The sequence below is a fragment of the Bacteroides sp. 3_1_23 genome, assembly GCF_000162555.1.
GTDB classification, from domain to species: Bacteria; Bacteroidota; Bacteroidia; order Bacteroidales; family Bacteroidaceae; genus Bacteroides; species Bacteroides ovatus.
This window is the reverse complement of record NZ_GG774950.1, coordinates 88,927-204,269: the sequence shown is the minus strand read 5'-3', so window position 1 is coordinate 204,269 and position 115,343 is coordinate 88,927. Positions and strand designations below refer to the sequence as shown.

Genomic DNA, 115,343 nt, shown 5'->3' with positions numbered 1-115,343 from the left:
TTGTATATGCTTCTCGTAACTGAATGAAGCGGCATGTTCCTTGATTTTCTCCAAGCGTTCCTTATCTTTATAAAAATCAGGTAGATGCTCCCGGATACTTTCCACCATAAATTCTGTATCCAAATGTTCCCACATGATAGCGTGTCCATTACAAACTTCCGGCAAACTAGTGCGATTAGCAGCAAATACAGCCTTCCCAAATTGCATAGCTTCCACCACCGGCAATCCAAAGCCCTCTCCCTCACTAGGAAACAGGAATGCCTCACAGTTCCGATATAACCAGATCTTCTCGCTTTGAGAAATAACATCCGTCAAAAAGACATTAGTGAGCTGATTCTCACGGATCAGATTGCGCACTTCTTCAGCATAAGCAAAATGAGCATCGCCACAAATATATAGATCATATTCCGGGAAATAACGCATTACGTCAACCAAGAGATGGAAGTTCTTTTTTCTACGGATTTGTCCAATCGTAAAAAAGAAAGGACGCCCTGTAGCAAACGACGGCTTTATTCCTTCCAATGTATCGATTCTCTCCACTCCATTATAGATGACCCGGATCTCCTTCCCTTTCAAATCTACATGCTGCCGAATGACATCTGCCACATAATGAGAGATCGTAGTCACGACCGCTGCTTTATTGACCTTATTCTGCATCCGGCGAAGATACATTTTCGCCTTCCAGGGCTTTTTCTCTGTTAAGAAATTAAAGTCGTGTATAGTAAAGATAAACTTTGTACCACCGGCAATACGCAACATCTTGCGCTGTTGATTCACCGCATGCCATACATCTACCTTGGGAAGGGTAAAAGGAAAAAACTTATTGATACGACGTACCGGAACAGAGGTCACATTCGGACCAAATTCCTGCATATATTTCTGCCGCAATAAATATACAAAATGAAGATCATCTACCGGCATAGACGAAAAGGCGGTTGCATAGTTGGCCGCAATCTGCCCGAAGCCGGCTGTGAGACTACCATAATTCGTAAGATCTATCAGTACCTTTTTCTTTCGTTGTATCTCTTTCATCATTATTTGATTCTACGCTCTTTCGGCTCAATAAACAGCTAATTTGAACTTCAGCAAGGATTAATCTACAAGCCCTTCTATTTTCGCAATGACCTGCTCCGGCTTTATATCCCTCAAACAGGCATAATCACCTCGCCAGCAAGGCTTCTGACCATATACAGAACAGGGACGGCATGACAAATCGAGTTGCACGGTATTGACCGGCAATTGTTTCCAGCCCATAAAACCGGCATAAGGATGGGTGGCTCCCCAAATAGAGACAACCGGAATATTGACCAGGGATGCCAAATGCATATTGGCAGAATCCATTGAAAGCATCACGTCCAGATGGCTCATCAGATTCAGTTCGGTACGCATATTCAGTTTACCGATCATTGAAACGACAGAAGGATATTTAGCAATCCATGCATCAAATACGTCCTGCTCGCTTTTACCGCCTCCAAAGAGGAAAACCTTTACTTTGGGATTGGCAGCAAAATATGCTATAACTTGCTCCTGCAGTTCTAACGGATAAATCTTACCTGCATGTTTGGCAAAAGGAGCTATACCAATCCACTTTTGATCTTCTTTAGGCCCTGTGACTGGTTCTATTTCCGCAAAGTTTCCTTTTCCTTCGCCATAAATAGAAGAGAAATTTAATAGTACCGGTAAACCTAGCTTCTCAAGTACATCGGCATAACGACGAAAAGAACTCTTCTGATTTTCCATCACCTTATCATGACGGCGAACCAGCTTCTTTTTGCCTGCCCTTCCTTTACAAATGGAAGCTACCGGTTTATTGGCAAGACGGAATCGCAAACATAAATACTTAGAACGAAGTACATGATGAAAATCAGCAATGTAATCAAAATGCATCGCTTTCAATTCCGAATAAAGGCTATTCAAGCCCCAAAGCCCCTTGTGCTTGCCTGTTAAATCAGCTCCGACAAAACCCACATTGGCAGGCAACCCCTGAAAGAGTGGCTGCCATACAGCACGACTTAACACTGTTATTTCATGCTGCGGGTATTGCACAGCCAGCGAATGTATTACCGGGATTGTCATGGCTACATCGCCAAGAGCTGAAAAACGAATAATGAGAATACGCGCCATTCGTTATTTTTTCGCATAAAGCACCGGATTTAATGCCGGGTCATTATACATCTTCATCTGTTTATATACTTTCATATATTTTCTTCCGGCTTCGATATCAGCCAACAGCTGTTCAATAGCCGTAGAAAGGTCTTTGCGTTGTTCCAGCAGGATATTCAACCTAGTCTGGCATTGAGCACGGTGTTCCTCGGTAGTGTCCGTACGTTCCACCTCCTGCTGCATGTGGTAAATTTTCAATGCAAGAATTGACAAGCGGTCAATTGCCCATGCAGGGCTTTCCGTATTGATCGTTGCGTCAGAGAGAGGTTTCACCTCTTTGTATTTGTCTAAAAAGTAGCTATCAATTAATTCCACCAGGTCTGTACGATCCTGATTTGATTTATCAATTCTTCTTTTCAAGGCCAATGCTTCTACCGGATCAATCTGCGGGTCACGGATAATATCCTCAAAATGCCATTGCACAGCATCAATCCAGTTCTTTAGATATAAATAATACTCAATAGTTTTCAACTCGTAAGGATTGTTCATCGGAGCATCCACACTATCCGTTACATGGTAATCTGTTGTCGATTTCCAAAAAATCTCGTTGCAAAGGTTACTAAATGTCATAATCTTAACTAGCTAATAGATATATAATAGGGCAAATCTATGTAATATTTTTCAGACAAGCAACCGTTTCTTACTTTTTTATTTGTTACCTTTGTGGATATAAAAGATGAATTGTATATGAAAATTATTATCGACAATAAAATACCTTATATAAAAGAAGCGGTACAGAGAATAGCCGATGAGGTAGTTTATGCACCGGGGAAAGATTTCACTCCGGAGCTCGTACGGGATGCGGATGCACTTATTGTCCGTACCCGCACACATTGCAACCGGGATTTATTGGAAGGTAGTCGAGTGAAATTCATAGCGACGGCAACCATAGGTTTCGACCATATTGATACGGAGTATTGCAAACAGGCCGGTATCGAATGGACGAATGCACCGGGATGTAATTCGGCTTCTGTCGCCCAATATATACAGTCATCGCTTCTTGTATGGAAGTCCGTCAGGAATAAAAGACTGAATGAACTGACGATTGGAATCATAGGAGTAGGAAATGTCGGGAGTAAAGTAGCTAAAGTTGCCCAGGATTTTGGCATGCGTGTTTTATTGAATGATTTGCCACGGGAAGAAAAAGAAGGTGCAGAACGATTCTCTTCACTGGAGAAAATAGCGGAAGAGTGTGACATCATCACTTTTCACGTACCTTTATATAAGGAAGGAAAGTATAAAACGTTCCACTTGGCGGATGAAGTTTTCTTTCAGTCACTCAAACGGAAACCTGTTATCATCAATACCTCACGGGGAGAAGTCATCCAGACTGATGCTCTTTTAAAAGCCTTGAACAGCCGGATGATTTCGGATGCCATCATTGACGTATGGGAGCATGAACCGGAAATCAACCGTGATCTACTGGAAAAGACATTTATCGGAACTCCTCACATTGCAGGTTACTCTGCAGATGGAAAAGCAAACGCCACACGTATGTCATTGGATGCCATCTGCAATTTTTTCCAAATAAAAGGGGATTATGAAATTAACGCACCCGCACTTGTCTCCCCCATTATTCATGCAAAAAACCACGAAGAAGCAGTCCTCCAAATGTATAATCCAACCGAAGACAGCAACCGGCTAAAAAATCAACCGGAGCTATTCGAAACCCTACGCGGAGATTATCCTTTGCGGAGAGAAGAGAAAGCATACATTATTAAGTATTAGGTATTAAGTTTCAAGTAAGTATCAGACATTAATCGCATCGACTGAAAAATTTAATAAAATTCTGTCAAAGGATTATCTGTACGACGTAATACTTAATACCTGATACTTAATTCTTATTATTTAATACCTGTTCTATGATTTGCGGGAAGTGTTCATATTCCAAAGCATGCACCTTCTTAGCTACATCATCCGGAGAATCAGTCGAAAGAACAGGGCAAGTAGCTTGAAAAATCGTATTTCCTTCGTCGTAATGCTCATTTATATAATGTATAGTAATGCCGCTTTCTTTCTCACCGGCAGCCACTACCGCTTCATGAACCCGGTCACCATACATCCCCTTGCCTCCAAACTTCGGCAGAAGAGCAGGATGTATATTTATAATTTTATCGGGATAAGCATGCAAAAGTAAATCAGGCACACGAACCAGAAAGCCAGCCAGCACGACAAAATCAATGCGGTACTCCTGCAAAATAGCCAAAATTTCATCTCCGGCTATCCAATCCTCCTTTGGAAACACGTTAGAAGGCACTCCCAAGCGATGCGCACGTTCCAAAACATAGGCGTCACTTTTATTAGAAAGCACCAACGAAACCTGAACGGAATCGTTTTTTTGGAAATACCGGATAATATTCTCGGCATTTGAACCGGAACCGGAAGCGAAAATTGCGATGTTTTTCTTCATAACTCTCAAATTCGATGCACAAAACAGTGAAAAATGTGCAAAACATTGCATTTATTTAGTCAAATATTTGCGCAAAACGATAAATATTCATTCCTTTGCACCGCAAATTTAAAGAAATAAAACTAATTATTAATTAAAAACTTAAAGTTATGTCTGAAATTGCATCAAGAGTAAAAGCGATTATCGTTGATAAATTAGGCGTAGAAGAATCAGAAGTTACTAACGAAGCAAGCTTCACTAACGACCTGGGAGCAGATTCTCTTGACACTGTAGAACTTATCATGGAATTCGAAAAAGAATTCGGTATCTCTATTCCTGATGACCAAGCAGAAAAGATTGGTACTGTAGGTGATGCTGTATCTTATATCGAAGAACACGCTAAGTAATTCGATTTCATCAATATGGAATTAAAAAGAGTGGTAGTAACAGGCCTTGGCGCCATTACTCCCGTTGGCAACAGCGTTCCCGAATTTTGGGAAAACATTGTGAACGGGGTTAGTGGAGCAGGGCCTATTACTCATTTTGATGCGTCGTTATTCAAGACCCAATTCGCATGCGAAGTGAAAGACTTCGATGCAACGAAATACATAGACCGCAAAGAAGCAAGAAAGATGGACCTGTATACTCAATATGCCATCGCTGTTGCTAAAGAAGCGGTGAGTGATTCCGGTCTTGACGTCGAGAAAGAAGACTTGAACAAAATCGGTGTTATTTTCGGCGCCGGTATTGGTGGTATACATACATTTGAAGAAGAGGTAGGCAACTACTACACTCGTCAGGAAATGGGTCCGAAGTTTAATCCGTTCTTCATTCCAAAGATGATTTCGGATATTGCAGCCGGACAGATTTCTATCATGTATGGTTTCCATGGTCCTAACTACGCGACTTGTTCAGCATGTGCTACTTCAACCAACGCTATTGCAGATGCCTTCAACCTGATTCGTTTGGGTAAAGCAAATGTAATTGTATCCGGTGGTTCCGAAGCAGCAATCTTCCCGGCAGGTGTAGGCGGTTTCAACGCTATGCACGCCTTGTCAACACGCAACGACGAAGCTTCTAAAGCTTCACGTCCGTTTAGCGCAAGCCGCGATGGTTTCGTTATGGGCGAAGGTGGCGGTTGCTTGATTCTGGAAGAACTGGAACACGCTAAAGCTCGTGGTGCAAAAATCTATGCAGAAGTTGCCGGTGTAGGTATGTCTGCAGATGCACATCACTTGACTGCTTCTCATCCGGAAGGTCTGGGAGCGAAACTGGTGATGATGAATGCACTGGAAGATGCGGAAATGGATCCGAAAGAAGTAGACTATATCAATGTACACGGTACATCTACTCCGGTTGGTGATATTTCAGAAGCAAAAGCAATCAAGGAAGTATTCGGTGATCATGCGTTCGAGTTGAACATCAGTTCAACCAAATCAATGACAGGTCACTTGCTGGGAGCTGCCGGTGCGGTAGAATCTATTGCAAGCATCCTTGCCATTAAGAACGGCATTGTTCCTCCGACTATCAACCACGAAGAAGGTGACGACGACGAGAACATCGACTACAACCTTAATTTCACGTTCAATAAAGCACAGAAACGCGAAGTTAATGTTGCCTTGTCCAATACATTTGGATTTGGTGGTCACAATGCGTGCGTTATCTTCAAGAAATACGCAGAGTAATATCGTGTTACGTAACGAAATAGATAAGATAAGGCTCTTGTTCCGCAAGGATAGAGAGTCTTATCTTTGTTTTTACCGGATACTTGGGTTCTACCCGCGCAATATCCAGCTTTATGAGCAGGCTCTCCTGCACAAATCGACTTCTGTCCGCTCCGACAAGGGACGTCCCCTCAACAATGAACGGCTGGAGTTTTTAGGTGACGCCATCCTCGACGCCATTGTGGGAGATATTGTCTACAAACGTTTCGAAGGGAAACGGGAAGGTTTCCTAACCAATACACGTTCCAAGATTGTACAACGGGAGACGTTGAACAAGTTGGCCGTTGAAATCGGCCTGGATAAGCTCATCAAGTATTCTACCCGCTCTTCTTCTCACAACAGCTACATGTACGGAAATGCTTTTGAAGCGTTTATCGGAGCTATTTATCTGGATCAGGGATATGAACGTTGCAAACAGTTTATGGAACAACGGATCATTAACCGTTATATCGATCTGGATAAAATATCCCGAAAAGAGGTTAACTTCAAATCCAAGCTTATCGAATGGAGCCAAAAGAACAAAATGGAGGTTTCCTTTGAATTAATCGAGCAGTTTCTCGACCATGACAGCAACCCTGTATTCCAAACTGAAGTACGCATTGAAGGACTTCCGGCAGGAACAGGTACGGGGTATTCCAAGAAGGAGTCTCAACAGAATGCCGCCCAGATGGCTATAAAGAAGGTAAAGGAACCGACATTTATGTCAACCATCGAAGAGATTAAAATACAACATTCGGCAACTGCTACTGAAATGGAAACAGAAATGGAAATTGAATTTGCGACTGATTCTGAGACTGAATTGGCAACCGGGCTTGAGAATGAACCCGAAACCGAACTGAATGCAAATCCCGAGATAGAACCGGAAAATGTTCCAGAAAAAAACATCGTCGTCAATGAGATTTCCACAGTGCAGCAGGGCACAGAAGCTCTGGAAACTAACCAAAGCAAATCCCCATGCGACGACCCTGAATCACCAAATCGTGATCTTCAGTAACCAATTTCAGTTTTCCTGCAACTTCTTCAAGAAGAATAGATGCTATATCGTCTCCTTGTAAAGTCACCATACGCCCGAATTGGCCATTGGCTATCAATTCTGTTGCATGCCCGCCCATGCGGGTAGAAAGATTGCGGTCGAAAGGAGTAGGCGAACCACCACGCTGGATATACCCCAGAACTGTTTCGCGGGTTTCTATACCGGTTTCATATTCAATTTCCTGTGCGATATATTCAGCAGCACGTTTACGCCCGTCAGTCTGAATTCCTTCCGCTACCACTACAATAGAATAGGGTTTGCCTTTCTTTAGTCTTTCCAGAATCGTATTGCCGATATTCTTAATGTTATAAGCGATTTCAGGAACGAGAATCACATCCCCTCCTCCTGCCATACCAGAATACAAAGCAATCCAACCGGCTTTATGTCCCATCACTTCAATCACCATCACTCTTTTGTGAGAGCTTGCGGTGGAATGTAGACGGTCGATGGCATCAGTAGCAATACTTACCGCCGAGTCGAAACCAAAAGAGATGTCCGTGCCCCAAATATCATTATCAATGGTTTTAGGAACAGATACGATGTTAACTCCCATTGCAGCAAACTTGGCTGCAGTCTTCTGCGTCCCATTTCCACCGATACAAACGACACAATCCAGTCCAATTTCATGGATATTCTGAAGAATTAAAGACGGTTTGTCAACATCCGAAACAACGCCTCCTTTTTTGAAAGGCTTCTCACGAGAGGTTCCTAGCATCGTTCCACCCAAATTCAGCAGACCGGAAAGCGACTTGTCTGTAATAGATTCGACATCTTTAGTCAGCAAGCCCTGAAAACCGCTGTGAATGCCTATCACTTCCATCCCATAATAATTGATGGCAGTTTTGCACACGCCACGAATGGTGGCATTGATACCGGGACAGTCCCCGCCGGATGTTAAGATTCCAATTCTCATTGTCGCATTTTTTAGTCTAAAACTCGGGTATTCTATGAAAGTCGTCAATTTTTAACGATTATTTCCGTCGTAAAGATAGAAAAAAAAGATAAATAAGTTACTTTTGCACGACTAAACATTATTATGTTAAAGCAGAAATGAATATTACAAAAATTATTAGTAAGACTTTCGATTCCCGTTTAAAACAGATAGACCTATATGCTAGTCAGGCTAGTGAGATACAACATCGTGTGTTAAGTCGCTTAATACATCAGGCCGCTCAGACTGAATGGGGAAGAAAGTACGATTACTCCTCTATCCGTAACTATGAAGATTTCCGTAAACGTGTTCCTATCCAGACATACGAAGAAATCAAACCTTATGTAGAACGTTTGCGAGCCGGGGAACAGAATCTGCTTTGGCCATCGGAGATACGCTGGTTTGCAAAATCCTCCGGAACGACTAATGATAAAAGTAAATTCCTTCCTGTCAGCAAGGAAGCGCTGGAAGACATTCATTACAGAGGAGGAAAAGACGCGGCAGCTCTTTATTTCCGCATCAATCCGGATAGCCATTTTTTCTCCGGCAAGGGACTGATTCTAGGAGGAAGCCATAGCCCGAACCTCAATTCCAATCATAGTTTAGTAGGAGATTTATCCGCTATTCTGATTCAGAATGTAAATCCGCTTATCAATTTCATTCGTGTACCCAGCAAGAAAATTGCGTTGATGAGCGAATGGGAAACCAAGATAGAAGCAATCGCCAACAGTACTATTCCGGTAAATGTGACAAGCCTGTCCGGTGTACCGTCGTGGATGTTGGTACTTATCAAACGTGTTCTTGAAAAGACAGGAAAGCAGGCACTAGAAGAAGTATGGTCTAACCTGGAAGTCTTCTTCCACGGTGGAGTGGCTTTCACACCGTATCGTGAGCAATATAAACAGGTGATTACAACACCTAAAATGCATTATGTAGAGACCTACAATGCTTCGGAAGGATATTTCGGAACCCAGAACGACCTTTCCGATCCTGCCATGTTATTAATGATCGACTATGGAATTTTCTACGAATTTGTTCCATTGGAGGAAGTTGGAAAAGAAAATCCACGGGCTTATTGTCTTGAAGAAGTCGAGCTTAACAAGAACTATGCAATGGTTATTTCTACTTCTTGTGGTTTATGGAGATACATGATTGGGGATACAGTGAAGTTTACCAGCAAGAATCCCTATAAGTTTGTCATCACAGGAAGAACGAAGCATTTCATCAACGCATTTGGTGAAGAGTTGATTGTCGATAACGCTGAAAAAGGATTGGCGAAGGCTTGTGCCGAAACCGGAGCACAAGTTAGCGAATACACCGCGGCACCTGTGTTTATGGATGAGAATGCCAAATGCCGGCACCAGTGGTTAATAGAGTTCGCTAAGATGCCGGATTCAATAGAAAAATTTGCAGCGATACTTGATGCCACACTGAAGGAGGTTAACTCCGATTATGAGGCGAAACGATGGAAAGACATAGCTTTGCAACCATTAGAAGTGATCGTTGCCCGTGAGGGATTATTCCATGATTGGCTGGCACAGAAAGGAAAGCTGGGAGGACAACACAAAGTCCCCAGATTAAGCAATACGCGCGAATATATAGAAACAATGTTAGCGCTGAATGACAGCATTCCTTCGGAAGAATAACCATACATAAAATGATTTCCTATAGGTTAGAAAAGTCAATATAGGGCGTAATCCGCCATTCCCAAGGTAAGAAACTACAGTTCCCAGGCAGGAAACTGTAGTTTCCAAAGCGGGACACTGCAATTTCCAAGGCAGGACACTACAGTTTCCATGTAGGGAAAGCGGAGTCTTTTCATAGACTTTAATGAAAACAGCATAGACTTTTCTTCAGTAATATATTGTGTTGCAGATACTTTATCTGCAACCTATCTGCAACAGGTATCTGCAACGCCATAACAATCTGTTTATTAATAGACTATCTTCATTTTGTTGCAGATGGCAGATGTTTTATACTTTTCAACTTTATAGAGGGGTTGGGCTTTGGTACTTCCTCGTCAGAGAATGATCATCTTCCCTCATGTAAAATTACCGGGCGTTGACTATTATCCCTCCTCCCAATAATAAGCCATCTTTATAGAATGCAGCAGCTTGTCCCGGAGCAATGGCGGTTAAAGGCTCATGAAGTTGCACATGCAGTAGATGATCTGGTGTAATGGTAATCGTAGCATGGTTTTCCTGTTTGCGATACCGTATTTTCACAATGATGTCAGAATGCCCTAAAGTACGCTCCTGATTGACAAGATTCCAGTCTTTCAACCACATTTCTGTTTTCTCCAGAGCTGAAAGAGAAGCTAATACGACTTCGTTCTTTTCAGGATTAATCTCTTTCACAAATACGGGACGGTTCAAATGAATGCCCAAGCCACGTCTCTGTCCAATGGTATAAAAAGGATAACCCTCATGCCAGGCAATAAAATCTCCCTTTTCATCGACAAACCTTCCTCGTTTCACTTTATTGAGTCCTGCCTGATTGCTTCCAACCAATGCTTGCCAATCTCCAACCAATGCTTGATTCTCCCCCATCATCTGCTCTTCTTCTGCCAATGCCTCACTATTTTGAGCCAACCAGTTTTTCAGAAAAGTCCGATAGTCCATTGGGCAAAAACAAACGCCTATACTATCCTTTTTAGTTGCCACCTTCCGGAACCCATGTTCCGCAGCCCAGGCACGGGCTTCCACTTTCGTAATATTCCCCATCGGCAACAGCATCCTGCAAAGAATATCTTGTTTCAATCCCCATAGAAAGAAGGTTTGATCCTTATCCGAGTCGGCAGCGTATGTTATATAAAAGGTGTTATTTAGTTGTATATTCTGCGCATAGTGCCCGGTAGCGATATAAAAAACACCCATTTCATCGGCAATTTTAGCAAGCAGAGGCCATTTCAGGTAATTATTGCATAATGTGCAAGGGACCGGAGTCCGTCCTGCCAGATACTCCTGCACAAAATAGTCAATAATCTGCTTATTGAATATTTCACGGGCATCGTATGTTATATGCCGTATTCCTAAACGTTCTGCCAGATTACGGGCATCTTCCAGATACTCTGTCGAGCCATTCAATTCATAAAAACGAAAGGTTACTCCGATCACTTCATAACCGGCTTCCAGCAATCGCATAGCAGCAACAGAACTATCTGTACCGCCGCTCATTCCAAGCAATACTCGTTTGTTTTCCTCCATCATGCTGCAAAATTAAGTATTTTCCCGTATCTTTGTCTGTTAAAGCCTAAAAGAGAATGAAAGAGAGACCAACTAACGGACAAGTTATAATCGTTTTCACAGAACATCCGATACTCGGCATATTGCTGATTCCCTATATTGCGGAAAGGCTGGACGATGGTACCTTGCAATTGGTAGAACAAGCATTTCACGCCTCTCCCGAAGCTATGAGCAAGATGAGTGAGGCAGAAAGACAAGCTATTCATATCGCCTCTTATTATACGGAGAAGCATCTAATGAGTGTCTACTCCCGCGAAAAAACAGTATCGCGTTTTTTACATAAATTATCCGAAGATCCGGAACGAATAAAGAATGATATCCGTCCATCTATCGAAAAGAAACTGTTGGAAATGCTGGTACTGATACGGGACAACGGACTGCCTTTTTATCAGAAACAAGCCGGCAGTAAAATACTATACGCCCATCATGCCTATCACATAAATCCTCATAATGCAGAAATTCGTGTAACGTTTCATGTTGACAATAAAACGTTTCGTTATCAGTTGCAGTGCTATTATGAAGGACAGCCATTCTCTTTAAGTGAGTTGAAACCTGTGGTTGTACTGACATCCGCACCAGCCACGCTATTATTGGGAATGGAGCTATACTTCTTTCCGCACATTGAAAGCGCACGCATCTTACCTTTTACAAAGAAAAGATCAATCAGCGTAGACGCTTCCCAAATTGAAAAATACATAGATAACATTGTTATCCCGATTGCTCGTTATCATGAAATCGAGACTCACGGTTTGAGTATAATGGAAGAGAAATGCCCCTGTGAAGCAATTCTCTCATTCGAAGATACCACGTACAACGGACAAGCATTGCAGCTTGGTTTCCGTTATGGAGATCAGACATTTACATCGGATAGTGCCCTTGAAATGAGAAAAATCATTTATCGGAAAACATCCGGTGAAATCTTCTTTTTTCGCCGGAACATTACTGCTGAAGAACAAGTCGTTCAGCTCTTAACGGATGCAGGCCTGCGACAACTCAATAATACACATTTCAGCCTATCCCCTGAAGCTCCGGAGAAAACGATCGTCGAATGGATCAACAGCCATCGGGAGATGTTGCAGCAGTCCTTCCATCTCACCAGCAATATGGGAAACACACCTTATTGCCTGGACGAGATACGCATCGAGCAAAGTTGTGACGATGAGGTCGACTGGTTTGAATTGCACATCACCGTTGTTATCGGCAATCTGCGTATTCCTTTTTCACGCTTCCGCAAACATATCCTGGAGGAAAAGAGAGAATATCTGTTACCTGATGGCCGCATGATTCTCCTGCCAGAGGAATGGTTCAGCAAATATGCGAATTTACTAGAGATGGGAATTCAAACGGAAAAAGGAATCCGCTTGAAACATACATTTGTAGGTGCCGCACAGACCGCCTTAGGTGAAGAGGAATTAAAGAAATTTCCGGTGAAGCAACAGATACAAAATGTTGCCGTACCCAAAAACCTCAAAGCAACATTACGTCCCTATCAGCAGAAAGGATTCTCATGGATGGTACACTTGCATAAACAAGGATTTGGCGGATGCCTGGCAGATGACATGGGGCTTGGGAAGACACTCCAAACTCTTACTCTATTACAATATATATATAAACCATCTACCCCCAGACAACCGGCTACCCTGATCGTTGTCCCCACATCGCTACTTCATAACTGGCGACGGGAAGCCAAACGCTTTACAGCTCTCTCGATGACGGAATACAACAACACCGTGTCTATAGACAAGGAACAACCGGAAAAATTCTTCGGTCATTTTCACTTGATCTTTACGACCTATGGCATGATGAGGAATAACATTGATATACTCTGTTCATACTGTTTCGAATACATCGTGCTCGATGAAAGCCAGAATATCAAAAATAGCGAATCGCTCACCTTCCGGTCAGCCATTCGACTACAAAGTAAACACCGGCTTGTACTTACTGGCACTCCCATCGAAAACTCATTAAAAGACCTGTGGGCTCAATTTCACTTTATACAACCAGACTTACTGGGTACGGAAAATGCTTTCCAAAAGCAGTTTATAATGCCGATTCGTCAGGGGAATGCCCGTGCAAAAGTATTATTGCAACAACTGACAGCCCCATTTATCCTCCGTAGAAGCAAGAAAGAGGTAGCTCCGGAACTTCCGGCACTTACCGAAGAGACCATCTACTGCGACATGACTGAAGAGCAGAATACTTGTTACGAACAGGAGAAAAACAGCCTGCGCAACATCCTTCTTCAGCATCCTCAAAGTACCGACAGGCTTCATTCGTTTAGTGTATTAAATGGCATCTTACGTTTACGACAACTATCTTGCCACCCGCAACTTATCCTTCCCGACTATACCGGAACATCCGGAAAAACGGCACAGATAATCGAAACATTCGATACGCTACAGAGCGAAGGCCACAAAGTTTTAATTTTCTCCTCATTCGTCAGACATCTGGAGGTGCTCGCCGAAGCTTTCCACGAACGGGGTTGGAAATATGCCTTATTAACAGGATCGACCAACAACCGTCCTTCCGAAATCGCCTATTTCACCGATCAAAAAGACGTCCAGGCATTCCTGATTTCACTAAAAGCAGGAGGCGTGGGACTTAATCTGACTCAAGCCGACTATGTATTTATCATAGACCCCTGGTGGAATCCTGCCGCCGAATCGCAGGCGATCGCCCGCGCCCATCGTATCGGGCAGGACAAGCAAGTAATTGCTTACCGCTTCATTACCCAAAACAGTATCGAAGAAAAGATTCTTCACCTACAAGATGAGAAACGAAAACTAGCGGAAACATTTGTTGCCGATAGTGAGCCATTACCTATATTAAGCAACGAGCAATGGGTAGACCTGCTCTAATAATACATAAAGTCGCAATCTATCACAGAGACGTGTAAAATGTATTATTTCATCGTATTCCTGAATTTTTTTATCCATATACTCTTATTTTATCCGGTTATCTTTGCCATTGTGAAAATTATAAATAACCCGAAATAATAAACGTATGAAAAACAGGAGCATTACCTACCTATTACTATTTGGTATTTGCAGCATGCTATTCGTTCTGCAATCTTGCCAAGAAACGGATGACCTGCGTTCTGAAATTGATTCGCTAAAAAATCGCGTCCAAGTATTGGAAGAAACAGCTAATCAACTGAACACTTCTATCGAAAGTTTACAGTATTTATTAAATGATCCGGTCATCGTGGGTATCACACCTATCGAAAATGGCTATACTGTAGAATTAAGTGACGGAAAAAGTATCACCGTCATGAGTGGAGAAAACGTTAATGCGCTAGTCCCCACTTTATCCGTAGATAACGAAGGATACTGGATTTATAGCACTGATGGAGGCACCACCTACATGCCTCTAAAAGATGCTAATGGCAATAAGATATATGCCATTCCAACCAGTAAGCCGACCGATCCTAACGGGCCGTCCACCCCTATTCAATCTCCTAAACTAAAAGTAGATGCAGAAGGCTATTGGCTAGTTAGCTATGATAATGGAAAAACTTATCAGTATCTGACCAATAATGACGGCAGCAAAATTGAAGCCATTGAAAGTGCCGGAAAAAATTCGATCTTTGACAAGGTAGAATATGATACTACCAGCAAGAAACTAACCATTATATATGGTAGCGATAAGACCATTGAACTTCAAGTGATCGATACATTCTATCTAAAGATAAAAGGTATGGAAAACACTCCTATTTTCCCGTTAAACGAAACACGCCTTTATGAAGTGGAACAACAAGATGTTACAGGAGCGGTGATTAAAGCTCCACAAGGATGGAATGTCGTTTTAAAAGATAATGAACTTTCCATTACTTCACCGAAAGCAAATGATATAGAGAATAAAGAAGAAACAATCAATATTATTATTACTTCTTCTAAAAACTATATCCGCATAATATCTTTCAAAGTACGACTACTGACAACAGGCTACGATGCCAACACATGTGATGTATGGAACAAATTTAACTTAGGACAAGCAGATAATGTACTGCTAGATTTCTCTTATGCTGGTTATAAACATGGTGAAGTCGCACCTCCCGATGTATGGTCTTTAGGTTACACTGTATATAATGTAAAAGATTACGGTGCTATTCCCAATGACGGCAAGTCCGACCGGGAAGCCTTAACCAAAATATTAGCCAAAATAGGCTCAAAAGTGGACAATGCCAAGGCGATAATCTATTTTCCTAAAGGAGAATACATTCTGCATACGGCAGCCGATGATGTAGATGGAAAATCACAAACAATTCAGTTATTAATGGGAGGAGTAATCCTGAAAGGTGACGGACGCGACCAAACTGTCATAAAAATGGATGCCCCTAACCAACCGACCAATCCAAGTGTCATGTATTCCTCACCTGTCATGCTGGAAATCAAGCATAATAGTGGATTATCCCCTATTACCGAGGTTACGGGAAACACCGAAAAGGGGACTTTCTCAGTAGAAGTGGCCTCCACCACAGGTATTAAAGTCGGAGATTGGGTATGTTTACAACTGGCTGATAATAGTCCGGAACTTATCAAAGCAGAATTAGCACCTTACCAACCCACTTCAAACATGACTAATCTACATGAAGATGGCGTACAGGTCTTCGATTATCATTTAGTAGCAGCCATCGACGGGCAAACTGTTACTTTCAAAGAGCCAATCATGCATGCTGTAGATCCACAATGGAAATGGACTATCCAAAAATATCCCCACTATGAGAATGTAGGTGTGGAAGATATGACCTTTGAAGGAAAAGCTAAAGTTGACTTTACTCATCACGGTTCATGGGAGGACGATGGAGCCTACAAGCCTATCAATCTTATTCGCCTGACAAATTCATGGATGCGCCGCGTGGGCTTTCGTAGCGTCAGCGAAGCAAGTTCGATCGTCAACAGTTCCAATGTATCCGTATACGATGTGGTCATTGACGGAAACCGTGGTCACGCAGCTATCCGTTCGCAAGCCTCGTCACGCGTATTTATAGGCAAAGTGACGGACAAATCAAACGGATTCCTTATAGATAACAAAAATGTATACGAACAAGGAGCAGGCCAATACCACGCATGTGGTGTATCCAAGCAAAGTATAGGTGCTGTCATTTGGAATGTAGACTGGGGAACTGACGGTTGCTTTGAGTCTCATGCCACACAACCTCGTGCAACGCTGATTGACCGTTGTACAGGTGGTTTTATGAGATTCCGCCAGGGAGGTGATTACAACCAAATGCCTAATCACTTAGCCGATTTGACTTTGTGGAACTTTAATGCCAAGAACAATGTTGCGGATTCTCCATTCATCTGGTGGGACAACAATTCTCTTTGGTGGAAGTTCCTTCCTCCTATCGTAGTGGGATATCATGGCGGTAGTATTCATTTCGATGAAAGCCAAATGAAGTTGAATGAAGAACAGGGTAATACCGTTACTCCATATTCACTCTATGAAGCCCAATTACGCAAACGTTTAGGTGCAGTTCCGGCTTGGTTAAATTCACTCCAGTAATAACTTTAAAAACAAGATACAATTATGAAGAAACTTTGGTACGTATGTATGTTACTGACTGTATGTCTGGTAGGATGCAATAAGACAGACGACTTATGGGACGACGTTAACGATTTAAAGACTCGTGTTACCGCCCTTGAAAAAACCGTTCAAGATTTGAACTGGAACATTGAAGCCGTACGCGAACTTTGCAAAGAAGGCGCTACCATTACTGATATTGAATTAAAGGATGGTATATATACCATTACATTAAGTAATGGCAAGACACTCAAACTCGTTGAAGAAACCGGAGCGGGTGCCTTGATTCCTCAAATGGGCATCGACAACGATGGTTATTGGACGGTAAGCTATGACAACGGAAGCACTTTCACACAACTGAAAGATAAAAGCGGGAATCCTATAAAAGCAACGGCTGAAAATGGAAAGACTCCTCTTTTCCAAATCGATGCAGCAACAGGATACTGGCAAGTCAGCTACGACGGTAGTACTTATGAGAACGTAAAGGACTCTGCAGGCAATCCTGTAAAAGCAACCGACGGGGAAGCCGTAAAAGATAAATTTTTCAACTCTGTAGAAAAGGTTGGCAACAACTTCAATATTGAATTAAGAGATGGCACAAAGTTATCTATCCCTATCATCAGCAACTTCTACTGCAAGTTTGATGAAAGTATTGTAGGTATACAAAGAATCGCAGCAGGATCTACGAAAGATTTCATTGTACACATGAAGGGCGTAGAATCTTATATCATTACCGCTCCCGAAGGTTGGGAAGCGACTTTGTCTGAACCGTCCGCAGATAACGATGAAGGAACATTGACAATAAAAGCTCCTGCAACAGCAAAAACTCTATCGCGTGCCGTCGCTGATAATACCAAAGACGTATCTATTCTTGCAACTTCAGGAGCATATGCTGCCATCGCAAAAATACAGGTAGAGCTTGGAGAAGCAGAAACACGGATTGACTATAAAGCAAAATTCGATAACGGAGAAAGTATAACAATCGGTGATATCACATTTGATAAAAATACTTATCCCGATGCAGAAGTAGTAGAGTTGGATGGAACAGAACCAGAACTTGACAGCTATATCAATAATTCCAAGAAAGTCAAAATCTTATTCTTAACAGGAAATAATGATTTTACAACAATCAATCCTGTAAACCTTAATAATACAATTATTATCATTGGGAAATATTCTGATTCTAAACCTGTCATTAAACCTAGTAGGGTTTGGAAAACAGTCTCTGGAAATATCTTCATAAAGAATATTCATTTAGATATGAGTAGTTTCACTACTGATGGACAATATTTCAACAATTCGAATACTTCAAGTGCTACTGATTTCACAGCTTTGATCATAGATGAATGTAAGATCAGCGACGTTAAAAACCCAATTTATCAAGATACAGCAAAAGACAATTTGAATGGTATCAATACGATCATTATTAATAGAACTCGTATTATGGTCAATGCAGACAACAAAGCTCTCATACATCTATATACAACCAAAAACTTGGCTCCATACAAGAAATTTGCATTTACCAATAATATAGTATACAGTAAAACACCTTATGTGGGTCAAATATTGAATTGGGGATTACAAACAGACTTTACAGAAGGAAATCTTACTGCAATAATATCTAATAATACAGTAATTAATATTGCAGGAAACAATCCATATTTCAGACATAATAAAGGTAGTCTCACGATGACAAAAAACATCTTTTATGTAGACTCAAGTTTTGCAAAGAATAGCAACCTTTATACTTACGTGGGAAATGATACTCATCCTGTAAGTGTAACTACAGTAGATGTTAAAGATAATATCGTATATGGATTAACAAGTAACAGTAAATGGTATAATTACCATAGCAACTGTGATGCAAGTGTGAAAGTTGACCCCTATGTATTGACTCCTCACGCCACTGCACCACTGACCATTACTGATGTAGAAAACGGTATATTTGTCTTGGCAACAGATATGGATGGATACGGAGCAAACATAGAATAAGAAAACATTACAACATCAATAAAAAAGGATATCCGAATTTGGATATCCTTTTTTATTGACTAATATCCCATTCCGAACTGCCACAACGGCACCACATTCATAAAGCCTCTTTCAATATCATCCTTCACCACAAATCCTTTCTGTACCTCCTGAATCTGCTTTTGTCCCTTTTTCTTTCCTCCCACCTCAAATGTCATATCATCAATCAAGAAATCAGAAACAGGAGAAGCTACTACATCCGAAAAAATACGGGTCTGGTTCAAAAAGAAAGTCTCCCTGATATTTCCAATATTAGAATTATCTTGAGCCAGACTATATATCAAATTGGTATTATCCAGATAAATTTTATCTACTTTCCCTAACCCGCGTATTCCGCCGGTAGCATCTCTCAACTGCGCTATCAACCCTGCCTCTTCAATATAAAGGCAATAATCGGATATATTATTACGGCTCACTTCAAGAATTTTAGCTATACTGCTAAAATTAGGCTTGAACGGCACACTCTTAGCAATGATAGCAAGAAGTTGCTTAAGTTTACGCCCAGTGGAAACATTCATATCAGCAAATTGAGGTATGTCCGACTCCAAAGTCAAATTGATGATCTGTCGCAAACGTATATCAAAATCTTCCTCCAATGCAAAAGGATAGTAGCCTTTCTGCAAATAGTCATGAAAGAGTGGAAGCGGATGCTCCAAACCCGGAATTTCCACTTTATGCGCTACAATATCCTGCAAACTGTATATTCCAGAAGGAATACGATGAAATAAATACAAATACTCACGAAAAGAAAGTCCCTGCATCTGATACATGACAGCGCGACGACTCAAATCTGAAGCTCCTTTATTAATATCCAATACAGATGAACCTGTAAAAACAATATTCAACTCTGAATGATAATCGTAAATCAATTTAAGCTCTTTCGACCAATCTTTATATTTATGAATTTCATCAATAAACAAATACTTGCCTCCCATTTTTACAAAAGCATCTGCCAAGTCAAGCAAACGATGGCTGGCAAAATAAAAATCTTCAGCCGTCACATATAAAGAGTCATTTAAATTCAGCTTTTCTTTAATGTGCTGTAATACAAGAGTCGTCTTCCCTACTCCTCCAGGTCCCGTAAGCCCTATCATGCGACTATTCCAATTTATCCTGGAATAAATATACCGGTGAAACTCAATATTAGTCTCCCGTATCATCTTGTGAAAATACTCAAATAACTTATCCATATAGCATTGGTTTATAGACAAAGATACGATTATTTGCACTATAATAGTGCAAATAACAAAACAAATTGCACTTTCACAGTGCAATTTCAGCTAAAGCCACATCTTTTCCCCCACCACCTTGCAGAAAAACTTTTTTAATTTATCTTTGCATCCAAAACAACCCTACATGAAATACAAACTTATCGTGCTCGATCTTGACGGCACACTCACCAACTCTAAAAAGGAAATCACTCCCCGCAACAGGGAAACTCTGATACGTATGCAAGAGCAAGGAATACGACTGGTATTAGCTTCCGGTCGACCTACTTATGGTATTGTGCCATTAGCTAATGAGTTACGTATGAATGAATTCGGTGGATTCATCCTGTCCTATAACGGAGGAGAAATCATTAATTGGGAAACACAAGAGATGGTATATGAAAATGTGTTGCCTAATGAAGTTGTTCCAGTGCTCTACGAATGTGCCCGTACCCATCAACTAAGTATATTAACCTATGACGGAGCAGAGATAATAACCGAAAACTCTCAAGATCCATACGTATTAAAAGAGGCCTTTCTCAATAAAATGGCAGTTCGGGAGACAAATGACTTCCTGACAGACATCACGCTTCCCGTAGCCAAATGCCTCATCGTAGGAGATTCCGATAAACTGATTCCACTTGAAGCCGAACTTTGTCTCCGGTTACAAGGTCGCATTAATGTTTTCCGTTCAGAACCCTATTTTCTCGAATTAGTCCCGCAAGGTATCGACAAGGCTCTTTCTTTGGCCGTCCTGTTAAAAGAAATAGGAGTAGCGCGTGAAGAAGTTATAGCCATAGGTGATGGATATAATGACCTATCCATGATTAGGTTTGCAGGACTGGGGATTGCCATGGGAAATGCTCAAGAACCTGTAAAGAAAGCAGCAGATTACATCACCCTGAGTAACGAAGAGGATGGTGTAGCCGAAGCAATCAATAAGTTTTGCAATCAACAATAGCCAAACATTTACAGACATGCCGGCAGAGTTTTAGTTTCTCGGTGAGAAACCTTTGGTTTCAAGGAATGAAACTATTGGTTCCTCGGTGTGAAACTGTTAGTTTCATACCGGGAAACAAATCACATTACTGGTAAAAACGACCCGACACTTAAAATCAACCGATTAAAGATAGGGCGCATATTCAGATTTTATACTAACTTTGCGGTTCCAATAAAACAAATATAAAATGTTATGGAACATCAACTTACCATTTACAACACCTTAGATAGAAAGAAAGAGTTGTTTGTACCGCTTCATGCACCTCATGTAGGCATGTATGTATGCGGACCGACTGTTTACGGAGATGCCCATTTAGGACACGCCCGTCCGGCTATAACCTTCGATGTGTTATTCCGCTATCTCACCCACCTAGGATATAAAGTACGCTACGTACGAAATATTACCGACGTAGGTCATCTGGAACACGATGCCGATGACGGAGAAGACAAGATCGCCAAGAAAGCACGTCTGGAAGAGTTGGAACCAATGGAGGTTGTTCAATATTTCCTGAACCGCTATCATAAAGCAATGGAAGCGTTGAATGTACTTTCTCCAAGCATTGAGCCACATGCTTCAGGACATATCATTGAACAAATCCAACTGGTACAGAAGATTTTGGATGCCGGATACGCCTATGAAAGCGAAGGCTCCGTTTACTTCGATGTAGCCAAATACAATAAAGATTACCACTACGGAAAACTTTCCGGACGTAATCTGGACGACGTCTTGAATACCACCCGTGACCTCGACGGACAAAGCGAGAAACGCAATCCCGCCGACTTTGCCCTTTGGAAAAAGGCACAACCTGAACATATCATGCGCTGGCCGTCTCCATGGAGCGATGGTTTCCCCGGATGGCACGCCGAATGTACCGCTATGGGACGCAAATACCTAGGTGAACACTTCGATATTCACGGAGGAGGAATGGACTTGATTTTCCCTCACCACGAATGTGAAATCGCACAATCGGTAGCCTCACAAGGTGATGACATGGTTCACTACTGGATGCACAACAACATGATTACCATCAACGGAACCAAGATGGGTAAATCACTTGGCAACTTCATCACGCTGGACGAATTCTTCACCGGTACTCATAAGCTGCTGGCACAAGCCTACACACCAATGACAATCCGTTTCTTCATCCTGCAAGCTCATTACCGCAGCACGGTAGATTTCAGCAATGAAGCACTGCAAGCATCCGAAAAAGGCCTGCAGCGTCTGATGGAAGCCATTGACGCATTGGATAAGATTACTCCCGCATCGGCAACTTCAGAGGGAATCAACGTGAAAGAACTGCGCGCTAAATGCTACGAAGCAATGAATGACGACTTAAATACACCGATTGTCATCGCACAGCTTTTCGAAGGCGCCCGCATTATAAACAATATCATTGCCGGTAATGCCACCATCTCCGCCGAAGACCTGAAAGACCTGAAAGAAACATTCCATCTGTTCAGCTTCGACATCATGGGATTGAAAGAAGAAAAAGGCTCTTCAGATGGTCGTGAGGCAGCTTACGGCAAGGTAGTAGATATGCTACTGGAACAACGTATGAAAGCGAAAGCCAACAAAGACTGGGCTACTTCCGACGAAATCCGCAACACACTGACAGCACTCGGATTTGAAATCAAAGATACTAAAGACGGTTTCGAATGGAGACTGAATAAGTAACAAGAAAAGAAAGTGCTCAACGCACCGTGTAAATACAAAGAAGACCGGCTCCCCACGAACCGGTCTTCTCTTTTTTCATAGAAACATGATAACTAATACCTCTCTTTAAATTCTTGTTTTCTCTTATCTTATTCACTAATTATTTATTTTCCATGAGCATTTCGACCGGCTGTCCATGCTGACAGGTTACTGTCAGTACGGTCTGGTCTCCCTGCTGTTCCAACCGGACATTTTCCATCGGGCTTGTCAATCTCCAATGTCCTTTAAGCCGTATCTCCTTAGTAATAGGACGACTGGGCTCTTTCGTTGTATACGTCTTCTCTTCTATATTCAGATTCGGATCACAGACGCTTAAACGGATACCCTTATCAGATTCCTTTGCATACATCACCATTGTTTCCGCAGGAATAGCCACGAACACTTTATCAGCGGCAGGCTGATAAGCTTCAAAAGCAGCATACGCCGTGATACCTGTCTTTTTATCATAAACAACGTGAGCAGTCTGATCGCGTTGCAACACCTCGTATGCAGAAGTTTTACGCAGCTCGTCGAGATCAGAAGCAGAAGGCTGTATCAATACCATATATTCATAAGTCCCCTCTTTCGGTGCCTTGCCATGTTCTATCCAGGCAGAAGAGAATTTTCCCTTAGTAACTTCACGCGTCTTTTCGTGCCGTGATTCCTGTTCTGCCACCTGTGAGCGAACGGTTCCGTCCACTACATGATAATAATTGTCATAACCATCATGAAGCCAATAGTTATCCTCTCCTACTTTGGGCTCCTTACCATTATATTTTGTCTGGAAAAGAGTTGTTTCCGTAGGATAATCTACATTGGAGTTCGAAATACCCGTTCCCAGGCAAACCATCCGGTTATCAAAACAGAAAACGGATTTACGGGCCACAAAGTCTGGTGTGAAGTTCTCATAATCCCGTTCTGCCAATTTCATAGCGAACATTCCATTTTTACCATCTAAAGAACTGCTTCCGGAGAAATTCTCTTTGGAGCGTGCCATAGTCGTTCCTCTCAATGGGCTATCAAGCAAGTCGAAAGGCAAATGAATGGTAGTTGTACCCGGCAAACGGTTCCAGTCCCATCCCTCCTGCACAAAACCGCTTCCGGCACGTGACACGGGATTTCCTTTCCCCATAATCTGCACGGAGCCATAACTCTGATAACGTCCGTAACGGTTATCTTTCGTATAAATTTCAGAACCCCATACGTCAGTGGTATACCCTTTCAATGTCACCATCCAGTCCGCACGACGAAAAATGCCTGCCGAACCATAGTTGTAAACGAAGAATCCCTGTGGAGCCTGTGCCGGTTGAATACCTTCCTTCTTGAAGAAACGCGCATTCGGAGTATCACTATTGCGTATCAGACGTAAATAGTCGGCAGCCAGACCACGATCAAACGTATTTCCCTGACCGGACAAATCGCCGGATAAAGCGATATTGGCAAATGCTTCGATATCATCGCTTCCCATCTTCCCTCCAAAAGGATGACGGCCACTGATTCCGATGCCCCATTCATAGAAATTGCAATAATTGCGCATAGCAATAAAGGCTGATTTCATGTGTTTGCGCGCATCTTCTGTCAGTTCAAAGCTTGTACCATTGGTAAATGCAATATATTCTCCTACAGTCGCAAGTACTCCAGTGGTATATCCCGGATAGAAACCGCCATGATGGAAAGTCGTACCGTCTACCTTTATACCACCGATCGTTCCCGGAGTATAACGCAAAGAAGAAGATAGCCAACGTGACAAGCCGCTCAAAGCTTGCGCCTGTTCCCTTGCATCGGGAAACATCATAGCGGAAATAAATTTCGCCATCAATAACGTATGCCAGGAATCCAACAATTCATCACGTGTTGGAGAACATGGCTGACGAGTTTCTTGCAGAGCCGCCCAAAAACGCAATGTGGAGAGATAAGCATCCCGATGAGGATGTTTATAGATAGCATCACGCATCAGCCAGGCAGTTGTATATATCTTACGTACCTGATAACCATAATGATGATTGGTACCCATACCGCTACCATAGGCAAATCCCTGATCGATAGCATAGTCGAATACGGTAAAGTAGTTTTTCTTTGATGTTTCGTTCTGGTTATAACAAGCATCATAGGCAAAACCGGAAAGCATCGTTTCAATATCGTTCCATGACATTTCTCCTTTCTTCTTGTCCTGTTCATCAGGAGCAACAATAGGAGTTCCTATAAATCCCGTTCCGGCGATGGATGGACTGATAGCCGCTTTCTCAAATGTTTTATAGGCAGCATTAATAGGCCCTTGCGGTGCCTTTTTCACTTCCAGAAAGTCAGTCAAACGTTGTTCGATAGTCTTCAGCTCCTTCTTTTGCTCGCTTGTCAGTTTAGAAAGCAGAGGAATATCATACGACTGTTGTTCCCATTTCCACACGAGACACCAATGCCACAGGTCACGATTAGACAGCCCATTATTGGTAGGCAACTGCTGGTCGGGAGTGGTACGAAGATTCATTTTCTTTTCCGGGAAAATCAGACGGTCAAGAAAGATACGCCCCTTCCGTTGCGGGGCAACCAGTCGATAGGCTACGATCTTCTTATCTTTCTTGTCGCCCTGCATATACTCAAAAGAGATCCAGCAAGCCCGCCAACCTGCTGCCTGCAAACGATAAGAGAACCAATAAGAGACTTCTCCCTCCTTATTCAGAAACTCAAAACGAATAGAATCCTGCTGTGGTTTCTCATTATAAATCCACAAGGTAATGCCGAACTGCTTCTCGTTTCTCGTATTCAACGATAAAGGAGCAATTTGAACATCCAGCGTAGAACCGGGCTGAAAGTCCCATTCCAGACTACTTTCACCCTCTTTGTAAAAAAGAGAAGAGATTTTCACTTCTCCCTTTCCGGAAACTGTAAATGCTTCGGGCACTTCTTCTTCAAATCCGATGAGTTGAGCGAAAGCTGAAGGAATGATTCCCAAAAGGAATAATACTATAAAACAACTGTTTTTCATTACTATTTTCAATTTAAACGCGGATGCGGATTAACACCTATTATTGTCGCAGAGATTTACTCCTAAAATTGGCACTTATTTGCGTTAATCAGCGTTTTATAAATTACTAATCGCTAATAAGGAATCCGATCCGACAGAATCTTTTCCGTATACCAAGGATCATTAATTTCCTTCAACATAGCTCCCATTTCACCGCAAAGTTGTGCCACAATCTCCTTATTTTCTTCCAAAGGCAGGTTATGCAGTTGATATGGATCTTTTACATCATCGAATAAGAGGCTTTTCTTCAATTGCTTCGTATCACGGTCGATATATAACGCCAATGTATATTGAGCCGTCTTGATACCTCTTGAAGAAGGGAAATAAGTCTGCACCAATCCATTTTCATCTTTATCGCCATCTACATTCTGAATATACAGTGCACCTGTAGGACGAACAATTTCAGCCTTTTCATCGAAGAAAAGAGGAGCGAAATTACGTCCCTGCACTTCCGCCGGAATAGAATCACCCAATCCGCACAAGCCAAGCACCGTAGGCATAATATCAGGAGCGGAGAGCAATAAATCATCTACCCTCGGCTGAATCTTACCGGGAAAACGAACCAGGAACGGAATATTCATGGATTCAGAATAAGGGGAATTCTTCGGATCATCAGTGCGCTGGCTACACATCGTCTCACCATGATCGGAAGCAAAGATTACGACTGTATTCTTATCCAATCCCAATTCTTTCAATGTCGTCAAAATCTGTCCGAAAGCACGGTCTACTCCGGTAACGGAAGCGAAATAATAACGTGCAGACTCCGCTTTCTTCATCTTCAAATCGACATTCGGACGAATCAACAGACTATCCAGAGGCTGATCTTTATAAAGATTAAAATCCTGCTCTTCACAGTCATTCAAGGAGCGATACGGGCTGTGAGGAGGATTCATGCCCACCATTATGAAGAAAGGTTTCTTGGTATCACGTACGTTACCGTCATTTTTCAGATAAGAAATGACTTTGCCTGATTCGTGTAAAGGTGACCATTCCTTCGGATCGTGTCTCTTACCATCCGTATCCCAATAATGCGGGTTCTTGTGTTCGTCAAATGTTCCGTAAGAATACCAGTAGTTAAAGCCGTGCCGGCGTTCTTTCGGTGTATAGGCATCCCATGCCGGACGTTTTTCTTCCACATACTGTCCCGGATGTTCGGGATCGTTCGGAGTCGGGAAGTCAGCGTGAAGTTTACCAAAATAAGCACAGTCATAACCTGCTTTGCTGAACACATCGCCGATACATTCCGCATCCTCGCGTAAGGAACTGATCGGACGTGTAGAATTGCAATTCAATGGTACACCGCTTTTGTTCGGATACATACCGGTCAGTAACATTCCACGATGAGGGCTGCTCAACGGACAGTTACTCTGTGCAGACGACAAGACCATAGATTCACGTGCAAAGGCATCCAGATTAGGAGTATGCACGGGGTCTCCTTCAAAGTTTACTTTATCCCGAAATCCGTCCTGCCTCCAGAAGCCCATCGCCTGGTTACGGTATTGATCGGGAAATACATAGATTATATTAGGATGCTCCGCTTGTTGGGGCGCTTGCTTCGGAGCCTTGCAACCTTGTGCGGCAAACAGCGTCAAGCCTCCTACAAGAAGGTTTATAGGTTTATTCATGATGGTTTATGATAAATGATTAAAAACAGGTAAATGACAAACGGTCAATAGAAAGTTATAGACAGCAAGTAGCGAATGATAAACGGTAAACATGTTCCGTCAGAATCCGCTAAGCATTCACCGTTCACTGTTTACCGTTCATTATCTATTTCTTATTTCTTTTCCAAATCTCTTTTACGCATCAGTCCTTCCAGGAAGTAATAGTCAGCATAGTTCAGAGGAACGTCAATTTCCTGACCGTGAGGAATACTGCCAACCGAATGCATCAGGATAAAGTTTCCATTTGTTCCAACTTCTGCGCGATAAGCAGGTGAGCCCAAACTTTCCATTATCTTATCAGCCGTTTCCTTGTAGTGGTTGCCCGGCAGATAGCCATCCAGTTCATAAAGGGCAGAGGCTGTACAAGCTGCTGCAGAAGCATCGCGCGGTTCGTTCGGAATATTCGGAGCATCATAATCCCAGTATGGTACGAGGTCTTCCGGCAGGTTCTTATTATTAAAGATGAAGTTATAGACCTTTTGTGCCTGGTCGAGATATTTCTTGTCTTTGGTATAGCGATAGCAGGTAGTATATCCATACAGGGCCCATGCTTGTCCGCGAGCCCAAGCCGATTCGTCGGCATATCCCTGTGCAGTTTGTCTCTTACGCACTTCTCCTGTCTCCGGATCGTAATCTACCACATGGTAGCAGCTGTTGTCCGGACGGAAGTGGTGAGCCATTGTTGTATCAGCATGTTTCACTGCAATATTGTAGAAAGTAGAATCTCCGGAAAGAGCTGTTGCTTCAAATAAGAGTTCGAGATTCATCATATTATCAATAATCACCGGACATTTCCATCCCCGTGTTCCCTGCCAACCTTTATCGGCATCCCATGACTGGATAACGCCTGCATTCGGACGAAAACGAGTGGACAATGATTTGGCAGCTTCTATAATGACGTCTTTGTACTCTTTCTTATCTGCCATGCGATAGCCGTTCAGATAACTGCAACCAATCATGAAACCTACATCATGATGCCATTTCAGATATTTCACAGAATCAAGAGCTTCTGTGTATTTCTCAGCCAGCGACAACCATTTCTTATCACCCGTCAGGTTATAAGTCAACCATATACTACCGGGAAAGAATCCGGAGCACCAGTCTTCCATCGGTATGTAAGAGATACTCCCATCTTCGTTGATTGTTCTCGGATTCAAGATTTTACCGGACTTCTCAATAATGTCCGTCTGGATTGTGTTCTGTGCCACAGCGTTGTCGATGTTGTCCTGAATAAAGTCTACTTCAACCTTTTTTTGTCCACCGCAACTCGTAAAGATCAATAGGGAAAGTCCTAATGCGCTAAGAATTGTTTTCATAATACAGGGATTATTTGTTAAGTGATTAATTTTCCTGATGGCAAAAGTAGTGCATTTAAATAGAATTGACCGACCTAAATAATCCAAATGAAGGACAATTTTGGTACATTTCACTGAAAAATGAAGGAATGGATAGAATTATATATTCAAAAAAACAGAGTCCAGATACAAAGAAAGTATCTGAATTCTGTTTTCTCAATTATATAATATTGCAAACTATATCTATAATTCGAATGGCTACAGATGAGTTGCCTTGTTCAGCCAAATGGCTAATCCGGCTTCTTACTTTAAACTTTCACAAATTTCCGTATTTACCCTCTTCAAATTCTGTTCATCCAGTTTTATTACTTTGCGGTCGTATGTCATCAATCCGTTCACTTCGATCTCAACATCTGTAGTCTGTGTATAAACAGCAGCCGAGAATCCGCGTGCAATCATATCCTTCAGCATATTAGCATATTTCAGATACTCATTGGTAGCTTCTTTGGAAGTACTAAACTGAACATACCCCCAATTACGATTCGGCTCCCAAAGATGCTCCTTCAACACTAAACCAATTCCTCCATACTCTCCGAGTACAGTTGCACGCTGTGCGTCATATAAATACATCTCCGGACCGGGATAATTATGCAAATCAAGCATATCACCACAGGTATAATGATTACCTCCACTAGCAGGATTCACTAAACGGGAAGGATCATATTGCTTTGTCCATTCTGCTATTTCAGGGGTTTTAAATTGCCCCCAAGCCTCATTGAAAGGTACCCATGTGCCAATACAAGGATAAGAGTAAAGGCAGTCGATAATTTCTTTCCATTCTTTACGATAAATAGCCTCTGATTCAGCAGACCGTTTAAATTCTGTTCCCTCAAAATACTTCCGATTCTGCCACTCGGGATTCTTATCGCCACTCGGCATGTCCTGCCACACAATAACCCCTAAACGATCACAATACGTATACCAACGGGCAGGCTCTACTTTTATATGTTTGCGAATCATATTATATCCAAAATCTTTTGTCTTTTGAATATCATATACTAAAGCCTCATCCGAAGGTGCCGTATACAAGCCATCCGGCCACCAGCCCTGATCTAAAAGACCAAATTGAAACAAGTCCTTATTATTCAATTGTAGACGTACAATTCCATTTTTATCGCGTTTCGTTGAATATTTACGCATGGCAGTATAGCTCTTAACCTTATCGATCAACTTATTTTCTGAATACAGACAAATTTCCATATCATATAAAAACGGAGAATCCGGTGACCACCACTTTACATCAGACGGCATAGCAATTTCAACCGGAATACCATTTACGGAACTTCCTACAGCCACCAACTGCTTTCCTTCTAATACCTTCACCTCCAATTTATCTGAAAGCATCTGATGATCTGTCATAACCTCTACTGTCAACTTATTCCTGTCAATATCAGGAGTCGTTTTGATATTGCCAATCGACCGGATTGGCACAGGTTCTAGCCAAACTGTTTGCCAAATACCACTGACAGGAGTATACCAGATACCTCCCGGCTTACTAACCTGTTTTCCTCTAGGTTGAGGACCTTTATCAGTCGGGTCCCACACTTTCACGATCAATTCATTTTCCCCATTCAGCAAGGCAGGCGTGATATCAAAAGAAAAAGGAGTAAATCCTCCTGTATGTTGTCCCACCTTTACCTTATTTACCCAAACATCCGCTTTCCAGTCAACAGCCCCAAAATGCAATAAGATCCTATGTCCTTTCCATTTGGAGGGAACCGAGAATTGACGCTGATACCAAAGTTCATTCTTCTCCCCAAGGCTTTTCCCCACTCCGGACAAGCTTGATTCTACAGCAAAAGGAACTAAAATCCGACCATCATAACTTTGTGGCATAGCTTGACCTACCGGAGAAATAGCATAATTCCACAATCCGTTCAGATTTATCCAGTCAGCACGTTCCATAATTGGGCGGGGATATTCGGGCAACACGTTTTCAACATCTATTTTCGCCGCCCATTCCGTCATAATTCGACCGCCAACCGGTTTCCACTGTGCAAATAGATAAACACTATTAATAAGTATCACTAAAGAACATACAATTTTTCTCATCTACATTATTTCTATTAAGAGTATTTTTACTAGGTCAAGTTATTCCAATATAATATCAAACTGATCGTAAGGTGCCGTACGATGTGCCAGATGCCTGGTCAATTTTGAAATCCCAAACAAGGGAGAATAAGTACGTACTTTGATCGTTTTACCATCCGGCATAAATTCCAGAATGCGAAGCCAACCATCCCCTCCGTTCCCTTCCGGACCGCCTCCTACATATTGTACATTAAACGTCATTTGTGATACATCTTTCCCGGCACTGTTCTTATCCACCCGATAAGCCACATTATTCTCATATTCACCGGTGCCTCTTCCCACATGTCCGCAAAGTACGAGACGGATATTGGAAGAAGGATAAATAAGTTTCTCCCAAATAGCCTGCCCCGAGTTTTGTGGAGAAATCTTATACCCATCTTTCGTAACGCGCTTATTACCTATATCAAGATAAGAATGAGTGATAAAAATCACCTTATGATTCTTGTATTCCGGCTTGTTTACCAAATTTTTCGCCCATTGCAGCACTTCATCACGAGGCACAAACTCTACTGCTATAACCAAAATCTTTCCCCATCCCGGCTCATCAAACTCAAAAGCCGAATTCTCTAAAGACGCCCTGCCTTCACGATTAGGAAATTCACTGACACAGATATTCCGCCAGGTAGAATTTCGTTCAAAAGGAATATAATCAGGAAAATAAGTACGACCGTTTTCTGCGGCTTTGTATCCATAATCATGATTGCCTGCGGCAATAATATAAGGTACTTTGTTATCCAGTCTTTTCAAAGCCTGCGATGCTGCCTCCCACATTTCACGACTGGTCTGGTTCAGCATCTTACGGTTTAATACATTATTATCATTCTGCTCCACCAAATCGCCTGTACAAAGGACAGCTTTAATTTTAAGCGACTCTATATTGTCCGCAATCCATGCGGTACAAAGATCAAAAAGCGGCTGGTTAATATCATACTTGGTATATCCCTGTGGATCACCGAGCAAAATCATAGAAAAGGATTCCGGATTGACCAATTTCTGGGGATCAGCCCGATGCTGCGCCGGGAGACAAGTAGCAGAAGCACACAATATCCCGGCCAATAAATAGTTGAATAGTTTCATAAGTTACTCTTTTTCTTCTTCGTTTTTAAATACAGGTGCACGAGATACGGATGCCGGTGTGCCATTAGTAATATAAGGCCAGCCATCACTACTCCATTGTATGCGGTCACACATCAATTGACGACCATTATCTATTTTCGCTTTCTGCCAGGCATGATAGAAGAACCAGTCATTACCCTCGTCATCCGTGATAATTTCGGAATTGTGTCCGGTTCCGGCAAACAGGTTATTACCCTGTAGAATTACTTCATTATAACTACTATTTTCTTTCATCACAGTACCGTTTTTACCCACATAAGGACCTTCGATATTTTTAGAACGCCCCACCACTACACGATACGTACTTCTTTCCTCTTCACAACAACTACCCGTAGAGCCAAATAGATAATAATAATTCCCGCGTTTATGAACCATGATGCCTTCTATTGAAGGACCCGCTATCTTTTCGGAAACAGCCCCTTTAATGGATAGACCGTCAGCACTTAACTCTACATAACGGATACCTCCTTCATAGCCTTTAGAAGTACTATTATAACTTCCCCAGAAAAGATACTTCTTACCATTATCTTCAAAATAACAAGGGTCGATGCACTGCATAGTACCAGAATTGTAGTCAAGAAGTTTTCCGTGATCCGTAAAAGGTCCTACAGGAGAGTCGCTGACCGCCACCCCGATACAACTATTCTTAGGCAAGTCCCAGTGCCCGAGAGTATAATAGAGCACATATTTGCCATTGATATAGTTAATGTCCGGAGCCCATAAGCGAGTGTCCGGCTGCCAGTTCGGTTTTTGCAGAAAGGCTGCCCCAGCATAAGTCCACTGTGTCATATTAGTAGATTTGTAAATCGGAATATAGATATTATCCTGTTGGGTAACATACAAATAAAAGTTCCCGTCTGCCGCATGAATTATAGTCGGATCAGGCAACTGTTTGCCGACTATAGGATTGGAGAATGAAACAGGGTTAGGTGTACTCCCCCCACCCCCCATTTCCATTACCGTTACCCGGCCCATCCGGTTGTTCGTCAGAGCCACCGGAACATGCCATGATACACAATGCTGTCGCAATTAAAAAAGATATTTTTTCATATATACTTTATTAGTTAAAACTAAGATTAATTTATCCAACCTTCATTCTGTTCCAAATTCGAGTTCATTTCCATTTCTTTAGCAGGAATAGGCCAGCTCCAGCACTGATCTCCCAACCAGTACCAGGTATAAGTCGTTTCACCCCACATCTGCATCAGACCGTTACGATTATTATCAAACTTCTTATCTTTCCACGTTCCCCAACGCAATTCATGGAAATACATGGAATCTTCGCCACCGATTTCCCAGTAATACTCATTCCGGATACGTTCACGCAAATCACTCTGCCCGTTAACTTTCGTAGCAGGATAAGTTGCATTATTCAATTCGACATGCCCTGCACGACGTCTTACTTCATTAACACATCTGATTGCTTCGCTTTCATGGGTACTTCCCCATTCATTTAGCGCTTCTGCTTTCAGGAGCAATACTTCCGCATAGCGTATTAATGGAATATCCAATCCATAAGTATCACGTTCTGTCTGTTCCAGACCTTCAGGAACAAACTTTCTCCATAGATAGTAAAACTTATCGTTTGTATCAGTACGGATATCAAAAGGCTCTGCACTGTCGGAGCCACGATAAGGCCAACGCAATGTATAAGTATGAGCTATTCCAGAAGAAGCGCCATTGTATTGTGCGTAAGGGGTAATGACAGCCATTTGCAGACGTGGATCACGGCTCTCGTAAGCTTTTTTGATACGTGCTTCATTGCCACTATCCAGATATTTGTTCATATCTGCCCCATAGGCAGCCATACGTTCCTTTTCCGCCGCAGACAGTCCATCGCGTAGAAAAAACACCACACGTTCTTTTTCTTTCATCGCACTATAGCCCGGCAAGTAGTTATCCCAATTAAACTTTTCTCCGGTCGCCGTCTCAAAAGATTCTACAAAATGCGGATTAGGCAAATAGTTATTCCACATAGAACCTGCTGTACAACGGTTGCCGTAAGTGATGTTCCTTGTATTGGAGTAGCCGTATTGCTTGATGCATTGCACAGAGAATATCATTTCTTCACATTGTTCATTTGCTATTTTCAACAACTGCTTATAACTGGTAGCACCGGCCTTAGTATATAACCCGAAGCCACAGTCAGCCACAGAATTAAAATCATCAACCGCCGCCTCCCAATTCTTCTGCCACATATATACTTGTCCGCGTAATGCATAAGCAGCTCCTTTGGTTACCCGTCCATAGTTAGAGTCACCCGAATTATATTTACCCGGTAGATTGGGTTCATTCACACAATCTGTCAGATCCTGGAGTATAGCCGCCCAAACATCCGCTTCTGAAGAACGGGCTTTGTTACCGTTTTCAGGACTCGTGATTGCATTCATATATAACGGCACTCCTTTATACAAGATATTCAAGCGCATATAAGCAAATGCACGCAAGAATTTACATTCGGCGATAGCCCGTTGCTTCTCTCCGGTCGACATATCAGGAACCTGACCAATATTATCTATCACATCATTAGCACGATAGATAAAAGTATAAAAACGTTTATAAATATCACTGAACAGGCCACTTGAGGGAGTAGCTGCTCCTGTACAATTAGGCATTCGCTTAATCCAGTTCTTGTCTGTATCCATCACAGAAGAATAAGCATCCCATGGAATCCGGTGCGAATCCAAAATGCCGGAGTTAGGACAATATTGATCCAGAAAGACATTATATACGCCGATAACAGCCTGTTCGGCCAAAGTTGCTTTCGTCCAGATACTACTACCGCTTATGTTATTGGTAGGAGTAGTATCTAAAAAGTCCGCACCGCATCCAGCCATAGAGAAAGACAGCAAGGCAATAGATGCACATCTTACTAATTTCCGAAATATTTTTATTTGTTTTTCATCATAAAATCGTTCTAGAGTAAGTTTAGAAAGTGATATTTACACCGAATGCATATTGTCTCATAGTAGAATATCCCACTGCGGTACGCATTTCCGGATCCATTCCTTCATACCCGGTAATGGTAAATAAATTTTCACCGGAAGCAAAGAAACGGATATTCTGTGCATATACTTTTTTCGACAGGACAGCAGGCAATGTATATCCGATAGTCAGGTTCTTCAGTTTAATATAATCCCCTTTTTGCAAATGTACTGATGACTGTGTCATACCACTTTGGTCGTTACCGGAGTTATTTGTCAAACGAGGATTCTTTGAACTCAAGTTCGTGCGAGGATCATTGGGATTTTTGGGATCAAAGAAATAGTGATCGTTTGCTATTGCTTCCCCGATAGCATATCCTTTGATGGTAGCACTGCTGTTCAATGCCAAACGATAGTAGTAAATCTTGAAACCTGCCGCACCGGACCAGTTCATGGAGAAATCGAAGCCTTTCCAATTAGCGCTTGCCTGCAGACCGAAGTTATACTTGGGCACATTGGAGCATCCCTGAAACTCATTATCAGCGTCATTACCATATACACCGTCGCCATTTAAGTCAGCATAGATGTAATCACCATACCAAATGCCACTCTTACTGACGTTCTGACGCGGATAGAACTTATACCCTGCCCCTACCATAGCATTCAGCCATTTCATGTCGTCTACTGTACGGATCATTCCGTCTCTCGGACCACCGTTGATATTGACTGTTCCATCTGCGTTAAAGCCGTTTCCATTACCTTTATATGGTTGCAACATATAGTATTCATTAATCATTTTACCTTCTATTACACGGGTAGATCCTCCGGTAGAGACATCACCGATATTGGTTTGATAAACACGGTTCCCGTTTTCATCTGTCACCCAGCCACGCTGCAACTCTCCTTTGTATTTACTGACCTTGTTCTGGTTATAGGCAAAGTTACCGGATACACGATATTCTACTTTACCGATACGGTCTTGCCAATTCAGGGTCATTTCAATACCGCGGTTAGTCACTTCCGCAATGTTCTGACGAGGGCCACTGGCTGTCCCGAGAGACATATACATATCAGGGCGATATAAGATTCCATCCGTTACTTTATTATAAAATTCAGCCTCAAACGTCAGACGGTTTCTAAGAGTTGCAAAGTCGACACCAATGTTCGTAATAGCAGTGCTCTCCCATTCCAACAGGTTATTAGAGATAGAAGTGACTGCCAATCCGTTATTAAGACTACCACCAAACGCGTACTTTGCCGAGTTATATACAGCCTGCCATTCGTAGTTACCAATCGCATTGTTCCCTAACTTACCCCACGAAGCACGTAATTTCAGATTGTCGATAGGAAGTCCTTTCATAAATCTCTCTTCACTGATTCTCCACCCGGCAGAGAAAGATGGAAAAAGCCCCCAGCGATTATCCGGAGCAAAACGGGAGGAACCGTCATAACGCATATTAACCTCGAATAAATAACGGCTGTCGAAAGCATAGTTAATACGACCGAAGTAAGAACGGGATGTAAATTCCTCACCTGTACCACCTATGGAAGAAGGAGTAGTAGCAGAACTTGAATCACCCACAGACGAATCTATTAATCCAAGTTTGGCAGTGTCGGTAGTCCGTTTGACAAAACGTTCTTCTTCAAAGCCCAATAACATACCAATATCATGCTTATAAAAAGTCTGGTTATAGTTGAGCAAGTGCGTTAATTTCCAATGGTTTTCACGGACATACGCCATACGGGTATACAAATCGGCAGGATCTTTGGGGGCAGCTATCCACTGATCTGTACTAAAACTATATTTCCCATAATCCGTATTTACGGACATCGATTCATAACGGTAATCTTTATAGTTCAGATTAACATCGTATGAAAAGTGTTTCAGAAACTTCACGTTGGCATAGAAAGTAGTAAAGAACTGCGTGTTTTTGATATGCCCTTCCGATTGTGCCATGTCCCACAGAGGATTGTGAGATTGCGGATCTTCCTCGTTCGCTTCCGGCGCACCATATTTTCCGTCATAATATGGATATACGCCCGGTATCATCTTTTGAGTATTAATATTGGTGAGTGAACCGGTATCGCTTTTCTTCTGGTCAGTGTGATACCCCCATACGCGAGTACCAATACGTAACCACTTAGTAATATCCGAATAAACATTGGCACGCAAAAAATAGCGTTGGTATCCGGTATCCTTGATTAATCCCGGATTGTCAGTATAAGATATAGAAAGATTATATCCGGTACGTCCCTCCTGTCCAGTGACGGAAAGCGAATGTTTCATCATCCAGTCGTTACTATATATCTCATCGTACCAATCTGTATTAGGATAAGCTACATAATTAGGATAGCCGGAAGCCGAAATGCCATTCGGATCTTTTTCCGCCTCACGCCATTGATTGATGGTAATGTCGCTGAAAGGAGCAGATTCTCCTATATTAGTAGCAGCTTCGTTCATCAATTCCATATACTTGGCGTAGTTAGATACCGTTTTTATCAGTTTGGTAGGTTGATTCAGTGAAAAAGTAGCATTGTAGGACACGCTGACCTTTCCTGTTTGTCCGGTTTTGGTAGTAACCAGAATAACCCCATTTGCCCCTCGGTTACCATAAATAGCACACGAGGCCGCATCTTTCAGGATGGAAATAGAAGCAATATCGTTGGGATCTACATTATTCAGACTTTGCTCCATCCCATCCACCAACACGAGTGGTGAAGAACTGTTCAGGGTACCTACTCCCCGAATATTGAAAGAAAAGCCTTCATTATATGGAGTCCCGGAGCTTTGCATCACCTGCAAACCGGCTGTCATACCGCTCAACGCCTGCGAAGCACTGACCAAAGGACGGGAAAGTGATTCCTTTTCCAAATTTACCGTAGCAACCGAACCGGTCAGGTTCACCTTCTTTTGTGTGCCATAACCAACCACTACTACTTCTGAAAGCATTTTCACATTCTCTCCCATTACAATGTTGAATGTCGTCTTGCCAGGCGACAATGAAATTTCCTGCGTGTCAAAACCGATATAAGACACTTGCAATTTCTTAGCGTCCTCCGGTATTTCCAGTTCAAATTTCCCTTCCATATTACTCACCGTGCCAATATTAGTACCGGGAATTGATACCGATACTCCAATTAACAATTCATCATTGACATCGCTGATGACACCATTGATACGCCGTTTCTTATCCGATTTCTGAACGACAGGCCGGGTGATAATAATATGATTATCTTTTATTTTATAAATCAACTCCTGCCCTTTCAGAATCTGATCCAGTGCCTTGCTTATCGGTTGATTATCTACCTTTACAGTTACCTTACGGGTCAGGTCCACATCATTTTTCTCATATACTAAGGATACATTTCCTTTGACCTCCAACTCCCGGAACGCTTTGCGCACCGTTACGTCCTGCAAATGTAAGGTCACCTGTTGTGCATGAACCGACAGTGGAAGAACTGCAGCTAATAGCACGAAGAACATGCATTTGATGATTTTACTCATTGATTTAAGTTTTTATGTGTATATCTTTTGTTACTAACTCATTGTTTTACAATATTCTTATTTAAACATTATCCAGGATTGCGAACTAGCCTCATTATCCGCATTTTTAACATTGCCGTTCGTTTCCCAGTCGTATCTACCGGCTACCTTTCCTAAAGGCACCCCTCTACTATCATCCCGAATAACAACAGGACTATGATAGTTCTCACCAAACACAATGGCATCCGTACAACCCACTTCCTGCAATGCCACAGCAACTTCCCGTAAAGAAGAGCCATCACTAAAGACATTCCAAGCTGCTTTTACCGAGTTATAAGAATTCGTAAAACGATTACTTACAAAAATGACCAAGTCTCCTTCTTCCGTGATACCGACAGCCCGGCGTCCTACAGGCTTGCCATCAAAAGTCCAAATGCTTACCGGATTAGCAGCCCATGAATTACTTCCTGACAATGCTCCATCCATTCCTCTGTTACGGGTCGAAGTATTTCTTCCTTCATTAGTGGCAAATGTCTTGTAAAGTTCTGCATTTTCTCCGGCAATCATGATCTGCCCTTTTTGCAACGGATAGGAATATCCACTGACAGCACTGGTTGGAGACCACTGTACCCCATTGGCAGCTTGTTTGCCGGCTCCGCCGCTGGTAAACTTATACAAGTTATTATCTATCACTTCTGCATACGAAATCTCCGCTTTTCCATCAGCTGTAATTCCCAGAGTTCCCGGACAATACTTCAAAGAAGTAGATAGGTTATATCCGAGACGCGGTGCGGATAGCAGCCCACTATCATTCCACCCGAGGCTATAAAATATCGGTACCCAGAATTGCCCGGACAATCCCGGAACAAACAATGAATAATCCATATTATCATTCATGATAGCTGTTGTACGATGTTGAGCAGTGGGTTCAGCCCATGTTACATTGTCTTTATTCATATCCCAGCTAACCTTCATATTTATTCTACCGGCAGGAATAGTTATCAACCATCCCGTATTACCGCTCCTTCCATGCAAGTTTTTATTTTCATAGACAATCATGAAATCAGGAATACAAATACTACTGTGTTGGCTTTTTAGATCAGCAGTAATATTTTTCCAGTTTACCCCTGCGTCAATAATTCCATTTACAGCACTCAACTGATATTTTTTAGTCATGTTGTTCGTATTGTCTTTTACAGTAATAGTAAGTGTACTACTTAGGTCAACAATCAGGTTTCCGTTTTCATCCTTTTGACTGACGGGATCTGTGGAGATGATTTCTGCGTTATCTGCCAAGGTCGGCATCAACACTACGTTTACAAATGCAGTGTTTTGTTTGAAACGTAACGAAGCGATGCCATTAATAAAGTTTGCACTAACCTGCTCTGTGTTACAAGTAGCCGTTACGCCTCGAAGTAGCTGAGTAGAAGTGCTGAAAATGGTATATTCGATATCATCTGCTCCATCATTCACTTTAATACGGGTGATACCGCTGCTCAAGTCCAGTACAGCATCAGTAGTAAGCGGATCAATGGGCTTTGCCCATTCATCCGCCAGTTTGAGTTTCACATTCACCGCACTTTGGTCGTCCAAAATGCGAAAATCTAAGGCTATGACCCTACTGTTCTGGTCAATAAGACCATTTATCCAGTTCCCTGTGCCATCTTCTGCCTGTATGGCTACCAATGGTTCTTTTACGTACCCCGGATCTTCGGATAAGACAACACCTTTCAGTTCATCTTCTCCGCATGACGTGAATATAAACACAAGGAATGTGCTTAATAGAAAATGTAGTTTCTTCATACAATATTATTTAAATAAGAAATAGCTTATTTTCTGTTATTCCTGAAAACAATCTTTATCCTGCATGACTAAACTAAAACAGCTGTTTGTATACCTTATAACTTAAAAAAGAGTGTCGCGCTATGCTCTTTTACAATCCTTCTTTTTACCATTCATAGAGATTCAGGTTAAAATATGCTTTATTGGCCTATTCATTAATATGACAGCCAGATTAATAAAAAGTATAGTGAGAAATGATTTTTTTATTCGTTCAGCCCTTCAACTCATCTTTTTATTAGTGAGTTTGGTCATCTTACATTTTTTCAATACCTTGCCCCCGAATTATCCATCGGAGAAACAGAACCTGTGAGTATTCACCTTAATATATTAACTAATAAATCAAATATACGATTTCTGAAAGACATAATGGAAAAAAACCTGGAAACAGAGATTATCGAGGCCCTGAAATCGGGTAAAGAGGAGGCATTCCGATACATCTATAAAACTTACTATACAGATCTTTGCCGGATAGCGAGAGGGTATTTGACAGACTCTTATCTATCAGAATCTATAGTAGAAGATTTGGTGTATAGTCTATGGGAAAACCGCTCTAAAATAACAATTAACACCTCATTGAAGAACTACCTTTTCAGAAGTGTAGCCAATAAGTGTATCAATTATCTTCAGCTTGAATATGTGAGAAGGGAAACGGCCTGCTCGTCAGAAGACCTGGTCATTTACAGCGATTTATGGTCCTTGGGCGAAAATCCGGTTGAGCATTTAGAGGGTAAAGAGCTACATTCTATTATCCAGAAGACGATTGACGGCTTATCTCCGGAAACCCGGAAGGTATTTTTATTGAGTCGTTTTGAGAACAAAAGACAAGAAGAAATTGCCGAAATCATGGGAATCACTATTCATACAGTGAAATATCACATGCGAAGTGCACTGGATAAGCTGAAAGAAGCAGCAAAATCTTATCTTGCCCTGATTGTAATGTTTATTACGAATATATTTAATTAATATTAAAAAGCAAAGTAATTCACTATACTTCTTCTATTGACAAACTGTCCTGATGATAGCGCAGGTATATGATTTTCAATAGATATTAAGTTTAAGATGGTATGAAAGAAGAATTTGACAGACTGATATATGATTTCCTCTCGGGAAGTATCACCAAAGAGGACTTGCATAAGTTGAACGAATGGGTATACTCCGATCCGGAGAATCAGGAATATTTTGAACAGCAGAAACGAATCTGGCTTCTGTCTGCCGAGTATGAAAATGCATCTGTACACGAAGAACGTGCCTATAGCAGGTTTGCGGAACGAATCCGTAAACATAAGAGTGCTCCGGCAGGAAAGGCAAGAAGAGCCTTATTTGTAAAGTATGCAGGTTACGCAGCAGCAATCATTATATTACTGTTTACCACTCCTTTTATAATTTATAATTTTACAACACCTGATGATTCTTTGATTTCCGAAGTATACGCTCCAAGAAAATCGAAATTAAAAATGAAGCTTCCTGACGGTTCTATAGTGTGGTTAAACGCAGATTCCAAGCTTTCTTACTCCGAGAGTTTTAGTCGGAAGAATCGCAATGTCCGACTGGAAGGCGAAGGGTATTTTGAGGTAGCGCATGGAGAGCATCCATTTGTTGTACAAACAGACTCTGCACAGATTAAAGTACTGGGTACTAAGTTTAACGTTAAAAATTATGGTGATGAGAATTATATAAAGGTATCACTCCTAGAAGGTTCCATTGTCTTATTGTGCATCAACCAAGAGTTTATAATGAAGCCTAATCAAACGATGACAGTTAATAAGCTTGACCAAACTTATAAGCTGACCGAGAGTGCTGACTATGCTGAACAGTGGATCAACTGCAAAGTATTCTGGGATGAGGTTCCTATGTCGATCATTTCTAAAGAGTTGGAGCGCCAATTTGATGTGACATTCGCATTTGAGTCAGAGCAACTCAAGAATTTGATTTTCCATGGAAGTTTTATTATAGAAACAAATAATTTGGAGAAAATATTGGATATTATGTCTGAAACAAATAAATTTAGCTACTCAATTGAAAAAGATAAGGTATATATCCATTCATTGAAAAAATAAGAAACGATTAAAGAATCTTCAAAAATAATATCATGACTGCACAAGAGTTTTTTAAGAACGATCTGTTTGCCGAAAATGCAGGAGTAGTACTGCTGGAAGTACGCAAAGGTTACAGTAAAGCCAAATTAGAAATAAAACCCGAACATCTTAACGCAGGTGCCCGCACACAAGGAGGAGCGATCTTCACATTAGCAGATCTGGCGCTTGCCACAGCTGCCAACTCGCACGGTACACTAGCTTTCTCTCTCTCGTCCACTATTACTTTCCTACGTGCCAGCGGCCCCGGAGATACTCTCTTTGCCGAAGCACGCGAACGCTATATCGGTCGAAGTACAGGTTGCTATCAGGTAGATATAACAAACCAAGACGGAGAGTTGATTGCAACTTTTGAATCTAGCGTATTCCGAAAGGATCAGAAAGTGCCTTTCGAAGTTCAGGAATAAAACAGGAAAGCGCATCAACACTTTTAAAAGTATACCTTTTAGAAACAGATAACGCGGATGATACGGATAAAAAGATAATAAATCCGTGTCATCCGCGTTATCCGCGTCTAAAAAATAACAGGTTGGCAGGGCCATTTACTTCTGATATGCCTTCGTTTTTTCTATATATCTATTTAACGATAGAAGTCAGCGGATGCCGGTTACCCGTCACATTATTCAGGAATGCTTTTGCCGAACCGAAGTTCAGGAATAAATCCAGACGGACAGGAAGATGGTTCAAGTCGTCCGTCACGAAGAAAGTAATCACCTCCTTTTCTTTTCCTTTCTTATCATATTCTACCAATGAGAAGATCAGGCAACGGTAAGTAACTCCATTCTCCGCTTTCACATTTTCTTTTCCACGGTAGATAAGCGTTTGCTCTTCCACTTTACGGCCCGTAGCCATCGGGAACTTGATTTTGTCTCCCACCTTATAATCTGCAGGGTCGTAAGAACGTGCCTGCGCCAAGATGCTTAACATATCGTATATACAACGGCTATCGCTAGCTTCAGATTCATCAAACGCTCCATCCCGATAAGTACGTTTCTGGTTTACGAGGCAAAGACCGTCCTTATAAGAAAACCAAGCCTCATCAACCGTGTAACGTTTTCCCTCTTCGGCACCTTTGCGGAAATAGCGCGGTTCCAGTTTTTCACCGATCACACAAGTCAGCGTATCGCGCATCTTGAAAAAGAAGTCTGCCCGTTTACTGCCCAAAGCAAGCAGGTTAATCCGGTAGGCAGGTTGTGAATGATAAGTAGTAGCATTCGTCGTCAGACTGGCAAGTCCGGCTTTCACCCAGACAAACTTCCAGTTAAAATATAAATCATACATTACGTGTTCGCCGGATTGAAACGCATCATTCTTCGCTTCACATTGAGCACTGGCTGGGAGGGCGAAAGCTCCCATCAGTAAGGCCACTAATCCGATAATAAAATTGCGTCGAACGCTAACGACGGCGGTTCTGACTATTTCGTTCCCGATCCTTTTTCTTCTTGTCTTCATCTGGTTTTTGTTTTTTAAGTTCATCCAGCTTTTGCTTATCCAGCGGAACTGCATGAATATCCCAACTTTGTTCTAGATCCCAGTTGGCTTTCGGCTCTAAAATCTGATTATAATAATACACCTCTTCGGGCTGCACCCCTTTTTCAAAATTGCCGGTATCCCATTCACCGTTTCCATTCCGGTCGTTAATCAACCGGGCGGAGTACTTACCGGGATTTAAGTAATAAAAGTCGGCATAACCTCCTTCCTCTACTCTTCTTCGGCGTACCACTTTATCCTGCGCATCCAACAGTTCAACGAAAGCATTAGGTTCCGCTCCCGTCACCACAAACGTGATTTTGGCATATTCTTCCAAACTACGCACCTTGAACCCTTGTTTTATTTTGTCTGTAAACAATCCGTATATACCATGGAACGCAGTCGAGTCTACCGAAAATTCATATTCCAGTGTCGGCTCCCAATCATAATACAGATTGAACCTCTTTAGATTCACAGAGTCCTGTTCAAAGTCGAATGGTATATCTTTCCAGAGCGTATCTACCTTTTGCCGTAGATGGATGGCCGCAGTATCGAAACTGGCTATCGGTTCTTCAAAACTCAAAGAGATAGAACCATATACATCCATTGACGAAGGAGCACCGACATTTACCGGCAAGAATTTTGTCGGTTCGGGTTCATCCTCTTCACCTTTCTTTTTCTTCTTTTTCTTTTTGTCCTTATCCGGCTCCTCTTTCTTATATTTCTGCTTCGAAACGAGGTTGAGCGTATCCGTACGGGGCACTAACTGATTCAATGTATCCGTATAAAGATAAGTCAGGCTCATGGCCAGCGTATCCTGCTTAAAGAGCAGGGAGTCTTTTACCCAATAATGGATGGTGTCGTTCCGCTGATTCTTTTCGATAACAAAAGCATCCTTTTCATCGAAGTTCAAGCCTTTCAATACAGGCAAAGTATCTGCCTTACCTGCAAAATAGAACGTAAACTTCTGCGGAACCAGTCTTTCCGACTTGATAAGGTATTGCGAATAATTGAGTTCCTTAAAGGCACGGAGGATGACATCATCCGGCAAATAATGCATATATTTCTTCTCAACAATCGTGTCATAAGTCAATGAATCCACCCAAGCCGTATCCATGCGGATACGTTCTTCCATACGAGGGATAATCAACGAGTCATGGAAAGCGATCATCTCGCTCTTCTGATTAAAAGTGAAGTTCTGGTCGGCATCCATCAAACCGTAGATACGATACTTGCCGGGAGCTATACCCCGGATAGAGAAACGCCCACGGCTGTCCGTACGTGCCACACGGTCGAAAGGCAATTTGTTGAAAGCCGAATCGTTCAAGTTGGAATGTAGTCCGACAAGCATACCTTTAATAGGCTCCAGGTTAGAGGCATCGAGCATCGTTCCTGCTACTTCCATCGTATCGATTTCCGTACCGGTAGAGAACGTAAATGCAAAATTCCCTAGCGGGTTACCTTCATTATTGTCGACAATTGCATCCGAGAAGTCAATCGTATAGGTCGTGTTAGGCTTCAAAGAGTCGAGTAGGTTGACTTGTATTCTCTTGCCGGAAGCCTTGATTTCCGGTTGCTGTATCTGGGGAGGAGAAACAACGACTTTTTCGGTTGCTTTCTCCAGCTTAATAAACTCATCAAACATCAAAGAAATTTTAGTCCTTTCATTATTCAGAGCGCCCGCAGCAGGAGTACTACCGATGAAACGGGGCGGCGTCTCATCATAAGGGCCTCCGTCCGGCCGTCCAATACTGGCGCAGGAATATAACATAGCTCCCAGCGTTACTACCGGAAGCACCTTGCGAACTATTTGCTTTATCTTTTGATTCTCAAATTGTAACATGCTGCAAAAATAAGCGTTCTTATTCAATAAACACCACACTTTCTAGCTAATTTATTAAAAAAGGAAAGGGTGACTTAAGGTAATAAACAATATTTGCGACGTTTTTATTTTTTTCCTGCTAATATAATTAGTTTTATTGCCTAAAGAGATTACCTTTGTTGCCTAATCTTTTTTCGTTCCACTATAGTGTTCCGCAAAGAACACTATAGTTTCCCTTGCGGAGCACTATAGTGGGACGAAAGAGAAACTATAGTGGAACGAAATAAAAGTAGCAAGTGAAGTAAATCCGGATAGGCAAACGGATTTATCAATGTGCCTACACTAAATAAAAACGAATATGAGTATACAATATGACCTTTACGACACGCCTGACATTCAACAAACAGGCGACGCACAACCGCTTCATCCCCGCGTAGTATTCAAAGGAACCGTCGATCAGGAAGAATTTCTAGACCGTGTACACAAATTCACAGGAATAAGCCGCAGTTTACTGGCGGGCGCCATGCAGTCTTTCCAAAACGAGTTGAGAGATTTGATTGCCAACGGATGGATTGTGGAACTGGGAGATATCGGATATTTTTCAGTGTCTTTAAAGGGACCTCGTGTAATGAAGAAAAAAGATGTGCACGCACAATCTATTGAGCTGAAGAATGTCAATTTCCGGGTAGGCAGCCAGTTTAAGAAAGAAGTAGGCCAGCAAATGAGACTAGAACGTGGAGAATCGATGACTCGTCACCATGGGAAAGGGCACAGTGAAGAAGAATGTTTGACAATAATCAACCAGCATCTGAACAAATATCCCTGCCTGACCCGCACCGACTATAGCCGATTGACAGGACACGACAAAAAACGTGCTTTGAAAGAACTGAATGCTTTTATCGAACGTGGACTCTTAATCCGTTATGGAACAGGCAAACAGGTGGTTTATGCAAAGAAAACAGAAAGTTAAGTTAAAATCATCTAGCAGAATTACCTAGAATTCCAATTCTGAACTGAACAAAAAAACAATAATTCAGTGTAGGGTTCTTTTTATATTAATCATATTTATACTGACTTTTAGTAAATCAGAACTATCTATGAAATTATAAAACAAGATTACTTGCTTTATCAATATTTATTGCTACTTTTGTAGCGGTTTCCTTTCATACGTAGAGAGGAACATTTTATTTTTTATAGAGAACGATTATTTATTGCATTCAACCATAAATTCGGCAAAAATTTACCGCGAATGGCAATAAGTGATGTCAGGTCTCGCGCACACTTCTGTATATAATTTGTTTATATACCCAATGGGCGTGGGACTATCACTTATGTCGCGGAGGGTCTTTGCCGAGCCTATGGTTGGCGTACAGTTGGTAGTTTCCCACGCTCTCTTTTTTTAAACCGCGCACCACAGGGAAATGATGCGACAAACATAACAAAGATATGTACGACGACCTGAAAGAAAACATTATTCTAGTAATGCAGCACCCTATCGCGCGCCGCCCCATCTCCAACTTATCAGATGAAGAACGAGAAAAAGCATTTGACTTGTTGAACTATCTTTCAACTTTATCCGTTGACGAAAACTATACCTTGTTAGATTACATCCAAATGGCACGTCTTGAATATGCACTTGGAGAGCTTGAGTATAAAACAACCAATGATACAGAAAAAGTAATACGACATTTTAGAACCGCCCTCCAACATCTGGAGAAAGGAGGGTTCGACTTAAGTATAAGCAAGTGGACAGAGTTAGTCAGCCTGCGAACCAAAGAAGACACGGAATAATTCAGAATCATAACCCTTACCAGTATATATAGAAGATAGACAACAAAGCGAAAAAGATTGCTTGTGCAAGTAGTCCTTTCGTTCTATCTTTGAAGAGGATGCCTTCCCCACACTTGATACCCCAATATCTTAATCGGCATCCTCTTCTTCTATCTTTCTGCCAAATCTTTTTTACATAAAATTCCCCAATACAGCAGCATTCTACTTATTAACTAATTTATTAACGCACAATTCTTTTTCAGCTTGGTCATGAATTTCGGAAACCATATCTTTGCATCGTGATCACAAAACAACAATAAAACAGATTAACTAACTATTAAAAAAAGAAAGACTATGGCATTAAAGTATGTTGTCAAGAAAAGAGTTTTCGGCTTTGACAAAACAAAGACTGAAAAGTATGTAGCACAGAATGTAATTACCAATACGGTAAATTTCAGAGATTTATGCAAGGAAGTATCCATGTTCGGTATGATTCCCGAAGGCGCAGTGAAACACGTGATTGACGCACTGATTGATGCGTTGAACACGAACCTAAACAAAGGATTGTCTGTGCAATTAGGTGACTTCGGATGTTTCCGTCCGGGCATGAGTTGCAAAAGCCAGAAAGAGGAAAAAGATGTAGATGCCGATACCGTTCGTCGGGTGAAAATTGTATTTACGCCGGGATATAAATTTAAGGATATGCTGGATAATGTAAGTATTTACAAGACGGAAGGAAACGGCGGCACCTCTTCCGGAAATGGAGGGGGAAATAAACCGGAAAATCCGGACGAAGGCGGTAGCGGTGAGGCCCCGGATCCTGCAGCATAAAACTGGAACAAGGGACCACACATAGAAAAGGACTTCTTCCCATAAAAATGAACCCTAAAAGTTAGACAAAAACTTTTAGGGTTCGCTTAGTCATAGTTACCAGCCTGTATTTTGACCTAAATTAGGATTCTTATAATATTCAGTCTGTGGTATAGGATATAAGTACATCTTATCATCCCAGTTACGTGTTTCAAGCAATTCTTTCTTATAAACAGGCAAGCCGTTTTCCATAGTGATCTTGATGCAATAAATAGCTTTGGTTTTATCACCGATTTTCCAACGGCGGATATCCCAGAACCTATGGTCTTCGAACGCAAGTTCCACTCGTCTTTCACGACGGACGCTTTCAGTAAACGCATTGCCGCTTGTTGTAATGGCGGGCATATCAGCAGCAGCACGCACCTGATTCAGTGCCGCACGTGCAGACAACGGATGATCATTATCCGTATAATCAGCGTCTTTCCAGGCATCCATTGCTTCCGCATAGTTCAGGAGAATTTCCGCATAACGAAATATGATGAAATGGTGCGGTTTCTTTTTCTCATTGGAAGGAGCTAGAGAAACAGTCTCATTCATATACTTCTTCAAATAATAACCTGTAGTAGTCGCTCCGGTTGTTCCAGCACCGTCTTTTCCTCCTTCATAAGACTGGATGGTCGAGTTCATCCATGTATCGCCATTGCAAAGCACCGTTTTATAGAATCTCGGGTCTCTGCCTTCATACGGATTCTGCCCCGGTGTAATCTGTTCCCAGTCAAAGTCTTTTCCATTAGTCATCTGGAAGGCATCCACCAGGTTCTGGGTGGGCACGTTGCCTGTTTTCCCCTTTTCATAACTGATAGGCAAATTGTTAGCTTCAAAATCAAAGCTTTCCCCATTTCTACGTTCAAAAATTAATTGCGGAGATTTCAACACATCGTTTCCACCATTCTTGTCATACAGAGGATCTACATTCGTCTTCGGCAAACTGTACCAGTTCTCTTTTATGATAGCATAAGCCGCATCGGCAGCCGCTTTCCATTTATCGGCATCCTGTGCGGGATTATGCAACAAACTCGCCGCATAAAGAAGAGCACGGGATTTCAATGCCAACGCTGTACCTTTGGTCACACGTCCCGTCTCCGCCCAAAAGTCTTGATGACTGACAGGCAGAGTTTTGGCCGCGTCACTACATTCGTCACAGATATATTTTATCACTTCATTGAAAGAAGTCTTTTCCACGCCGTTGATTTCATCCAAAGCATACGTACGTGTCAAAAGTGGAATATCACCGTATCGTTTAGCCAGTTCGAACAGATAAAAAGCTCGCAACACCCGTAATTCTTCACGATACATGGTAGCTTTGGCAATGTCTTCTTCATACGTGTCGTTCCAGCGGAAACGCTCCAGTTTTTCCTGTGAATAGTTTTCAAGAAATGAATTGACGGAACGGATAGCTCCATAGCACTTCGACCACATATTATCGACTGCATTGTTGGGACTCCAGGCATTGTTATAAAAGTCGTGAACACTATTATCACTCCAGACATAAACAGAATTATCCGTTGCAGACTCCCTTAAAGCCCCGTCGAGCACTCCGAGATCTCCGGGCAACTGGCTATAAACGTAGGTAGCCAAACCTTTCACATTGCTAAAGTAGGAATAGGCCTCTTCCCTGTCCAAGCCTGTCGATTCGTCCAATTCGAGCAAGCTACACCCCGATACGGATAATAGCAAACCTGTATATAAAAGGATATATTTTCTCATGGTCATTTCACATTTTAGAAGTTAATATTCAACCCGAAATAAACGGAAGTCATATCCGGATAATTGATTTTCAGATCTTCACTGTTCATATACTTCACATGATCGAGCGAAAAAAGATTGTTAGCTCTCGCATATACCTGAATCTTTTCCATTTTCACTTTCTTCGCCCAAGAGGAAGGAAGATTATAGTAGACATTCAAGTTACGAAGTTTGAAATAGCTCCCGTTCTCCAACCACTGTGTACTGTTTCTGAAGTTATTGGCATTATCCAGCGTAGTCAGGCGGGGGACATTTGCGATATCTTTCGTTTCTTCCGTCCAGCGGATTCTGTCGTTCAGATACCAGCTGGAAATATTCGTGTTGTTTCTCAACGGCCAGTATACGCTGGCAGTGTTCAACATCACACTATAATGGGCTACTCCTTGAAACAGAGCATCCACGCCGAAACCTTTATATTCAAATCCCAAATTAATGCCATAATAAATCTCCGGTATGGCAGTGGAATATCCTATCGCCTTCTGGTCATTGTTGTCAATCACGTTATCGCCATTCAGATCTCTGTACTTGACATCACCCGGACGTACTTCCGAGAATTTCTGCACAGGACTGCTCTTTATGTCCGCCTCATCTCTGAAATAACCGATAGCCTCCCAGCCAAAACACTGCCCGACAGGGTAACCTTTTTTAGACAAATAGCCATACGGCTGATATCCCTCACCATTTTCTACGACTTTACTTTTGGCATAAGAGAAGTTGGCTCCGATATAATAGTTGAAGTCCTTGTATTCCTTTTTCCACATGGCAGAGAGTTCCGTTCCTTTTGTTTCCACTTTTCCTGCATTCATCTGCGGAATAGTAACCCCGATTGCCGATGAGATCAGCCCACTTCCGTCAATCAGGATATTAGTGCGCTTGTCATAAAAACCGTCAATAGAAAAAGTCAGTCCCTTGAACAGGCTCATATCCAAACCGATATTATATTTATCCGCAACTTCCAGATCCAGTTGTTCCATTGCCAACACTCCTTCCTTCAGGCTACTTCCGGCAGAAGTATTTCCGGCCTGAAAATAGTAAGCACCGCTTCCTACCCAATATTGCTTATCCATGTCATAATCATAAATATCATATCCGGAGCGTCCGTAAGAAGCACGAAGTTTCAGATAATCAAAAGCAGAAATTTCTTTCATGAAATTCTCGTTCGAAAGTATCCAGGCGGCAGAAATGGCGGGATATGCACGATACTTGTCGTTCTTCCCCAATACGCTGCTGCCAAAACAGTTGGCTACGATATCCACCATATAACGGTTGTCAAAATTATAACCTGCGGTTCCGATGATGTATTGACGGTAACGACTGTTATTAGCCCCTGTCAACGTCATTGATTCTTGACGAAACATAGCACTGGCCGTAAAATCATGTTTATCCCATGTCCGGTGATAATTGACCTTCGCTTCAAAATTGGCATGTATGTATTGATTGGCCAATCCTTTGTTGCTGATTTCCAGTTCATCGTTAGGATTTCCGTAATTCGTGTAAATCGGTTCTCCGTCTGTGCCTTTTTCAATGGTCTGGTACATAAAACTTTTCTTGGCTGTTTCCTGATAGGTCGCATTATTATCATAAGCAATAGCGAGTTCCGCACTCAACCCGCGAGTCAATACAGACAAATCCTGCACCAACCGCAAATCCGCCTGCAACATACGCTGATTCAGTTTATAATAACCGACGTCCGCCAGATTGGCTATCGGATTTGTTTTCAGCACATTGTTACTGCCCCAGAATCCATTCTGTGTCTGCACGGGAAATGCGGCGGACGGGGTGTTGAAAATCTGTTCAAACAAAGTAGCTTCCGATGTGGTGGGACGCTTGGTCTCTCGCAGCATACCGAGCATACTCAATTTCAATTTTGTCGCGTCCGTAATATCCACATCCAGATTCATGCGAAGATTGAGGAAGTATTTCTTCATCTGGGAGTTATAGCGATCTGTATAATCAGTGTACTTGCTATTCAGCAGTCCCATATCGTTTTTGTAATTGAGGACACTGAAATAACGAAGCCGCTTGCCACCTCCGCGGAAAGTGATGTCCAGTTGATGACTGGTCGTATGATTGCGTAACGCTTCTTTCTGCCAGTCCACATTCGGATAAAGATCGCTATTGCCTCCGGACAGGAAAGAGGCCTCATCCATGTCCGGTTGCAAGCCATCATATCTCAATGCTTCATTACGGGCTTTGGCATAGGTATAAGCATCGGCAAATTCCGGCTGATTAACAGGTAAGCCTAAACCGAACTTGTAGTCTACTTTTATATCCTTCTGGTTATATATACCGCGTTTGGTAGTTATCAATACCACTCCGTTAGCGCCTCTGCCTCCCCAAAGAGCAGTAGCAGCACCGTCTTTCAAAACGGATATTGATTCTATTTCCGAAAGGTTGATATATTCGAGAGGGCGTGCAAAACCATCTACTACAAATAAAGGTGTATCTCCATTCAAAGAACCGCGTCCCCGCACATTGAGACGAGATTTATCTGTGCCCCAACTAGTGTTCTGCATCACACTCAATCCCGGCAACAGGCCATAAATGGCATTGTAAGGACTAGTGGTAGCATTTTTATCTAATTCATCCGAATAAATGGTAGAGACAGCCTGTGTCTTCCGTAATTCGGTGGTCGTCTGTGTGCCCAGATCGATTACCTTATCTTGTCCTTCATTATTTTGCGCTATACCCGTAGTGGCAAATGCCAACGAGAAAGCTACGATATAAAGTGATTTATTCATAATCATTCTTCTTATTGTTCAACGATTTGATTATTACCAACCCGGATTCTGAATCAATCCATATTTCTTGTTTATCTCATCTATAGGCAGAGGCAACAGGAAATACTTGTCGTTCCACTTTTCAGGTTTTGCATACTGACGCGTTTCCGCCATTGCATGAGATACGGCATAAGAAAAGCCGCTTGGCTCACCGGCCGCTTTTTTAATAATCAGACGTGACAATTGTCCGGTAAATATATCTGCGCGTTTCCAACGTACCAGATCGAAATAGCGTACTTCTTCATAGCCGAATTCAATGGCTCTTTCGCGTAATATCGCTTCACGCAAAGGTTTACCAGCCGGAACATCTGTTGCCGAAATCGCAGGCATACCTGCACGCAGTCTGGTTTTATTCAGATAATCATAAGCCGTATTGCCAAACTCATCACGGACTTCCGCCTTATTCAATTCATTCATCGCTTCGGCCATATTCAGATAAACCTCCGGAAGGCGGATCAACGGACAAGAATAAAATTTGCCATTCACTTCGTCATTGAAGTTTCGTATAAATTTTCTCATGGCAACCCCATTGTAACTCATTCGTCCGTCTTTATAAGGCGCCTGGGTGGCTCCTTCATAAATCTGCACTTTCTGGGCGCCCTTAAACTTATCTCCATTCACAGCAACCGTTTCATATAAGCGGATGTCTCTTCTGGGGTTTCCGTCCTTATCAAAGAAAGGGAATTTATTATGGTCCGGATTGTTCCAGTCGAATTCTGTTCCGTCTTTCATCTGAAACATATCGACATAAGTCAATGTAGGAGAAGCAACTCCATAACGCACCTGGGCAAACGGAAGCTTTCCCGTAGCATAAGTGGTGAATCTTCTGGAAGAAATCAAAACTTCACCGTTATGGCGATTGAAATATCCTGCTGCAAAATCATCGCGGGGATTACCTGTATTCACCAGTTGATAAGCGTCCGAGTTCTTTTTATTAGCCCGCATAAATTCTAATCCGGCATCCAACGCCTTCTGCCACCTGTCCGGTGAATAGTTACCATACCAGGTAAGGAATTGAGACGAAGCATCTCCTTCCAGATAGGGTTTTTCAGCATTAAATAAAGGACTCGCCACAAACTGAAGCACCCTGGACTTTAACGCTAAAGCAGAAGCAGCCGTCATTCGTCCGTCATTATCTGCATTCACTTGCCAAGGCAGTACAGAGGCTGCCGCATCCAGTAATCCAACAATCTTCTGTACGGTTTCTTCCACTGTCATACGAGGAAATTTCATCGCATCTTCTGCCGTATATGCATGGTCTATCCACGGCATACCACCATAATAACGGAGCATTTGAGAATAATGATAGGCAATGATTACTTGCGCTTCCGCTTTTCCTATCGCTTTCTCATCCGCAGTCATATCCGGCACTCTATCCACATTCTCAATGTAAATGTAGGCTCTTCGAATACCATAAACCGGCCCTACTCCTATCGTAGCACTGGCGACATCCAACCGATATGGAAGATGTTCCAGATATGTATTTGTTCCGTCCACTGTTCCTGTATAGAATTTAGGCGCTCCCTTTTTCGTCCAGTCACCCAGATCGGTTAGCATTTCCAGAACGCCATATCCCAGACGTCCTTGCATCGGCAGATAATCCGGCAGGGAATGATAAGTTTCCGCCAGTGCCTGCTCAGCATATACCTTTTTGTTAAAAACAGAATCGATATTCTGTTCGTTACTTATCGGCTTATCCAGAAATTTCTCTCCAAATTTAAGGTCTTCGCACCCTATCAGTGTCAATACAGAGAGAGAAAGACAGCCTATATATTTTTTATAGTTTTTCATTGTCAGCACTATTAAAAGGTTAGATTAATACCTAAATTATATATTTTAATGATAGGGTAAGAATCCGCATTATTCGGATTACATTCAGGGTCCATGATGTCAAACTTATCAAAAGTCAGCAGATTATAGCCTGTCAGTTTTATACCTAACTGCTGGATACCCAGTTTCTTCAACATCTTCTTATCTGTGAAGTTATATCCTATTGTCACATTCTTCAGCTTCAAATAAGAACCGTCTCGCACCCACAAAGAGGAGGAACGCATATTATAGACTGCATTTGTCTCTGTAAACCGCGGTGTAGTAGCTGTATTAGCCGTTTCCGGTGTCCAGCGCGTATCTGCATGGAACTGCATCAAACCACGGATTTTACCATTACCAAAAGGTTCTCTGAAAGCTCCGTCCAGCAACAAAGAGCGTTGTGCAGCACCAGTCCAGTTCATCGTCAGGAAAAAGCCTTTGTAATTGATACCATAATTCAATCCGAATGTATAAGCCGGACGAGTCGGGTTTCCAATGATAGTCTGGTCGTCGGAAGTAATTTCCTCATCACCGTTCAAATCCCGGTATTTCACATCACCCGGCTTCACGGACACACCCGGATCGGGCAGACCTGCCACCAGTTTGCCGTTCTCTCCGAAGTCCGCTTCTGTATAGAAACCGTCCGCCACATACCCGAAGAGTGTCCCGACCGGATTTCCTGTCCGCCACATATAAGGTTCATTAGGCTCAACTTCGTCTTGGAAAATAATCTTATTCTTTGAATAGGAAACGTTTGCCTGAACATTATACTGAACCTGCCCGATCTTGTCATTCCACCTCACTTCTACCTCATATCCACGGTTTTTCACTTTACCCATATTTACAGCAGGTAGAATTGATGAAGTCAACCCCGTTAATAAAGGTACTGTCTTACGATTGATGAGAATATCCTTACGTTCTTCGAGGAAATAGTCCAAAGAGATTTTCAGACGGCTCTTCAAGAAATGAACGTCCAATCCATAGTTCTGTTTCAGCGCAGTTTCCCAAGTCACGTTCGGATTGCCCAGACGCTTCTCCAATGCACCCAGAATTAACGCCTTGCTGTTATAACCAAAGTTGAATCCATACTTATTGTTATTCCACCCGTCTACTCCGCTCAGATTCACATCATAAGAATCCGGCAGGAATAAGAAGCGGTTATTTCCAAGATTGTCATTTCCGACCAAGCCGACAGAAGCACGGAATTTCAGATAATCAACCACCTTCTGTTTTTTCATGAAGGCCTCTTCCGACAGGATATAACCGATGGAACCGGCAGGAAACGCACCGAATCTCTTACCCGGAGCAAAATTCTCAGAACCATTATAACCGAAGTTAACTTCTGCCATATAGCGGGATTTGTAATCATACGTCAGACGGCCTACAAAACCGATGTAAGCAGACGGTACTCCCACCCATTGAGCGGGATAGTATTTCTTACTCTGATTGTACAAGAACAATCCCCCGACATTATGAAAACCAAACTTACGGTTATATCTCAAGCTTGCTTCCAGATACCAGTCTCGTGCCCGCGAGGAAGTTTCCTCATATTGCAAGCTCTTATTTTCTCCTTTGATCTTATAAACAATATTCTTGTTGAAATCTGGCGAATCATAACCAAGTGACGGATCTTCCAAAGAAGATTGATAGAAAGGCATAAATTGTTCCACTTGCCCTTTACGCTTTTTGGTAAAACCATAACTCGTATTATAAGCACCTTTTATTTCCGCCGACAATCCTTTGGTTATGAAGTCCAACTTCTGATTTAACAGAAGGTCCAGATTCATCGTATTATTAATAGCAGTTGAGTAACCCGTTCCATAACATTTAGGCAAAGCACTGTTGCCCAGATTTATTTTATTATCAAAACGTTCCTCGGGGGTAACTATGAGTTGTCCGTCAATTACACCCGGACTACTGAACGGAGTTGTCTGATTAATCAGTGTCCAGATCGAATTAGTCGCATCATTAATCATCGGCTCATTCCGGTTACCTACAATGCCGCCGATACCAATCTTCAGCGTGGTAGTCTTAGTTACATTAAAGTCTAAATTCGCACGATAATTGTATCTTTTGTATTTATAATTATTATCATACCCCACTCCTTCAAACTGTTTCAACAGACCATTCTGATATAAGAAACCTAAAGATATGAAGTAACGTATATCCTTTGTTCCTCCGGAAATATTCAGGTTATGCTGTGTCTGCATAGATGTTTTATTAAGCAGATACTTTCTCCAGTCGATACTGGGATACATAATAGGTTCATCATTCAATCTGAACCGTTCAACTGCATAATTATTGAACACCAAATCGTTCTCGGTAGCATTTGGTTTGTCATTTGTTATAATCTCGTTTCTTAAAGTAGCATACGTATAGCTGTCTGCCATTTCAAGCATACGGGTGGGCATCTGGATACCAACTGAAGAATTTACGGAAATTTTCGCTTTGCCTTCCTTACCACGACGTGTAGTCACCAAAATTACGCCATTTGCACCACGCACACCGAACACGGCAGTAGCAGAAGCGTCTTTCAGAACCGTCACGCTCTCTATTTCATTCGGGTCCATTTGATAAAACGAACGTTCTATACCATCCACCAAAATCAAAGGAGAGGAAGCACTTTCTGTCAAGGACCCCACTCCGCGAATAAACACCTTAGGGTCTTCCTGTCCCGGCTGACCGCTAGTCTGGACGGATGAGAGTCCTGTAATCTGACCCGCCAGGGAATTGGCCACACTTGCATTCGGCGAACGTATCAACGCTTCATTGTTTACAGCAGAAATAGCTCCTGTCAGAGTTTCTTTCTTTTGTGTACCATAGGCCACAACTGTAACTTCCTGAAGTTCATTGGCCGTTTCTTTTAAAATAATTTTCAGTTGTTTGCGTCCATTTAATGGCACTTCTTGAGGTTCATATCCCATGAACGAAATTTGCAGAACTGCTTTTTGAAGATTGCTTACTTTTAAATGGAAAACACCATTCATGTCAGTAATAGCACCGTTGGCCGTGCCTTTTTCCTTTACATTGGCACCAATCACCTCTAAGTTAGATTCATCCAATACAGTTCCCGTTACTGTATTTTGCGCCCATGCCAAGAGCGAACAACACATAAGCATTAACGTACTGATGCACCTCTTGCATCTTTTTAGTCTCGTCAGTTTGTTCATAATAATAAATTTAAGAATTTGAAATAGGTTTGTTAAAAACACTCGCCACAAATTAAGTGATTGTAATAGTTTTTAAGATACAATTATCATACTAAAAAGGGACAAAATAGTACAAAATAAGAAATAAAAAGCATTAAAATTAGCTGTATTACTCATAGTATCAGGATGTCACGCTAGAAAAATACAGCCTATTCATCGTTTCTTCTTGACTTTACCATACTCGAGAGGTGATACTCAAAAAGTTAATTTACCAAGTTCTTCTTTCACCGTAAATCTATGCCAACTCCACATACCATTACCAGACTCCATTGAATAGTTCATAAATAAATTAAAATTGAACTATTGACATACCTATTAGACTTATTATTCTCCTTTATTAATCAAATTATTCCCTATCTTTGACTCCCGAAATTCAAACCTAATACAAAAACCCATGAAGAAACAACTACTCTCTTGCTGCTTGGCTGCATTGGGACTGACAGCAATTCAAGCACAAAGCTTCAATGAGTGGAAAGACCCGGAAGTGAATTCCGTAAACCGCTCCGCTATGCACACTAATTACTTTGCTTACGCATCGGCTGATGAAGCTAAAGCCGGCATTAAAGAAAATTCAACGAATTTCATGACCCTGAACGGTCCGTGGAAATTCAACTGGGTAAGACATGCAGATGCACGACCGACCGATTTTTATCAAACTAATTTCAACGACAAAGGTTGGGATGACCTTCAGGTGCCTGGCGTTTGGGAGTTGAACGGTTACGGTGATCCTATCTATGTCAACGTAGGATATGCCTGGAGAAGCCAATTCAAAAACAATCCCCCGCAAGTACCGACAGAAAACAATCATGTAGGCTCTTACCGGAAAGAAATCATCCTTCCTGCTGACTGGAAAGGCAAAGAGATTTTTGCACATTTCGGCTCGGTAACTTCCAACATGTACCTTTGGGTGAACGGACGTTACGTAGGATATAGCGAGGACAGCAAACTGGAAGCCGAGTTCAACCTGACCAACTACCTGAAACCGGGTAAAAACGTGATTGCTTTCCAGGTATTCCGCTGGTGCGACGGCAGTTATCTGGAAGATCAGGACTTCTTCCGCTACTCTGGCGTAGGACGTGACTGCTATCTTTACGCACGTGACAAGAAATACATCCAGGATATTCGCCTCACTCCAGATTTGGATAGCCAATATAAAGACGGTACGCTGAACATAGCCGTTGATCTGAAAGGAAGCGGCACAGTTGCCTTGGACTTGACAGATACTCAAGGTAACAGTGTAGCAACTGCCGACCTGAAAGGCTCTGGCAAATTAAACACTACCCTATCCATCTCCAACCCGGCCAAATGGACTGCCGAAACGCCTAATCTCTACACGCTGACCGCTACACTGAAAAACGGCAACAACGTAGTAGAAGTAATCCCCGTTAAAGTAGGATTCCGCAAGATTGAGCCGAAAGGCGGACAGATACTCGTCAACGGGCAACCGGTACTCTTCAAAGGAGCCGACCGTCACGAAATGGACCCGGACGGCGGTTATGTCGTTTCTCTCGAACGTATGTTGCAGGATATCAAAGTGATGAAAGAATTGAATATCAACGCTGTACGTACTTGTCATTATCCGGACGACAACCGTTGGTATGACCTTTGTGACCAATATGGTCTGTATGTAGTGGCCGAAGCCAACGTAGAATCTCACGGAATGGGTTACGGCGATCAGACACTGGCAAAGAACCCGAGTTACGCTAAAGCTCACATGGAGCGTAACCAACGCAATGTACAACGCGGATACAACCATCCGTCCATCATCTTCTGGTCACTGGGCAACGAAGCCGGCATGGGACCGAACTTTGAGGAATGCTACACTTGGATTAAGAACGAAGACAAGACACGTGCCGTACAGTATGAACAAGCAGGAACCAGCGAATTCACCGATATTTTCTGCCCGATGTATTATGACTACGACGCTTGTATCAAATATAGCGAAGGCGACATCCAAAAGCCGTTAATCCAATGCGAATACGCACACGCTATGGGTAATTCACAGGGAGGATTCAAAGAATACTGGGACATCATCCGCAAATATCCGAAATATCAGGGCGGATTTATCTGGGACTTTGTAGATCAATCCTGCCACTGGAAAAACAAAGACGGAGTAAATATCTATGGTTATGGCGGTGATTTCAACAAATACGACGCTTCGGACAACAATTTCAACGACAACGGTTTAATCAGCCCCGACCGCGTGCCTAATCCGCATGCATACGAAGTGGCTTATTTCTATCAGGATATATGGACTACTCCTGCAGATCTTGCCAAAGGTGAGATCAATATCTTCAACGAATATTTCTTCCGCGACCTCTCTGCATATTATATGGAATGGCAATTACTGGCAAACGGGGAAGTAGTGCAAACAGGCATCGTGTCCGACCTGAAAGTTGCACCCCAGCAAACTGTGAAAGTGCAAATTCCGTTGGACGTGAAGAATATCTGTCCTTGCAAGGAATTGTTGCTGAATGTGAGCTATAAACTGAAAGCCGCCGAAACGTTGCTGCCGGCAGGAACGACTATCGCTTACGACCAGTTAAGCATCCGCGACTACAAAGCACCGGAACTGAAACTGGAAAATCAACAGGCTTCCAACATTCCGGTTATCGTGCCCAGTATTTTGGACAACGACCGCAATTACCTGATTGTGAAAGGTGAAAACTTCTCTATGGACTTCAATAAGCACAATGGTTACCTTTGTCGCTACGACGTCAACGGCATGCAACTGATGGAAGACGGCAGCGCACTGACTCCTAACTTCTGGCGTGCACCGACCGACAATGATTTCGGAGCCGGACTGCAACATAAATACGCTGCCTGGAAGAATCCTGAACTGAAACTGACTTCTCTGAAACATGCTATTGAAAACGATCAGGCAGTGGTTCGTGCAGAATATGACATGAAGTCGATTGGCGGAACATTATCGCTGACTTACACCATTAACAACAAGGGAGCAGTGAAAGTTACCCAAAAGATGATGGCAGACAAGAGTAAGAAGGTTTCTGACATGTTCCGCTTCGGTATGCAAATGCGAATGCCTGTCAACTTCAACGAGGTAGAGTACTACGGTCGTGGTCCGGGAGAGAACTATGCTGACCGTAACCACGGAGCCATGTTAGGCAAATACCGCCAGACGGTGGAAGAACAATTCTATCCTTACATCCGCCCGCAGGAAACCGGAACCAAAACGGATATCCGCTGGTGGAGACTTCTGAACATTAGTGGTAACGGATTGCAATTCATATCGGATGCTCCTTTCTCTGCTTCTGCCCTGAATTATACCATCGAGTCATTGGATGACGGTGACGGTAAAGATCAACGTCACTCACCGGAAGTAGAAAAGGCAGACTTCACCAATTTCTGTATCGATAAGGCACAAGCGGGACTTGCTTGTGTGAACAGTTGGGGAGCCATTCCACTGGAAAAATACCGTCTTCCTTACCAAGATTATGAGTTAAGTTTTATTATGACTCCTGTATATCATAAAATAAAGTAAAAAACATAGTTAAAAAACACGGTATCAGAGAACAAGAATACCGAATTTAAAGTACTTTTGCAGCCGGAAACTAATTTAACCGAATTAGTTTCCGGCTTTTTCTTCCTTAACCTCCTTAATCTATATGGACGAACAGCACACTGGCAACAAATGCATTAAATTAAAAAACAGATATTTATAAGTATGAAAAGTAGAATTGTTTTATTTGCATTTTGCGTAGCCCTCTTGTCAAGTTGTGGCAATAAGGGCAATGACACAGGAAAGGTTCCTGAATATGCAGTACAAGAGTTACAAAAGACGACCGCTAATTTAACAACTGCCTATCCGGCTACCATCAAAGGTAAACAAGATGTAGAAATCCGCCCCCAAGTATCAGGCTTCATCACAAAACTCTGTGTAGACGAAGGAGCAGCTGTACGTAAAGGACAAGTGTTGTTCATTGTTGATCCGACTCAATACGAAGCAGCTGTACGCACTGCCAAAGCAGCAGTGGCTACAGCAGAAGCAGCAGTGAGCACTCAACAGATGACGTATGACAATAAGAAAGAGTTGAACAAAAAGCAAATCATCAGTGACTATGACCTGGCAATGGCAGAAAACTCCCTGGCACAGACCAAAGCCCAGCTGGCACAAGCAAAAGCACAACTGACCACTGCTCAACAGAACTTGTCATTCACACAGGTTAAAAGTCCGTCAGATGGCGTTATCAACAATATCCCTTATCGTGTAGGAGCATTGGTAAGCCCTTCTATCGCTACACCGATGACTACTGTTTCCGAGATTGACGAAGTATATGTATACTTCTCAATGACAGAAAAGGAATTGCTGGCAATGACCAAGTCCGGTAGCACTATCAAAGAAGAAATCAGCAAAATACCGACTATCAAACTACAATTAATCGATGGTTCCACATACGATATAGAGGGTAAAGTGGATGCTATCACAGGCGTTATCGACCAATCTACCGGTTCGGTAAGCATCCGTGCCATCTTCCCGAATAAGGAACATGTATTGCGTAGCGGAGGTACTGCAAACGTTCTGATTCCTTATGCTATGGAGAATGTAATCACTATACCGCAGTCTGCAACAGTAGAAATCCAGGATAAGAAGTTCGTTTATGTTCTGCAACCGGACAACACGGTAAAATATACAGAAATCAAAATCTTCAATCTGGATAACGGAAAAGACTACTTGGTTACTTCCGGTCTGAATTCAGGAGATAAAATCGTAATCGAAGGAGTACAAAACCTGAAAGATGGCCAGAAGGTTCAGCCTATCACACCGGCGCAAAAAGAAGCAAACTATCAACAACATTTGAAAGACCAACACGACGGTAATTTAGCCACAGCCTTCAACTAATAATCAGATAATCATTATGAAATTAGATAGATTTATTAACCGTCCGGTACTATCAACCGTTATTTCTATCCTGATAGTCATCCTGGGGGCTATCGGATTGGCGACACTGCCTATCACGCAGTATCCGGACATCGCGCCTCCTACCGTTTCGGTAAGAGCCACCTATACGGGAGCCAGTGCATCGACCGTATTGAATTCCGTGATTGCTCCGTTGGAGGAACAAATCAACGGTGTAGAAAACATGATGTATATGACCTCAACTGCGTCAAACACGGGTTCCGGTGATATATCCATATATTTCAAACAAGGAACAGATCCGGACATGGCCGCCGTCAATGTACAAAACCGTGTCTCTATGGCACAAGGTCTGCTGCCTGCCGAAGTAACTAAAGTCGGTGTAACCACTCAAAAACGCCAGACTTCCATGTTGGTAGTATTCTCTCTTTATGACGAGACGGATACCTATAGCGAATCGTTTATTGAAAACTATGCTAAGATCAACCTGATTCCTCAAGTTCAACGTGTACAGGGTGTAGGTGATGCCAACGTTTTAGGTCAGGATTATTCTATGCGTATCTGGTTACGACCGGATGTCATGGCACAATACAAGCTCGTTCCCGGTGATGTTTCCGCTGCTCTGGCAGAACAGAATGTCGAAGCTGCTCCAGGACAGTTCGGTGAACGAAGTAACCAAACTTTCCAATATACTATCCGCTATAAAGGACGTTTGCAACAGCCTGAAGAGTTTGAAAATATCGTTATCAAATCTCTTCCTGACGGTGAAGTACTCCGTCTGAAAGATATAGCAGAAATTCAGCTGGACCGTTTGGGATATAACTTTACCAACCGGGTAGACGGCCACAAATCTGTGACTTGTATCGTATACCAGATGGCAGGAACCAATGCGACACAGACCATCAGTGATATTGAAGCATTGTTGGATGAAGCATCAAAAACGTTACCTACCGGATTGAAACTGAACATCTCCATGAATGCCAACGACTTCCTCTTCGCTTCTATCCATGAAGTATTGAAGACGTTGATCGAAGCATTTATCCTGGTGTTTATCGTAGTGTATATCTTCTTGCAGGATTTACGTTCGACATTGATTCCGACTATCGCCATTCCGGTAGCTCTGATCGGTACTTTCTTCATCCTGTCCCTGGTAGGATTCAGTTTGAACTTGTTGACGTTATGTGCGCTCGTGCTTGCTATCGCGATTGTGGTCGACGATGCGATTGTGGTCGTCGAGGGTGTGCATGCCAAGCTTGACCAAGGTTATACATCTGCCCGTCTGGCTTCTATCGATGCCATGAATGAATTGGGTGGTGCTATCGTATCTATTACGTTGGTCATGATGGCCGTATTCGTTCCGGTAAGTTTCATGGGAGGTACAGCAGGAACATTCTATCGTCAGTTCGGTATGACTATGGCTATCGCTATCGGTCTGTCCGCATTGAACGCATTGACTTTGAGTCCGGCTTTGTGTGCCGTTCTTCTGAAACCTCACAAAAAAGAAGACGGAACAACGGAAGACTCCACATTGAAAGAACGCATGAAAGTAGCCTATACGGCAGCCCATACAACCATGATCAACAGATATACCGAGGCTATCGGAAAGATGTTGCATCCGGGAATTACACTTACTTTCACGCTTATTGCCATTCTCGGCATGATCTTTGGTTTGTTCAGTATCAATCCAATAGTCACTGCAATTTTCGTAGTGCTTAGTATTCTGGCACTGATCGGAATGAGTACGAAGAAGTTTAAAAACAGATTCAACGATACATACGAATCAATCCTGAAACGTTATAAGAAACGAGTACTGTTCTTTATCCAGAAGAAATGGTTGTCTATGGGATTAGTTGTCGCTTCCATTGTGATACTTGTATTCTTCATGAACACCACTCCGACAGGTATGGTGCCTAATGAAGATACCGGAACGCTGATGGGAGCAGTAACATTGCCTCCGGGTACTTCTCAAGACCGTTCTGAAAAAATCATGGCACGTGTAGACAGTCTGATCGCTTCCGATCCTGCGGTATTGTCACGTACCATGATTTCCGGATTCAGCTTTATCGGTGGCCAGGGACCATCATACGGTTCTTTCATCATCAAACTGAAAGACTGGGACGAACGTTCCATGATACAGAATTCAGACGTTGTAGTCGGTTCCTTATATATGCGTGCACAAAAGATTATTAAAGAAGCACAGGTATTGTTCTTCGCTCCTCCTATGATCCCGGGTTACTCGGCATCTACGGATATTGAGGTCAATATGCAAGATAAGACCGGTGGTGACCTGAACAAATTCTTCGATGTGGTTAATGATTATACGGCAGCACTGGAAGCACGTCCGGAAATCAATTCGGCAAAGACTTCCTTCAACCCGAATTTCCCGCAATACATGATCGACATCGATGCAGCAGCTTGTAAAAAAGCAGGTATCAGCCCGAGCGATATCCTCACTACTATGCAAGGATATTACGGAGGTTTATATGCATCCAACTTCAATCGTTTCGGTAAGATGTATCGTGTTATGATTCAGTCAGATCCGTTATCACGCAAAAACCTGGAATCTTTAAAAAATATCAAGGTGCGTAATAGTGCAGGCGAGATGGCCCCGATTGCCCAGTTCATTTCTGTGGAGAAAGTATATGGTCCGGATATTATTAGTCGTTTCAACCTTTATACCTCTATGAAAGTAATGGTAGCTCCGGCAAGTGGTTATACATCCGGTCAGGCATTGACGGCTCTTGCCGAAGTTGCTCAAGAAAACCTGCCTACCGGTTATACGTATGAACTAGGAGGTATGGCGCGTGAAGAGGCTCAAAGTAGCGGAAGTGCTACCGGACTGATTTTTGTACTCTGTTTTGTATTCGTTTACTTATTGTTGAGTGCACAGTACGAAAGTTACATTCTTCCATTGGCCGTATTATTATCCATTCCGTTCGGTCTGTTAGGCAGTTTCCTGTTTGTGAATGGTGTAAGTGCTATCGGTAATATTTCGGCATTGAAGATGATTCTGGGTACGATGTCAAACAATATCTATATGCAGATCGCGTTAATCATGTTGATGGGTCTGTTGGCGAAGAATGCCATCTTGATCGTAGAGTTCGCCCTAGATCGTCGCAAGATGGGTATGAGTATCACTTGGGCAGCTGTATTGGGTGCCGGTGCTCGTCTCCGCCCGATTCTGATGACATCATTGGCGATGGTAGTCGGTTTGCTTCCGTTGATGTTTGCCTTCGGTGTAGGTGCCCACGGTAACCGTACACTAGGTACTGCCTCTATCGGTGGTATGTTAATCGGTATGATTTGCCAAATTTTCATCGTTCCTGCCTTGTTTGTTATCTTCCAGTATCTGCAAGAGAAAGTTAAACCGATGGAATGGGAAGATATTGACAATGCAGATGCCGTAACAGAGATTGAACAATACGCTAAATAATGAAATTCGATATGAAGAAACAGATTCTATATATGTTGTGCGCAACTGCTCTCTTGAGCAGCTGCCACATCTATAAGTCGTATGACAGACCCGAAGATATCACTACTTCCGGCCTGTATCGCGATCCGGTAGCGGATAATGATACACTGGCTTCGGATACAGCTAACTTCGGAAATCTGCCGTGGAGAGAAGTCTTCACCGACCCGCAACTCCAGTCACTCATCGAAGCAGGACTGAAACAAAATACGGACCTCTTGTCTGCTGCACAGAATGTGAAAGCGGCAGAAGCATCCCTGATGTCGGCACGTTTGGCTTATGCTCCGTCACTGGGATTGTCTCCGCAAGGAACGATTAGCAGCTTCGACAAGAACGCAGCTACAAAAACTTATTCATTACCTGTCACAGCTAGTTGGCAAATTGATTTGTTTGGTCAGCTACTGAATGCTAAACGGAGTGCCCAGGTTACTCTGAAGCAAACTAAGGCTTACCGCCAGGCAGTACAGACACAGGTTATCTCTAACGTCGCCAATATGTATTATACATTAATGATGTTGGACCGCCAGTTGGAAATAACCAAGGCTACAGCAGAAATTCTGAAAAAGAATGCAGAAACGATGGAAGCCATGAAAGATGCGGCCATGTATAGCATCAATTCAGCTGGTGTAGAACAAAGTAAAGCCGCTTACGCACAGGTACTTGCCAGTATTCCTGATATCGAGCAGAGTATCCGCGAAACGGAAAATGCACTGTCTACTCTTTTGGGAGAGGCTCCCCATGCCATCAAGCGTGGTGAATTGGAAGCACAAGTACTTCCAACCGAACTTTCCGCCGGTGTGCCTATTCAGCTATTATCCAATCGCCCGGACGTAAAAGCAGCCGAAATGTCATTGGCTAGTTGCTATTATAATACCAACTCGGCTCGTGCCGCTTTCTATCCGCAAATCACACTTAGCGGTTCAGCAGGATGGACAAATAATTCAGGAGCCGGAATCGTTAATCCCGGCAAATTGTTGGCCTCTGTTGTCGGTTCACTGACACAGCCATTGTTCTACCGCGGACAGAACATCGCTCGCCTGAAAGCTGCTAAAGCGCAGGAAGAACAAGCGAAATTATCTTTCCAACAAGCCTTATTGAATGCTGGTAGTGAGGTTAGCAATGCGCTAAGTTTATACCAAAAGACCAGTGAAAAGGTAGAATCTCGCCAAATGCAGGTAGAATCTGCTAAAAAAGCTTCGGAAGATACAAAAGAATTGTTTAACTTAGGGACCTCAACCTACCTGGAAGTATTGTCTGCACAACAGTCTTACCTGAGCGCACAAATCTCTCAGGTTTCTGATTGCTTTGATCGAATGCAGGCAGTAGTAAGCCTTTACCAGGCACTGGGTGGTGGAAGAGAAGAATAACTTTAAACATATACTATTATGATTAGTCCGTTAGCTTACGTAGATCCCGAAGCAAAGCTAGGCAAGAATGTAACTGTTCTGCCTTTTGCCTACATCGAAAAGAATGTAGAGATCGGAGATGACTGCGTCATCATGTCTTACGCTAGTATCTTGCAAGGTACTAAAATGGGAAAAGGAAATAAGGTACATCAGAATGCCGTCCTCGGAGCGGAACCGCAAGATTTCCACTACACAGGAGAAGAAAGTAGCCTGATTATTGGAGATAACAACGATATTCGTGAGAATGTGGTAATCAGCCGCGCTACATTTGCCGGCAATGCTACCAAAATCGGAAATGGAAACTACCTAATGGATAAGGTACACCTTTGCCATGATGTACAAATCAGCAATAACTGTGTAGTAGGCATAGGTACTACCATTGCAGGAGAGTGTATGCTGGATGACTGCGCTATCCTAAGTGGCAATGTCACCTTACACCAATATTGTCATATAGGTAGCTGGACACTGGTACAAAGTGGATGCCGTATATCTAAGGATGTGCCTCCATACGTTATCATGTCAGGAAATCCGGTGGCATATCACGGTGTAAATGCTGTGGTTCTCTCGCAACATCGCAATACATCGGAAAGAGTCCTCCGTCACATCGCCAACGCATACCGTTTGATTTATCAGGGTAATTTTAGCGTTCAGGATGCTGTACAGAAGATCATCGATCAGGTTCCTATGAGTGAGGAGATCGAGAATATTGTAAATTTCGTGAAGAACTCGGAAAGAGGGATTGTGAAATAAACAAAGTGAGTCCATATAAAGAAGGTTGATACTTTTTCAAGTATCAACCTTCTTTTTTATCTTCAAATTCAAAGATTCAATTCACTATTCAAACTCCAACGTTCCGAAGAAATCAGGGCGGTGGAAATCCGGCTGTTCAATCTGTATCGGATTCCATGAAAGGAAATGAGGGGTCTGCAATTCATCGCCACATTTATAGAAATTAGCTTTTATCTCCTTTCCGTCGAGCGAATCAATCTGGTGCTTAAAGAACACAGAATACGGAATAATAAGGGCCACTTCCCAGTCCGTTTCACCGATGCGTTCAGCAAAAGGCTGATTACCCAGACTAGACCAGCGTTGTACAAGAGCAGTCACCTCTTTCGGTGCATGTTCGCGGTTGTTACGCACAGGTCCGGCACCCACCAGAATAGTTCCGATGCAATTGCATTCTATATTATAATAGATCCCGTCGCCTGCAGGTATGGAAAAGAATTCCACGCAGGAGTCAGTCCATACAGAACCGTTATCTTCTCCATACTTGGCACGTACACTCTCCTCTTTCACTTTAAAATGTAGCAAAATCGAGTTCTGTGTGTGAGCAATTCGAAAATTCACTTTAGGTTTGTAAGGATATTCAGCCCAATTGACACACTGAATCGGCTGAAAATCTATTTTTTCTTCATCGAATAGTTTAGGAAGCGAACAAGCCTCCACGTTAGCCGCACTAATTTTCTTTACTTTCATATATCTTTCGTTTGAATGATACAAATATAGTTACTTTCTTTGGTTTACACCTTATTTCTATGTTATTTTTAAATTGCAAATTATTATATCAAAAAATAATATTTAGTTAAATATTGCTCAACTATTATATAATGAGATATTTTTTCATATATTTGCCATCACTTAACCGATTAAATAGATACTGTTTATGAAAACATCCCTTAAAGACATAGCAGAAACCTTAAAATTATCCAAGACAACAATCTCTTGGGTACTTTCTGGTAAGGGGGATGAAAAAGGTATTAGTCTTGCTACACAAGAAAAAGTCTTTCAATGCGCCAAACAGTTGAATTACCAGCCTAATTTATTAGCCAGAAGCCTAAATACAGGTATATCAGGCACAATCGGATTAATCATACCGGATATTACAGACTCTTTTTACTCCAAAGTTGCCCGTTCTATAGAAAAGGAAGCGGAAACACAAGGCTATTCATTAATGATTTGTAGCTCTGAATCTGAAATAGAAAGAGAAAACAGAATGATCCGGTTATTCAAAGCGAAACAGGTGGATGGAATTATAGTAGCCCCCACAAAAGTTTCTAAAATTGAAATACAGAATCTAGTCAAAGAAGGCTATCCATTAGTCTTATTTGACCGCTACTTTCCTGAGATGCAGACAAACTACATCATTATTGACAATGAAGGCAGTAGCTACGAGTTAGTAAAGAAAATGATCGATAACGGATCATCTAAAATAGCTATTATTACCACGAATCCTCATCTCCGCACAATGAATATGAGACGAGAAGGGTATGCAAGAGCTTTAATTGAAGCCAACCTACCCGTTGATCCTGATCTATATGGAGAGGTGACCTTTGTTGATTATGAGAAGAATGTTTTCAAGACTCTTGATCAAATATTCAGCAAAGTACCTGATGTAGATGGGTTCTTCTTCACAACCCATATTTTGGCTCTGGAAGCATTCCGTTACTTTTATGAAAAAGGAATCAATATAAATAAAGGATATGAATTGGCTTGTATTCATGGAGTATCAGCATTCCGTGTCTTAGCACCTAATATGAACATCGCAAGAATGCCAATAGAAGAGATCGGTAAGAATGCCGTAAGGATTCTACTTGGCGATATCAAATATCGCTTGGAAAATTCGACCGAAAAAAGAGAAGTAGAAACACTTGTCCTGCCATGTTCATTACCCTAGTCATGATTTTACATTTTTTCTTCAATCACTTAACCGGTTTAGTGAAAATAAATAATGATATCAAATTAACAAATGTAACAATAAAGAAAATAGCCCTCTAATTATTAACATAAAGATACAGAATTATGAAGTTCCAAATTAAAAATGAAAAATACATGCTGGCTCTATTAGGACTTCTAGTATGGGCATGCAGCAGTAACAACATTGATATTGAAAATATGCGATGTGAATATCAAATTTCTCCAATTGGCATTGATTCACCAGCACCGCGTTTTACTTGGAATTACACAACCAATAATGAAGATGCAACAGAGTTTTCTCAAGACAGCTATCAGCTATATATCGCCACCCGGGAACAAGATTTGAGAAACTCATCCGATAATAGCTGGCAATCTGACACTATTTACTCTGACACTCCTCATGCGACCTATCAAGGATCAGAAAAATTGAAATCCAGAACTCGTTATTACTGGCAAGTAATAGCATGGGATAAAACAAAGGAACATAAGATTATCTCTCCTATATCCAGTTTTGAAACAGCTCAACTCAACCAAAGTGACTGGACAGGAGTATGGATTACTGATAATCATGATAAAGATTATACGCCAGCGCCCATGTTGCGCAAGTCGTTTATCGCTCAAGATGATATACAACAAGCAAGATTATATGTAAGTGCCGCTGCATATTATAAAATGACATTAAATGGTAAATCAATAACATCATCACATCTCAATCCGGGTTTTACTCATTATGATAAAAGAAATCTGTATAACACATACGACGTCACTTCACAACTGCTCAAAGGAGAGAACGTACTATCTGCAATACTTGGGAACGGATTCTACAACGAATCGGCCCCTGTAGCAACATGGAGCTATGAGCAAGCCCGCTGGCGTAACCGCCCAAGAATGATCTGCGAAATGGAGATATTATATAAAAATGGAGAAAAGCAAACCATCCATTCAGATTCTACTTGGAAAACGAGTATCGGTCCTTATATACAAAACAATATTTATAGTGGTGATACCTATGATGCATGTCTTGCAATTGCTGGATGGGACAAACCGGGTTTTGATGACTCTAAATGGACAAATGCAATTCAGGTGGCTGCCCCTTCTCCCCTACTAGTATCACAAAACATGCCTGCTATTGAAACGGAACAATTTATCACTCCAATCAATATGCGTTCTTTTGGTGATACAGTCTATGTATACGATTTTGGAGTTAATATGTCAGGGGTCTGTACTCTTTCTATCAATGGCAAGAAAGGCACTAAAGTCAGTATGCAACACGGCGAATTGCTAAAAGATAACGGACGCTTGGAAATGCGCAACTTAGATATTTACTACAAACCATTACCTGGCCTCGCTTTTCAAACAGACACTTATATATTGGACGGAAAACAAGGTACATTCACTCCAGATTTTACATATCATGGATTTCAATATGTAGAAGTTCGTTCAGATCGTCCTGTAAAACTTACTAAAGAGAGCTTAACCGCTCAATTCATACATACGGCTGTTCCTCCTGTTGGTAAATTCAGTTGTTCAAATGAACTATTAAATAAAATATGGAAAGCTGCTAATCAATCATATTTATCAAATCTGATGAGTATCCCGACTGACTGTCCCCAACGAGAGAAAAATGGATGGACTGCCGATGCACACATAACAATGGATTTAGGATTATTAAACTTCGATGGTATTACTTTCTATGAAAAATGGCTCGATGATATGATTGATAATCAAAATGAAGAAGGACGTATATCGGGAATCATTCCTAGTTCCGGATGGGGCTATGATGACTGGATAGGTCCTGTATGGGATGCTGCCATGTTTATCGTGCCAATGGCAATTTACCACTACTATGGAGAAACAAGAAGCATCGAAAAACTATGGCCTGTATGTACTAAATACCTTGCCTACCTCGCAGGACGCGAGGACGCGGAAGGAACCGTAACTTACGGAATTGGTGACTGGGTATTCCATAAAACACAAACCCCTACAGAATTCACCACTACCTGCTATTACTATTTAGACAATCTGTATATGGCTAAATTTGCAGAACTCATAGGAAAAGACGGTAGTAGTTATGCTAAGAAAGCAGAAGAATTGAAATTACTTATCAATCACAAATACTTCGACACATCCAAAGCTATTTATGCCAATGGTTCGCAAGCAGCACAAGGAGTTGCCTTATACCTTGGAATCGTTCCTAAAGAATACGAACAGCAGGTTGCAGATAATCTTTCTACGATGATAAAAGCCAATAAAAACCTGCTCGATTTTGGAGTTTTAGGCAGTAAAACAGTCCTGCGGATGCTTTCCAAATATGGATATGCTGACTTGGCATATCAGATGGCCGCACAAGAAGAAGCTCCATCTTGGGGTAACTGGATAAAACAAGGTTTCACTACACTGGCAGAAACATGGATACTTTCACCTGAATTTAGAGATGCCTCTATAAATCACATGTTTCTTGGAGACATTAATGCATGGATGTACAATGTATTGGCAGGCATTAATTATGATGAACAGAAACCCGGATTCAAACATATTCTTATCCAACCTCATTTCGTAAAAGGTCTTGACTGGGTAAAAGCAGAATATAAATCTGTAAACGGAATCATTCGTTCTGAATGGGAACGTAAAGGAGAACAAGTGATTCTCAAAGTCACGATCCCAGTCAATACGAATGCGACAGTAGAATATAATGGTAAAAAGATAGATTTAAGGTCAGGAAAACATCAACTCACATTTTAATTGAAACAAAAGAAAGGAGGTTTAATAGAGATATATAAAGAAGCAAAAAAATGAGACCGTTATGTAATACTATAAAAATATAACACTAGTTACTTTGTCACACCATCAATCAAATCTATTAACAATGAATAAAATCAGTACACTGCTATTTTTGATATTTCTCACTTGTACAAGTGGTGTTTTTGCCGATTCCGGTAGTTCCATCTCCTTAAATGGAACATGGGAACTCTCTTATTGGATGCAACCTGAAGAACCTATAACTTCGCCCAAGGACATGCAACTAGCTGAAGTGAAACATCTATCAGCCCAAGTCCCCGGTAATGTAGAACTAGACCTAATGGCTGCCAACTTAATTAAAGATCCGATGATTGGCAGTAATGTAAATGAATTACGCAAATGGGAAGGCTATCAATGGTGTTATTCCAAATCATTCGTAGCGCCACAACTAAAACCAGGACAACAATATCAACTCTTCTTTGCCGGAATAGACTGTCTGGCCGATATATGGCTGAATGGAAAACACATTGGCAAAGCAGAAAATATGATGATTGAACATGCTTTTGATGTAACTAAAGAAATAAAAGCAGGAGAAAGCAATCAACTCCAAGTGATACTCCGTTCATCTGTTATTGAAGGACAAAAACATCTGTTAGGGACATTCAGTATTGGAAACTTCCCGTCTGAAGAATCCGTATTCATCAGAAAAGCTCCGCACACCTATGGATGGGACATTCTGCCACGATTAGTCAGTGCAGGTTTGTGGAGAGATGTAGAATTACGCGTATTGAATCCGGCACGTCTCACAGATGTTCACTATATGGTCGCCAATGTAGACACTGCTACCAGAAATGTACGTTTGTATACTGATGTACAAGTAAAACTACCTTTCGAAAAGTTCGACAAAGTGAAAGCCGTATATACACTAAGTCGCCATGGGAAAGAAATATATAAAGGAAGCTCTGTTGTCGTTTCCCCAGCATTCCGATATATAATGGAAATCAAGAATGCTGATTTATGGTGGCCAAGAGGATATGGAGAACCGGCTTTATATGATGCAAAAGTAGAGTTAGTAGATTCTGACGGCACTATTTTATCAACAGATAATAAACGGGTAGGCCTCCGCACGATTCAACTAGACATTACAGACATCAACCTCCCACCGGATCATCCGGGTAAATTCTGTTTCATAGTCAATGAAGAACCTATTTTTATTCACGGAACCAATTGGGTACCCATGGATGCACTCCATAGCCGGGATCATTCTTTCGTAGACGAATCTATCCGCATGGCTGTAGAATTAAACTGCAATATGATACGTTGTTGGGGTGGCAACGTGTATGAAGATCATCATTTCTTTGATTTATGCGATGAAAACGGCATTATGGTATGGCAGGATTTTACGATGGGATGCACTTTCTATCCTCAACGTAGCTCATTTACACAAGCATTGGAAGAAGAGGCCATTTCTGTTGTATGCAAATTACGTAATCATCCATCACTCGTTTTATGGTCAGGAAATAATGAAGACGATTGTGCACTGCGCTGGTCTTTGCAACCATTTAATATTAATCCAAATCAGGATGTAGTTAGCCGCAAGGTCCTTCCGGCAGTTATTTATGAGTTTGACCCTACCCGCCCTTATCTTCCCAGCTCTCCTTACTACAGCCAAGCGGTATATGAAAGAGGAAGTGCTGACCAATATTTACCAGAAAACCATTTATGGGGTCCCAGAGGATATTACAAAGACAAATTCTATACGGATGCTACTTGCTGCTTTGTCAGTGAAATCGGCTATCACGGCTGCCCTAATTTAGAAAGTCTCCAGAAAATGATGACAAAAGATGCCGTATATCCCTGGACAAAAAATCATGAATGGAATGATGAATGGGTTACCAAATCTGTTCGTAGATTCCCAGAATGGGGAAAGACATTCGATCGCAATAATCTTATGATTAATCAGGTACGTTTACTTTTTGGTGAAGTTCCCTCCAAACTGGATGATTTTATATTCGCTTCTCAATCCGTACAGGCAGAAGCTATGAAATATTTCATAGAAATGTGGCGTGGAAAGAAGTTTGACGACAAGACTGGTATTGTCTGGTGGAACCTGCGGGATGGATGGCCAGTGATCTCTGATGCGATTGTTGACTACTACAATTCAAAGAAGATGGCATATTATTTCATCAAGAATGTTCAACAGGATGTTTGTGTACTAATCAATGATGCAGAAGGCGGAAATTACCCACTGATAGGAACGAATGACACACGCAACGTACAAAGTGGTAATGTAACGGTAACAGATGCATCCTCGGGACGTAAAATCTATGAGAGCACTTTCCGTATTCCAGCCAATCAAAAGGTCAGAATAGCCTCACTACCGGAAGAAAGCGGTCAAGGAATCTATCTGATCCAATACCAGATCGGTAATCAGAAATTCATGAATCATTACCTATACGGCAAGGCACCTTTCAACTTGAAAGAATACAAGCGGCTGTTACAAAAAACCGGATTATACGCTAAAAAATAATAGTTATGAAAGAGAACTTGTTAGGAATTGACGTAGGAGGCACCAAATGCGCCATCATCTACGGTATCAAAGAAAACGACGAGCTACATATCATCGACAAAAAGAAATTTGATACGACCACAGTCGACGAAACAATAGACAGAATTCTCTGTGAAACCGAAAAGATGATGAACCTCCACCAGCTAACCCCTACTAACACAAAAGCGATTGGAATCTGTTGCGGAGGTCCTCTCAACAGTGAAACAGGCATCGTGATGTCTCCCCCTAACCTACCGGGATGGGACAACATCCCCATTGTGGCAATGGTGGAAAAAAAGACGGGCATTAAAACCAATCTACACAATGATGCCAATGCCTGTGCTTTAGCCGAATGGAAGTTCGGAGCAGGAAAAGGAACTAAGAATATGGTCTTTCTCACATTCGGTACGGGACTGGGAGCAGGATTAATATTAAATGGCAAACTGTATACGGGCACCAATGACAATGCCGGAGAACTGGGACATATCCGCCTGTCGGATTTCGGTCCGATAGGTTACGGTAAAAAGGGCTCTTTTGAGGGATTTGCCAGCGGTGGAGGTATTGCTCAACTCTCCAAAATGTATGTGATGGAGAAATTGCAGACCGGACAGAAAGTTGAATGGTGTACCTTACAGGAACTAGATCAGCTTACTGCCCGAAAAGTGGCTGAAGAAGCTGCCAAAGGTGATAAATTAGCCCAAAGCATATATGAGACGTCTGCTATTTATCTGGGAAAAGGATTATCCATGGTGATCGATATCTTGAATCCGGAAGTCATTGTGATAGGTGGCATCTATACCCGGAATAAAAATATGATGGAACCCATCATGCAAAAGATAATCGATCAGGAAGCATTATCCTGTGCAAACAGAGTATGTAAAGTGAAACCAGCCGCCTTGGGAGAGCAGATAGGAGATTATGCAGCTCTTTCTGTAGCCGCTAACTTAACCGATTAACTATTATGAAAGAGCTTATTGAAACAACACTGGAAGAGGCTCGGCAAACGTTGGAGAGCTTTCTTGAGGAAACAACAACAGTCGGGATTATTTCACAGGCAGCCTCTACCTGCGCCGAAGCATTAAAAGCCGGAAATAAGATTATCAGCTGTGGTAATGGAGGTTCTTTATGTGACGCCACCCACTTTGCAGAAGAACTAACCGGACGTTACCGCAACAACCGCATCCCGCTACCGGCAATTGCAATCAATGACCCGGCTTACATGACCTGTGTGGGAAATGATTTTTCGTTCAACGAGATCTTCTCCCGCTATGTAGAAGCTATGGGATGTAAGGGAGATGTATTATTGGCCATCAGCACAAGCGGACATTCCGAGAACATACTGAAAGCTGCCGTACAAGCACACAACAATGGAATGAAAGTGATAGCGCTGACTTCAAAAGGAGAGAATGAACTGTCACGACTGGCAGACATTGCAGTCTGCGCGCCACGAGCAGCACATTCCGACAGAATACAAGAAATTCACATCAAAGTTATCCACATTCTGATTCAGGCAATTGAGGCAGAATTAGGCTTTGAATAATAACCTACTAAATTTAATCAATATGGCAATGAAAATGACACATATCAGTAAAACTCTATTGAGTATTGTTTGCACACTTTGGGGAATGTCCGCCTGCTCGGATGATTATAACAAATATGACGATTGCCCGGCTTGCAACTATTATCCTGTTGCAGTAGGGAATTCAACAGGAACTCCGGTTCATGCTATCGGTGTCGAGATGGATCCACACTTCTTCTCACAAAACATCACCCGCAATGATGGTTCAAAGGCTGAAGATTGGGAAAATATAGTTGTACAACGGGTAAAGAAAATGAAAGTACAACAATTCCGAATCATGATGCAGCCACAATGGTGGGAACCCTCCAATGACAACAACGATCCTAATGTCGCGGATATGAGCAAATTCACTTTTGATTCGGAAGAAATGCAATCTGTATACAAAGTATTGGATCTGGCCCAGGAGAATAATATCGGAGTGACATTAGTCGTATGGGGAGCCATTACCAATATCGACTTACTATCAGGCATTAACAATGGTCAAAAGCATTTCTTGTGTGATGCACGAAGTTATAACGTTAATCCGGGTTGGATTGCCGGTATAGATAACTATGAAGAATTTGCTGAAAACTTCTCCACAATGGTGAAATACCTGATTGAAGAAAAGCATTATACCTGTATCAATCAAATTACTCCATTCAATGAACCTGACAGTCATATAGCAGGTTACGGCCGCATCATGTGGCAAGGTGATTTTGAAACCATGGGTTGGCAGGACACCTACGCCCCCATGGTGAAAGCACTGGATGCCAAGTTTAAAGCAGATGGAATACGCAGTAAGGTACACTTCAACCTTTCTGACAATACAGACGGTACACCCGGATATATCGCTGCCTGTGTTTCCGCTTTCACAAACGATGAAGCCGACCTGTATAACTCTCATGTATACAAGTTTGACTACAACACCCCTAATTCGACTCTCGTAAATTGGGAACGTCAAAATATAGCTTCTGCAGGAGGTAAAAGACATTTTGTTGGAGAATTCGGTTTTCCTGGATACGGAAGTGCCCGTCAATATGGTATAGACACGTATACGCGAGGGGTACAGATAATCCGCGTTGCTCTGAACTATCTGAATGCCGGTGCTTGCGGAGTAAGCTACTGGAGTCTGATCGATCAATATTATAACCGCAATGCCTCCTATTCGGAAATGCAGCAACTCGGTTTATGGAAATATCTAAAATCCGCTTATACCGAAGACCCAGATGTATATTCCAAAATCAAGGAAGACTACGAGGTACGTCCTCAATACTATGCATATAGTCTGTTGACACGTTTTGTCCGCCAGGGCGACGAAGTATATCCATTGGATCTCGGCGACGAGTTGATAGCCGGAAGTGCTTTTCTCAACACAGAGGGAAAATGGACGTATGTACTTTCCAACGCTACAGACAAAGACAAGATGATACAGTTGGAAAATGATAAAGAAGGTGCCAATGGAGAATACAATGTCTACAAATATATGGAAGGACGCCTACCGGAAGGTGATAATCTTATAGAATCAACAGAAACGGTCAACACGCAAGAGAATAACCTAAAACTTAAATTATCTCGTTCATCAATCAGGGTATTAGTACAAAAATAGAAGTATATACACCCCATTTAGTGGGGATATATATACACCGTATTGGGCATATATATTCACCATGTTAGCCATATATATCCGCCGTGCTGGATATATATGCCCACCAACCAAGTAATTTATCATCAAAAGTACACGAATGAAAAAAGAAATATCCATAGTAAAAATGCTCTCCGTCATGTTCGGATTCTTCGTTATGGGATTTGTTGACATTGTCGGAATAACCACGAGCTATGTGAAGAATGATTTCAGCCATCTCACCGATACGATGGTTAATCTCATCTCTCTATCCTGTTTCTTGTGGTTCCTGGTGCTTTCTATTCCCACCGGAATGTTAATGAATCGCATCGGACGCAAGAAAACCGTATTACTTAGCTTCGCATTCCATGTATTAGCTATGTGTCTTCCACTCGTTGCATATGACTTTACCGCCATATTAATCGCATTTGCCTTGATAGGTATCGGTAACACTCTATTGCAAGTTTCACTCAACCCATTAGTAACGGATGTCGTTGCAAACGATAAGTTGACAGGTACATTAACCCTAGGACAATTTGTCAAAGCAGTCAGTTCATTCCTGGGTCCTATCCTGGCAGCTTGGGTGACTGGTAGTTTTTTCGGATGGAAAATGATATTCCCCGTTTATGCCGGACTGTCACTGCTCGCTTTGATATGGCTATGGCTTACCCCTATACAAGAAAAACAACAGGAACGGAAGAACATTTCTTTCAAAGTCACTCTTGAATTATTCAAAGACAAATACATTCTTGCTTTCTTTATCGGTATTCTCGTGCTGGTAGGTGTAGACGTAGGTATCAATATGACTTTCCCTAAATTCCTGATGGAACGTTGTGATCTACCACTGACAGATGCAGGAATGGGAAATAGTGTGTATTTCTTCGCCCGCACTGTAGGAGCCTTTTTGGGTGGTATCCTACTGATGAAATATTCAGAAAGTAAATTCTATATTTATAGCGTCTGGATAGCTCTCGCAGGATTGATACTGATGACCATTAGCACTAATCTCTGGTTTATCCTCGGATGTGTAGCAGTTTTCGGGATAGGATATGCCAATCTGTTTTCCATCATCTTCTCTCTGTCTTTGAAACGTGTTCCCGAGAAAGCGAACGAAGTATCTGCACTTCTTATCGTCGGTGTATCTGGCGGTGCCGTCCTCCCGCCTATTTTAGGAGTAATTACCGATTCATTCCACAGTCAGTTATCTGCAATCATAGTACTTGCCATTGTATGGTGCTATCTGATCGGAATAATGAGAAAAATAAAAACCACATAAACCTATATTCTAATGAAACATTTCAAGAAAATCGAATCGAAATTCCTGTTCTCATTACTGATTATGAGTGTGTGGAGCATCATAGCCGTGGGTCAGACGACGGCTAAAATCTCCAAACACATTCCTGAAATCGAAAAATGGATTCAGAAACAATTCGCTAAAGGAAAAACACCTCCGTTCTCGTTTATATGTGACGGGAAACCTTCCGCAGAATTTATCCGCCAATGGGACTATTCCCAGCAAAAGATAGAATCCGAAGAAGCGGATGTGATAAAGTATCTCTTTACCTACTACAATCCTACCAACGGACTGAAAGTAGAATGTACCGTAAAAGGCTATCCCAGTTATCAGGCTGCCGAATGGGTATTGAACTTCACCAACAAAGGTACGAGCAACTCTCCCACTCTGGAACAAGTGAAAGTAGTGGACCTTGCCATGCAATACGCTTCTAAAGGAGAATTCAAGTTACACTATGCAGACGGAAACCATATCTCCAAATATGATTTCCATCCACGTTCGGTTACTCTGGCAACGGGTGAAACCAAACAGATGTCTCCACAAGGAGGACGCTCTTCAGAAGGGGACTATCTTCCTTTCTTCAACATTGAATCACCTGCCGGACAGGGAGTCATATTAGGAGTAGGCTGGTCGGGCACCTGGTATGCAGATGTATGCGCACAAGATAATCGTACAATATCCATGGCTTCGGGAATGAAAACCATGAAATTATACTTACGTCCACAGGAAACAATTCGTACCCCAAGTATCAGTCTGATGTTTTGGGAAAATATCGACCGGATGGCAGGACACAATAAATTCCGCCGTTTTGTCCTGGCACACAAGTCACGGAAAATCAACGGAAAATTTGCCGAATATCCTCTTTCCAGCGGATTCAACTATCGGGACCCCGCACCTTGTACGGAATACTCATGCCTGACAGCCGATTATGCCATTGCCATGGTGAAACGTTACATACAGTTCGGATTGAAGCCCGAAGTATTCTGGCTGGATGCCGGATGGAACACCGATGCTGCAGACTTCGAACATGGCAAGACCTGGGCCAACACAGCCGGTAACTGGACTGTAGATACATTGCGCTTCCCCAAAGGACTTCGTCCTGTAGCCGACGAAATACACAAAGTAGGAGCTAAATTCATGGTCTGGTTCGAACCCGAGCGTGTCATCCGTGGTACCCAATGGGCAGTAGAACACCCCGACTGGATGCTCGACATTCCCGAACACAACAATGACACCTACCTACTGTTCGATCTGGGAAATCCGGAAGCCTGCCGCTGGATGAGTAAATATATAGGCGATATGCTCGAAGAAAACGGCATAGACTATTATCGTCAGGATTTCAATATGCAGCCGGATATCTACTGGACAGCCAACGATGAGCCCGGACGTGCAGGAATGAAAGAGATACGACACATCGAAGGACTATACTACTTCTGGGATTATCTGCTGAGCCGATTCCCGAACCTGCTCATAGACAACTGTGCCAGTGGGGGACGACGTATTGACTGGGAAACAATCGGCCGAAGCGCACCACTATGGAGGAGTGATTATTATCATTACGACGATCCGGACGGCTACCAATGTCACACGTATGGCCTGAATTTCTTCCTGCCTTTACATGGAACGGGTAGTTTACAGACCGATCCGTATTCTTTCCGCTCAAGCGTCAGCACCGCTTTGATTTATAACTGGAAAATAACCGATAAAAATGCCTCCGTTTACGAAATGCAACGTTGTCTGAAAGAATTCCACGAAATCAGACCTTACTATTACGAAGATTATTACCCACTGACGGGTACAGAAGACATGACGCGGGATAATATCTGGCTAGCCTATCAAATGCATCGTCCGTCGGACGACAGTGGTATTATCGTTGCTTTCCGCAGAACCGCCTCCAAAGACAAAAAAATCACCGTCAGACTTTCAGGAGTGGATCCGGAAAAATACTATACAGTGACAGACATGGATAGCCGACAGAGCAAAATCTATCAGGGAAAAGAACTGACCAGTCAGTTGCCACTGATCCTCGAAAAGCCACATAGTTCCTTATTACTAAAATATAAAGTTACCAACGAAAAACCGAATAAAGAATGAAAAAAAGAATACTATATTATCTATTCATTCTGCTTCTGTTCCCTCATAATGGAACAGGACAGACGGTAGCCCGCATGAGCGACCGCCCGGTAAACACCAGCCAATGGATAACCACCCACTTTGCCCGCGGTGTGGTCCCTCCTTTCTCTTTCGAATATGGAGGTAAACCTTCACAGGAATTTATCAAAAGCTGGTCTTATACGGCTACGCGTCAGAAAAGTAACGATCCCAAGGTTCTGAAATACCTTTATACTTATCGTGAACCATCCGGAGGATTAAAAGTCGAATGTGAAGTGAAAGGCTTTACCGACTTCAATACGGTGGAATGGGTACTCCGTTTCACCAACCAGGGAAAGAAAAATACGCCGGAGATTGCCAACATAAAAGTGTCTGATATCACATTCCGCTACCAGCATCCGGGAGCATTCAACCTTCATCATTCCGAAGGCAGCCATGCATCCAAATCAGATTTCAGCCAGCAACTTACAATCTTGTCTCCGGGTGATAATCTTTATATGAGACCGGAAGGTGGACGCTCTTCACAAATGCGTATGCCATTCTTCAATATTGAATCTCCGGCTAATCAAGGAGTTATCGTAGCCATCGGATGGACAGGAACCTGGTTTGCCGATGTGCGCTGTGCAGACCAGCAAAGCGTAGCGCTTACCTCCGGAATTGAACGTTTGAAAACCTATCTGTATCCGGAAGAGAGCATCCGCACTTCCAGTGTATGCCTGTCATTCTGGAACGGTTCCGACCGGATGAAAGGACACAACCAGTTCCGCCGTTTCGTGCAAGCCCACCACACTTGGAAAGTAGGTGGTAAACCGACCGTATATCCAATATCGACCAGTTTCAACTACGGTGATCCTACTCCCTGTAATGAATATACCTGCCTGACTACAGATTATGCCATTGCTATGGTGAAACGGTATGAACAATTCAAATTAGTACCCGAAGTATTCTGGCTGGATGCCGGATGGTACAATCACTCTGCAGATGTAGCCAATCATAAGAATTGGGCGAACACCGTAGGAAACTGGACCGTCGACTCTATTCGTTTCCCCGAAGGATTACGCCCCATCGCCGACGAAGTGCATAGAGTTGGTTCCAAGTTCATGGTATGGTTTGAACCGGAGCGTGTTATGAAAGGCTCAGCTTGGGCACTGCAACACCCTCAATGGATGTTGGATGCCAGAGGAAAAGCCAAACAGGAAGACTGGACAAAAGATGGTGAGCACGACTCTTATCTATTCAATCTCGGAAATCCGGAGGCATGTCGATGGATGAGTAAATATATCGGAGACTTCCTCGAAGAAAATGGCATAGACTACTACCGCCAGGATTTCAATATAGAGCCGGAAGGTTTCTGGGCTGCCAATGATGAACCTGGCAGACAAGGTATCTGCGAAATCCGATACATTGAAGGACTTTATTCTTTCTGGGAATATCTGCTGAACCGCTTTCCGGGCTTGCTGGTTGATAATTGTGCCAGTGGCGGACGCCGTATTGACCTCGAAAGTATCTCACGCAGTGCACCGATGTGGAGAACAGATTACAGTTATGGAGAACCAATCGGCTATCAATGCCATACTTACGGATTGAACTTATACCTTCCCCTGCATGGTACAGGAACTGTGAGTGCCGATAAATTCACTTTCCGTTCCAGCCTCGGAACCTCTATTATCTACAACTGGAAAATAACCGAAGCTGGACAATCCATCTATGATATGCGCGACCGCCAGGCAGAGTTCAAAGAACTCCGCCCCTATTTCTATGAAGATTACTATCCGTTGAGTGGAATAAACAACATTACTTCGGAAAATATCTGGCTAGCATACCAACTTTATCGTCCGTCGGATGACAGCGGATACATCGTAGCTTTCCGCCGCAAAGACAATCCGGACAAGAGCTATACTGTCAATTTATCAGGGCTACACCCTGACCACACTTATATACTCACCAATAAAGATACAGGAGAAGCTATAAAGAAAACCGGTAAAGAACTGGCTAACGGCTTCACGCTGACACTGGATAACCCGCAAAGTAGTCTGATAATCAAATACCAAAGTTCAACAACTGCCATACAGAAACTTTCTGTAGGAAAGAAAACCGGTGTAAAGCTCCGTGCTATAGGTGCAGAACTAGATCCCCACTTTCTCTCACAAAATGTGACCCGCAATGATGGAGCTAAAGCTGAAGACTGGGATCGCATCGTTGTGAAACGTGTCAAAGAAATGGGACTGCAAAGCTTACGGGTGATGGTGATGCCACAATGGTATGAGCCAAAGAATGACAATCCGGATGCATCCAAAATCGACTGGCATAATTTCACTTTCAACTCTGTAGAAATGCAATCACTCTACAAAGTATTGGATATGGCACAAGAACAGAAAATGGAAGTCACCCTTGTACTTTGGGGAGCCCCTCCGGGACATTTCCTGGCCGAAGGGAATTATGGTAACTGGGTAGTAGCCCCGACTAACTATGAAGAATGGAGCGAGAACTTTTCCGCACTTGTACAACACCTGCTCAACAACAAAAAATACACGTGCGTCAAAGAGATTACTCCGATCAACGAACCAGATTGGTCATATATCATCAAAGGTAAAGCTGCTCCCACCGCCGACTATATTGAAATGTGTAAAGTACTCGACAGACGTTTCAAAGAGGATGGAATAAGAAATAAAGTACATTTCAGCCTTTCTGACAATTCAGACGGAGGTACAGGAACGCATAAATATCTGGCAGCCTGCACGAAAGGACTGGCGAACGTTGCTGACGTATTCAACTCCCACACCTATATCTTCGGCTACGAAACTCCGAACTCCACAATTCTGGATTGGGAAAAACAAAACTCTCAATTGGCCTCTTCAGTTGGAAAAGCCCATTTCATCGGTGAATTCGGAGGTAATCAATGCGTAGGTGCCACCAGACAAAAAGATATCGACTTGTATGAACGAGGAGTACTCATGACACGCATAGCCATCAATCTACTCAATGCAGGAGCAAGCGGTGTTAGCTATTGGAGCCTGATAGACCAATACTATGGTAAGGATGCAGACTACGGAGCAATGCAGCAACTGGGTTTATGGAAGTATGTAAAGAAAACATACGCTTCGGAACCATACTACAACGATATCAAAAGTGATTACGAGGTACGCCCACAGTACTATGCCTATTCTCTGTTGACACGTTTCATACGCCCGGGAGCTGAAATCTATCCGATAGCAACACCGGAAGAATGGTATGCAGGAACTGCTGTTCGAAACACAAATGGCAAATGGGTATATGTTTTCGCCAATGGAATGGACCAGGAGAAAGCAATAAGCCTCATCAACCAACATACGCAAACCAAAGGGAATTATCAGGTTTACCGTTATATCAAAGACGGTTTACCTACCACAGACCAAATGTTGGCTCCGGACGCCCAGCCTCTCAAAGTGAACGATAAAATTCTATGTTTACTTCCGGCTCATTCTGTGATCGTCTTAAAACAAGAATAACTATGTACTCTATTTATTCATTAAACAAATAGTATTTATGAAAACACATTTCTACATTTTATTAATGCTTGGAATGGTATTCCTTTTGGGATGTGAAGACGAAAAGTTAGGCACAGACCTAGGAGTAACCAATGTAGTGCTTCCGGATATTTCGGAAGAATCCCTGGGCACAGAGATTACCATTCAGGGAAATGGCTTTATCGACTGTGATGTACTGGCTCTTTCTCCCCTTTCAGGAGGAACCGAACAGCCCATCTACATGGAAACCAGAGAAGTACAATCCGATCATATCACGGTACTTTACCCCTCTACGGCCACCAAAGATTCTTATGGACTTGTATTGGTACGCGGTAGCAAAATGCGAACATTAGGCGTCATCAACAGTACTGTTGGAGTTATGCCCGACGAAAACCTGCGTAATGCCTTGTCTGCTCTTTTCCCTGATATATTTAAAGGAGAAAAGATATCTTCCAGTGCTAAATATGTCACTTTCACTGATGGCACACTAAATATCAGCGATAAAAATATCACTTCTCTGGAGGGACTCGAATATTTCAGCAACATTCGGAAACTGATCTGCAACAATAATGATATCAGTGAAATTCCTGCAGAAGTACTATCCAGACTGTCTGAACTGACTGCACAAAACACTGGTCTGACCAAACTGGAACTAGCCACTTCGGAACAGCCGAACACGACATTGGTATCTCTCAACATAGATGGAAGTACCAAACTAGAATCTGTCGACCTGTATTATTGTTATAACATTGAGAAGTTCTCTGCTCTAAACTGTAAACTGGTATATCTGGATGTACGCAATTACCACAGTATCTATGGCGGATGTCTGAACTACAACAGCACAGACTTCAAATTTACTTTCAGCGATGACGCAAGTAAAGAACGACTCCTGAAAATGGAATCCTGGTGGATGGACTCATACTACAGCAATAGCGGTTCTATCGTAGATGCCATCAATAATGGAGTGACAGTGGAAGGGTACGACTGGATGCACGACTATCCCGATGGAAACAACAACTATTATTACAGTTACGGAAAATATCAGAAGACAATGAAAAAGTACGGAGAAATTCCTGATATCAATCTGCGAAACGCACTCAAAGCATTGGTTCCGGATGTATTCGATAGAGATAAAGTTCTGACAGTGGCTGCTCTGAATACTGAATACTTCAAGAATAACACGACCCTTGATCTTAGCAATAAGGGAATCACTAATCTGGAAGGACTACAATACTTCTGCGGATACAAAAACCTCATTCTGGATGGAAATAATCTGGGAGAAATCGATCTTAGTAAATACGCAATCAGTACCAGCTACACGGCAGGTCCGGTAGATGAGAAAGGAATTCAGACTTTCAGTGCCAAGAATGCAGGATTAACCAAATTCATTTCTGGCGATCAGTATATGATAACCTCTATAGATGTGAGCAACAATCCGGGATTAGCATATCTGGATATAAACCGGTGCAAATCCATCACATCACTAAATGCATCCGGTTGTCCGCTCACTTATGTTGATCTGCGTAATCTGGCAGGTACTTATTCCGTACTAGGTTACTCCGGTGGAGCTGTAGATGCCTCAAAAGTTCAGTTCTCATTTACCGACAGCTCTTCAACTCAAAGGAAGCTACTAGTAGAAGAATGGTGGATGGATAGCCCATGGAATGGCACAAGCCCATGTATTACCGCAAAGAATCAAGGTGTCCGGATAGAACGCTATGAATACATAGGATACGACAAGGATAAAATGTTGAGTTCATTTAATTAGACAGAAAACAATCTTAAACGTTATAGTTATGAAAAAAAGTTATTGGCTATACAAAATGTGCCTGTTGCTTGGGTTGGGAATCTGTATTCCCGTTACAGGAAATGCATCGGATATCGGAGATGCTACCCTGACACAGCAACAGTCTAAAATAACAGCCTCTGGAGTCGTCGTAGACGAGTCCGGTGAAAGCCTGATCGGAGCTTCCGTCATAGAAAAAGGAGCAGCAACGAATGGTACTATTACAGACATAGACGGTCGTTTCTCTTTATCGGTTGCCCCCAACGCTATACTGGAAATCAGTTATGTAGGTTATCAAAAGCAGGACATTCCTGCTAAAAAAGACATGCGTATCATCATGCATCCGGACGTAGCGAACCTGGAGGAAGTTGTAGTGGTAGCTTACGGTACCCAGAAAAAGGTTTCTGTCATCGGTTCCGTAGCTTCCATTGATCGAAAAGATTTGATGAAATCCTCATCGCCCAACCTAAGTTCCGCTTTATCCGGAAAACTCCCAGGATTGACAACTATCCAGACCTCCGGTGAACCGGGACGTGACGAAGTCACCATGTTCCTGCGTGGTGCTGCCACTACAAACGGAACAAACCCATTAATTATGGTAGATGGAGTAGCTGTAGACGATATGCGATCTATCGACCCGAACGAGATTGCTAATATCTCCGTATTGAAAGATGCTTCCGCAACAGCAGTATTCGGAGTACGTGGTGCCAACGGAGTGATAATGATTACCACTCGTAGAGGTGAAAAAGGAACTGCCCGTATCAGTGCCAATGTAGAATTCAGCATGCAGGAAATCGCTTTCAAGCCCGAACGTCTGGATTCATGGGACTGGGTCAGACTTCGCAATGAAGCACTCGTGAACGACGGAAATTCCGCTGAATTCCTCGGGCCGGACATTGATAAGTTCGACTCATGGAAAACAGGTAATCCTGTAGACCCGGATTTTTATCCGAATAATAACTGGCAAGATATCTTGTTCAGAGATTATGCTCCCATGACCAGAGCCAACATGAACGTTTCGGGAGGTTCGGACAAACTTCAATACTTTGTAAGTGCAGGCTATCTGCATCAGGGAGGTATGTTCAACGTAGAACCTAAATCCAAGTTGGGATACAATGCCCAGTCTTCATTAGACCGCTACAACTTCCGCTCAAATATCGACTACAAAGTCAATAAGTCGGTAAAGATTAACTTAAACGCTTCCTCTTATCTGGAACGGATCAACGGAACTTCCGCAAGTATGTCAAGTGTATTCAACAGCGCTTTGACCTCACGCCCTACTTCCATGTATCTCACCCCGGAAGGTGCATACGCTACTGATGCTATACGTACTTTCCCTATTGGTGCCGGATTATCCGTAGAAGATCCCGCCAACAATTCATTGAGTGCATATCCGCTAATCAACCGTTCGGGCTATCAACTGGAAACCAGATCGGGAATCAATGTTATCGGAGGAGTAGAAATAGATTTGGGATTTATCACTAAAGGGCTCTCTGTCAAAGGCCAGGTATCTTTCGACTCCAAAGGATTTGGGAAAACAATCGGAAAACGTTCCTATACCTGGTATACGTATCAGACATTAGCTTCAGGAGAGCATTTGTTTATCAATCGCCATCCTAGCCTGGAGGACGAAGACGGCCCGATTGAACTCACAAAGTCTTCCGAATCTTATTGGGTTATGAACTTACAGGGACAAATCAACTATAACCAGACCTTCGCCGGAAAGCATAATGTCACTGCTATGTTTCTAGCTCAACGGGACATCAAAGAATCCAAAGAAACATCCGGTGACCTACTGCTTCCTTACAACGTCATCGGTATTGCCGGACGTGCAACTTATGACTATGACAGACGTTATTTTGCAGAGGTCAACGTAGGTTATAACGGCTCTGAACAATTTTCACCGGACAAACGATTTGGTCTCTTCCCGGCTGCCTCTTTCGGTTGGCTGATTACTAATGAGGGCTTCCTTCAGGATAATCCGGTTTTGACCAATCTGAAGTTAAGAGCTTCTTGGGGAAAAGTTGGTAACGACGCCTTCGGTTCAGCCCGTTTCCTTTATCTGGATAATATCAGTCAATATTCCGTAGTCACCGACAGTAAAGGAGATCATTGGTTATCCCCAAGCTTGGGATATGCTTCCAATGGTTCCGGTTGGGGACAAGGTTACAAGATAGCCGAAAACTACATAGGAAACAAAAGCATCACATGGGAAACAGCTGAAAAACAGAATTATGGTATAGACATATCCTTGTATCATGATCTTTCCTTCTCATTTGACTACTTTGTTGAAAAAAGAAAAAATATTCTGATTATCCCGCAGACTACTCCTATGATTCAAGGTCTTCCCTCATCCGCTCTTCCACTGATGAACGATGGTGAAGTAAAGAATCAGGGATTCGAAATGGTCCTCGGATATCAGAAACAATTCAAAAACGGGCTATCTGTTTCTGCTAATGCAAACTTCAGTTATGCCAAAAACAAAGTATTGGAATATGACGAGCCACTATTAGGTAAGGATTATGCTTATCGCACCCGCACCACCGGCTTCTCATTAGGACAAAACTGGGGATATATCATCGACCACAGCTATGATCCTGAAAAAGGGCGTGACGGCACAGGATTCTTCTATAGCGACGAGAGTATTGCCAAGAGCGGACTGACTTATGAAGGTGTAGGAACACCGGAACCCGGAGACTTTATTTATAAAGATCTCAACGGAGACGGTGTCATCAATGACCGTGACAAGGCTCCCATTGGCTATTCCTCCCTATTGCCTCGCATCAACTACGGTTTCTCTTTATCTGCCAACTGGAAAGGATTCGATGTTTCTATCATGTTGCAGGGAGTAGGCCAATACAGCAAGACTTATTCAGGAGCCGGTATTTATGAAAGCAGCGGCAACTTTTACAAGATGCACATGGAACGTTGGAGCGAAGAACGCTATAATAATCACGAAAAGATTACGTATCCTCGTCTGTCCAGCAGTGGCGGCCCGAGCTTGCAGCCCAACGACTTCTTTATCATGGATGCCTCATATATACGTCTGAAAAATGCAGAAGTAGGATATACATTACCGGAAAGCATCAGCAAGAAAATCGGTGCTTCCAATGTACGTTTCTATTTAAGTGGTAACAACTTGTATACATGGACTCACCTGAAGACTGACAGCTTCGATCCCGAACAAAACAGTCCGGCAGCCTATCCAACAATGCGTACGTACAATGTAGGTTTAAATATTACATTTTAACGGCTAAAACAAAACCGATATGAAAAAAAGATTGATTTATATATGCATGTTTGCTTCCTTGCTCACATTCAGTTCTTGTAATGAAGCGTTGGATGTAGCTCCCGACGGAAGATTATCACTGGACGAAGTATTCCAAGATCCCGATCTGACTAAAGCTTATTTCAGTACTTGCTTTGACTATCTGCCTAAAAAGAGTTTACGATATCATTTCTGGAGCAACTATCCCGTAGCACTTAGTGATGAAGCGTGGGATTGCACGGATGGTTCCGGTGCCGGCTTTGCACATGCCGCATCCGGCAACTGTACCACCACCGACTTCTATCTCGACGTTCGCAGAGATATGGGTGACACCTACTCAGAAGGAGGATACTGGCAGTTATACTGGGGGCAAATCCGTATTATCAACACATTCCTCCAACGGGCAGCCACCGCCGCCATACCAAGAGAAAGCGACCGTGACCGTTGGGTAGCAGAGGCTCATGTACTCCGTGCTTATTTCTATATGGAGTTACTGAAATGGTATGGTCCTGTGCCTATTGAGAAAGAGCCATACGGTTTAGACTATGATTATTCAACTCTATCACGTCCTACTTTCGAAGACTGTGCCCGATTCATTGTAGATGATTGCGAAATAGCTTTGCAATCCAGCAACCTCCCTTGGCGACTGACAACACTCAACGAGAAGATCAGAATGACCAAAGGTATCGCAATGGCTATCCGTTCCGAAGCATGTCTATTCGCAGCCAGCACTTACAACAATGGCGGCAAAGATCTTTGGGAATGGGCTTACACAATCAACAAAGACTGTCTGGAACAGTTGAAAGCCAATGGATATGAATTGTATACTAAATGTGCGGATACTGAAAAGTACTATAACAATGCTTATATGGAGTACTTTACGCTCAATAACTATATCGGAACAGATCCCAGTGATAAAGAAACAATCTGGCAAAGTACCGAAGGCTATTGGCCCGACCCATACACCAATCCTTTGTATGACGTTATCGGAGCTCCGGTATTGGGAAACGCTCAATTAACTATTGTTCCTTCCCAAGAATTAGTAGACGCCTATGATATGCTAGCAACAGGAAAGCCTGTACTGGATTTATCGAAACCTTATAACGATGAGAAGCATCTGTCACCTAATTATAACCCTAATAGCGGTTATGACCCAGCCAACCCTTATAAGGGACGTGATCCTCGTTTCCAGGCTACAATTTTTTATAATAACAGTCCTGTGCTGTTAGGAAAGGAACCGGCAGTAGTAGAAACGTACGTGGGAGGAAATAGCGAAATCCGTACAAGTGGAAATACGAATACACGTACCGGTTATTATTGGAGAAAAAGAATGGTAAACGGTAACTGTAAGGCAGCCGGAGTGGCTGGATATGATGGCCGTTTCCGTTTTTACCGATTAGGCAAAATTTATCTGAATGCCGCCGAAGCCGCTATTGAAAGCGGACACCTTACCGAAGGCCTGGAATGGATCAATGAAATCCGTCATCGCGCAGGTTTTGATCCTTCGGTTGATCTGTCGACAAACGACAAGAACGAAGCTCGTTTATTGGTACGCCACGAACGCCAGATAGAGCTGGCTTGTGAAGAAGACAGATATTTCGATATCCGCCGTTGGACACCCGCCAATGAGAATATGGAAAATGAGAAGTTTACCACAGGTATGAGAATCACCAAAAATGGAAACTCATTCTCTTATGAAAGAATCAATCTAGGAACAGACGGCAGCAAACCGAGCAAAATGAGTTATGAAAAGAAATGGCACGTATATCCTATCCCTGCCAATGAAGCAGCCGTATTGGAAGGCACGACAGGACAGACGTGGCAAAATGCAGGATGGTAATCATAAAACAGAATGTATATGAAAAACAGAATAATCACACTTTTGTGCATCGTATGCCTGTTCACAGGCAATGAAGTATGCCGGGCACAAGTGCAAGAAGTTATATCCGGTGTGGTGCGGAATGAGAGCAACGAACCTTTAGACGGCGCAATCATTTCTGTCCCGGACAATCCCGAATACACCACAAGCAGTGATAAAGACGGAAAATTCATCATGGAGATTCCGTCGGGAGCCAGTATGGTCATTTGTAAGATTCCGGGATATCGGAACCAGACAATGAAATTCACTCTGAATAAACCGGTAGAGTTTTGTCTGATATCAGACATCGCCGGTCAGGATACATCTCTCGAAGTAGCCATGCTGCAGAAAGAGAGAAAAGGAGGTTATACAGGAGCAATCTCTACCGTTCAGGGAGAAGAGTTAGTTAAAACACCTAATAGCGGATTTTCAGCTACGCTGACCGGACGCTTGGCAGGATTGACTTCTATCCAATCCACCAGCACACCAGCCGATGATGCAACAACGATGTATATACGTGGTCTGAATTCCATAAACGGTAATTCACCTTTGGTTGTACTCGATGGAATTCCGGCTCCATTATTCGATATGAATACACTCGATGCCAACACTGTAGAATCTGTCAGTATTCTGAAAGATGCCGCAGCTAAAGCATTATATGGTCCGCGAGCTTCTTCCGGAGTAATTCTTATTACTACAAAAAGAGGCGAAATAGGACGTACTAAAGTAAATGTGAACATGGACTTCTCCATACAACAGGCTACCCAGCGTCCTAAAATAGTAAGTACCGGTGAATACGCACAAATGCGTAACCAGGCCTTACTCAATGACGGTGGCACTCCACTCTATTCTTTATATGAAATAGCCGGGTTTACAGATGGAACTATGCCGGGACACGACTGGTATGACACTTTCATGAATGATGCAGCCAGTATGCAACGTTACAACGTAAATATCAGCGGAGGTAACAACCGGGTTAAATACCTTGTTAATGCCGGTTATCTTCACCAAAACAGCCTGATTGATGCAGAGAAGAATGATAATTATAATCCTGCACTCAAATTGCATCGCTTCAACATTTTAGCTAATGTGGACGTCACTCTGCATCGTTATCTAAACTGTTTCCTTAACACAAATGTCACTATCGACCGGATAAATCAAGGATACAACGGGACAGGAGATATCATGAATTCGATCTATCAGATGGCCCCCACCGTACCTGGACCTATCACCGAAGACGGAAAAGTGATTACTGCAGAATACAATGAATATCCTACTTACGGACTTATCAACCGCTCCGGATATAGCCATCAAACAGGTATCAATCTGAACGTCGCTTATGGAATGAATCTGGATCTGGGATTCCTGACTAAAGGATTGAGCGTAAAAGGAATAGTAGGTTATGAAGCAAACTATGACGGAACAATCTATGGTTCTACTGACTACGCACGTTATGCAGCCAATGGCAGCGGACTTTTCGGTACTCACACCACTCTTCCTCTAAGTTTAAGTAAGACCGCTAATATGCGCTACTTTATCAACTTCCAAGGGTTCATCAACTATAATCGTATTTTTGGAGGCAAACATGAAGTAGATGCATTTGTCAGCTATTTCAATGAGAATATGATGAAAAACGGTGATTTCCCATACGATCGTTTGTCATTAATGGGACATGTGAAATACGGCTATGATTCACGGTACTATATACAGGGAGACTTTACCTATGATGGCACAGAACAGTTCAAACCGGGTAACCGTTTTAAATTCTTCCCGACAGTATCTGCCGCTTGGGTGGTATCCAACGAAAGTTTCCTGAAAGACACAGATTGGTTGTCCTTCCTCAAAATACGCGCATCTGCCGGCTGGCTGGGCAATGACCAGATATCTGACACCCGTTTCCTGTATGCTACAGATGTACGTTATAAAGATGCAGGTTACTTACTAAGCAACTACTATGGCTTTCATACTGTAGAAGGTATGCAAGGTAATCCGTATATCCATTATGAAGAATCTTTCCAGCAAAATTACGGAATAGATGTTACCTTATTCAACTCACTAGGTATCACATTTGATTATTGGAACGTGAAACAGACCCAAATGGCTATCCAAAATAACAGTGTATCTTCTGCACAAGGTATCGCCAGTGAAAATCTGCCATTTGAAAATCTGGGTAAGATGAACAACAAAGGATTTGATCTTGAACTATCTTATATCAAGAATCTGAAATGTGGATTAAGAATGACTATCAGAGGGAATATGGGATACAATAAAAATGAAGTAACTGACATAAAAGAGTTGAACCGTACCGCCAGCGGATATTACTATCCATATCGTAAAACCGGCTATTCTGCAGGACAACAGTTCGGATATCTGATTGACTATTCCAACGGAAACGGCTACTATAATAGCCAGGAGGAAATAGATAAAAGCGGTCTGCGATTCTCTGGTGCTTCTCCGCGCCCAGGTGATTTCATTTACAAAGACTTAAATAACGACGGAAATATAGATGAGCGTGACCAGGCACCGATGGACAAAGCCCAGACACTACCTACACTTTCTTATGGTGGTTCTATTCAACTGGAATACAAAAACTTTGACTTGTATGTTCAGTTACAAGGTGTATCAGGTACAGCAGCCTATTACAGTGGATGCGGTATCTTCGATAATGCTTACCAAGGAGTGTACACAGACCTGCACCGTAATGCCTGGACAGCAGATCGCTATGCGGCAAATGAAAAAATCAGCTATCCGGCTTTGACCACAGGAAGCTCTTCAAGTCTCCAATCGAATGAATTCTTCTATTCCAAAAATAACTATATGAGATTGAAGAATGTAGTATTAGGTTATACACTTCCTAAACGTTGGAGCAGTAAGCTGAAACTGGAGAAAATGAGATTCTATATCAGCGGAGCCAATTTGTTGACCACCTCATCTCTCAAGTTCGATAATCTGGACCCGGAACAATATTCCTACTCTGTATACCCCATTTACAGAACATTTAACATAGGACTTAACCTGAATTTCTAAAGACTGAAGTTATGAAAATAAATAAAATCATATCAGGAGTATTCTCCTTACTCATATTATCCTCATTCATAGGATGTACTGAAATTGAAGATCATCCGGACGGCCGTACGGATTACAGCGATTTGTTTACCACGAACCGTAAAACGTATACTTATATGAATCAATGTTATGGATGGATTCTGAATTACGGAATGAACTATAACTATACCATGCTAGCTGGTTGTACGGATGAAGCCAAAGATTCCTGGGAACTACAGAACGGAGTTACCCGCAAATGGAATGAAGGACAATTATCTCCCTTCAGCAATCCGCTGGAGGGCATCGAAGGAAATCCGGAAAACTACAATTATTATTATCAAGGGATTCGTGCCTGCAACATCTTTCTTGCCAATATCCCTACTGCCAGTGTCTACTCGGAAGATATACGTAACAGTTTCAAGGCACAGGTACTTACATTACGCGCTTTCTATTATCTTCAATTGGTGAAACGTTATGGAGGTGTTCCCATCATAACAACTCCCGACTACGATTATACCAAGGTTAAAAGAGGTACATTTGGCGAGTGTGCCCGCCAAATATTAGCTGATTGTCAGGCTGCTATTGATATTCCCACTGTTGAAGAATGGGGATGGCGTTCCTTAGATAAGGAGAACTACCGTCACGTTATGACAAAAGCCATCTGTGCAGCCATCCGTTCACAGATATCACTCTATGCAGCCAGTCCTCTGTACAATGACGGAACAATCACTTGGACAGAAGCCGCAGAAATTACTAAAAAGTCTCTGGATGACTGTCTGGCGAACAATTATGAACTTTATAAGAAACAGCCGAATGCTACAGCTGGTTATTCTCCTTATGATGTGTATTTCTATTCGCGCACTGACTTGCCGGTAGTTAATGACAAAGAAACCATTATGGAAGTTGGACAAATGTATATGTGGAATTATGCTGGCCTGCCAACTACCGACGGCCAGACAGATGCCGGTGCGTGTCCGTCGCAAGAGCTACTTGATGCCTATGAAGTTGTGAACGGTGACATGACAGAATCTTATCCTCTGCTCAATTTAGAGAGCCCTTATCTAGATGCCAATCATCTGCAGCCTAACTTGAATTCGGCTGTTGAAGGTCTCTACAATCGAGCCAAACCGTATGAGAACCGTGATCCGCGTCTTAAAGCTTCTATTTATTACGATGGTTCCAAACTAAACCTGGAAACCGGTGCACTACTCTCAACCAAGACAGGAGGAAACTGTGCACTTGATCCCAGTAACGCACGTTACACCTGTACCGGCTATTATACGCGTAAGTTCTCACATTATAAATCCGGACGTTCCGGCAATCTGGATGGTTACTTCAAAGAGTTCCGCCTGGCTGAATTATATTTGAATTATGCAGAGGCAGCTAATGAAGCATCTACTACCGGAACTGTACCCAATGATGCCGTAGATGCAGTCAATGCAGTACGTTCCAGAGTAGGTATGCCAGGCATTCCTTACGGATTATCCTGTGATCAATTTCGTCTGCGAATCAGGAACGAAAGACGCGTAGAACTTGCTTTTGAAGAACACCGTTTCTTTGATGTACGCCGTTGGAAGATGCTGGATCAAACAGATAAAGTAATTACCGGAATGAAGGCAAACTCAGATGGAAGTTACTCCCGTTTTGTAGTAGATAATAACCGAAAAGCATATAGTGAAAAATTCCTATTATATCCAATACCGGGTGACGAAGCGATCCGGTTACAGAATGCTTCAGGAACTAACTGTCAGAATCCGGGCTGGTAATCAAATCTAAAAAATACAGATTATGCAAAAGTGGTTATTAACTATTATTATTGCCATACTTCCTGTTATCACTGCATGTTCTAAAACCGATACGGAAGTATCTGTACCGGAAGAAGAAACAGGAAAGAAAACAGAGATTAAGTTCCTTCAACTCAACTTATGGGTGGAGTGTACCAAGGTGGAGCATGCTCCGGAATATCTGATAGAACAGATTGCTACCCTACAGCCAGACATTGCTACATTTTGCGAATTATATAAAGGTCCACAAGACGATCCCGTGATGCCTAAACTAATGCAAGGGCTTAAAGATAAGGGACTCATCTATTACGATGCACGAATAGACGGAAGAGCGGTCATATCAAAATATCCGATCAAAGAGACAGAACGCATCAACAAATGGATGTTCAAAGCGATTCTGGATGTCAATGGGAAACGAGTGGCCGTTTACCCGGCACATTCAGAGTATCGTTACTACACCTGTTACTATCCCCGGGGATACAATGACGGTAGCGTTAATTGGGATAAACTTCCGGCTCCTATCACTGATGTAAACAAGATACTTGCTGTCTGCGAAGAATCAGACCGTATAGAATCCGCCCAAGCTTTTATCAACAACGCTGCCAAAGAGCTAGAGCAAGGAGCACTCGTATTTTTTGCCGGAGATCTGAATGAGCCTTCTTATCTGGATTGGCAGGCCGATACAAAAGATCTATTCGATCATCGCGGATGTATCGTCAATTGGGGAACTTCCAAATTGTTGGTTCAACGGGGATATAAAGATGCCTACCGGGTAATTCATCCCGATCCGGTGAAATGTCCGGGATTCACTTTTCCAGCAGACAATAAATCAGTCATTCCAGAGAATCTCTCATGGGCACCGGAGGCAGATGAACGCGAACGAATTGATTTCGTTTACTATTATCCAAATAAAAATCTACAAATAAAAAGTGCCCAGATAGTAGGTCCAACAGGCTCTATTGTACGCGGACAAAGAATAGAAGAACAAACCAAAGATCCAATCATTCCGCCCGTAAACAATCAGTGGCCAAGCGATCATAAAGGAGTGCTGATTACGTTTTATATCAAAGAGTAATTACAATGATTAACAGGATGCAAAAGTGGATATACGTCATTATACTCCTGACCGGATACTCAATAAGAAGTTATACACAGAAGACCATAAATCTCAATATTCCTGTTGAGCAAAACTGGATGTTCGATAACGAACATCCAGTACGCTTCATGCTGGAATTGACATCTGCACAGTCAGGTTTTTCGGATAGGATACGTATGGACATTGCAACAGATTTCGGCAATGCTGTATCGTCTACCTTTATAACCTACTCTTTCGGAACAGATTCGATAGCTCCCGGTGGAGGCTTTCGCAGTCGTGCATCAGTCACTCTCACGAATCTCACTCCCGGATTTTACCAGGTTTGTTTCATTGCCGGCACCGACACTCTGAAACATTTCTTCTTTGGATACGAAGCCGAACAGATTTTATCCAAACCGGATGGTCCCCCTAACTTAAAAAGATTTTGGAATAAAACCATCACCGAACTTAAACGTGTACACCCTGCCTATAAAATGACACGTCTACCTGAATCTTCGAAGCCAGAGCGTGATGTTTACGAAGTAGAAATGCGCTCGCTTGAAGGAGAAATCTTACGGGGGTATTGGGCAGTCCCTACAGATGGTCAGAGTCATCCGGCCGTAGTGGTTTATCAAGGTTATGATGCCGTCACCTGGATTCCCAGTCCCAACGACTATCCCGGTTGGTGTATCTTGGTCATTCCACCCCGTGGACAAGGCCTCAACAAACCTTATAACCGCTTTGGTGAGTGGATTGCTTTCGGACTGGATTCACCCAAACATTACTATTACAGAGGTGCTTTTGCTGATACAGTCCGCAGTATTGATTTTATTTTTGCTCAGCCATGCTTTGACGGACAAAACCTTTTTGCTACAGGTATTTCGCAAGGTGGAGCGCTCACATTAGCAGTAGCGTCACTCGACCATCGTATTTCCGCAGCTGCGCCTATCGTACCCTTTCTGTCAGACTATCCCGATTATTTCCGTTTGGTTCACTGGCCTGCCAACTTGGTATTCGAAGGAGCTGCCCGGCAGAATATTGACAAAGATAAAATATTCTCATTACTAACTTACTTTGACTTGAAGAATCTGACCGGATGGATCAAATGCCCAGTATTAATGGGATTCGGACTTCAGGACAACATTACACCACCACATACAAATTTTGCAGCATACAATCACATCCGTACACCTAAACGCTGGATATGTTACCCTACATCAGGACACTTTGCAGCTTATGAGAACATGGACTCATGGATTGCTGAAAGTACTCGTTTTTTCAATCAGTATGTAGTGTGGTAATAATCTGAACTGATAAAAACGAAACAGGCACAAACACTATAACAAGAGGTTAGTTAGGTTAGAAACCGGAAGAGTAATTCTGTTAAATAGAATTCTCTTCCGGTGTTTTATAGTTACTTTCTTCTAATAAGATTCACTGAAATCGAATAAAAACAATATATTTGCATAGATGTAAACACCTTAAAAAATAAATTAGTGAGAAAAGTAATTCTTTTATTTCTGCTATTTTTAAGCGTAGCTGGAGTCCGCACACAAGGTCAAAACATCACTTTTAGCCACTTGACCACGGACGACGGACTCTCCCAATTTTCTGTCAATAGCCTTTATATTGATGAACGGGGGATTATATGGATTGGCACGCGTGAAGGACTGAACCGGTATAACGGTAACGATATCAAAAGTTTCAAACTTAATAAAAACGATCCGAACAGTTTGTTCAGCAATACAGTGCTGCGTATCACCGGAAACAAAAACGGGAAGGTATACCTGCTCTGTACGGACGGGGTAGCAGAGTTCGATCTGACCACACAAAGATTCAAAACGTTGCTGCAAGGCAATGTGGATGCTATTTATTTCAACGAGAAATTATATATCGGGAAAAGAGAAGAAGTGTTTGTATATAATGAAAGTACCGGAAACTTCGATCTCTACTATCATCTTGCCGGAAAAGATATCACCCTCTCCTGCCTCCACCTGGACGAAAAGAAAAATCTGTGGATGGGAACTACCAGTAACGGACTTTACTGTTTATCGGGAGACAAAAAGATTTCCCAACCTGTCACAAGAGGTAATATCGCGAGTATTTACGAAGATTCGTCTAAAGAATTATGGATCTGTACCTGGGAAGAAGGACTCTACCGGATAAAAACAGATAGTACCATTGAGAACTTCCGTCATGATCCTAAAAATCCAAACAGTATTTGCACCGATTTCGTAAGGAGTTGCTGTGAAGATAATGCAGGAAATCTGTGGATAGGAACCTTTCACGGGTTAAATCGCTATGAAAAGAGCACAGGTAAATTCCAACTTTACACTGCCAACGCGAACAAACCCGACGGACTTACCCACTCCTCCATCTGGTGCATCGTCAAAGATGAACAAGGAACAATTTGGCTGGGTACTTATTTCGGAGGTGTCAACTATTTCAATCCAGAATATGAAATCTATACCCGTTACAAAACCGGAGATACAGAGAAAGAAGGTCTAAGTAGTCCGATCGTCGGTAGAATGACTGAAGATAAGGACGGAAACCTGTGGATTTGTACCGAAGGCGGCGGCGTGAATGTGTATAACCGGAAGGATAACACCTATCGGTGGTATCGCCACGAAGAGGGCAAAAATAGCATTTCCCATAACAATGTCAAAGCAATCTACTACGACCGGACTAATGAAATCATGTGGATAGGTACACACTTGGGAGGATTGAACAAACTCGACCTGCGTACTAACCGTTTCACAGTCTACCGAATGAAAGCCGGAGACCCAACCTCACTACCTTCGGATATCGTCCGAGACATTGTACCTTATAAGGACAAGCTGGTTGTCGCCACACAAAACGGTGTTTGTCTTTTCAATCCGGCAACAGGCGCTTGCCAACAGCTCTTCAAAGAGACTAAAGAAGGAAGAGGTATTGGCATGGTAGCCAGTCTTTGCATTGATAAAGACGGTACATTGTGGATTGCGGCTACCGGGGAGGGTGTTTATTCTTACCGGTTCGACAGCGGTAAACTTACTAATTATCCACACAATCCCGCTAATCCGAACAGTCTTAGCAACAATAATATCAACAGTATCATGCAGGACAGTAACGGTAATCTGTGGTTCTGCACCTCCGGAAGCGGTCTCGACCGTTACCGTAAGGCAAGTGATGACTTTGAAAACTTCGATGTACAGACAGATGGTTTATCCAGCGACTGTATCTACGAAGTATGCGAATCGTCCATACAGAAAGGAGACTTATTGCTGATTACCAATCAGGGATTCTCACAGTTCAACTATCCAAGCAAGAAATTCTATAATTACGGTACGGAGAATGGATTCCCGTTGACTGCCGTCAATGAAAACGCACTATTTGTGACACATGACGGAGAAGTATTCCTTGGCGGTATTCAGGGAATGATTTCTTTCTGGGAGAAAAAATTACATTTCACTCCCAAATCATATAATATCATTCTTTCCCGCCTGTTTGTCAACGGAAAAGAAGTAGTTCCGGGAGATGAAAGCGGCATCCTGGAACAGTCGATCTGTCATACTCCGGAAATCAGTCTGAAAGCGAATCAATCGATGTTTAGCATCGAATATGCCACTTCCAACTTCATCCCTGCCAACAGAGATGAAATTCTCTATCGCCTGGAGGGTTTCTCAGACGAATGGAACCATACTTACCGGAAGCAAACGCTGATTACTTATACAAACCTGAATCCGGGTAAATATACCCTTGTCATCAAATCACAGAGGGAAGGAATAAAAGAGGCCAGACTGCTGATTATCGTACTCCCTTCATGGTATGAGACATGGTGGGCTTACCTGATTTATACCATTGTCACTATCAGCCTGTTATGGTATCTTATTCAGAACTATAATTCGCGCATCAAACTCCGTGAGTCTTTGAAGTACGAAAAGAAGCATATTGAAGACCTCGAAGCATTGAACCAGTCGAAACTCCGTTTCTTCACTAACATCTCGCACGAATTCCGCACACCGTTAACGCTGATCGTGGGACAAGTGGAAACTTTGTTGCAGGTGCAGACATTTACGCCTAACATATATAATAAGGTATTGGGAATCTACAAGAACAGTCTCCAATTACGGGAACTGATTACGGAACTACTTGATTTCCGTAAACAGGAACAGGGTCACATGAAGATCAAAGTTAGCCAGCACAATCTGGTTAACTTCCTGTATGAGAATTATCTGCTCTTCCTCGAATATGCGAGCAGTAAACAAATCAACTTCAAGTTCAACAAACAGAAGGATGACATTGAAGTATGGTATGACCAAAAGCAGATGCAGAAAGTAATAAACAACCTGCTGTCTAATGCAGTGAAGCATACCAAGGCCGAAGATACAATTTCGATTAATGTATCGCAGGAGAAAGACCATGTCATCATTGAAATAAAAGATACCGGGACAGGTATCGCCGCTGCCGAAATTGATAAGATATTCGACCGTTTCTATCAGACCGAACATCTCAACTCGCTGAATACCGGAGCCGGTACAGGCATCGGACTGGCACTGACAAAAGGTATTGTGGAACTTCATCACGGCACAATCCGGGTAGAAAGCGAACCGGGCAAAGGAAGCAGTTTCATTATCACCCTCAAACTAGGCAAGGAACACTTCACAGAAGAGCAAATAGCGAAAGATGATACGGAAACCATCCAGCAAACAGAGACTATTGTTCCTTCAGTAGAAATAATCCCTGATTCGGAATGGAAAGAAGAAGATAACAAGCGCATCGAAGACGCCAAAATGCTGATAGTGGAAGACAATGAATCTATCAAACAGATGTTAGTCGGTATTTTCGAAACATTCTATCAAGTCAGTACGGCTTCCGACGGAGTAGAAGCATTAGAGATGATACAGAAGGATATGCCGAGCATCATTTTAAGTGATGTCGTAATGCCACGCATGTCGGGTACGGAACTTTGCAAACAGATCAAGACGGACTTTAACACTTGCCATATTCCGGTGGTATTATTAACCGCACGTACTGCTATAGAGCACAATATCGAAGGTTTGAAGATTGGTGCGGATGATTATATCACGAAACCGTTTAATACCAATCTTCTGATTTCCCGCTGCAATAACCTGGTTAATTCCCGCCGGCTATTGCAAGAGAAGTTCAGCAAACAACCACAGGCTTTTGCCCAAATGTTGGCTACCAACCCGATGGATAAGGAGATGCTCGACCGCGCGATGGCCATTATCGAACGTCATCTGGACAATACGGATTTCAACGTTAATATCTTCGCCCGCGAAATGGGTATGGCACGTACGAACCTATTCACTAAACTGAAAGCAGTTACAGGCCAGACCCCGAATGATTTCATCCTAAGCATACGTCTCAAAAAAGGCGCTGTCATGTTAAGGAATAACCCGGAGCTGAATATCACGGAGATCTCTGACCGGATTGGGTTCTCCTCCTCCCGCTATTTCAGTAAATGTTTCAAGGAGATTTATCACGTCAGTCCGCTGGCTTATCGTAAAGGAGAAGAGAGCGAAGAAGAAGGGGACGGAGAAGAAACAGATTAGCAGGCAACTATACAAGCACTCTTGCAAAATAATCTTATATTATTAGGCACGGATCACACGGATTTCACGGATTAAAAAACGATGAGTATGAAAACAACAGCGTTAATCCGTGTAATCCGTGCCTAAATTTATGATATAAACGGTTTCTTAGTCCGGACATCTTCGCCCGAATAAAGAAGGTAACTTCTTAAGTGTACTATTTTGTACTTCACTTGTACATTCCTACTCATTCTTTTTCTTCCATTCGCTTATCTTTGTGTTCATTACATTATTTCCTAAAACATTCAGCATTATGAAAAACGTTTCGCGTCTACTTCCCCTATTGTCCGGCATCGTCACGCTGTCAGGATGCAGTCATGCACCCCAAAAGAGCAATGGGCAGAACAACCAAAAGCCTAACATTATTTATATATTTGCAGATGATCTCGGCATTGGTGATTTAAGCTGTTATGGAGCAACGAAAGTGAGTACTCCCAACATCGACCGGTTGGCAGGACAAGGAGTACAATTCACCAATGCTTATGCAACTTCTGCCACCAGCACTCCTTCCCGTTTCGGACTCCTGACAGGTATGTACCCCTGGAGACAAGAAAACACAGGAATCGCTCCCGGCAACTCTGAACTCATTATCGACACTACCTGCATCACCATGGCAGATATGCTGAAAGATGCAGGATACGCAACCGGTGCAGTAGGCAAATGGCATCTGGGACTCGGTCCGAAAGGTGGAACCGACTTTAACAACCGGATTACCCCTAACGCACAAAGCATCGGGTTCGACTACGAATTTATTATTCCGGCTACCGTAGACCGTGTACCTTGTGTATTTGTAGAAAACGGACATGTCGTAGGACTTGACCCCAATGATCCTATCACCGTAAACTACGACCACAAAGTAGGCGACTGGCCTACGGGAGAAGAGAACCCAGAGCTCGTCACTTTAAAACCCAGCCAGGGACACAACAATACAATTATCAACGGCATTCCCCGTATCGGCTGGATGACCGGAGGAAAATCCGCCCTTTGGAAAGATGAAGACATAGCCGATATCATCACCAACAAGGCCAAGAATTTCATTGCATCCCATCAGGAAGAACCCTTCTTCTTATATATGGGTACGCAAGACGTACATGTACCACGCATCCCCCACCCACGTTTCGCAGGCAAAAGCGGACTCGGCACTCGTGGCGACGTCATCCTGCAACTGGACTGGACCATCGGTGAAATCATGCACACACTGGACAGCCTCCACATCGCAGACAACACCATCCTGATCTTTACCAGCGATAACGGTCCTGTTATCGACGACGGCTATCAAGACCAAGCTTACGAACTTCTCAACGGACATACTCCGATGGGTATCTACCGTGGTGGGAAATACAGTGCTTACGAAGCGGGTACACGCGTTCCATTTATTGTCCGCTGGCCTGCCCGGGTGAAGCCGAACAAGCAACAAGCTCTTTTCTCTCAAATAGATGTGTATGCATCGCTCGCCTCACTTTTGGACCAACCTTTACGCAAAGGAGCTGCCCCCGACAGTCAGGAACATCTGAACGTTCTCCTCGGCAAAAATAATACAAACCGTGAGTATGTCGTTCAACAGAATCTCAATAACACACTTGCCATCATAAAAGGTCAATGGAAATACATCGAACCGAGCGACGGCCCCGCCATCGAACATTGGACGAAAATGGAGTTAGGCAACGACAAACAGCCTCAACTTTACGATTTATCCTCCGATCCATCGGAGAAAACGAATGTATCAAAACAACATCCCGACATCGTGAAAGAGTTATCCGAATTACTAGAATCCATAAAAGAGAAATAGTTTATGAGAACAAAAAAATTGTATGATTTTGCACCAATCTTGAATAATTCTATCCATATTAGAATATTCAATCCGTCTATCTTTGCAAGCGTAGATTCAATAAAATCACTTAATTTTTAATATATGAAAAAACATTTATCCACTCAAACTAGAAAAAGGATGCTCTCCTCCATCGGACTGATCTTGTTTTCTGTTTCTTTTGTACTTGCACAGGTACTTGTTAAAGGTACAGTGAAGGACAACTTAGGAGAAGGAGTGCCGGGAGCCAGTGTTCAGGTACAAGGTACTTCACAAGGAACAATCACTGACCTTGATGGTAAATTTGCTTTTAACGTACCCAATAAGAATTCAATATTGGTTATTTCTTTCATTGGTTATGTCACTGTAGAAATAAAGGCAGACACTCAAAAGCCAATGGTTATCACATTGAAGGAAGATACAAAGACACTGGACGAAGTCGTGGTAGTGGGTTATCAGGAAATACGCAAGAGAGACCTGACGGGTTCTGTTGCCAAAGCCAGCATGGCAGAACTGCTTAGCACTCCGACTGCTTCTTTCGGCGAGACATTAGGCGGACGTATTGCCGGTGTCAACGTAAGTTCGGGCGAAGGTATGCCGGGCGGACAGATGAACATCGTCATCCGTGGTAACAATTCTTTGACACAGGACAACTCTCCTCTTTATGTCATTGACGGTTTCCCGGTGGAAGACCCCTCCATAGCCGCAGCCATCAATCAGAATGATATCGAGTCACTCGACTTCCTGAAGGATGCCTCTGCTACTGCTATCTACGGTGCCCGTGGTGCCAACGGTGTCGTGATGATTACAACCAAGAAAGGAACAATCGGCCAACCTAAAATTAAATATGACGGAAGTTTCGGTATTCAGCATATCACCAAAACAATCCCGATGATGGATGCCTATGAATTCGTCAAACTACAGGCAGAACGTAGTCCCAAAGATATGGAAACTACTTACTTCATGAATTATGACGGCAAGAAATGGGGACTGGAAGATTATAGAAATATCCCGCAATATAACTGGCAGGATGAAATCTTCCGCAGTGCATGGATGCAAAGCCACAATGTCAGCCTGACCGGTGGTTCGGAAGGAGTTCGTTACAACGCTTCTTTATCTTATTATGACCAGGACGGTATCTTGTTGGAATCAAACTACAAACGTGTACAAGGCCGTATGGGTACTACCATCCAAAAGAAGAAACTGAAAATCTATCTGACGACCAACTATTCCAGTACTACAACTACCGGTGGTTCTCCTTCCCAGAACTCATACAGTGGTATGAATAACCTGTTCTATAGTGTATGGGGATATCGCCCTGTGACCGAACCGGACAGACCATTAAACTCGTTGATGGATAACATCATGGACGACGCGATAAACAATACCAACGACTATCGTTTCAACCCTATCATGTCTTTGAAAAATGAATATCGCAAGACGTACGCGAACTATATCCAGTTCAACGGATTTGCAGAATATGAATTTATCAAAGGATTGAAGTTGAAAGTTTCCGGCGGTTACACATTCGATACCCGCAAAGGGGAAACATTCAACAACTCGAAAACTCGTTATGGTAATCCGAAATCATCCGATAAGGTGAATGCAGAAATCTACCATTCTCAACGTGCAACGTGGTTGAACGAAAATATTCTAACCTATCAGACCAATATCAAACGGAAGCATTTCTTTAATAGTATGGTAGGTGTAACTCTGCAAAATTCTGACTATGAATACTATTCATACAAGACAGTGCAAATTCCAAACGAAGCACTCGGGATGGCAGGAATGAGTGAAGGAACTCCCAGTACGACCAAATCATTAAAGAGTTCCTGGTCTATGCTCTCTTTCCTGGGACGTTTGAACTATAACTACAAATCATTGTATTATGCAACGGTTTCTTTCCGTTCCGACGGTTCTTCCAAATTCCGTGGTGATAACCGTTTCGGCTATTTCCCTTCCGGTTCATTGGCATGGGGATTCATGGAGGAAGATTTTATGAAACCATTGAAGTCTGTTGTTTCTTCCGGTAAATTAAGAGCAAGCTGGGGATTGACCGGTAACAACCGTGTAGGCGAGTATGATACGTATGCTTTATATCAGATATTAAAAGATAAAGTTGGAGATTTTATTTCGATCGGTAGCCTACCGAGTGGTGTATATCCGTTCGAAAACAGCCTGACAAGTGTAGGTACAGTGCCCACTTCCTTAAGAAACAGAAAACTGAAATGGGAGACTACCGAACAGTGGAACCTAGGCCTGGACTTAGGCTTCCTGGACGAACGCATCGGATTAACCGTAGACTGGTATCGTAAAACGACTCGTGATTTGTTGCTGAATACTGCACTTCCCACCTCTTCCGGTTATTTCAGTGCCATGAAGAATGTAGGAAAGGTACGCAACCAAGGTATCGAGCTCACATTGAACACAACCAATATCAAGAACCGTCATTTCTCATGGACTACTAACTTTAATATCGCATTCAACAAGAACAAAGTATTAGAATTGGCCGAAAACCAATCTTCTCTGTTGAGTGCAGCCAAATTTGACCAGAACTATAACTCTCAATACAGCTACATTGCCAAAGTGGGTTATCCGATGGGAATGATGTACGGATTCATCTACGAAGGTACATACAAATACGAAGATTTCGACAAAGTAGGTGATACATATACACTGAAACGCAATGTTCCGTATTTCTCTTCCGAAAGTAATACACAACCGGGTATGCCGAAATACGCAGACCTGAATGGTGACGGTATCATCGACGATAACGACCGCACTATGATCGGTAACGGTATGCCGAAACATACGGGCGGATTTACCAACAATTTCGAATACAAAGGATTTGACTTGAGCATCTTCTTCCAATGGTCGTATGGAAACGATGTATTGAATGCCAACCGCCTGTTCTTCGAGAACAGCAATAAAACACGTGACTTGAACCAATACGCAAGTTACGCAGACCGCTGGACACCGGAAAATCCGGAAAGTAATATTCCGAGAGCTACCGACTCCGGTTCTAACAAAGTGTTCTCTACACGTATTATCGAAGATGGTTCGTTCCTTCGTCTGAAGACCGTGTCTTTAGGATATACACTGCCGAAACAACTGACCAAGAAATGGAAGATAGACAATGCACGCGTATTCGTTGCCGGTCAGAATCTATGGACATGTACAGGGTATTCCGGTTACGACCCGGAAGTATCTATCCGTGAAGGCGCACTGACTCCGGGACTGGACTTCTCCGCTTATCCGAGAGCCTACTCTATCAGTTTTGGTATAAACTTAGGTTTCTAATCAATCATCCTTCAAACAATTACGTATATGAAAACAATAAAAATAATCATCATATCACTTCTTGTCGGACTTAACCTGACTTCCTGCGATTTCTTGGAAAAAGACCCGACATACACCACTCCTGAAAACTTCTTCAAAAATGAAGCGGACGCTACCTCTTGGCTGACAGGAACCTATGCCATTCTGGGACAAAGTTCCTTCTACGGAAATGAGTTCTTATACCTTGTAGGAGGTGACGATCTGGGACACTATGGTGGTGCCAACCGCGGACCTAACAAAAGTGGGTTGATCTGTAACAATGCCAACACAAGTGATCCGGCCGTTGCAGCATTGTGGTACACATTATACTCCGGCATCAACAGAGCCAATATTTTCCTGGGAAATATTGATGCAGTGCCCGATATGAACGACGATACCCGCAAGCAGTACAAAGCCGAAGCCCGTTTCTTACGCGCATTCTATTATTTTACTTTGGTAGAATGTTGGGGAGATGTACCTTTCAAGACTACTTCTACAGAAGATGCCTATAACCTCTCCATTCCACGTACGGACAAACAGACGATTTATGATTTTATCATCAAAGAGATGTATGGTTCTGCCGAGGATCTCAAATCTGCTCAAGATTTGAACTATTTACCGGGACGTGTTTCCAAATCGGCTGCTTGGGGAATGTTGGCGCGTGTATATATGTTCCGGGCCGGTGAACCTAAACGTGACAAGGAAGTGGGTTTGGCTAACAACACGACTAGTGCCGAGATTACAGAATATTTCAAAAAAGCAAGTTACTATGCACAGTTAGTCAAGAATGAGGGTCATTCACTAACTGCCAAATATTGGGACTTCTTTATCGACATTTGTTCTGATAAGTATAACACTGCTCTCAATAAGGATGGTGCCAAGGCTAATGAAAGTATTTGGGAAGTAGAATTTGCAGGTAACCGTTCGACGGATGTACGTGCAGAAGGTAGAATCGGTAATATTATCGGCATTCAGGGTAAGGACCTTTCTTCCAAAGCATCCATCACTGGTAAAGGTGATCCGGGCTATGCATACGCTTTTATCTGGAATACTCCTAAACTGCTGGAATTGTATGAAGCAAACGATGACATTGACCGTTGCAACTGGAATATTGCTCCATTCACTTACACCCAGTCAGCAGGAGAAGGTACTCCGGTGGACGGTCGTGAATTTGTAAAGGGAAAAAGAGATGAAGTGGAACAACAATACTGGGATAAATCCTTCAGCTATGGTAAAACAGAGCCGGGGTCTACTTACGGTGATCGTGAATCGAAGAACGATGCCAATAAGAACCGCAACAGGGCTGCCGCCAAATATCGTAGAGAATATGAAGCAGACAAGAAGAGTAAAAACGATACTTCCATCAACTTCCCTCTTCTCCGTTACTCTGACATTCTGCTAATGATTGCAGAGGCAGAAAATGAAGTCAACCATGGCCCTAATGATTTGGCGTATGAATGTATCAATGCAGTAAGAGAACGTGCAGGAATCAAAAAACTTGCAGCAAATCTGGATGAAGAGAGCTTCCGCAAAGCTATCAAAGACGAACGTGCAATGGAACTCTGCTTCGAGTACACACGTCGTTTCGACCTGATCCGTTGGGGAGACTATTACAAACTGATGCAGGAACAAGTGGACAAGGCACAGGCTGACGAATCCTGGAAATTCGGAATCAATGTATATACTTACTTCAATATTCCGAAGTCTTACAATTATTTCCCGATTCCTGCCAATGAAATAGGATCAAACGGTGCTATCAAGACGAATAATCCGGGTTGGTAATTCTCTTAATAACTTTAAAAAGAAAAGGACATGAAAATAATATATAAAAGTTTGATGACTATCGCTTTTGCCGGACTATCCCTGGCTTCATGCGACAAGGAATTAAAAGAAGAAACAGCAATGGAAGTGGGTGTGGTGACAGACAGCAATGTCAGCTTCGATGGCAAAACTGTGACTGTAAAGAAAGGAAACCCTGTAACGTTCAGCTTCGATGGTGACCCTGATTTTATCAGTTTCTTCAGCGGTGAGATAGGGCACGAATACAAACACCGGAACAGAATTGAAATGCAACCGGAAGACGTAGAAAAATGTGAAATCAACTTCTCCGTAGTATATGACTATGGTAGTGCGAAAACCATCGAAGGTTCTACTCACATATTAATATCCGATCAATTCGAAGGAATTAGTGGCAACAATGTGGAAAAAGACAAAGAAGCAGTTACTAATTGCGAATGGACAGAACTTGTCAGCCAAGATGAGCTTCCTAAAGCAACCAAAGATACTAAAGACTATTCTTGTCCTTTAATATCTTACTTGGGTAAAGAAATCAGCATTGCTTTCCGCCTCAACCCTCTTGATAATAGCAGCACAATGCCTGTAATACATATTAAAGGCTTACAGCTTAATCTGGAGTTCAACAATGGAAAATCAACCACAATTAATGCAAAGAACTTCGAATTCTCGGCTTTAAATGTAACCTACAATTTAGATGATCTTTCAAAAAACAACACTCATCTTACCAAATTGAAGGAAGCATTAGGAAATAAAAACCTCACACTTGAAGAGATGAAAAGCGCAGAATATGCAGATAAAATAGCATATGCTACTGTAGACGGTAATATTCCTTATTTCTGGAGAATTAGCCAGCCAAGCGATTTCGTAACCAGTGGCGGAGCAGCAGGGTATACAAAAGGAGATACTTGGCTTATCTCCAATTCCATCCTCCTTAACGGTTCCTGCGATCCTGACGCTGGTGTAGCTATCAAGAATATCTCGCAATCGTTGGAGATATACTCACATACCTATGAAGAGGCCGGTACATATACCGCTACTTTCGTAGCCAACAATGCAAACTACGTCCATCAAGGTGGTCAAGTAGTACGTGAACTGACTATAAACGTTGTAGAATAAAAATATATCCCCCAATTTTTCTAACCTTCAATCATAGAAAACGTTTATAAAAATCAGACTTTAATCAATTTAACATCAGAAAGAGAGGGACCGCGAGGTTCCTCTCTTTTACTTTTTCTGTATCTTTGCACAAAAATAAAAATAATGCCAAAGACTCTTCCTATTCATTTTGCCCCATTACAAGGTTACACCGAAGTGTTTTACCGTAATGCTCATGCTGCCTGCTTCGGAGGTATAGATACTTATTATACCCCATTTGTACGACTCGAAAAAGGCGGATTCCGCCATAGAGATGTCCGCGGAATCGAACCCGGGAATAATCAGGTAGCCCATCTGATTCCCCAACTGATAGCCCCTTCTTTTGAGAAAGCAGAAAAAATCTTATCCCTATTCATTGAAAAGGGATATAAGGAAGTCGACATCAATATAGGATGTCCTTTTCCCATGCTGGCTAAACGCCACAATGGTTCCGGCATTCTTCCTTATCCCGAAGAAGTTCAGGCGTTACTTAGCCTGATTACAGAATATCCGCAAATAAGTTTCTCCATCAAAATGAGGTTGGGCTGGGAAGATCCGGAAGAATGTCTGAAACTGGCTCCGATTATCAATGAGCTACCCTTGCGACAAGTGGTTATGCACCCCCGCTTGGGAAAACAGCAATACAAAGGAGAAGTTGACCTTAAAGCGTTTGAGGCTTTTCAGAATGCCTGCAAGCATCCGCTCATCTATAATGGAGATATCAATAGTGTAGAAGATATTCACCGCATTCAGGAACAGTTTCCCGGACTAGCCGGAATGATGATAGGACGGGGATTACTTGCCAACCCGGCATTAGCTTTGGAGTATAGACAAAACCGTGCACTCGAGTTCGATGAAATGAGAGAAAAATTGCAATCTATGCACAAATGCGTATACAATCAATATGCAGAACAGTTGGAAGGAGGAGACGAACAACTTCTGAACAAAATGAAAACTTTCTGGGAATATTTAATGCCGCAAGCAGACAGAAAATTACTGAAAGCAATTCATAAAAGCACAAGTCTCAACAAATATAATCAGGCAATCCTTGCCTTTTTTAATCAACGATGAACTGATAACCAGTAATTTTACGTAATTTTGCGCCCGTTTACAAACATGCACATTATGAAAAAATACATTCTAATCTTTCTTTGTCTGATAACCGTATCAGGCAGTTTCGCACAAATGCAGGATTTCAAGTTCAAATTCTATGGACAGATTCGTACTGACTTCTATTATAATAGTCGTGCTAACGAAGAAACCGTAGACGGATTGTTTTATATGTATCCAAAAGACAAAGTGCGTGATCCGGAGGGGAACGATTTGAACTCAACACCCAACAGTAACTTCTATACTTTATATTCGCGCCTTGGAGTAGACGTTGCCGGTCCAAAACTGGGAACAGCCAAGACATCTGCCAAAGTAGAAGTCGACTTCCGCGGCACAGGCACTTCTTATTCGGTCATTCGCCTTCGTCATGCTTATTTGAATCTGGATTGGGGAAAATCAGCTTTATTACTCGGACAGAACTGGCATCCCTTATTCGGAGATGTGTCTCCGCAGATTCTTAATCTCTCCGTAGGAGCACCGTTTCAGCCCTTCAGCCGTGCGCCACAAATTCGTTATCGCTATACAAACAAGAATTTCCAACTTACCGGAGCCGCAGTGTGGCAATCACAATATACTTCACAAGGACCGGAAGGGAAAACACATAAGTATCTGAAGCAAAGCTGTATTCCCGAATTTTATGTCGGAGCTGATTATAAGAATGGCGGTTTGCTGGCCGGCGTAGGCATTGAGTTGTTATCATTGAAACCACGTACGGAGTCTATAGTAAATACAGATAAATACAAGGTAGACGAACGCATCACAACTCTTTCATACGAAGCTCATGTAAAATACACCAACAAAGACTGGTTCATCGCTGCGAAGAGTGTATTAGGATCCAATCTGACACAAGCTTCCGGTTTGGGTGGATTCGGGATCAAGTCTGTCAACGAACAAACGGGAGAACAAGAATATACTCCGATACGTTTCTCCAGCTCTTGGTTCAACGTTGTCTACGGACAGAAATGGAAGCCGGGAATCTTCGTAGGCTATGCCAAGAATCTGGGAACAAGTGATGCACTATATGCTCCCAAAGGAAATGATGCAAAACTTTATGGAACAGGAACAGACCTTAACCAATTAGTTACGGCAGGAGCAGAACTGACCTACAATGTCCCCCACTGGAAATTCGGGTTGGAATATACATTAAGCTCTGCATGGTATGGTTCGCTCAATACGTCCAATGGGAAAATTCAAGATACCCATGCCGTATGTAACAACCGTATTGTTGCCGTTGCCATGTTTATGTTCTAACCTCTCTATACAATTATTTTAATTATATATCTGTCACCTGTCACCGATTGCTGCTTAACGGTTTGATTATTAACAATTAACACCGTGACAGCAATAGGTGACAGCAGTGTGACAACAATAATGCTGTCACCAGAAACAGATAAACTACATTTCACAACGCGGAGGTATTCACTCTGGAAGCTCCAGGCAATCCTATTTATTTCATGAATGCATTACCTTTGTTTCTCGTGGGGAAACTTTTAGTTTCAAGGCTTGAAACCAAAGGTTTCGTACCGGGAAACTAAAGTTTCAGCATTGGGAAACTGTAGTTTCAGCACCGAGAAACAATAGTTTCAACGGCATGGAAACTATGGTTTCTCCAAGAGAAACTAGTGTTCCCTTATCAGGAAATGTACTGTACTGGATTTAGTTGACAACTTCGCTTGTTATACCTAAGTTAGTTTACTCAATATTTTTTAAAACCTAAATAAGTTTACTTGTCCCTTTGTAATTCCTGTATAAGTTGTCATTTTAGATATGTTGCAAAATTATGTATCTTCTCTTATAAGTGCAAGACTTCGGGCTGTAAACTTTCATTAAACAACAAAAAACTCTTCGCTCGGGGATCGCCCTAGCGGCAAGGGGCGGGAGCACCCGTCCCGACGAGCGGGACTTCAGCTACCTTTCCACTGCATTTACGAATATATT

At 42.4% G+C, this 115,343-nt stretch carries 67 protein-coding genes (1 of these 67 running past the window's edge); 44 read left to right on the top strand and 23 right to left on the bottom strand.

Going from position 1 to position 115,343, the window contains the following annotated elements:
* The 3 genes in view from HMPREF9010_RS11830 to HMPREF9010_RS11840 are tightly spaced (at most 57 nt apart) and all read right to left on the bottom strand, a layout consistent with a single transcriptional unit that may run on beyond the window.
* A protein-coding gene (locus HMPREF9010_RS11830; RefSeq protein WP_008649122.1) for a glycosyltransferase family 4 protein crosses the window boundary here: on the bottom strand, positions 1 to 1,035 show its 5' portion. 42 nt of this gene lie to the left of the window's left edge; only the first 1,035 of its 1,077 coding nucleotides appear in the window; it begins with the start codon at positions 1,033 to 1,035; its stop codon lies beyond the left edge, outside the window.
* Between the two features lie 57 nt (positions 1,036 to 1,092).
* Complete coding sequence (locus HMPREF9010_RS11835) at positions 1,093 to 2,124, bottom strand: glycosyltransferase family 9 protein (RefSeq protein WP_008649121.1); 1,032 nt, start codon at positions 2,122 to 2,124, stop codon at positions 1,093 to 1,095.
* A gap of 3 nt (positions 2,125 to 2,127) precedes the next feature.
* Entirely contained in the window at positions 2,128 to 2,733 is a 606-nt protein-coding gene (locus HMPREF9010_RS11840; RefSeq protein ID WP_008649120.1) for a DUF4254 domain-containing protein, read from the bottom strand.
* Positions 2,734 to 2,850: 117 nt separating this feature from the next.
* On the opposite strand from HMPREF9010_RS11840, the gene pdxB reads away from it, so the two are divergent.
* A complete protein-coding gene (pdxB, locus tag HMPREF9010_RS11845; RefSeq protein ID WP_004322488.1) occupies positions 2,851 to 3,891 on the top strand; it encodes a 4-phosphoerythronate dehydrogenase PdxB in 1,041 nt (346 codons plus the stop codon).
* A gap of 106 nt (positions 3,892 to 3,997) precedes the next feature.
* Here pdxB and purN read toward each other — a convergent pair whose 3' ends face one another.
* The gene (gene purN / locus HMPREF9010_RS11850) at positions 3,998 to 4,624 is read right to left on the bottom strand and encodes a phosphoribosylglycinamide formyltransferase (RefSeq protein ID WP_004307440.1); all 627 of its coding nucleotides are present in this window, start codon (positions 4,622 to 4,624) and stop codon (positions 3,998 to 4,000) included.
* 98 nt (positions 4,625 to 4,722) lie between these two features.
* Between purN and HMPREF9010_RS11855 the strand changes: the two genes are divergently transcribed.
* From HMPREF9010_RS11855 to rnc, 3 genes are read left to right on the top strand one after another with little or no spacing between them, the layout of a single operon-like run.
* Positions 4,723 to 4,959, top strand: a complete 237-nt coding sequence (locus HMPREF9010_RS11855) for an acyl carrier protein (RefSeq protein WP_004291965.1) — start codon at positions 4,723 to 4,725, stop codon at positions 4,957 to 4,959.
* Between the two features lie 15 nt (positions 4,960 to 4,974).
* Entirely contained in the window at positions 4,975 to 6,237 is a 1,263-nt protein-coding gene (gene fabF / locus HMPREF9010_RS11860; protein ID WP_004307441.1) for a beta-ketoacyl-ACP synthase II, read from the top strand.
* Positions 6,203 to 7,270 carry a ribonuclease III gene (gene rnc, locus HMPREF9010_RS11865; RefSeq protein WP_008649078.1) on the top strand — a complete coding sequence of 356 codons (1,068 nt, stop codon included), beginning with the start codon at positions 6,203 to 6,205 and terminating at the stop codon, positions 7,268 to 7,270. The genes fabF and rnc overlap by 35 nt, the downstream gene beginning before the upstream one ends.
* Here rnc and HMPREF9010_RS11870 read toward each other — a convergent pair.
* A complete protein-coding gene (locus HMPREF9010_RS11870; RefSeq protein WP_008649077.1) occupies positions 7,212 to 8,222 on the bottom strand; it encodes an ATP-dependent 6-phosphofructokinase in 1,011 nt (336 codons plus the stop codon). The genes rnc and HMPREF9010_RS11870 overlap by 59 nt on opposite strands.
* A gap of 137 nt (positions 8,223 to 8,359) precedes the next feature.
* Here HMPREF9010_RS11870 and HMPREF9010_RS11875 point away from each other — a divergent pair, with 137 nt between their 5' ends.
* Positions 8,360 to 9,886, top strand: coding sequence for a GH3 auxin-responsive promoter family protein (locus HMPREF9010_RS11875; protein WP_008649076.1), 1,527 nt, complete (start codon positions 8,360 to 8,362; stop codon positions 9,884 to 9,886).
* Between the two features lie 405 nt (positions 9,887 to 10,291).
* Here HMPREF9010_RS11875 and mnmA read toward each other — a convergent pair whose 3' ends face one another.
* The gene (mnmA, locus tag HMPREF9010_RS11880) at positions 10,292 to 11,449 is read right to left on the bottom strand and encodes a tRNA 2-thiouridine(34) synthase MnmA (protein ID WP_032852689.1); all 1,158 of its coding nucleotides are present in this window, start codon (positions 11,447 to 11,449) and stop codon (positions 10,292 to 10,294) included.
* A gap of 53 nt (positions 11,450 to 11,502) precedes the next feature.
* Between mnmA and HMPREF9010_RS11885 the strand changes: the two genes are divergently transcribed.
* The 3 genes from HMPREF9010_RS11885 to HMPREF9010_RS11895 all read left to right on the top strand — a co-directional run bounded on the left by HMPREF9010_RS11885 (position 11,503) and on the right by HMPREF9010_RS11895 (position 19,000).
* The gene (locus HMPREF9010_RS11885) at positions 11,503 to 14,343 is read left to right on the top strand and encodes a DEAD/DEAH box helicase (protein WP_008649074.1); all 2,841 of its coding nucleotides are present in this window, start codon (positions 11,503 to 11,505) and stop codon (positions 14,341 to 14,343) included.
* Between the two features lie 145 nt (positions 14,344 to 14,488).
* The gene (locus HMPREF9010_RS11890; RefSeq protein ID WP_008649072.1) at positions 14,489 to 16,990 is read left to right on the top strand and encodes a DUF4955 domain-containing protein; all 2,502 of its coding nucleotides are present in this window, start codon (positions 14,489 to 14,491) and stop codon (positions 16,988 to 16,990) included.
* A gap of 24 nt (positions 16,991 to 17,014) precedes the next feature.
* Positions 17,015 to 19,000 (top strand): PL29 family lyase N-terminal domain-containing protein, encoded by a 1,986-nt coding sequence (locus HMPREF9010_RS11895; RefSeq protein ID WP_008649070.1) that lies wholly within the window; start codon positions 17,015 to 17,017, stop codon positions 18,998 to 19,000.
* A gap of 59 nt (positions 19,001 to 19,059) precedes the next feature.
* Here the strand turns inward: HMPREF9010_RS11895 and HMPREF9010_RS11900 are convergent, their stop codons facing one another.
* Entirely contained in the window at positions 19,060 to 20,229 is a 1,170-nt protein-coding gene (locus HMPREF9010_RS11900) for an ATP-binding protein (RefSeq protein ID WP_008649069.1), read from the bottom strand.
* Positions 20,230 to 20,395: 166 nt separating this feature from the next.
* On the opposite strand from HMPREF9010_RS11900, the gene HMPREF9010_RS11905 reads away from it, so the two are divergent.
* Together HMPREF9010_RS11905 and cysS are read left to right on the top strand one after the other, a co-directional pair.
* Entirely contained in the window at positions 20,396 to 21,208 is an 813-nt protein-coding gene (locus HMPREF9010_RS11905; protein WP_008649067.1) for a Cof-type HAD-IIB family hydrolase, read from the top strand.
* Positions 21,209 to 21,439: 231 nt separating this feature from the next.
* Entirely contained in the window at positions 21,440 to 22,921 is a 1,482-nt protein-coding gene (cysS, locus tag HMPREF9010_RS11910; RefSeq protein WP_008649066.1) for a cysteine--tRNA ligase, read from the top strand.
* Positions 22,922 to 23,060: 139 nt separating this feature from the next.
* Here cysS and HMPREF9010_RS11915 read toward each other — a convergent pair whose 3' ends face one another.
* From HMPREF9010_RS11915 to HMPREF9010_RS11955, 9 genes are all read right to left on the bottom strand, one after another.
* A complete protein-coding gene (locus HMPREF9010_RS11915) occupies positions 23,061 to 25,922 on the bottom strand; it encodes a chondroitinase family polysaccharide lyase (RefSeq protein ID WP_008649065.1) in 2,862 nt (953 codons plus the stop codon).
* A gap of 113 nt (positions 25,923 to 26,035) precedes the next feature.
* Entirely contained in the window at positions 26,036 to 27,586 is a 1,551-nt protein-coding gene (locus HMPREF9010_RS11920) for a sulfatase (RefSeq protein ID WP_008649064.1), read from the bottom strand.
* A gap of 152 nt (positions 27,587 to 27,738) precedes the next feature.
* Entirely contained in the window at positions 27,739 to 28,941 is a 1,203-nt protein-coding gene (locus HMPREF9010_RS11925; protein WP_008649062.1) for a glycoside hydrolase family 88 protein, read from the bottom strand.
* Between the two features lie 282 nt (positions 28,942 to 29,223).
* A complete protein-coding gene (locus HMPREF9010_RS11930; RefSeq protein ID WP_008649060.1) occupies positions 29,224 to 31,032 on the bottom strand; it encodes a glycoside hydrolase family 2 protein in 1,809 nt (602 codons plus the stop codon).
* 39 nt (positions 31,033 to 31,071) lie between these two features.
* On the bottom strand, positions 31,072 to 32,148 hold the full coding sequence (locus HMPREF9010_RS11935; RefSeq protein WP_008649058.1) for a metallophosphoesterase: 1,077 nt from the start codon (positions 32,146 to 32,148) through the stop codon (positions 31,072 to 31,074).
* A 3-nt stretch (positions 32,149 to 32,151) separates the two neighbouring features.
* A complete protein-coding gene (locus HMPREF9010_RS11940) occupies positions 32,152 to 33,216 on the bottom strand; it encodes a family 43 glycosylhydrolase (RefSeq protein WP_008649051.1) in 1,065 nt (354 codons plus the stop codon).
* A 47-nt stretch (positions 33,217 to 33,263) separates the two neighbouring features.
* The gene (locus HMPREF9010_RS11945) at positions 33,264 to 35,024 is read right to left on the bottom strand and encodes a RagB/SusD family nutrient uptake outer membrane protein (protein ID WP_008649049.1); all 1,761 of its coding nucleotides are present in this window, start codon (positions 35,022 to 35,024) and stop codon (positions 33,264 to 33,266) included.
* 91 nt (positions 35,025 to 35,115) lie between these two features.
* On the bottom strand, positions 35,116 to 38,616 hold the full coding sequence (locus tag HMPREF9010_RS11950) for a TonB-dependent receptor (protein WP_008649047.1): 3,501 nt from the start codon (positions 38,614 to 38,616) through the stop codon (positions 35,116 to 35,118).
* A 57-nt stretch (positions 38,617 to 38,673) separates the two neighbouring features.
* A complete protein-coding gene (locus HMPREF9010_RS11955) occupies positions 38,674 to 40,398 on the bottom strand; it encodes a hypothetical protein (RefSeq protein WP_008649046.1) in 1,725 nt (574 codons plus the stop codon).
* Between the two features lie 405 nt (positions 40,399 to 40,803).
* On the opposite strand from HMPREF9010_RS11955, the gene HMPREF9010_RS11960 reads away from it, so the two are divergent.
* The 3 genes from HMPREF9010_RS11960 to HMPREF9010_RS11970 all read left to right on the top strand — a co-directional run bounded on the left by HMPREF9010_RS11960 (position 40,804) and on the right by HMPREF9010_RS11970 (position 42,937).
* Complete coding sequence (locus tag HMPREF9010_RS11960; protein WP_004298328.1) at positions 40,804 to 41,400, top strand: RNA polymerase sigma-70 factor; 597 nt, start codon at positions 40,804 to 40,806, stop codon at positions 41,398 to 41,400.
* A gap of 101 nt (positions 41,401 to 41,501) precedes the next feature.
* Positions 41,502 to 42,494 (top strand): FecR family protein, encoded by a 993-nt coding sequence (locus HMPREF9010_RS11965; protein ID WP_008649044.1) that lies wholly within the window; start codon positions 41,502 to 41,504, stop codon positions 42,492 to 42,494.
* Between the two features lie 32 nt (positions 42,495 to 42,526).
* Positions 42,527 to 42,937 carry a PaaI family thioesterase gene (locus tag HMPREF9010_RS11970; RefSeq protein WP_008649042.1) on the top strand — a complete coding sequence of 137 codons (411 nt, stop codon included), beginning with the start codon at positions 42,527 to 42,529 and terminating at the stop codon, positions 42,935 to 42,937.
* A gap of 169 nt (positions 42,938 to 43,106) precedes the next feature.
* On the opposite strand, the gene HMPREF9010_RS11975 is transcribed toward HMPREF9010_RS11970, so the two are convergent.
* Positions 43,107 to 43,982: a DUF3108 domain-containing protein gene (locus tag HMPREF9010_RS11975; RefSeq protein ID WP_008641759.1), complete on the bottom strand. Its 876-nt coding sequence runs from the start codon at positions 43,980 to 43,982 to the stop codon at positions 43,107 to 43,109.
* Positions 43,927 to 45,843 carry an Ig-like domain-containing domain gene (locus HMPREF9010_RS11980; protein WP_008649040.1) on the bottom strand — a complete coding sequence of 639 codons (1,917 nt, stop codon included), beginning with the start codon at positions 45,841 to 45,843 and terminating at the stop codon, positions 43,927 to 43,929. The genes HMPREF9010_RS11975 and HMPREF9010_RS11980 overlap by 56 nt, the downstream gene beginning before the upstream one ends.
* Before the next feature lie 337 nt (positions 45,844 to 46,180).
* Here HMPREF9010_RS11980 and HMPREF9010_RS11985 point away from each other — a divergent pair, with 337 nt between their 5' ends.
* The 3 genes from HMPREF9010_RS11985 to HMPREF9010_RS11995 all read left to right on the top strand — a co-directional run bounded on the left by HMPREF9010_RS11985 (position 46,181) and on the right by HMPREF9010_RS11995 (position 48,423).
* Positions 46,181 to 46,792, top strand: a complete 612-nt coding sequence (locus HMPREF9010_RS11985; RefSeq protein WP_004307474.1) for a DsbA family protein — start codon at positions 46,181 to 46,183, stop codon at positions 46,790 to 46,792.
* Between the two features lie 476 nt (positions 46,793 to 47,268).
* Positions 47,269 to 47,613 carry a hypothetical protein gene (locus HMPREF9010_RS11990; protein ID WP_004307475.1) on the top strand — a complete coding sequence of 115 codons (345 nt, stop codon included), beginning with the start codon at positions 47,269 to 47,271 and terminating at the stop codon, positions 47,611 to 47,613.
* Positions 47,614 to 47,946: 333 nt separating this feature from the next.
* Positions 47,947 to 48,423: an HU family DNA-binding protein gene (locus HMPREF9010_RS11995; protein WP_004298336.1), complete on the top strand. Its 477-nt coding sequence runs from the start codon at positions 47,947 to 47,949 to the stop codon at positions 48,421 to 48,423.
* Between the two features lie 96 nt (positions 48,424 to 48,519).
* Here HMPREF9010_RS11995 and HMPREF9010_RS12000 read toward each other — a convergent pair whose 3' ends face one another.
* The 4 genes from HMPREF9010_RS12000 to HMPREF9010_RS12015 are packed head-to-tail and all read right to left on the bottom strand — an operon-like array spanning position 48,520 to position 57,916.
* Positions 48,520 to 50,175 (bottom strand): RagB/SusD family nutrient uptake outer membrane protein, encoded by a 1,656-nt coding sequence (locus tag HMPREF9010_RS12000; RefSeq protein ID WP_004298337.1) that lies wholly within the window; start codon positions 50,173 to 50,175, stop codon positions 48,520 to 48,522.
* An 8-nt stretch (positions 50,176 to 50,183) separates the two neighbouring features.
* Positions 50,184 to 52,955 (bottom strand): SusC/RagA family TonB-linked outer membrane protein, encoded by a 2,772-nt coding sequence (locus tag HMPREF9010_RS12005; protein ID WP_008649039.1) that lies wholly within the window; start codon positions 52,953 to 52,955, stop codon positions 50,184 to 50,186.
* A 27-nt stretch (positions 52,956 to 52,982) separates the two neighbouring features.
* Entirely contained in the window at positions 52,983 to 54,779 is a 1,797-nt protein-coding gene (locus HMPREF9010_RS12010; RefSeq protein WP_004298340.1) for a RagB/SusD family nutrient uptake outer membrane protein, read from the bottom strand.
* An 11-nt stretch (positions 54,780 to 54,790) separates the two neighbouring features.
* Complete coding sequence (locus tag HMPREF9010_RS12015) at positions 54,791 to 57,916, bottom strand: SusC/RagA family TonB-linked outer membrane protein (protein ID WP_004298342.1); 3,126 nt, start codon at positions 57,914 to 57,916, stop codon at positions 54,791 to 54,793.
* Between the two features lie 484 nt (positions 57,917 to 58,400).
* Between HMPREF9010_RS12015 and HMPREF9010_RS12020 the strand changes: the two genes are divergently transcribed.
* The 5 genes from HMPREF9010_RS12020 to lpxA all read left to right on the top strand — a co-directional run bounded on the left by HMPREF9010_RS12020 (position 58,401) and on the right by lpxA (position 68,507).
* Positions 58,401 to 61,508 carry a glycoside hydrolase family 2 TIM barrel-domain containing protein gene (locus HMPREF9010_RS12020; RefSeq protein WP_008649038.1) on the top strand — a complete coding sequence of 1,036 codons (3,108 nt, stop codon included), beginning with the start codon at positions 58,401 to 58,403 and terminating at the stop codon, positions 61,506 to 61,508.
* Positions 61,509 to 61,691: 183 nt separating this feature from the next.
* Positions 61,692 to 62,867 carry an efflux RND transporter periplasmic adaptor subunit gene (locus HMPREF9010_RS12025; RefSeq protein WP_004298346.1) on the top strand — a complete coding sequence of 392 codons (1,176 nt, stop codon included), beginning with the start codon at positions 61,692 to 61,694 and terminating at the stop codon, positions 62,865 to 62,867.
* A 16-nt stretch (positions 62,868 to 62,883) separates the two neighbouring features.
* Complete coding sequence (locus HMPREF9010_RS12030; protein ID WP_008649037.1) at positions 62,884 to 66,315, top strand: efflux RND transporter permease subunit; 3,432 nt, start codon at positions 62,884 to 62,886, stop codon at positions 66,313 to 66,315.
* Positions 66,316 to 66,326: 11 nt separating this feature from the next.
* On the top strand, positions 66,327 to 67,718 hold the full coding sequence (locus tag HMPREF9010_RS12035) for a TolC family protein (protein WP_004307480.1): 1,392 nt from the start codon (positions 66,327 to 66,329) through the stop codon (positions 67,716 to 67,718).
* A gap of 18 nt (positions 67,719 to 67,736) precedes the next feature.
* Positions 67,737 to 68,507, top strand: coding sequence for an acyl-ACP--UDP-N-acetylglucosamine O-acyltransferase (lpxA, locus tag HMPREF9010_RS12040; protein ID WP_004307481.1), 771 nt, complete (start codon positions 67,737 to 67,739; stop codon positions 68,505 to 68,507).
* Positions 68,508 to 68,591: 84 nt separating this feature from the next.
* Here lpxA and HMPREF9010_RS12045 read toward each other — a convergent pair whose 3' ends face one another.
* On the bottom strand, positions 68,592 to 69,233 hold the full coding sequence (locus HMPREF9010_RS12045) for a carbohydrate-binding family 9-like protein (protein WP_004307482.1): 642 nt from the start codon (positions 69,231 to 69,233) through the stop codon (positions 68,592 to 68,594).
* A 187-nt stretch (positions 69,234 to 69,420) separates the two neighbouring features.
* On the opposite strand from HMPREF9010_RS12045, the gene HMPREF9010_RS12050 reads away from it, so the two are divergent.
* The 23 genes from HMPREF9010_RS12050 (at position 69,421) to HMPREF9010_RS12160 (ending at position 114,656) form a co-directional block, all read left to right on the top strand.
* On the top strand, positions 69,421 to 70,431 hold the full coding sequence (locus HMPREF9010_RS12050) for a LacI family DNA-binding transcriptional regulator (RefSeq protein WP_008023950.1): 1,011 nt from the start codon (positions 69,421 to 69,423) through the stop codon (positions 70,429 to 70,431).
* A gap of 125 nt (positions 70,432 to 70,556) precedes the next feature.
* A complete protein-coding gene (locus HMPREF9010_RS12055; protein ID WP_032852686.1) occupies positions 70,557 to 73,193 on the top strand; it encodes a family 78 glycoside hydrolase catalytic domain in 2,637 nt (878 codons plus the stop codon).
* A 124-nt stretch (positions 73,194 to 73,317) separates the two neighbouring features.
* The gene (locus tag HMPREF9010_RS12060; protein ID WP_032852685.1) at positions 73,318 to 75,720 is read left to right on the top strand and encodes a glycoside hydrolase family 2 protein; all 2,403 of its coding nucleotides are present in this window, start codon (positions 73,318 to 73,320) and stop codon (positions 75,718 to 75,720) included.
* Between the two features lie 5 nt (positions 75,721 to 75,725).
* Positions 75,726 to 76,694 carry an ROK family protein gene (locus HMPREF9010_RS12065; RefSeq protein WP_004310376.1) on the top strand — a complete coding sequence of 323 codons (969 nt, stop codon included), beginning with the start codon at positions 75,726 to 75,728 and terminating at the stop codon, positions 76,692 to 76,694.
* A gap of 5 nt (positions 76,695 to 76,699) precedes the next feature.
* Positions 76,700 to 77,278: an SIS domain-containing protein gene (locus HMPREF9010_RS12070; protein ID WP_004310374.1), complete on the top strand. Its 579-nt coding sequence runs from the start codon at positions 76,700 to 76,702 to the stop codon at positions 77,276 to 77,278.
* Positions 77,279 to 77,300: 22 nt separating this feature from the next.
* A complete protein-coding gene (locus tag HMPREF9010_RS12075) occupies positions 77,301 to 78,902 on the top strand; it encodes a hypothetical protein (protein WP_008641751.1) in 1,602 nt (533 codons plus the stop codon).
* Between the two features lie 136 nt (positions 78,903 to 79,038).
* Positions 79,039 to 80,193, top strand: a complete 1,155-nt coding sequence (locus tag HMPREF9010_RS12080) for an MFS transporter (RefSeq protein ID WP_008649023.1) — start codon at positions 79,039 to 79,041, stop codon at positions 80,191 to 80,193.
* Between the two features lie 12 nt (positions 80,194 to 80,205).
* Complete coding sequence (locus HMPREF9010_RS12085; RefSeq protein WP_008649021.1) at positions 80,206 to 82,305, top strand: glycoside hydrolase family 36 protein; 2,100 nt, start codon at positions 80,206 to 80,208, stop codon at positions 82,303 to 82,305.
* Complete coding sequence (locus tag HMPREF9010_RS12090) at positions 82,302 to 85,811, top strand: alpha-galactosidase (protein WP_008649020.1); 3,510 nt, start codon at positions 82,302 to 82,304, stop codon at positions 85,809 to 85,811. Before HMPREF9010_RS12085 ends, HMPREF9010_RS12090 begins: the two co-directional genes overlap by 4 nt.
* Before the next feature lie 37 nt (positions 85,812 to 85,848).
* Positions 85,849 to 87,597 carry a hypothetical protein gene (locus HMPREF9010_RS12095; RefSeq protein ID WP_008649019.1) on the top strand — a complete coding sequence of 583 codons (1,749 nt, stop codon included), beginning with the start codon at positions 85,849 to 85,851 and terminating at the stop codon, positions 87,595 to 87,597.
* A 28-nt stretch (positions 87,598 to 87,625) separates the two neighbouring features.
* Positions 87,626 to 90,865 (top strand): SusC/RagA family TonB-linked outer membrane protein, encoded by a 3,240-nt coding sequence (locus HMPREF9010_RS12100; RefSeq protein ID WP_008641742.1) that lies wholly within the window; start codon positions 87,626 to 87,628, stop codon positions 90,863 to 90,865.
* Positions 90,866 to 90,884: 19 nt separating this feature from the next.
* Positions 90,885 to 92,723, top strand: coding sequence for a RagB/SusD family nutrient uptake outer membrane protein (locus HMPREF9010_RS12105; protein ID WP_004310363.1), 1,839 nt, complete (start codon positions 90,885 to 90,887; stop codon positions 92,721 to 92,723).
* Positions 92,724 to 92,735: 12 nt separating this feature from the next.
* The gene (locus HMPREF9010_RS12110; RefSeq protein ID WP_008649017.1) at positions 92,736 to 95,768 is read left to right on the top strand and encodes a SusC/RagA family TonB-linked outer membrane protein; all 3,033 of its coding nucleotides are present in this window, start codon (positions 92,736 to 92,738) and stop codon (positions 95,766 to 95,768) included.
* A gap of 11 nt (positions 95,769 to 95,779) precedes the next feature.
* Positions 95,780 to 97,552 (top strand): RagB/SusD family nutrient uptake outer membrane protein, encoded by a 1,773-nt coding sequence (locus tag HMPREF9010_RS12115; protein ID WP_004310361.1) that lies wholly within the window; start codon positions 95,780 to 95,782, stop codon positions 97,550 to 97,552.
* Between the two features lie 22 nt (positions 97,553 to 97,574).
* On the top strand, positions 97,575 to 98,645 hold the full coding sequence (locus tag HMPREF9010_RS12120; protein WP_004310360.1) for an endonuclease/exonuclease/phosphatase family protein: 1,071 nt from the start codon (positions 97,575 to 97,577) through the stop codon (positions 98,643 to 98,645).
* A gap of 5 nt (positions 98,646 to 98,650) precedes the next feature.
* Positions 98,651 to 99,946, top strand: coding sequence for an acetylxylan esterase (locus HMPREF9010_RS12125; RefSeq protein ID WP_008649016.1), 1,296 nt, complete (start codon positions 98,651 to 98,653; stop codon positions 99,944 to 99,946).
* Between the two features lie 195 nt (positions 99,947 to 100,141).
* Entirely contained in the window at positions 100,142 to 104,200 is a 4,059-nt protein-coding gene (locus HMPREF9010_RS12130; RefSeq protein WP_004310358.1) for a two-component regulator propeller domain-containing protein, read from the top strand.
* A 292-nt stretch (positions 104,201 to 104,492) separates the two neighbouring features.
* Positions 104,493 to 106,028, top strand: coding sequence for a sulfatase-like hydrolase/transferase (locus HMPREF9010_RS12135; RefSeq protein ID WP_008649015.1), 1,536 nt, complete (start codon positions 104,493 to 104,495; stop codon positions 106,026 to 106,028).
* 159 nt (positions 106,029 to 106,187) lie between these two features.
* The gene (locus tag HMPREF9010_RS12140; RefSeq protein ID WP_008649014.1) at positions 106,188 to 109,346 is read left to right on the top strand and encodes a SusC/RagA family TonB-linked outer membrane protein; all 3,159 of its coding nucleotides are present in this window, start codon (positions 106,188 to 106,190) and stop codon (positions 109,344 to 109,346) included.
* A 27-nt stretch (positions 109,347 to 109,373) separates the two neighbouring features.
* Complete coding sequence (locus tag HMPREF9010_RS12145) at positions 109,374 to 111,146, top strand: RagB/SusD family nutrient uptake outer membrane protein (protein ID WP_008649013.1); 1,773 nt, start codon at positions 109,374 to 109,376, stop codon at positions 111,144 to 111,146.
* A 30-nt stretch (positions 111,147 to 111,176) separates the two neighbouring features.
* Entirely contained in the window at positions 111,177 to 112,277 is a 1,101-nt protein-coding gene (locus HMPREF9010_RS12150) for a DUF5017 domain-containing protein (RefSeq protein ID WP_004298363.1), read from the top strand.
* A 144-nt stretch (positions 112,278 to 112,421) separates the two neighbouring features.
* Entirely contained in the window at positions 112,422 to 113,366 is a 945-nt protein-coding gene (locus HMPREF9010_RS12155; protein WP_004324279.1) for a tRNA-dihydrouridine synthase family protein, read from the top strand.
* 54 nt (positions 113,367 to 113,420) lie between these two features.
* Positions 113,421 to 114,656: a DcaP family trimeric outer membrane transporter gene (locus HMPREF9010_RS12160; RefSeq protein ID WP_032844415.1), complete on the top strand. Its 1,236-nt coding sequence runs from the start codon at positions 113,421 to 113,423 to the stop codon at positions 114,654 to 114,656.
* Positions 114,657 to 115,343 lie beyond the last annotated feature (687 nt).

Excerpts from the sequence above, each read along its gene's own strand:
- mnmA (WP_032852689.1), bottom strand. The coding sequence starts at position 11,449 with ATGATGGAGGAAAACAAACGAGTATTGCTTGGAATGAGCGGCGGTACA.
- HMPREF9010_RS11975 (WP_008641759.1), bottom strand. The coding sequence starts at position 43,982 with ATGAAGACAAGAAGAAAAAGGATCGGGAACGAAATAGTCAGAACCGCC.
- HMPREF9010_RS12015 (WP_004298342.1), bottom strand. The coding sequence starts at position 57,916 with ATGCTTATGTGTTGTTCGCTCTTGGCATGGGCGCAAAATACAGTAACG.
- HMPREF9010_RS11870 (WP_008649077.1), bottom strand. The coding sequence starts at position 8,222 with ATGAGAATTGGAATCTTAACATCCGGCGGGGACTGTCCCGGTATCAAT.
- HMPREF9010_RS11960 (WP_004298328.1), top strand. The coding sequence starts at position 40,804 with ATGGAAAAAAACCTGGAAACAGAGATTATCGAGGCCCTGAAATCGGGT.
- HMPREF9010_RS11915 (WP_008649065.1), bottom strand. The coding sequence starts at position 25,922 with ATGAAAAACAGTTGTTTTATAGTATTATTCCTTTTGGGAATCATTCCT.
- cysS (WP_008649066.1), top strand. The coding sequence starts at position 21,440 with ATGGAACATCAACTTACCATTTACAACACCTTAGATAGAAAGAAAGAG.
- purN (WP_004307440.1), bottom strand. The coding sequence starts at position 4,624 with ATGCAATGTTTTGCACATTTTTCACTGTTTTGTGCATCGAATTTGAGA.
- HMPREF9010_RS12120 (WP_004310360.1), top strand. The coding sequence starts at position 97,575 with ATGCAAAAGTGGTTATTAACTATTATTATTGCCATACTTCCTGTTATC.
- HMPREF9010_RS12030 (WP_008649037.1), top strand. The coding sequence starts at position 62,884 with ATGAAATTAGATAGATTTATTAACCGTCCGGTACTATCAACCGTTATT.
- HMPREF9010_RS12050 (WP_008023950.1), top strand. The coding sequence starts at position 69,421 with ATGAAAACATCCCTTAAAGACATAGCAGAAACCTTAAAATTATCCAAG.
- HMPREF9010_RS12025 (WP_004298346.1), top strand. The coding sequence starts at position 61,692 with ATGAAAAGTAGAATTGTTTTATTTGCATTTTGCGTAGCCCTCTTGTCA.
- HMPREF9010_RS12020 (WP_008649038.1), top strand. The coding sequence starts at position 58,401 with ATGAAGAAACAACTACTCTCTTGCTGCTTGGCTGCATTGGGACTGACA.
- HMPREF9010_RS11970 (WP_008649042.1), top strand. The coding sequence starts at position 42,527 with ATGACTGCACAAGAGTTTTTTAAGAACGATCTGTTTGCCGAAAATGCA.
- HMPREF9010_RS11965 (WP_008649044.1), top strand. The coding sequence starts at position 41,502 with ATGAAAGAAGAATTTGACAGACTGATATATGATTTCCTCTCGGGAAGT.
- HMPREF9010_RS12105 (WP_004310363.1), top strand. The coding sequence starts at position 90,885 with ATGAAAAAAAGATTGATTTATATATGCATGTTTGCTTCCTTGCTCACA.
- HMPREF9010_RS12090 (WP_008649020.1), top strand. The coding sequence starts at position 82,302 with ATGAAAAAAAGAATACTATATTATCTATTCATTCTGCTTCTGTTCCCT.
- HMPREF9010_RS11925 (WP_008649062.1), bottom strand. The coding sequence starts at position 28,941 with ATGAAAACAATTCTTAGCGCATTAGGACTTTCCCTATTGATCTTTACG.
- HMPREF9010_RS11885 (WP_008649074.1), top strand. The coding sequence starts at position 11,503 with ATGAAAGAGAGACCAACTAACGGACAAGTTATAATCGTTTTCACAGAA.
- HMPREF9010_RS12000 (WP_004298337.1), bottom strand. The coding sequence starts at position 50,175 with ATGACCATGAGAAAATATATCCTTTTATATACAGGTTTGCTATTATCC.
- HMPREF9010_RS11900 (WP_008649069.1), bottom strand. The coding sequence starts at position 20,229 with ATGGATAAGTTATTTGAGTATTTTCACAAGATGATACGGGAGACTAAT.
- HMPREF9010_RS12060 (WP_032852685.1), top strand. The coding sequence starts at position 73,318 with ATGAATAAAATCAGTACACTGCTATTTTTGATATTTCTCACTTGTACA.
- HMPREF9010_RS12065 (WP_004310376.1), top strand. The coding sequence starts at position 75,726 with ATGAAAGAGAACTTGTTAGGAATTGACGTAGGAGGCACCAAATGCGCC.
- HMPREF9010_RS12095 (WP_008649019.1), top strand. The coding sequence starts at position 85,849 with ATGAAAACACATTTCTACATTTTATTAATGCTTGGAATGGTATTCCTT.
- HMPREF9010_RS11945 (WP_008649049.1), bottom strand. The coding sequence starts at position 35,024 with ATGGCTGGATGCGGTGCGGACTTTTTAGATACTACTCCTACCAATAAC.
- HMPREF9010_RS12035 (WP_004307480.1), top strand. The coding sequence starts at position 66,327 with ATGAAGAAACAGATTCTATATATGTTGTGCGCAACTGCTCTCTTGAGC.
- HMPREF9010_RS12080 (WP_008649023.1), top strand. The coding sequence starts at position 79,039 with ATGAAAAAAGAAATATCCATAGTAAAAATGCTCTCCGTCATGTTCGGA.
- HMPREF9010_RS11935 (WP_008649058.1), bottom strand. The coding sequence starts at position 32,148 with ATGAAACTATTCAACTATTTATTGGCCGGGATATTGTGTGCTTCTGCT.
- HMPREF9010_RS12145 (WP_008649013.1), top strand. The coding sequence starts at position 109,374 with ATGAAAACAATAAAAATAATCATCATATCACTTCTTGTCGGACTTAAC.
- HMPREF9010_RS12055 (WP_032852686.1), top strand. The coding sequence starts at position 70,557 with ATGAAGTTCCAAATTAAAAATGAAAAATACATGCTGGCTCTATTAGGA.
- HMPREF9010_RS12100 (WP_008641742.1), top strand. The coding sequence starts at position 87,626 with ATGAAAAAAAGTTATTGGCTATACAAAATGTGCCTGTTGCTTGGGTTG.
- HMPREF9010_RS11980 (WP_008649040.1), bottom strand. The coding sequence starts at position 45,843 with ATGTTACAATTTGAGAATCAAAAGATAAAGCAAATAGTTCGCAAGGTG.
- HMPREF9010_RS11835 (WP_008649121.1), bottom strand. The coding sequence starts at position 2,124 with ATGGCGCGTATTCTCATTATTCGTTTTTCAGCTCTTGGCGATGTAGCC.
- HMPREF9010_RS11890 (WP_008649072.1), top strand. The coding sequence starts at position 14,489 with ATGAAAAACAGGAGCATTACCTACCTATTACTATTTGGTATTTGCAGC.
- HMPREF9010_RS11990 (WP_004307475.1), top strand. The coding sequence starts at position 47,269 with ATGTACGACGACCTGAAAGAAAACATTATTCTAGTAATGCAGCACCCT.
- HMPREF9010_RS11905 (WP_008649067.1), top strand. The coding sequence starts at position 20,396 with ATGAAATACAAACTTATCGTGCTCGATCTTGACGGCACACTCACCAAC.
- HMPREF9010_RS12070 (WP_004310374.1), top strand. The coding sequence starts at position 76,700 with ATGAAAGAGCTTATTGAAACAACACTGGAAGAGGCTCGGCAAACGTTG.
- pdxB (WP_004322488.1), top strand. The coding sequence starts at position 2,851 with ATGAAAATTATTATCGACAATAAAATACCTTATATAAAAGAAGCGGTA.
- HMPREF9010_RS12045 (WP_004307482.1), bottom strand. The coding sequence starts at position 69,233 with ATGAAAGTAAAGAAAATTAGTGCGGCTAACGTGGAGGCTTGTTCGCTT.
- HMPREF9010_RS11985 (WP_004307474.1), top strand. The coding sequence starts at position 46,181 with ATGAGTATACAATATGACCTTTACGACACGCCTGACATTCAACAAACA.
- HMPREF9010_RS11995 (WP_004298336.1), top strand. The coding sequence starts at position 47,947 with ATGGCATTAAAGTATGTTGTCAAGAAAAGAGTTTTCGGCTTTGACAAA.
- HMPREF9010_RS11920 (WP_008649064.1), bottom strand. The coding sequence starts at position 27,586 with ATGAATAAACCTATAAACCTTCTTGTAGGAGGCTTGACGCTGTTTGCC.
- HMPREF9010_RS12125 (WP_008649016.1), top strand. The coding sequence starts at position 98,651 with ATGATTAACAGGATGCAAAAGTGGATATACGTCATTATACTCCTGACC.
- fabF (WP_004307441.1), top strand. The coding sequence starts at position 4,975 with ATGGAATTAAAAAGAGTGGTAGTAACAGGCCTTGGCGCCATTACTCCC.
- HMPREF9010_RS12155 (WP_004324279.1), top strand. The coding sequence starts at position 112,422 with ATGCCAAAGACTCTTCCTATTCATTTTGCCCCATTACAAGGTTACACC.
- HMPREF9010_RS12110 (WP_008649017.1), top strand. The coding sequence starts at position 92,736 with ATGTATATGAAAAACAGAATAATCACACTTTTGTGCATCGTATGCCTG.
- HMPREF9010_RS12140 (WP_008649014.1), top strand. The coding sequence starts at position 106,188 with ATGCTCTCCTCCATCGGACTGATCTTGTTTTCTGTTTCTTTTGTACTT.
- HMPREF9010_RS12160 (WP_032844415.1), top strand. The coding sequence starts at position 113,421 with ATGAAAAAATACATTCTAATCTTTCTTTGTCTGATAACCGTATCAGGC.
- HMPREF9010_RS11950 (WP_008649047.1), bottom strand. The coding sequence starts at position 38,616 with ATGAGTAAAATCATCAAATGCATGTTCTTCGTGCTATTAGCTGCAGTT.
- HMPREF9010_RS12075 (WP_008641751.1), top strand. The coding sequence starts at position 77,301 with ATGGCAATGAAAATGACACATATCAGTAAAACTCTATTGAGTATTGTT.
- HMPREF9010_RS11840 (WP_008649120.1), bottom strand. The coding sequence starts at position 2,733 with ATGACATTTAGTAACCTTTGCAACGAGATTTTTTGGAAATCGACAACA.
- lpxA (WP_004307481.1), top strand. The coding sequence starts at position 67,737 with ATGATTAGTCCGTTAGCTTACGTAGATCCCGAAGCAAAGCTAGGCAAG.
- HMPREF9010_RS11955 (WP_008649046.1), bottom strand. The coding sequence starts at position 40,398 with ATGAAGAAACTACATTTTCTATTAAGCACATTCCTTGTGTTTATATTC.
- HMPREF9010_RS12085 (WP_008649021.1), top strand. The coding sequence starts at position 80,206 with ATGAAACATTTCAAGAAAATCGAATCGAAATTCCTGTTCTCATTACTG.
- HMPREF9010_RS12115 (WP_004310361.1), top strand. The coding sequence starts at position 95,780 with ATGAAAATAAATAAAATCATATCAGGAGTATTCTCCTTACTCATATTA.
- HMPREF9010_RS12150 (WP_004298363.1), top strand. The coding sequence starts at position 111,177 with ATGAAAATAATATATAAAAGTTTGATGACTATCGCTTTTGCCGGACTA.
- HMPREF9010_RS11875 (WP_008649076.1), top strand. The coding sequence starts at position 8,360 with ATGAATATTACAAAAATTATTAGTAAGACTTTCGATTCCCGTTTAAAA.
- HMPREF9010_RS11895 (WP_008649070.1), top strand. The coding sequence starts at position 17,015 with ATGAAGAAACTTTGGTACGTATGTATGTTACTGACTGTATGTCTGGTA.
- HMPREF9010_RS11930 (WP_008649060.1), bottom strand. The coding sequence starts at position 31,032 with ATGAGAAAAATTGTATGTTCTTTAGTGATACTTATTAATAGTGTTTAT.
- HMPREF9010_RS12010 (WP_004298340.1), bottom strand. The coding sequence starts at position 54,779 with ATGAAAAACTATAAAAAATATATAGGCTGTCTTTCTCTCTCTGTATTG.
- HMPREF9010_RS11855 (WP_004291965.1), top strand. The coding sequence starts at position 4,723 with ATGTCTGAAATTGCATCAAGAGTAAAAGCGATTATCGTTGATAAATTA.
- HMPREF9010_RS12135 (WP_008649015.1), top strand. The coding sequence starts at position 104,493 with ATGAAAAACGTTTCGCGTCTACTTCCCCTATTGTCCGGCATCGTCACG.
- rnc (WP_008649078.1), top strand. The coding sequence starts at position 6,203 with ATGCGTGCGTTATCTTCAAGAAATACGCAGAGTAATATCGTGTTACGT.
- HMPREF9010_RS12005 (WP_008649039.1), bottom strand. The coding sequence starts at position 52,955 with ATGATTATGAATAAATCACTTTATATCGTAGCTTTCTCGTTGGCATTT.